The sequence below is a fragment of the Corynebacterium sp. LK33 genome, from assembly GCF_014334955.1.
Taxonomy (GTDB): domain Bacteria; phylum Actinomycetota; class Actinomycetes; order Mycobacteriales; family Mycobacteriaceae; genus Corynebacterium; species Corynebacterium jeikeium_D.
Genome location: NZ_PDGU01000026.1, coordinates 230,685 through 346,027, shown reverse-complemented (window position 1 = coordinate 346,027; position 115,343 = coordinate 230,685). Strand labels below are relative to the sequence as shown.

103 protein-coding genes (2 of these 103 cut by a window edge) are annotated in these 115,343 nt (G+C 57.8%); 33 read left to right on the top strand and 70 right to left on the bottom strand.

Features of this window, described 5'->3' with window-relative positions:
* The 5 genes from CRD20_RS10405 to galE form a co-directional block, all read left to right on the top strand.
* Nucleotides 1–443, top strand: the final stretch of a protein-coding gene (locus tag CRD20_RS10405) for a methyltransferase (protein WP_187405354.1). 1,123 nt of this gene lie to the left of the window's left edge; the window shows 443 of its 1,566 coding nt (coding positions 1,124–1,566); its start codon lies off the left edge, out of view; the stop codon is at nt 441–443.
* Nucleotides 444–878 (top strand): D-aminoacyl-tRNA deacylase, encoded by a 435-nt coding sequence (dtd, locus tag CRD20_RS10400; protein WP_187405353.1) that lies wholly within the window; start codon nt 444–446, stop codon nt 876–878.
* Between the two features lie 136 nt (nt 879–1,014).
* Nucleotides 1,015–2,004 carry a sigma-70 family RNA polymerase sigma factor gene (locus CRD20_RS10395; RefSeq protein ID WP_016422644.1) on the top strand — a complete coding sequence of 330 codons (990 nt, stop codon included), beginning with the start codon at nt 1,015–1,017 and terminating at the stop codon, nt 2,002–2,004.
* 303 nt (nt 2,005–2,307) lie between these two features.
* Nucleotides 2,308–2,988 (top strand): metal-dependent transcriptional regulator, encoded by a 681-nt coding sequence (locus CRD20_RS10390; RefSeq protein ID WP_069358724.1) that lies wholly within the window; start codon nt 2,308–2,310, stop codon nt 2,986–2,988.
* On the top strand, nt 2,985–3,968 hold the full coding sequence (gene galE, locus CRD20_RS10385; protein WP_069358725.1) for a UDP-glucose 4-epimerase GalE: 984 nt from the start codon (nt 2,985–2,987) through the stop codon (nt 3,966–3,968). Before CRD20_RS10390 ends, galE begins: the two co-directional genes overlap by 4 nt.
* Nucleotides 3,969–3,994: 26 nt before the next feature.
* On the opposite strand, the gene CRD20_RS10380 is transcribed toward galE, so the two are convergent.
* Nucleotides 3,995–5,107: a DUF4192 domain-containing protein gene (locus tag CRD20_RS10380; RefSeq protein ID WP_224433120.1), complete on the bottom strand. Its 1,113-nt coding sequence runs from the start codon at nt 5,105–5,107 to the stop codon at nt 3,995–3,997.
* A 229-nt stretch (nt 5,108–5,336) separates the two neighbouring features.
* Between CRD20_RS10380 and CRD20_RS10375 the strand changes: the two genes are divergently transcribed.
* Nucleotides 5,337–6,539, top strand: a complete 1,203-nt coding sequence (locus tag CRD20_RS10375) for a PAC2 family protein (RefSeq protein WP_069358727.1) — start codon at nt 5,337–5,339, stop codon at nt 6,537–6,539.
* 42 nt (nt 6,540–6,581) lie between these two features.
* Nucleotides 6,582–9,101, top strand: coding sequence for an RNA helicase (locus CRD20_RS10370; protein WP_101687551.1), 2,520 nt, complete (start codon nt 6,582–6,584; stop codon nt 9,099–9,101).
* 78 nt (nt 9,102–9,179) lie between these two features.
* On the opposite strand, the gene CRD20_RS10365 is transcribed toward CRD20_RS10370, so the two are convergent.
* Complete coding sequence (locus CRD20_RS10365; RefSeq protein ID WP_048733293.1) at nt 9,180–10,112, bottom strand: hydrogen peroxide-inducible genes activator; 933 nt, start codon at nt 10,110–10,112, stop codon at nt 9,180–9,182.
* Nucleotides 10,113–10,217: 105 nt separating this feature from the next.
* Here CRD20_RS10365 and CRD20_RS10360 point away from each other — a divergent pair, with 105 nt between their 5' ends.
* Both CRD20_RS10360 and CRD20_RS10355 read left to right on the top strand, forming a co-directional pair.
* Entirely contained in the window at nt 10,218–10,814 is a 597-nt protein-coding gene (locus CRD20_RS10360) for a peroxiredoxin (RefSeq protein WP_016422637.1), read from the top strand.
* A gap of 5 nt (nt 10,815–10,819) precedes the next feature.
* Nucleotides 10,820–11,344, top strand: a complete 525-nt coding sequence (locus tag CRD20_RS10355) for a carboxymuconolactone decarboxylase family protein (protein ID WP_016422636.1) — start codon at nt 10,820–10,822, stop codon at nt 11,342–11,344.
* A 127-nt stretch (nt 11,345–11,471) separates the two neighbouring features.
* Here the strand turns inward: CRD20_RS10355 and CRD20_RS10350 are convergent, their stop codons facing one another.
* Complete coding sequence (locus CRD20_RS10350) at nt 11,472–12,689, bottom strand: hypothetical protein (RefSeq protein WP_187405352.1); 1,218 nt, start codon at nt 12,687–12,689, stop codon at nt 11,472–11,474.
* Nucleotides 12,690–12,831: 142 nt separating this feature from the next.
* Complete coding sequence (locus CRD20_RS10345; RefSeq protein WP_048733295.1) at nt 12,832–14,934, bottom strand: neutral/alkaline non-lysosomal ceramidase N-terminal domain-containing protein; 2,103 nt, start codon at nt 14,932–14,934, stop codon at nt 12,832–12,834.
* Between the two features lie 217 nt (nt 14,935–15,151).
* Between CRD20_RS10345 and CRD20_RS10340 the strand changes: the two genes are divergently transcribed.
* The 3 genes from CRD20_RS10340 to hrpA all read left to right on the top strand — a co-directional run bounded on the left by CRD20_RS10340 (nt 15,152) and on the right by hrpA (nt 21,761).
* Nucleotides 15,152–16,654, top strand: coding sequence for a DUF1846 domain-containing protein (locus tag CRD20_RS10340; protein ID WP_070827444.1), 1,503 nt, complete (start codon nt 15,152–15,154; stop codon nt 16,652–16,654).
* Nucleotides 16,655–16,714: 60 nt separating this feature from the next.
* Nucleotides 16,715–17,647 (top strand): rhodanese-related sulfurtransferase, encoded by a 933-nt coding sequence (locus CRD20_RS10335; protein ID WP_187405351.1) that lies wholly within the window; start codon nt 16,715–16,717, stop codon nt 17,645–17,647.
* Nucleotides 17,648–17,741: 94 nt separating this feature from the next.
* The gene (hrpA, locus tag CRD20_RS10330) at nt 17,742–21,761 is read left to right on the top strand and encodes an ATP-dependent RNA helicase HrpA (protein ID WP_187405350.1); all 4,020 of its coding nucleotides are present in this window, start codon (nt 17,742–17,744) and stop codon (nt 21,759–21,761) included.
* On the opposite strand, the gene nrdR is transcribed toward hrpA, so the two are convergent.
* Complete coding sequence (gene nrdR / locus CRD20_RS10325) at nt 21,758–22,240, bottom strand: transcriptional regulator NrdR (protein WP_042388651.1); 483 nt, start codon at nt 22,238–22,240, stop codon at nt 21,758–21,760. The two genes, hrpA and nrdR, sit on opposite strands and share 4 nt — an antisense overlap.
* An 865-nt stretch (nt 22,241–23,105) precedes the next feature.
* Between nrdR and lexA the strand changes: the two genes are divergently transcribed.
* From lexA to CRD20_RS10300, 5 genes are all read left to right on the top strand, one after another.
* Nucleotides 23,106–23,807 (top strand): transcriptional repressor LexA, encoded by a 702-nt coding sequence (gene lexA, locus CRD20_RS10320; RefSeq protein ID WP_016422629.1) that lies wholly within the window; start codon nt 23,106–23,108, stop codon nt 23,805–23,807.
* A gap of 93 nt (nt 23,808–23,900) precedes the next feature.
* Nucleotides 23,901–24,680 (top strand): DeoR/GlpR family DNA-binding transcription regulator, encoded by a 780-nt coding sequence (locus CRD20_RS10315; protein ID WP_016422628.1) that lies wholly within the window; start codon nt 23,901–23,903, stop codon nt 24,678–24,680.
* Nucleotides 24,677–25,648 carry a 1-phosphofructokinase family hexose kinase gene (locus tag CRD20_RS10310; RefSeq protein ID WP_069358732.1) on the top strand — a complete coding sequence of 324 codons (972 nt, stop codon included), beginning with the start codon at nt 24,677–24,679 and terminating at the stop codon, nt 25,646–25,648. Before CRD20_RS10315 ends, CRD20_RS10310 begins: the two co-directional genes overlap by 4 nt.
* 35 nt (nt 25,649–25,683) lie before the next feature.
* A complete protein-coding gene (locus CRD20_RS10305; protein WP_187405349.1) occupies nt 25,684–27,843 on the top strand; it encodes a fructose-specific PTS transporter subunit EIIC in 2,160 nt (719 codons plus the stop codon).
* A 140-nt stretch (nt 27,844–27,983) separates the two neighbouring features.
* Nucleotides 27,984–28,256: an HPr family phosphocarrier protein gene (locus tag CRD20_RS10300; RefSeq protein WP_016422625.1), complete on the top strand. Its 273-nt coding sequence runs from the start codon at nt 27,984–27,986 to the stop codon at nt 28,254–28,256.
* A 91-nt stretch (nt 28,257–28,347) separates the two neighbouring features.
* Here CRD20_RS10300 and CRD20_RS10295 read toward each other — a convergent pair whose 3' ends face one another.
* The 5 genes from CRD20_RS10295 to CRD20_RS10275 all read right to left on the bottom strand — a co-directional run bounded on the left by CRD20_RS10295 (nt 28,348) and on the right by CRD20_RS10275 (nt 34,178).
* Entirely contained in the window at nt 28,348–29,691 is a 1,344-nt protein-coding gene (locus CRD20_RS10295; RefSeq protein ID WP_222866281.1) for a uracil-xanthine permease family protein, read from the bottom strand.
* A 96-nt stretch (nt 29,692–29,787) separates the two neighbouring features.
* Complete coding sequence (gene hflX / locus CRD20_RS10290; protein ID WP_141751975.1) at nt 29,788–31,395, bottom strand: GTPase HflX; 1,608 nt, start codon at nt 31,393–31,395, stop codon at nt 29,788–29,790.
* A gap of 75 nt (nt 31,396–31,470) precedes the next feature.
* A complete protein-coding gene (locus CRD20_RS11035; RefSeq protein WP_101687554.1) occupies nt 31,471–31,788 on the bottom strand; it encodes a FeoC-like transcriptional regulator in 318 nt (105 codons plus the stop codon).
* A 102-nt stretch (nt 31,789–31,890) separates the two neighbouring features.
* Nucleotides 31,891–33,864: a ferrous iron transport protein B gene (gene feoB, locus CRD20_RS10280; RefSeq protein WP_070602487.1), complete on the bottom strand. Its 1,974-nt coding sequence runs from the start codon at nt 33,862–33,864 to the stop codon at nt 31,891–31,893.
* Between the two features lie 56 nt (nt 33,865–33,920).
* On the bottom strand, nt 33,921–34,178 hold the full coding sequence (locus CRD20_RS10275; RefSeq protein ID WP_083308396.1) for a FeoA family protein: 258 nt from the start codon (nt 34,176–34,178) through the stop codon (nt 33,921–33,923).
* A gap of 280 nt (nt 34,179–34,458) precedes the next feature.
* On the opposite strand from CRD20_RS10275, the gene CRD20_RS10270 reads away from it, so the two are divergent.
* A complete protein-coding gene (locus CRD20_RS10270; protein ID WP_049189638.1) occupies nt 34,459–35,238 on the top strand; it encodes a hypothetical protein in 780 nt (259 codons plus the stop codon).
* Nucleotides 35,239–35,298: 60 nt separating this feature from the next.
* On the opposite strand, the gene dapF is transcribed toward CRD20_RS10270, so the two are convergent.
* Genes dapF through CRD20_RS10255 form a run of 3 tightly spaced genes read right to left on the bottom strand, consistent with a single transcriptional unit; the run spans nt 35,299 to nt 37,928 of the window.
* Nucleotides 35,299–36,222, bottom strand: coding sequence for a diaminopimelate epimerase (gene dapF, locus CRD20_RS10265; RefSeq protein ID WP_016422618.1), 924 nt, complete (start codon nt 36,220–36,222; stop codon nt 35,299–35,301).
* A gap of 31 nt (nt 36,223–36,253) precedes the next feature.
* Entirely contained in the window at nt 36,254–37,180 is a 927-nt protein-coding gene (miaA, locus tag CRD20_RS10260) for a tRNA (adenosine(37)-N6)-dimethylallyltransferase MiaA (RefSeq protein ID WP_370546255.1), read from the bottom strand.
* Between the two features lie 43 nt (nt 37,181–37,223).
* Nucleotides 37,224–37,928, bottom strand: a complete 705-nt coding sequence (locus CRD20_RS10255) for a hypothetical protein (protein WP_187405348.1) — start codon at nt 37,926–37,928, stop codon at nt 37,224–37,226.
* Nucleotides 37,929–38,089: 161 nt separating this feature from the next.
* On the opposite strand from CRD20_RS10255, the gene CRD20_RS10250 reads away from it, so the two are divergent.
* Complete coding sequence (locus CRD20_RS10250; RefSeq protein WP_016422615.1) at nt 38,090–39,454, top strand: DUF349 domain-containing protein; 1,365 nt, start codon at nt 38,090–38,092, stop codon at nt 39,452–39,454.
* 164 nt (nt 39,455–39,618) lie between these two features.
* Here CRD20_RS10250 and CRD20_RS10245 read toward each other — a convergent pair whose 3' ends face one another.
* The 5 genes from CRD20_RS10245 to CRD20_RS10225 form a co-directional block, all read right to left on the bottom strand.
* Nucleotides 39,619–40,368, bottom strand: a complete 750-nt coding sequence (locus CRD20_RS10245) for a hypothetical protein (RefSeq protein ID WP_224433130.1) — start codon at nt 40,366–40,368, stop codon at nt 39,619–39,621.
* Complete coding sequence (gene miaB / locus CRD20_RS10240) at nt 40,361–41,908, bottom strand: tRNA (N6-isopentenyl adenosine(37)-C2)-methylthiotransferase MiaB (protein WP_042388645.1); 1,548 nt, start codon at nt 41,906–41,908, stop codon at nt 40,361–40,363. The genes CRD20_RS10245 and miaB overlap by 8 nt, the downstream gene beginning before the upstream one ends.
* Nucleotides 41,909–42,014: 106 nt before the next feature.
* The gene (locus CRD20_RS10235; protein ID WP_049193012.1) at nt 42,015–42,623 is read right to left on the bottom strand and encodes a regulatory protein RecX; all 609 of its coding nucleotides are present in this window, start codon (nt 42,621–42,623) and stop codon (nt 42,015–42,017) included.
* A 43-nt stretch (nt 42,624–42,666) separates the two neighbouring features.
* Complete coding sequence (recA, locus tag CRD20_RS10230) at nt 42,667–43,770, bottom strand: recombinase RecA (protein WP_049170952.1); 1,104 nt, start codon at nt 43,768–43,770, stop codon at nt 42,667–42,669.
* Between the two features lie 316 nt (nt 43,771–44,086).
* Nucleotides 44,087–44,320: a DUF3046 domain-containing protein gene (locus CRD20_RS10225; protein ID WP_005509697.1), complete on the bottom strand. Its 234-nt coding sequence runs from the start codon at nt 44,318–44,320 to the stop codon at nt 44,087–44,089.
* 80 nt (nt 44,321–44,400) lie between these two features.
* Between CRD20_RS10225 and CRD20_RS10220 the strand changes: the two genes are divergently transcribed.
* From CRD20_RS10220 to CRD20_RS10210, 3 genes are read left to right on the top strand one after another with little or no spacing between them, the layout of a single operon-like run.
* Nucleotides 44,401–45,018 carry a biotin transporter BioY gene (locus CRD20_RS10220; RefSeq protein ID WP_049170862.1) on the top strand — a complete coding sequence of 206 codons (618 nt, stop codon included), beginning with the start codon at nt 44,401–44,403 and terminating at the stop codon, nt 45,016–45,018.
* A 34-nt stretch (nt 45,019–45,052) separates the two neighbouring features.
* The gene (locus CRD20_RS10215; RefSeq protein ID WP_049170859.1) at nt 45,053–45,754 is read left to right on the top strand and encodes an energy-coupling factor ABC transporter ATP-binding protein; all 702 of its coding nucleotides are present in this window, start codon (nt 45,053–45,055) and stop codon (nt 45,752–45,754) included.
* Nucleotides 45,751–46,371 (top strand): energy-coupling factor transporter transmembrane protein EcfT, encoded by a 621-nt coding sequence (locus CRD20_RS10210; RefSeq protein WP_069358739.1) that lies wholly within the window; start codon nt 45,751–45,753, stop codon nt 46,369–46,371. Before CRD20_RS10215 ends, CRD20_RS10210 begins: the two co-directional genes overlap by 4 nt.
* A 5-nt stretch (nt 46,372–46,376) precedes the next feature.
* Here the strand turns inward: CRD20_RS10210 and CRD20_RS10205 are convergent, their stop codons facing one another.
* The 11 genes from CRD20_RS10205 to dapB all read right to left on the bottom strand — a co-directional run bounded on the left by CRD20_RS10205 (nt 46,377) and on the right by dapB (nt 59,043).
* Nucleotides 46,377–47,204 (bottom strand): PspA/IM30 family protein, encoded by an 828-nt coding sequence (locus tag CRD20_RS10205; protein ID WP_187405347.1) that lies wholly within the window; start codon nt 47,202–47,204, stop codon nt 46,377–46,379.
* A gap of 141 nt (nt 47,205–47,345) precedes the next feature.
* Nucleotides 47,346–47,780 (bottom strand): helix-turn-helix domain-containing protein, encoded by a 435-nt coding sequence (locus CRD20_RS10200; protein WP_048733491.1) that lies wholly within the window; start codon nt 47,778–47,780, stop codon nt 47,346–47,348.
* 51 nt (nt 47,781–47,831) lie between these two features.
* A complete protein-coding gene (locus CRD20_RS10195; protein ID WP_149420953.1) occupies nt 47,832–48,374 on the bottom strand; it encodes a CinA family protein in 543 nt (180 codons plus the stop codon).
* Between the two features lie 24 nt (nt 48,375–48,398).
* Nucleotides 48,399–48,965 (bottom strand): CDP-diacylglycerol--glycerol-3-phosphate 3-phosphatidyltransferase, encoded by a 567-nt coding sequence (pgsA, locus tag CRD20_RS10190; protein ID WP_048733493.1) that lies wholly within the window; start codon nt 48,963–48,965, stop codon nt 48,399–48,401.
* Nucleotides 48,966–48,996: 31 nt separating this feature from the next.
* On the bottom strand, nt 48,997–50,130 hold the full coding sequence (locus tag CRD20_RS10185; RefSeq protein WP_070602732.1) for a TerC family protein: 1,134 nt from the start codon (nt 50,128–50,130) through the stop codon (nt 48,997–48,999).
* A gap of 236 nt (nt 50,131–50,366) precedes the next feature.
* Nucleotides 50,367–53,660 (bottom strand): DNA translocase FtsK, encoded by a 3,294-nt coding sequence (locus CRD20_RS10180; protein WP_187405346.1) that lies wholly within the window; start codon nt 53,658–53,660, stop codon nt 50,367–50,369.
* A gap of 105 nt (nt 53,661–53,765) precedes the next feature.
* Nucleotides 53,766–54,383, bottom strand: a complete 618-nt coding sequence (locus tag CRD20_RS10175; RefSeq protein ID WP_187405345.1) for a TIGR03085 family metal-binding protein — start codon at nt 54,381–54,383, stop codon at nt 53,766–53,768.
* Nucleotides 54,384–54,472: 89 nt separating this feature from the next.
* The gene (locus CRD20_RS10170) at nt 54,473–56,554 is read right to left on the bottom strand and encodes a ribonuclease J (RefSeq protein WP_049170842.1); all 2,082 of its coding nucleotides are present in this window, start codon (nt 56,552–56,554) and stop codon (nt 54,473–54,475) included.
* On the bottom strand, nt 56,554–57,459 hold the full coding sequence (dapA, locus tag CRD20_RS10165; protein ID WP_070643065.1) for a 4-hydroxy-tetrahydrodipicolinate synthase: 906 nt from the start codon (nt 57,457–57,459) through the stop codon (nt 56,554–56,556). The genes CRD20_RS10170 and dapA overlap by 1 nt, the downstream gene beginning before the upstream one ends.
* 58 nt (nt 57,460–57,517) lie before the next feature.
* The gene (gene thyX / locus CRD20_RS10160; protein ID WP_016422599.1) at nt 57,518–58,270 is read right to left on the bottom strand and encodes an FAD-dependent thymidylate synthase; all 753 of its coding nucleotides are present in this window, start codon (nt 58,268–58,270) and stop codon (nt 57,518–57,520) included.
* A 20-nt stretch (nt 58,271–58,290) separates the two neighbouring features.
* Complete coding sequence (gene dapB / locus CRD20_RS10155) at nt 58,291–59,043, bottom strand: 4-hydroxy-tetrahydrodipicolinate reductase (protein ID WP_187405344.1); 753 nt, start codon at nt 59,041–59,043, stop codon at nt 58,291–58,293.
* Nucleotides 59,044–59,306: 263 nt separating this feature from the next.
* Here dapB and CRD20_RS10150 point away from each other — a divergent pair, with 263 nt between their 5' ends.
* Nucleotides 59,307–60,695: an MDR family MFS transporter gene (locus CRD20_RS10150; RefSeq protein ID WP_246819623.1), complete on the top strand. Its 1,389-nt coding sequence runs from the start codon at nt 59,307–59,309 to the stop codon at nt 60,693–60,695.
* A 96-nt stretch (nt 60,696–60,791) separates the two neighbouring features.
* Here the strand turns inward: CRD20_RS10150 and CRD20_RS10145 are convergent, their stop codons facing one another.
* The 4 genes from CRD20_RS10145 to CRD20_RS10130 all read right to left on the bottom strand — a co-directional run bounded on the left by CRD20_RS10145 (nt 60,792) and on the right by CRD20_RS10130 (nt 66,086).
* Nucleotides 60,792–61,748: an aldose 1-epimerase family protein gene (locus CRD20_RS10145; RefSeq protein ID WP_070643069.1), complete on the bottom strand. Its 957-nt coding sequence runs from the start codon at nt 61,746–61,748 to the stop codon at nt 60,792–60,794.
* Between the two features lie 157 nt (nt 61,749–61,905).
* The gene (locus CRD20_RS10140) at nt 61,906–64,173 is read right to left on the bottom strand and encodes a polyribonucleotide nucleotidyltransferase (RefSeq protein ID WP_069358747.1); all 2,268 of its coding nucleotides are present in this window, start codon (nt 64,171–64,173) and stop codon (nt 61,906–61,908) included.
* 506 nt (nt 64,174–64,679) lie between these two features.
* Entirely contained in the window at nt 64,680–64,949 is a 270-nt protein-coding gene (gene rpsO, locus CRD20_RS10135) for a 30S ribosomal protein S15 (RefSeq protein WP_016422594.1), read from the bottom strand.
* A gap of 141 nt (nt 64,950–65,090) precedes the next feature.
* Nucleotides 65,091–66,086: a bifunctional riboflavin kinase/FAD synthetase gene (locus tag CRD20_RS10130; protein WP_187405343.1), complete on the bottom strand. Its 996-nt coding sequence runs from the start codon at nt 66,084–66,086 to the stop codon at nt 65,091–65,093.
* Between the two features lie 64 nt (nt 66,087–66,150).
* On the opposite strand from CRD20_RS10130, the gene truB reads away from it, so the two are divergent.
* On the top strand, nt 66,151–67,137 hold the full coding sequence (gene truB / locus CRD20_RS10125; protein ID WP_070602459.1) for a tRNA pseudouridine(55) synthase TruB: 987 nt from the start codon (nt 66,151–66,153) through the stop codon (nt 67,135–67,137).
* A gap of 16 nt (nt 67,138–67,153) precedes the next feature.
* Here the strand turns inward: truB and CRD20_RS10120 are convergent, their stop codons facing one another.
* The 9 genes from CRD20_RS10120 to rimP all read right to left on the bottom strand — a co-directional run bounded on the left by CRD20_RS10120 (nt 67,154) and on the right by rimP (nt 76,961).
* Nucleotides 67,154–67,867: a 4'-phosphopantetheinyl transferase gene (locus tag CRD20_RS10120; RefSeq protein ID WP_070602457.1), complete on the bottom strand. Its 714-nt coding sequence runs from the start codon at nt 67,865–67,867 to the stop codon at nt 67,154–67,156.
* Nucleotides 67,846–69,222, bottom strand: a complete 1,377-nt coding sequence (locus CRD20_RS10115; RefSeq protein WP_083310536.1) for an MATE family efflux transporter — start codon at nt 69,220–69,222, stop codon at nt 67,846–67,848. Before CRD20_RS10115 ends, CRD20_RS10120 begins: the two co-directional genes overlap by 22 nt.
* 4 nt (nt 69,223–69,226) lie before the next feature.
* Nucleotides 69,227–70,288: a bifunctional oligoribonuclease/PAP phosphatase NrnA gene (locus CRD20_RS10110; protein WP_070643398.1), complete on the bottom strand. Its 1,062-nt coding sequence runs from the start codon at nt 70,286–70,288 to the stop codon at nt 69,227–69,229.
* 42 nt (nt 70,289–70,330) lie between these two features.
* A complete protein-coding gene (gene rbfA / locus CRD20_RS10105; protein ID WP_016422588.1) occupies nt 70,331–70,762 on the bottom strand; it encodes a 30S ribosome-binding factor RbfA in 432 nt (143 codons plus the stop codon).
* Between the two features lie 360 nt (nt 70,763–71,122).
* On the bottom strand, nt 71,123–71,851 hold the full coding sequence (locus CRD20_RS10100; protein ID WP_048733528.1) for a hypothetical protein: 729 nt from the start codon (nt 71,849–71,851) through the stop codon (nt 71,123–71,125).
* 20 nt (nt 71,852–71,871) lie between these two features.
* Nucleotides 71,872–74,712 carry a translation initiation factor IF-2 gene (infB, locus tag CRD20_RS10095; protein WP_187405342.1) on the bottom strand — a complete coding sequence of 947 codons (2,841 nt, stop codon included), beginning with the start codon at nt 74,710–74,712 and terminating at the stop codon, nt 71,872–71,874.
* 129 nt (nt 74,713–74,841) lie between these two features.
* Nucleotides 74,842–75,234, bottom strand: a complete 393-nt coding sequence (locus CRD20_RS10090; RefSeq protein WP_016422585.1) for a YlxR family protein — start codon at nt 75,232–75,234, stop codon at nt 74,842–74,844.
* A 171-nt stretch (nt 75,235–75,405) separates the two neighbouring features.
* Nucleotides 75,406–76,392, bottom strand: coding sequence for a transcription termination factor NusA (gene nusA, locus CRD20_RS10085; protein WP_070862709.1), 987 nt, complete (start codon nt 76,390–76,392; stop codon nt 75,406–75,408).
* A complete protein-coding gene (gene rimP, locus CRD20_RS10080) occupies nt 76,389–76,961 on the bottom strand; it encodes a ribosome maturation factor RimP (RefSeq protein WP_016422583.1) in 573 nt (190 codons plus the stop codon). The genes nusA and rimP overlap by 4 nt, the downstream gene beginning before the upstream one ends.
* Nucleotides 76,962–77,062: 101 nt before the next feature.
* Here rimP and CRD20_RS10075 point away from each other — a divergent pair, with 101 nt between their 5' ends.
* On the top strand, nt 77,063–78,028 hold the full coding sequence (locus CRD20_RS10075; RefSeq protein ID WP_224783777.1) for a DUF4439 domain-containing protein: 966 nt from the start codon (nt 77,063–77,065) through the stop codon (nt 78,026–78,028).
* Here CRD20_RS10075 and CRD20_RS10070 read toward each other — a convergent pair.
* Complete coding sequence (locus CRD20_RS10070) at nt 78,025–79,797, bottom strand: proline--tRNA ligase (RefSeq protein WP_070644030.1); 1,773 nt, start codon at nt 79,795–79,797, stop codon at nt 78,025–78,027. The two genes, CRD20_RS10075 and CRD20_RS10070, sit on opposite strands and share 4 nt — an antisense overlap.
* A 60-nt stretch (nt 79,798–79,857) precedes the next feature.
* Between CRD20_RS10070 and CRD20_RS10065 the strand changes: the two genes are divergently transcribed.
* Nucleotides 79,858–80,595: a YaaA family protein gene (locus tag CRD20_RS10065; RefSeq protein WP_042389272.1), complete on the top strand. Its 738-nt coding sequence runs from the start codon at nt 79,858–79,860 to the stop codon at nt 80,593–80,595.
* Here CRD20_RS10065 and CRD20_RS10060 read toward each other — a convergent pair.
* From CRD20_RS10060 to mqo, 7 genes are all read right to left on the bottom strand, one after another.
* Entirely contained in the window at nt 80,592–80,873 is a 282-nt protein-coding gene (locus tag CRD20_RS10060) for a hypothetical protein (RefSeq protein WP_239271971.1), read from the bottom strand. The two genes, CRD20_RS10065 and CRD20_RS10060, sit on opposite strands and share 4 nt — an antisense overlap.
* Nucleotides 80,866–81,957 (bottom strand): uroporphyrinogen-III C-methyltransferase, encoded by a 1,092-nt coding sequence (gene cobA, locus CRD20_RS10055; protein ID WP_070602448.1) that lies wholly within the window; start codon nt 81,955–81,957, stop codon nt 80,866–80,868. Before cobA ends, CRD20_RS10060 begins: the two co-directional genes overlap by 8 nt.
* Before the next feature lie 10 nt (nt 81,958–81,967).
* Nucleotides 81,968–83,344 carry a cobyrinate a,c-diamide synthase gene (locus tag CRD20_RS10050; RefSeq protein ID WP_187405341.1) on the bottom strand — a complete coding sequence of 459 codons (1,377 nt, stop codon included), beginning with the start codon at nt 83,342–83,344 and terminating at the stop codon, nt 81,968–81,970.
* Complete coding sequence (gene cobO / locus CRD20_RS10045; protein ID WP_042389270.1) at nt 83,338–83,958, bottom strand: cob(I)yrinic acid a,c-diamide adenosyltransferase; 621 nt, start codon at nt 83,956–83,958, stop codon at nt 83,338–83,340. The genes CRD20_RS10050 and cobO overlap by 7 nt, the downstream gene beginning before the upstream one ends.
* The gene (locus tag CRD20_RS10040) at nt 83,939–84,616 is read right to left on the bottom strand and encodes a VWA domain-containing protein (protein WP_241482132.1); all 678 of its coding nucleotides are present in this window, start codon (nt 84,614–84,616) and stop codon (nt 83,939–83,941) included. The genes cobO and CRD20_RS10040 overlap by 20 nt, the downstream gene beginning before the upstream one ends.
* 106 nt (nt 84,617–84,722) lie before the next feature.
* A complete protein-coding gene (locus tag CRD20_RS10035) occupies nt 84,723–85,874 on the bottom strand; it encodes an ATP-binding protein (RefSeq protein WP_070644023.1) in 1,152 nt (383 codons plus the stop codon).
* Nucleotides 85,875–85,967: 93 nt separating this feature from the next.
* Nucleotides 85,968–87,464, bottom strand: coding sequence for a malate dehydrogenase (quinone) (mqo, locus tag CRD20_RS10030; protein WP_049170803.1), 1,497 nt, complete (start codon nt 87,462–87,464; stop codon nt 85,968–85,970).
* Nucleotides 87,465–87,625: 161 nt separating this feature from the next.
* Between mqo and CRD20_RS10025 the strand changes: the two genes are divergently transcribed.
* Both CRD20_RS10025 and mtr read left to right on the top strand, forming a co-directional pair.
* Entirely contained in the window at nt 87,626–88,666 is a 1,041-nt protein-coding gene (locus CRD20_RS10025) for an alpha/beta hydrolase (RefSeq protein WP_069358761.1), read from the top strand.
* An 82-nt stretch (nt 88,667–88,748) separates the two neighbouring features.
* Complete coding sequence (gene mtr / locus CRD20_RS10020) at nt 88,749–90,173, top strand: mycothione reductase (protein WP_370546242.1); 1,425 nt, start codon at nt 88,749–88,751, stop codon at nt 90,171–90,173.
* Here mtr and CRD20_RS10015 read toward each other — a convergent pair.
* The 4 genes from CRD20_RS10015 to CRD20_RS10000 form a co-directional block, all read right to left on the bottom strand.
* Complete coding sequence (locus CRD20_RS10015) at nt 90,170–91,633, bottom strand: cobyric acid synthase (protein WP_070644018.1); 1,464 nt, start codon at nt 91,631–91,633, stop codon at nt 90,170–90,172. The two genes, mtr and CRD20_RS10015, sit on opposite strands and share 4 nt — an antisense overlap.
* Nucleotides 91,634–91,636: 3 nt before the next feature.
* Nucleotides 91,637–92,548: a type I methionyl aminopeptidase gene (map, locus tag CRD20_RS10010; protein ID WP_070566964.1), complete on the bottom strand. Its 912-nt coding sequence runs from the start codon at nt 92,546–92,548 to the stop codon at nt 91,637–91,639.
* A gap of 68 nt (nt 92,549–92,616) precedes the next feature.
* The gene (locus tag CRD20_RS10005; protein ID WP_187405339.1) at nt 92,617–94,464 is read right to left on the bottom strand and encodes a penicillin-binding transpeptidase domain-containing protein; all 1,848 of its coding nucleotides are present in this window, start codon (nt 94,462–94,464) and stop codon (nt 92,617–92,619) included.
* A gap of 59 nt (nt 94,465–94,523) precedes the next feature.
* Nucleotides 94,524–95,756 carry a M50 family metallopeptidase gene (locus CRD20_RS10000; RefSeq protein WP_187405338.1) on the bottom strand — a complete coding sequence of 411 codons (1,233 nt, stop codon included), beginning with the start codon at nt 95,754–95,756 and terminating at the stop codon, nt 94,524–94,526.
* 215 nt (nt 95,757–95,971) lie between these two features.
* Here CRD20_RS10000 and CRD20_RS09995 point away from each other — a divergent pair, with 215 nt between their 5' ends.
* Nucleotides 95,972–96,373, top strand: coding sequence for a DUF2631 domain-containing protein (locus CRD20_RS09995; protein ID WP_016422566.1), 402 nt, complete (start codon nt 95,972–95,974; stop codon nt 96,371–96,373).
* Between the two features lie 117 nt (nt 96,374–96,490).
* Here CRD20_RS09995 and rlmN read toward each other — a convergent pair whose 3' ends face one another.
* Nucleotides 96,491–97,588 (bottom strand): 23S rRNA (adenine(2503)-C(2))-methyltransferase RlmN, encoded by a 1,098-nt coding sequence (rlmN, locus tag CRD20_RS09990; RefSeq protein WP_049189669.1) that lies wholly within the window; start codon nt 97,586–97,588, stop codon nt 96,491–96,493.
* A gap of 117 nt (nt 97,589–97,705) precedes the next feature.
* Here rlmN and CRD20_RS09985 point away from each other — a divergent pair, with 117 nt between their 5' ends.
* Nucleotides 97,706–98,134 carry a lipopolysaccharide assembly protein LapA domain-containing protein gene (locus CRD20_RS09985; RefSeq protein ID WP_255468820.1) on the top strand — a complete coding sequence of 143 codons (429 nt, stop codon included), beginning with the start codon at nt 97,706–97,708 and terminating at the stop codon, nt 98,132–98,134.
* A gap of 21 nt (nt 98,135–98,155) precedes the next feature.
* Here CRD20_RS09985 and CRD20_RS09980 read toward each other — a convergent pair whose 3' ends face one another.
* The 5 genes from CRD20_RS09980 to rpsB all read right to left on the bottom strand — a co-directional run bounded on the left by CRD20_RS09980 (nt 98,156) and on the right by rpsB (nt 102,353).
* Nucleotides 98,156–99,061 carry a phosphatidate cytidylyltransferase gene (locus CRD20_RS09980; RefSeq protein WP_187405337.1) on the bottom strand — a complete coding sequence of 302 codons (906 nt, stop codon included), beginning with the start codon at nt 99,059–99,061 and terminating at the stop codon, nt 98,156–98,158.
* A 39-nt stretch (nt 99,062–99,100) separates the two neighbouring features.
* Complete coding sequence (gene frr, locus CRD20_RS09975) at nt 99,101–99,658, bottom strand: ribosome recycling factor (RefSeq protein ID WP_038628675.1); 558 nt, start codon at nt 99,656–99,658, stop codon at nt 99,101–99,103.
* Between the two features lie 83 nt (nt 99,659–99,741).
* Nucleotides 99,742–100,467, bottom strand: coding sequence for a UMP kinase (gene pyrH, locus CRD20_RS09970; RefSeq protein WP_070603858.1), 726 nt, complete (start codon nt 100,465–100,467; stop codon nt 99,742–99,744).
* A gap of 181 nt (nt 100,468–100,648) precedes the next feature.
* Nucleotides 100,649–101,476: a translation elongation factor Ts gene (gene tsf / locus CRD20_RS09965; protein ID WP_070644010.1), complete on the bottom strand. Its 828-nt coding sequence runs from the start codon at nt 101,474–101,476 to the stop codon at nt 100,649–100,651.
* Nucleotides 101,477–101,531: 55 nt separating this feature from the next.
* The gene (rpsB, locus tag CRD20_RS09960; protein ID WP_040360682.1) at nt 101,532–102,353 is read right to left on the bottom strand and encodes a 30S ribosomal protein S2; all 822 of its coding nucleotides are present in this window, start codon (nt 102,351–102,353) and stop codon (nt 101,532–101,534) included.
* 377 nt (nt 102,354–102,730) lie between these two features.
* Here rpsB and CRD20_RS09955 point away from each other — a divergent pair, with 377 nt between their 5' ends.
* Nucleotides 102,731–103,252: a murein hydrolase activator EnvC gene (locus CRD20_RS09955; protein WP_255468819.1), complete on the top strand. Its 522-nt coding sequence runs from the start codon at nt 102,731–102,733 to the stop codon at nt 103,250–103,252.
* A 14-nt stretch (nt 103,253–103,266) separates the two neighbouring features.
* On the opposite strand, the gene CRD20_RS09950 is transcribed toward CRD20_RS09955, so the two are convergent.
* From CRD20_RS09950 to CRD20_RS09910, 9 genes are all read right to left on the bottom strand, one after another.
* Nucleotides 103,267–104,121 carry a tyrosine recombinase XerC gene (locus CRD20_RS09950; protein ID WP_070644063.1) on the bottom strand — a complete coding sequence of 285 codons (855 nt, stop codon included), beginning with the start codon at nt 104,119–104,121 and terminating at the stop codon, nt 103,267–103,269.
* 292 nt (nt 104,122–104,413) lie between these two features.
* Complete coding sequence (gene dprA, locus CRD20_RS09945; RefSeq protein WP_070644008.1) at nt 104,414–105,550, bottom strand: DNA-processing protein DprA; 1,137 nt, start codon at nt 105,548–105,550, stop codon at nt 104,414–104,416.
* Nucleotides 105,551–105,579: 29 nt separating this feature from the next.
* Entirely contained in the window at nt 105,580–107,112 is a 1,533-nt protein-coding gene (locus CRD20_RS09940; protein WP_070644005.1) for a YifB family Mg chelatase-like AAA ATPase, read from the bottom strand.
* Nucleotides 107,113–107,535: a YraN family protein gene (locus CRD20_RS09935; protein ID WP_187405336.1), complete on the bottom strand. Its 423-nt coding sequence runs from the start codon at nt 107,533–107,535 to the stop codon at nt 107,113–107,115. It lies immediately after the preceding gene.
* Between the two features lie 211 nt (nt 107,536–107,746).
* Nucleotides 107,747–108,049, bottom strand: a complete 303-nt coding sequence (locus CRD20_RS09930; RefSeq protein ID WP_005509529.1) for a DUF2469 domain-containing protein — start codon at nt 108,047–108,049, stop codon at nt 107,747–107,749.
* Between the two features lie 54 nt (nt 108,050–108,103).
* Complete coding sequence (locus CRD20_RS09925; protein WP_187405335.1) at nt 108,104–108,808, bottom strand: ribonuclease HII; 705 nt, start codon at nt 108,806–108,808, stop codon at nt 108,104–108,106.
* Nucleotides 108,783–109,580, bottom strand: coding sequence for a signal peptidase I (lepB, locus tag CRD20_RS09920; RefSeq protein WP_187405334.1), 798 nt, complete (start codon nt 109,578–109,580; stop codon nt 108,783–108,785). Before lepB ends, CRD20_RS09925 begins: the two co-directional genes overlap by 26 nt.
* Before the next feature lie 74 nt (nt 109,581–109,654).
* The gene (gene rplS, locus CRD20_RS09915; protein WP_070643998.1) at nt 109,655–109,996 is read right to left on the bottom strand and encodes a 50S ribosomal protein L19; all 342 of its coding nucleotides are present in this window, start codon (nt 109,994–109,996) and stop codon (nt 109,655–109,657) included.
* A 139-nt stretch (nt 109,997–110,135) separates the two neighbouring features.
* Nucleotides 110,136–111,545 (bottom strand): HNH endonuclease signature motif containing protein, encoded by a 1,410-nt coding sequence (locus tag CRD20_RS09910; RefSeq protein WP_187405333.1) that lies wholly within the window; start codon nt 111,543–111,545, stop codon nt 110,136–110,138.
* Between the two features lie 341 nt (nt 111,546–111,886).
* Here CRD20_RS09910 and CRD20_RS09905 point away from each other — a divergent pair, with 341 nt between their 5' ends.
* Nucleotides 111,887–112,867 (top strand): DUF1648 domain-containing protein, encoded by a 981-nt coding sequence (locus CRD20_RS09905; protein WP_187405332.1) that lies wholly within the window; start codon nt 111,887–111,889, stop codon nt 112,865–112,867.
* Nucleotides 112,868–112,893: 26 nt separating this feature from the next.
* On the opposite strand, the gene CRD20_RS09900 is transcribed toward CRD20_RS09905, so the two are convergent.
* Nucleotides 112,894–115,197 (bottom strand): Tex family protein, encoded by a 2,304-nt coding sequence (locus tag CRD20_RS09900; protein WP_187405331.1) that lies wholly within the window; start codon nt 115,195–115,197, stop codon nt 112,894–112,896.
* Between the two features lie 82 nt (nt 115,198–115,279).
* Here CRD20_RS09900 and CRD20_RS09895 point away from each other — a divergent pair, with 82 nt between their 5' ends.
* On the top strand, nt 115,280–115,343 hold the 5' portion of the coding sequence (locus tag CRD20_RS09895; RefSeq protein WP_049171521.1) for a DUF1877 family protein. It continues 431 nt past the right edge of the window; 64 of the gene's 495 nt are visible here — the first part of the coding sequence; its start codon is at nt 115,280–115,282; its stop codon lies beyond the right edge, outside the window.

Here is a 115,343-nt window from a genome sequence, read left to right as displayed (position 1 = left end):
CCGTGTGCGAAGAAATGCCGCAGCCTTTGGCCGCTCCTTTCGGCGCCGAAGCCCAGGAGTATCTCGGCCGCGCAGAATGGCTTCGCGCACAAACTGCTAACACCATCCTCGAAGCTGCCTTTACTGTGCGACCCGGCGTCGCCTTAGAACGCGTTTCGCTTGCCGACGTCGACAGCGGCCAGGGCTTCACTGAGTTCGATACGCGCATCTCACGCACCGACGGCCCCGCCTGGACACACTCAATCGATGAGTCCGTCGCAACCATCCTGGGTGCACTGCATCCCGAAGCTGCCCTGGGCTCCGTCATCGACATCATGGCAATGTTTGGAGCCTTTGATGAGTCCGAAGTCCCTGCAATCAAGGACGCCCTAGTTCCCATCGTCGTTGACTTGGTTCGCCATGGTCTGATTCTCCCCGCCGAGCTCTTGGAGGATAAACAGTAAATGAAAGCCGTTCTCACCCGAGTTAAATCCGCGTCAGTCACTGTCGACGGCTCCGTTGTTGGCCACGTTGACGGAGGCGATACCGGCGCCATTTTGGCGCTCGTAGGTGTTGGCCGCGAGGACACTGTCGATGCTTGGGAAACGATGGCCCGCAAGATTGCGGAGCTGCGCATTCTGGATGGCGAGCTCAGCGCTGTCGACGCTGGCGCCCCGGTGCTCGTTGTTAGCCAATTCACGTTGATGGGGGCGACAAAGAAGGGACGGCGGCCGTCGTGGGTAGACGCGGCTCCGGGCCCAGAGGCCGGACCCGTCATAGAAAAAATTGTCGAGAACTTGCGCAATCGTGGCTTGACGGTCGAAACGGGACAATTTGGAGCGATGATGGAGGTCGCATCCGTCAATGATGGACCCTTTACAGTTCTCGTAGAATGCTAGTCGCGGCAGTTTTTCTTAACATTATATTTGCATGGCAAAATTACCCTATTGACATTCATCAACTTTCACGGGAACATTTCCGTAACTCCGTGCGTTGTAGTTATTGAGTCCACTTAAAAATCCAGGAGGCAGATTCATGAAGAGTGCCGATATTCAAAATGACGAACTGGAAGGTCAGCCACGGGACAAGGGGCGCCGCACTGGCAATAACTCCAATCCGTCCGCCGATTTGGTTCGTGTGTATTTGAACGGCATCGGAAAGACTGCTCTTCTCAGCGCTGAAGAAGAGGTGGAACTTTCTAAGCGCATTGAAGCCGGTGTATACGCCGAGCATTTGCTGCAGACCGGCGCGAAAATGACCCGCGCAAAGAAGCGTGATGTCAAGATTTTGGCAAAGGAAGGTAAGGCTGCACGCGCCCACCTACTCGAAGCCAATCTCCGTCTTGTGGTCTCGCTGGCGAAGCGCTACACCAACCGCGGTATGCCTCTGCTGGATCTAATCCAGGAGGGCAACTTGGGCCTCATCCGCGCCATGGAAAAGTTCGACTACACCAAGGGCTTCAAGTTCTCCACTTACGCAACGTGGTGGATTCGCCAAGCTATTACCCGCGGTATGGCTGATCAGTCGCGCACCATTCGCCTCCCTGTTCATTTGGTTGAGCAGGTCAACAAGATTTCTCGTATCAAGCGTGAGCTCTACCAGCAACTCGGCCGTGAGGCTACGAATGAGGAATTGGCAGAGGAATCCGGCATTCCAGAGGCCAAGATCGAGATGCTGCTGCGCCAGTCCCGCGACCCGGTGAGCTTGGACATGCCGGTGGGCACTGATGAGGAAGCTCCTCTGGGAGACTTCATCGAGGACTCAGAGGCAACTGATGCCGAGGAGGCAGTTGTCGCTTCCCTGCGTCACCACGATGTCCGCAAGGTTCTGTCCACTCTCGAGATTCGAGAGCAGGAAGTTATTAAGCTCCGCTACGGTCTCGACGATGGCCTGCCCCGCACGCTGGATCAGATTGGCCGCCACTTTGGCCTGTCTCGCGAGCGCGTCCGCCAGATTGAGCGGGAAGTTATGTCCAAGCTCCGCGAGGGTGACCGTGCTGACAAGCTGCGTGAGTACGCAAACTAACGCCACATGGCGGTGACATCGATAGGGTTCCTAATTTCAGCCCTGAGATAGAGCTGGACTTCAATGCCGACCCCGTGCCGGAGTTTCATCCACACTGGCGGTCGGCGTTTTCGTCTGCACGTCGAACTTTCGACATCGCGTACGCTCCCTTCCGCCTCAGCAGCGCCCACCGAACCAAGCTTTTCGCTGCCTAATCAGCACCAAAGCCACTAGATTTGCGAGCCCTAACATCTTTCTTGCGCAAGTGTGGTTATCCTAATACTTGAGTGAAAACTTTTAAGACTGTGTTATCGGAGGAAAACCGTGAGGGATTTGGTTGACACCACGGAAATGTACTTACGTACGATTTTCGAACTCGAAGAAGAGGGCATCATTCCTTTGCGTGCTCGCATTGCCGAACGCCTTGAGCAGTCGGGGCCGACCGTTAGCCAAACCGTTGCGCGCATGGAGCGCGATGGCCTTCTCGTAGTTGCCCCAGATCGCAGCTTGCAGCTTTCCGACGAGGGCCGCAGGCTGGCCACGGCTGTCATGCGTAAGCACCGCCTAGCTGAGCGCCTACTTACGGATGTCATTGGCCTCGAATGGGACAAGGTTCACGACGAAGCCTGCCGCTGGGAGCACGTAATGAGTGACGAGGTCGAGCGCAAACTTCTCGACGTGCTTGACTCTTACACACGCTCCCCATTCGGCAATCCGATTCCCGGTTTGGGAGACCTCGGTGGGACTCGGTCACCAGAGTCGTTAGAGAACGTTCGCCGACTGTCCGATCTAAACCCCGGCGAGTACACCGTTGAGATCGTCCAGATTAACGAAATCCTGCAGGTCGAGCAGAGCTACATGAAGCGTCTCCACAAGGCTGGAATTATGCCGGGTACTGAGGCACTTGCCGAGGTTGCCGCCGGCCGCGTGACTCTCGCCCGTGGTGATCATTCTCTTGACATTCCGGATACTCTGTCTCACGCAATCATGGTGATTATCAAATGAAACTCCTCGTCACTGGTGGTGCCGGCTACGTCGGTAGCGTGTGCTCGGCAGTATTGATTTCTCTTGGCCACGACGTCACCATTCTGGACAACTTCTCTGTTGGCAACCGTGATGCGGTGCCAGAGGGCGCGACCCTAGTCGAAGGCGATGTGGCGGACAAGGCCTACGAGGTTCTGTCCTCCGACAGCTTCGACGGCGTCGTTCATTTCGCTGCGAAATCGCTTGTTGGCGAGTCTGTCGAAGTTCCTTCCGACTACTGGCACAACAATGTGGGCCAAACCCTGAAGCTACTCGACGCGATGCGTGATACCGGTACGAATAACCTGGTGTTCTCTTCGACAGCTGCAACCTACGGCGAGCCAGAGAAGACACCAATTACCGAAGACATGCCAACCGCGCCGACCAACCCTTACGGTGCCACCAAGCTGGCCATGGACTACGCCATCGCCTCTTACGCCAAGGCATACAACATCGGCGCTACCAGCTTGCGTTATTTCAATGTGGCGGGTGCCTGGGGCGGTTTTGGAGAAAACCGTGAGGTGGAAACTCACCTCATCCCACTGGTACTGCAGGTTGCGCTCGGTCACCGCGACAAGATTATGGTCTTTGGCAATGACTGGCCGACTCCGGACGGCACCGCGGTGCGTGACTACATCCACATCAAAGACCTCGCCGATGCGCATGTCTTGGCACTAGAGTCCAACACGCCGGGAACCCACCGTATCTTTAACCTCGGTTCCGGCGACGGCTTTTCAGTTCGCCAGGTCATTGAAACCTGCCGTAAGGTCACCGGTCACCCGATTCCCGCTGAGGATGCACCGCGTAGAGCCGGTGATCCGGCAACCCTTATTGCCTCTTCTCAGCGTGCCATGGACGAGCTCGGATGGAAGCCCAACCAGACGGAGCTTGAAACCATCGTCGCCGATGCATGGGAGTACACCAAGAACCTCGGCGACCGAGCCCACTCGGCGCACCGCTAGGTACTGCAGTACAGCTTGCAGGGTCGCTAATCAATACGCGGCATTTTCACCTTGTATACCCTGCGCAGTACCTCTTGTGCTGCTCCAAGAATTGTGCCGACGCACCTCGGCACAATTTGATTGGCGACCGCAATTTCCAGCAACTGAGTCAGTGAATGATTCGGTTGCTCCCCCGCTGCCTCATCGAGAGCTGTTTGCGCAAAGTTCTCCAGCCCAGCCGCGAACTTTGCGATGGCAAAACACGCTAAAGCGTTAGCACGCAGGCTGCCGCGGTGGACGATTGCGGCCTCGCGCCAGATTTCTCCCATTGATTGCGCCAACTGCGTAGTAATGAAAATCATGGACATATCGCGCAAGGTGACGTTGGTCAGTGCTGCTGCAATGGCATATCCTGCGTTTTCATCGCGCACCGCCTCATGTGCATCCATCACACCATCGGCCACGTTTTCCACGGCGGTTTTGAGCATGTCGAAGTGCTCAATGAGCGCGGGATTGTCCGAACCAATTTTGAGCTTCCTCGGCTGCTCAACGGCTGTCGCTCGTTCCCGGAGGCGTTCAATCAGAGCCCTGTCTTTACTGTCGTGGAATTGGCCACCTCGAAAATAGCTGCGGTACTCCTCATAGTTTTTGAAAATCTGCTCTCCCTGCCGGGAGATTAGATTTGCATTGTCGGTCATCAGACTGTCACCGACAATGCCGACGATCTCTCCCTGCTCGTCCGTGACAACTTCCCCCGCAGCAATAGTGGCAACGCCCGCCAAACGCACCTCATGCAGGCCGCCTTCTCGCAGCCAGCCTGTAATAGGTGTGGAGTCCTTTTCAATCCCCCAGGATTCGTCGATGATAAACACATCTGCGTGAGTGCATCCTTCATCGAGCAGGAAGTCCGCGGCTGCCCGCACCAAGTCAGGATTGTTCTCCATCGAGGCCACATCCTTAATCAGCATCGGGCCAGCATGCGCTGTCGGATCAAACTCGACCTTGCCATCGATGAGATCTTCGACCTGCTGACGATACAACGCCGCAATCACTACCTGCCCCCGCGGATAGAATCCAACGATTCCCGGCAGGTTCGTCAGAAAGACACTCGGCTCAATTTCAGGCTTTTGTCCTGCACCGAAGTTCTGTTTGTTTCCCATTAATTCCTTACCCCTTTTCCCCCATTGGAATAGCTCGACAGCGGACAATCCTCTCGCCATCTGGTGGCTCTCATTGTTATCGAATCCGCAACAGCCTTGCTTGTGCGCGACCGGAAGAATCGGCCCATCTGTGGACTACTTTCAACTTGTGGATAACTGGAATAGTTTCTGCGGTATCGTGGTTGTTTACTTCAAATGACGAAAAATGTGATGCAGGAGGTAGTCGTACGTGAGTGATCCGACCGACAAGCCTCAGGGCAATATGTACGAGGTAGTTTTCCCGGTTCCTGACGTAACGGGAAGCGAGGGCCATCTGACCCTGGTCATTGCACTTAGCGGTTATGCGGATGCCGGTAATGCCGTCTCGGAATCAGCTAGTTTCCTCTTGGATGCTCTCGAGCACCGTCCATTGGTGAACTTTTCTATCGACGAGCTGATTGATTATCGTTCTCGCCGTCCCTCTGTGACGATGAACCACGACCAGATTGTGGATGTATCCGATTTGAATCTGTCACTCAATGTGGTTCGCGACAACGTCGGTAAGCCGTTCTTGCTGCTTTCTGGCCCTGAGCCAGACATGCGGTGGGAGGCTTTCTCGACTGCCGTTGCAGAGTTGGCGGAGCGCTACGATGTCGGTCGGACTGTGTCGCTGTACTCGGCTCCGATGACGGTTCCGCACACCCGACCACTGGGCATCATCGCCCATGGCACAGATAAGCAGAAACTCGGTGATATGCATACCTGGGGAAACCGCGTCACAGTTCCGGGTGCTGCGAGCCTGAACATTGAGTACGAGCTCGCAAGCCGCGGTTGTGATGCCTTTGGTTTCACCGCACAGGTGCCACACTATGTCGCGGCCTCTGAGTATCCGCTGGCGTCACTGCGGCTGTTGCAGGAGGTAGCAAAACTAGCCAAGCTCGAGCTCCCGCTTGAGGCGTTGGAGAAGGAATCCGCGCGGGTGGCGGAGCTGCTCAATACGCAGACGAATGATTCCGGCGAGGTCTCTCAGCTGGTCAATCTTCTCGAGGAACAGTACGACCAGGAAGTTCAACGTCGTCAAGAGCTGGAGACTTCTCCCCTACTTGGACCTAACGGCGAGATGCCTTCGGCCGACGAGATTGGCGCTGAGTTCGAAAGGTTCCTCGCTTCTCAACCGCTGCGCCCAGTAGAGGATTCTTCCTCGCTTGACGACGAGGCGGAGACCCCGGCCAACTCGGATTCCTCGGCAACTACATCAGAGGACACTGACGCACACTCGGAAGAACCCGAGTCGGCCTCGGCGGATGATAGGTCTGCGGAGTTTTCTGCAGACGGCACTGCCGAACAGCCTGAGTCAGAACAGCCTCGGGAAGAGCAGGCGGAAAGCGAAGAATCCGGTGAACCGGAACAACCTCGCCGTCGGCGCGGCTGGAAGCCCTGGTTCCGCTTCTAATCCGGGGTTACCGCTAGGGTGGGAAGCGTGTCACTATCTGAAATGCTTCCCGACCTAGCTGAGGTTCCAGAGTCCCTTTTCGACGATGCGATTATGGACTCGTTCATTGCCTGGACCAGGGATCAGGGCATCACGCTCTACCCGGCCCAGGAGGAGGCCGCTATTGGTCTCGCTGGTGGCGACCACGTCATTCTTGCCACTCCGACAGGTTCGGGCAAGTCCATGGTGGCTATTGCTGCCCACTTCTGCGCCCTCGCTCGTGGCCAGCGCAGCTTTTACACAGCGCCTATTAAGGCCTTGGTCAGCGAGAAATTCTTTGCCCTCTGCGAGGTCTTTGGCGCTGAGAACGTCGGTATGATGACCGGCGATGCCACCGTCAACGGTGGTGCACCCATCATCTGCGCAACTGCGGAAATTGTCGCCAATATCGCCCTGCGCGACGGGGCCGACGCCGATATTGACCAGGTGGTAATGGATGAATTCCACTTCTATGCGGATCCCGATCGCGGGTGGGCATGGCAAGTGCCCTTGCTCGAGCTTTCCCGTTGCCAATTCCTGTTGATGTCCGCCACTCTCGGCGATACTCAAAAGTTTGAGACGGATTTGAAGGAACGCACGGGACTCGACGTCAACCTCGTTACAGGTACGACGCGCCCGGTACCGCTGGATTTCCACTATGTCTACACACCAGTTCATGACACGCTGGCGGAGTTGCTGGAATCCGGCAAAGCCCCAATCTACATCGTCTTTTTCTCCCAGCGCCAAGCAGCTGAACAGGCTCAGGCACTGACCGGTCTGAAGCTGCTGACGAAGGAGGAGAAGGAGCGGATTCGCGAAGAGATTGGCGATTTCCGGTTTACCACGGCCTTTGGTCGAGTTCTTTCCAAGTTGGTGCGCCAGGGCATTGGCGTCCACCATGCGGGAATGCTGCCGAAGTACCGTCGTTTGGTTGAGCGTCTCTCTCAGACTGGTCTGCTGAAGGTCATCTGTGGCACGGATACCCTCGGCGTCGGCATTAACGTGCCTATTCGCACGGTGCTGATTACCGGTTTGGCCAAGTTCGATGGCCGTCGTAGCCGTATTCTCAAGTCACGCGAGTTCCACCAGATCGCTGGACGCGCCGGCCGTGCTGGCTACGACACCGAGGGCACCGTAGTTGTCGAAGCACCTGAACACGAAATCGAAAACGCCAAGCTGCGGCGCCGTGCCGGCCAGGATGAGGCCAAACTGAAGAAGTTGCGGCTGAAGTCCGTTCCCAAGGGCGAAGTGACATGGTCGGAGAAGACCTTCGACAAAATCGTTTCTCAGCCACCGGAACCGCTGACCAGCCGCTTTGCAGTTACCAACGGTATGTTGCTCAACGTCATTGCACGTGGTGGCGATACCTACGAACACATGCGTCATCTGCTGCGCACCAATCACGACACCCGCCACCAGCAAAATGAGGCTATTCTGACCGCAATTGAGCTCTACCGCGGTTTGGTCAACGCGGGAATCGTCGTCACGCATGGCGAGGGCGATGACTGCCGCCCCGAGCTGACAATGGAGCTGCAGCGTGACTTCGCGCTCAATCAGCCGCTGTCGCCTTTCGCCATCGCCGCGCTCGAACTGTTGGATAAGGACAGCCCGAACTACGCACTCGATGTCATCAGTGTGTTTGAGTCAATTCTGGAAGACCCTCGCCCACTGCTCATCGCGCAGCAGAAAAAGGCACGCGGTGAAGAAATCGCCGCGCTCAAGGCCGAGGGTGTTGATTACACCGAACGTATGAACATCGTCGAAGACATCACATGGCCGATGCCGCTTGCCGACGAGCTGGAGGGTGCATTCGACACCTATGCTCAAGGTCACCCGTGGGTGCGTGAATTTTCGCTGTCGCCCAAGTCAGTAGTGCGCGAGATGGTGGAAAAGGCCATGACTTTCTCGGACGTGGTATCTGAGTACGGAATTGCCCGCTCTGAAGGTATTTTCTTGCGCTACCTCACCGATGCCTGGCGCACTTTGCGACATACTCTCCCACCGGAAGCCGCTAACGAGGAACTTCGGGACATTGTGGAATGGCTCGGCGAGCTCGTTGTGCAGGTGGATAACTCCCTGGTGGATGAATGGGCGCAAATGGCCGATCCGGACAAGCCATTGGACGAGGAAACTCTCAAGGAAGCGGCTTTTGGCACCGACGAGTCGCGGCCCCTTACAGGCAACGAACGTGCATTTACCCGTATGGTGCGCAATCTCATGTTTCGCCACGTGCAGCTCTTTGCCTTTGAAAAGGAGGAGGAGCTGGCCGACCTGGACAACTACCTCGACGATGCGCCAGATTGGCCTGCCGCAATGGATGACTACTTCGATGAATACGATGACCTAGGGATCGATGCAAAGGCTCGCGGCGGCGATATGATTTCGATTGACCGCAAGGCTGGTGAGGGCCTATGGCATGTGATCCAGATACTCGATGACCCTGAGGGCGACCACGGCTGGCGCTTTGAAGCGGACGTTGACTTGGCTGCATCTGATGAATACGGCGAGGTCAGGTTGGGATCGCTGCGAATTATTCAGGGATAAACGCGAAAAACCGGGCTGGAACTGCCAGCCCGGTTTTTGCTTATTTCGTACGCTATTGCAACATGCGCCAAGAGAGCTTTAGGCAACAGCGTCCATGTATGCCTGCCGTACCAGTTCAGCAATTCGATTGAACTCGCCGCCGCGTACCGATGATGCGCGGTGAACCAGCCCAATGGTGCGTCCCGGCCGTGCCGGCCCTTCGAATCGTGCAACAGCCAGGCCGGGGCGGTCGGCCTCAATCTTGACAGCCGATTCCGGTACAAGCGACTGCCCCAACCCACCGGCAACACACTGCACGACGGTGGATAGAGAAGCCGCCCGTGTTTCCAAGCTGGAGGTCTCGCCGTGAACAGCATCGACCTTGCGACAAATATCCAACACCTGGTCGCGCAGGCAATGACCGTCGTCAAGCAGAAGCAAGTCCAAGTCCCTGATTGCCTCAAGCTTTACGTCTTCCTTACCTGCCAGCGGATGATCCTCTGGCACGACGATGTAGAACTCCTCGTCGTAGAGGTAAATCTCTTCAAAGGAAGGCACATCGGATGGCAGTGCCATGATGGCTGCATCAATGGTGCCGGAGCGAAGTGATTCGATGAGGCGCTCGGTCGGCTCTTCGACAATCCTAGGCTTTAGATCTGGCAGCTCGTCACGAACCAACTGGAGGAAGTTGGGCAGCACGTATGGAGCAACCGTAGGGATAACACCAATGGATAGTGGTCCGGACAAATCATCTGTACGGCCAGAGGCGCGAGCAACAATCTCGTCAACAATTTCAGATGCTTGGCGGGCATATGGAATCAGACCGCGACCGAGTGGCGTCACCAGCACTCGGCGAGTCGAACGCTCTACAAGCTGCACCCCCAGTCCCTGCTCAAGGGTGGAAAGCGCTTGTGACAGGCTGGGCTGTGAAATGCCGAGGCGGGCAGCGGCTTGACCGAAGTGACCGGTATCGGCAATCGCGACAAAGGCACGTAACTGAGGCAAAGTGGGCCGATAATCTCTATTACGCATACCTATAAGCCTACACGAGCTTATTAACTTTTTCCTCTTGACGGTTCGGGAATCCATAGGCATAATGGTGTGTGACCCCAAAAGGAATACATTCAGGAGGATTCCATGGCAATTTTGACTGTTGGCGACAAGTTCCCCGAGTTTTCTCTGACCGCTCTGAAGGGCGGCAACCTGCGTGATGCAAACGCTTCTTCTCCGGATGACTACTTCGAGCAGGTAACCAATGAGTCCTACGAGGGTAAGTGGAAGGTCGTCTTCTTCTACCCGAAGGACTTCACCTTTGTCTGCCCGACTGAGATTGCTGCATTCGGCAAGCTGAATGAGGAATTCGAGGACCGCGACACCGTTATTCTCGGTGGCTCTGGCGACAACGAGTTCTCCCACTTCAACTGGCGTGCAACTCACGAGGAACTGCTGGACATCCCGTTCCCGATGTTCTCCGACATCCGCCATGACCTGATGCGTGCACTCGGCGTCGAGAACGCTGACGGTGTTGCAGACCGCGCAACCTTCATCATTGACCCGGACGGCATCATTCAGTTCGTCTCCGTTACCCCGGACGCTGTCGGTCGTAACGTTGACGAGGTTCTGCGTGTTCTCGACGCTCTTCAGTCTGAAGAGGTCTGCGCATGTAACTGGCAGAAGAATGACCCGACCAAGAACATCGACAAGATGGACGTTCTGAAGCAGGAGCTGAAGTAACTCATATGAGCATCGATAACCTTCGTTCCGGTCTACCGGAGTACGCCAAGGACATGAAGCTGAACCTTGGCACTCTCACCCGTTCTACGGAACTTTCCGAGCAGCAGCTGTGGGGTACCCTGCTTGCATCCGCTGCTGCCACCCGCAACGAGACCGTTTTCTCCGAGATCGCTGAGGAAGCCAAGGAGCACCTGTCTGACGAGGCTTTCGAGTCTGCGCTTGGTGCGGCCACCGTCATGGGCATGAACAACGTTGCTTACCGCACTCGCCACATGCTCGGTGATGACTACGCACAGGTCAAGTTCGGCCTGCGCATGAACATCATCTCCAATCCGGGTGTCGAGAAGGAAGACTTCGAGCTGTGGTCTCTGGCAGTTTCTGCCATCAACGGCTGTGAAGCTTGCGTGACTTCTCACGCAAAGGTCGTCCGCGATGCTGGTCTGACCAAGGAGCAGGTCTGGGAAGCTGTGAAGATTGCAGGCACCGTCTCTGGTGTTGCACAGGCTGTCTTCGCTGAGGCTACCCGCTAAATATTCGGAGCTTAGGTTCGGCTTTTGATAGCCGAACGCTCCCCCGCAGGATTACCTGCTGACGAAATAGCGCCCGAGGAACCAATTTTTATCGGTTCCTTGGGCGCTTTTTCTTGTACGTTTTTGGCTACTGCTGTGGCGGGTAATAACCCGGATTCTCCTGGGCTTCATTAACTACTCGACGGCCACCGATGAGCTGACGGTAGATATGTACTTGCACGAGGAGAGCAAGCGGGACTGTGTACAACATACCGATATAGAAGAGCATTGCACCTGCGGAAGAAACAATTGACGTCAGAATGAATGCAACGAGCATCGTCCAATACTGAGGCTTCACCAAGCGCCATGCGACGACCGGAGCCTCAAGTGCTGTTGCTCGACCATCAAAAACAAGAAGCGGCATAGTCGCTGTGATTGGCATGATGAAGATGGACAGCACAAGTACCAACAGGTAGCCGATGGGAATCATCGCAGCTGCAGCTTCACTGCCGTTGGCAGACAGGGATACTCCAGCGATGAAGAGCACCATCCCCGGAAGCATGGCGAGCAGCCCCACCAGGAACGTGACAATGTAGGCACCGATAAGAGATCCCCACCGGTTTACACGGAAGAAAGTACCGTAGCTCGGCACTCGGCCGTCGACAGCTTCGAATGCACCGCGCAGCATAAATGCCTGCATCGCGAACATGCCCACGGCAAATAGGAGTGCCATCGCGCCGAGAGTCGCGAACATTGACCCTAGATCCTCAAACGGAACATCGCCTGGATAGTTCGGCTCAAAGTCCGGATCGAAGTCACCAGTCGCAAAGAGAATTGCCGCTGCGCCAACAATCAGTGCGACTAGTACGGCGAAGAACGTCAGCATGATGCCAAGCCAGGAAGCAAAATTGCTGTTTAGACTACGAAACGCCGCGGAAAAGGCACTTCCAATGTCGACCTTCGTCGGCCCCTGTGCCACAGGCTTCACCGGCGGCTCATCGCCACCTGGCATGTTGACTCCGGGAGCAAGTGCACCGGCTGCAGAAGCCCCGCTGGACTGGTGCTGCCAGTAGCTCGAGTCCGCACCATAGGGTTGCCCGCCGTAACTATCGCGCGACTCGCCAGTTCCATAAGAAGGAATTTCGCCATAAGCCTGTTCACGGCCGTAAGTCTGATTCCACTGTGGCGAATCCTCTGGTCCACGCGGGCCATGTTGTGCGTCCGAATCGAACCCGTAAGGGTTGTAGTCCTGCGAACCATTGTTGGGAAAACCGTGACTCTGGGAGTCATAGTTATTGGACTCATTGTCCCGGCTGCCGTCACCGTAAGAATCGTTGTTGCTATATGGATTGTTTGAGGTATTCATGAAGCAAATTGCTCCTGCCAAATTGACGGATACATACAAATAACGCGCACAACGGACTATACGTGAGACAAGCCCTTGATGAGTTTTTAAAGGCCGAAGTATAAGTCACATTGTGCGCATGGACGTATTTAATTGGACGTTCTTACACGAGCTCCACCGCGGCGACTCCCTCGAACTCGTTCAGCGAATCACCGGCACCCAACGCGCTACCACGCACGATGATGTCATACTTGCCCGGCGCGACTCCTCCGGTCTCCCAAGTGACCTTGGCGGTGGTGTAATTACCGTCCTTGGCAAATTCAATGACAGTTGCCTGGTCCCAGTCGTCAGAAACGATCTCACCGCGGTCATTCTTGATGAGTAGGTAGCCGTCTTCCAGTCGCAAGTCGTTATTCGGATTTGCCGCGACGAATTGGGCAACGGCCTGCTGCCCTACCGTGACGCTTGCAGTCGATTCGAGCACGTCACCAAAATTCTTGCCCATTGGTACGGAATCGATAGTCTTTCCTCCTGCTGGCGACGGCGGGATGATGCCAGTGAGATCACCTGCAGCACTGCCCGGGTCGACAGCCATGCCGTCGGCAAGCGCGTGGGCGAGATCGTGATAGATGGAGATCATCGCACTGAGCGTGTACTTGCCGAAAGCCGTTGCGCCGCCCTCGTAGTCCTGCTGATCGTATTCCTCTGGGGTAACGACGTAGTGTCCATAGCTGTTGGTGTAGCCCTGGCAGATGACAGTGTCGATTGGAACGCCGAGGATTTCAGCGACGTGCTGACGCATGCGGTAACCCGACATCGTGGTTGGTTCAAGGCCGTTGGTAATCAAGGTGAAGCCACCGATGCGGGTGATGGAGAACATGTGGGTCTGCTGGAGAAGACCATCGATGTAGCCCACTGGCAGCAGGCATTCTTTCTCGCCCTGAATCTCCCCGATATTCTTCGGGAGTACGACGTTATTGAGCTGACGTACCCACGGTGTGCCTCCACGCTGGCCCTCGTTGAAACCTAGGGCTGGTTCGCCGCCGCCGTCCTCCTGGCTACTGGCTGCGAAGGCCGCACCGAGGATTGCAGGTCCAGTGCGGTGTGGCTGGCCGTCGGGCGTGAATTGGCCGTTGATGTCGACATCGCCGAGGTTGACCCACTTGTGGACGGTGGAGATTCCGCCTCCTGGCAGTGCAATGGTCTGGCCTTGGGTAGCGTCAATCTGACGCTGACCGAGAATGCGGGCGGACTCTGCTTCGTCTCCGTTGCCTGGGCCCGAATTTGGCACGAGCCCCATGTTCGGGCTGATGTCACCCGGGCACGACATGGTGAATGCGGCAACAAAGGGGGCATCGGCCGGCTCACGGTGGGTAACTCCGCGGTCGACCTCAACCTTCCATGCCGCATAGCCTTTGTTGTCGCCGTCGATGATGGTGTGCTCGGGGCCGAAGGTGGTCGGATGAATTCCGTACCAGTTAATGAATCCGACTTCGCGACCACCGCGACTCACGTGCAGTGTATGGCTTTCCGGGTTGACTCCGTCGGGGAAAAGCCGCTGTTCTTCCTCGGGGTTACGCCTGAATGCCTCCAGGGAGCGGTTAACACCCGCATCCTTGGCAATCCCCTTGGTCAGGTGGATAGTCGACGGCTGGTAATCAGCGTGTGCACGTTCAATAGCCTTGACCACACCGACGACTACAGCTTCGAAAGTGACGGGACGGAATCCGAGAGTAGTCAGGTCGACCATAAGATGGCCCGATGTACCACCCGGCGCGACATGCGTATGAGATGCGCAGATAAGCACGTTGCCCTCGTGGTAGAGGTCTCCGAAGAGAGCTCGCAGTCGCCGCAGAACTTCCATCTGGATGGACTGGAACATGAGCCCCATATCTGCGGTGACGTGGACGACACGGTTGTCGTTGTCATCACCGAAGATGAATGCACGCGCCATCTGGCGAAGACGCAGACCCGAGGTGGTCTGGTCCATGACCGCATACCCGTTCATGCCAGCGCCGAGTGGCTCGCCTGTCATGTCAGCCATTCCTCGACCGACATTCAAATTGGTGGTCGAATTCCCCGCGGCGGCAGAAGCCCCGTTTGCAGGAGCGGCGTTTGCCTTTGATGCACCATTTACGGCAGGCATCATACTCGCAGCTGACACGGCAGTTGCTCCGACGAGGAAGCCTCGCCTGCCCACTTGGTACGGGGCGCGTGCGGTTGGTTCTGCCGAATTCGACGATGATGCCATCTGGGGATCGAGCATGTCACATCCTCTTCATATTTCTTTTTGAATATCAATACATGGGAGATTAATCATCCAATCCCCTACGCGGGGCATAATAAGCCAAAGTTCCCAAAATTCCCCCCGCGACAGCAGTAACCGATACGACATTCGCAAGGCGGTATCACTACCATGGACACAGTAGAATTTCGCAAGCTTTAGCGCGCTCCCCCGCAGACACGACTTCAGAAAGGGCACCATGGCTCAGGCTGTCGGTTTTAACCGCGAAAAGTACATCGAAATGCAATCCGCTCATATTAAGAAGCGGCGCGCAGACATCGCAGGTGAAGGCGGCAAGCTCTACCTCGAGATGGGCGGCAAGCTATTTGATGACATGCATGCCTCGCGTGTTCTCCCCGGCTTCACACCTGACAATAAAATCGCTATGCTCGATCGTCTCAAGGACGATCTGGAAATCATGGTGTGCATCAATGCCAAGGATCTGGAGCGCCACAAGGTCCGCGCTGACCTCGACATCACTTACGAAGACGATGTGCTGCGCCTCGTCGATGTCTTTCGGGAACGCGGATTTCTAGTCGGCAGCGTCGTCGTCACGCAGCTTTCCGACGACAACACCCTGGCAAAGAACTTCATTGAGCGCCTGCAGCGACTCGGATTGAGCGTCATCCGCCATCGCAATATCGAGGGCTACCCAACAAACACCGAGAAAATCGTCAGTGAAGCCGGCTTCGGACTGAATGAATGGGCGCAAACGACGCGGGACTTGGTCGTTGTCACAGCGCCGGGCCCGGGCTCCGGAAAGCTGGCGACCTGTCTATCGCAGATTTACCACGATCACAAACACGGAATTCGTTCCGGTTACGCAAAGTTTGAGACCTTCCCTATCTGGAACCTGGCACTCGAACACCCGGTAAATCTGGCCTACGAGGCGGCAACGGCTGATCTCGATGACATCAATCTCATCGACCCTTTTCATTTGGCCGCCTATGACACCAAGGTCACCAGCTATAACCGCGATGTCGAGGTCTTCCCACTGCTGCGCACTCTGTTGGAGAAGCTCGCGGGCGAGTCGCCGTACAAGTCACCGACCGACATGGGCGTCAATATGGCCGGTTACTGTATCGACGATGACGAAGTGTGCCGAGAGGCATCCAACCAGGAAATCGTTCGCCGTTACTACAAGGCTCTTGTCGACGAACACAAGAACAGCGCAGACGACGAAGTCTCACAGCGCATTGCCATGATTATGAGCAAGGCCAACGTGTCGACAGCCGCCCGCCGAGTCGTCGCACCAGCTCTTGAAGTTGAGAAATCTACCGGGGCACCGGGCAGCGCAATCGAATTGCACGATGGCACAATCATCACGGGCAAGACTTCTGAACTACTCGGATGCTCAGCAGCAATGCTCCTCAACGCTCTCAAGAAGCTCGCCAATATCGACCCGGACTTGCACTTGCTCTCCCCAGCTGCCATTGAGCCAATTCAAACGCTTAAGACGCATCACCTGGGCAGCCGCAACCCCCGCTTGCATACCGACGAGGTTCTTATCGCCCTTTCCGTGTCGGCGGCCACCAGCGACGATGCCCGCGCAGCCCTCGCCGAGCTGAAGAACCTTCGAAACTGCGATGTCCACACCACCACCATTCTGGGCAGCGTGGACGAAACAATTTTCCGCAACCTCGGTGTGCTAGTGACTTCGGAGCCTAAGTACCAGAAGAAGGCTCTCTATCAGAAGCACTAGCCATACCAGCAGCTCACGCCGAAAATAGGATAACTGAGAGAGCAGACTAGAATAGTCCCCGTGAGCATCAGCAAGATTCTTCTGTACTACCAGTTCGCCCCACTGTCCGATCCGCGTGCCATCATGCTATGGCAGCGCGATCTTTGCGAGTCGTTAGGGCTCAAGGGCCGCATTCTGGTGTCCGAGCACGGCATCAATGGCACCGTCGGCGGTGATCTCGATGCCTGCAAGAAGTACATCAAGAAAACCAAGCAGTACCCCGCTTTTCACTCCATGCAGTTCAAGTGGAGCGAAGGCGGCGCTGATGACTTTCCAAAACTCTCCGTCAGGGTTCGCGACGAAATCGTCGCTTTCGGTGCTCCGGGTGAGCTGAAAGTCGATGTCGATGGTGTCATTGGCGGCGGCACACATTTGAAGCCGGAAGAGGTCAATAAACTGGTCGAGGAACGCGGCGACGATGTCATCTTCTTCGATGGCCGCAACGCAATGGAAGCCGAGATTGGCAAGTTTAAAAATGCCGTCGTCCCGGACGTAAAGACCACGCACGACTTCATCGACGAACTGGAATCCGGCAAGTACGACTGGATGAAGGACAAGCCAGTTATCTCCTACTGCACCGGCGGCATCCGCTGCGAGATTCTCTCCGCGCTGATGAAGAACCGCGGTTTCGAAGAGGTCTACCAAATCGACGGCGGTATTGTCCGCTACGGCGAAAAGTTTGGCAATAAGGGGCTGTGGGAAGGCTCTCTCTATGTCTTCGACAAGCGCATGCATATGGAGTTTGGCGATGGCATCGAAGACGAGGACTACGTACAGCTCGGACACTGCGTCCACTGCGGCAAGCCGACAAACACCTTCCAAAACTGCATCAACGAAGACACCTGCCGTCGTCAGGTGCTTATCTGCGATGACTGCTGGGAGCACACCGAGACACAGCACTGTGGGCGCGAGGACTGCAAGGAAGTTGCCGACGAGCTAGCGGCGGCAAAGTAGGACGCTCCCTGCTGCCATCGGACTATCTCGAGCACCTCTTAATCAGCACAGATGTGGGTTGTCTCCCCAGACGCGGCTAATCTAGTAGGCAACCATGAGTACTCCTAGCCGTTCTGATAAACCAGCTCCACGTGCCCAGTCGGGAAACCACCACTCCGGCCGCCGCAATTCCGCCAGGCCACAGCGCTCTGGCAAACCTGCTAAGGACACGCGTAAAAAGGAGCTCTACCAGCTCGCTGATCAATTGCCGATTCGGGAGGCCCAGTCCTTCCGACGCCGGCTAAAGCGAGCATCCGCGCCGAAGGCGCTGTCTGCAATTTCTGCAGACCTCGACTTTGCGCTGGAGCGGTTAGAAAATCGTCGTAAAGCGATTCCTCGCATCACCTACCCTGCCCAGTTGCCGGTGTCCGCGCGCCGCGACGACATTGCAGAGGCAATTGAAAACAACCAGGTCGTCATTATTGCTGGTGAGACCGGCTCTGGTAAAACTACGCAGATCCCGAAGATATGCCTCGAACTGGGACGCGGCGTGCGAGGCAAGATTGGTCACACTCAGCCACGTCGTATTGCGGCGCGTTCCGTCGCGGAGCGCATCGCCCATGAGCTGGGCGAAAAGATTGGACAGCACGTCGGCTATGCAGTGCGTTTTGATGATCGCGTGGGCAAAGATACCTGCATCAAACTGATGACCGACGGTATCCTGCTGGCCGAAATTGGCCGCGACCGACTGCTGCGCGAGTACGACACCATCATCATTGATGAGGCGCACGAGCGCAGCCTCAACATCGACTTCCTGCTGGGATATTTAAAGCATATTCTGCCGCAGCGTCCAGATCTGAAAATCATTATCACTTCGGCGACGATTGATCCGGAACGGTTCGCTCGTCATTTCGCGCCTGACGACGAGCACCCTGCGCCCATCATCGAGGTGTCAGGGCGCACCTACCCGGTGGAAATCCGCTATCGCCCGCTGGTGCGGACCGTTGTTGCGAAGAATGGGCAGGAAAAGGAAGTCGCCATCGAGCAGATCGATGGTGTTATCGCTGCGTGTGAAGAGCTGATGCGGCTTGGCGACGGCGATATCCTGGTGTTCTTTTCGGGTGAGCGAGAGATCCGAGAAGCTACCGAAGCCATCGAGGGCAAACACTGGAAAGGTGTAGAAGCCGTTCCACTATTCGGTCGGCTATCTAATGCAGAGCAGCATCGGATCTTCACTCCGCATTCCGGGCGTCGCATTGTGCTGGCGACCAACATTGCGGAAACGTCGCTGACGGTCCCTGGTATCGAGTATGTCGTCGATACTGGTACCGCACGCATTTCCCGCTACTCCACCCGCACGAAGGTGCAGCGCCTGCCAGTCGAAGACATCAGCCAGGCATCCGCGAATCAGCGCTCTGGACGCTGTGGTCGTGTAGCCGATGGTGTGGCGATTCGTCTCTACAGCGAAGAGGATTTTCTCTCGCGTCCCGAGTTTACGGATCCGGAGATTCTGCGCACCAATCTCGCGTCGGTTGTACTGCAAATGATTTCACTGCGGCTAGGCGCGATTGAGGACTTCCCCTTTGTCCAGCCACCAGAGCACAAAGCAATCCGCGATGGCATTAACCTGCTCACAGAACTTCAGGCTATTACCACTACGCCGGGGTCTGACGCCCCCGAGCTGACGGACATCGGCCGACAGATTGCCCGTATCCCAGTCGACCCGCGTCTTGCCCGCATGCTGGTCGAAGGGTACGAGAACACCACTCTTGGGGCGGTAACCGTCATTGTCGCCGCTTTGTCTCTGCAGGATGTTCGCGAACGTCCGCTGGAGTTCCAGGCTCAGGCAGATCAGCTACATGCCCGTTTTAAGGACACCACAAGCGATTTCAACTCCCTGCTGAAGCTCTGGGAATACCTGGAGGAAAAGCGCCGGGAGCTTAGCGGTAACCAGTTCCGCAAGATGTGCAAACGCGAGTACCTCCACTATCTGCGCGTTCGCGAGTGGCAGGACTTGGTGCGTCAGCTCCACCAGGCAACGGCCGAGCTGGGCTGGCATCTTTCGGCCCGCAGCTCAACCAACGGTGTCGACAATCCCGACGAGGTGGCAAAGTCGCTGTTACCGGGTCTGTTATCGATGATTGGTACGCGCGAGGGCGAGGGCAAGGAATTTACTGGCACCCGCAACACTAAGTTCCTCATTCACCCCTCGTCCGCGTTGGCAAAGAAGCCGCCTCGCTGGGTGATGGCTGCGGAAATCGTCGAGACCTCGCGCACTTTTGCGCGCAACGTCGGCACGATTCAGCCGCAGTGGGTAGAGAAGGTAGCCCCTCATCTGCTCAAGCACCAGTACTCAGAGCCTCACTGGTCTACTAAGCGCGGTGCAGCGATGGCTTACCAGAAGTCGACACTCTACGGCGTGCCCGTGGTGGTTGACCGTTTGGTGCCTTATCACCGAGTCGATGCCGACGCCGCCCGCTCGATCTTCATTCGCTCTGCGCTTGTCGACGGCGAATGGAACACACATCACGAGTTCTTCAAGAACAATCAAGACAAACTTGCCGAAGCCGAGAAGATCGAGGAGAAGCAACGTTCCCGCGGCATTGTCGTCGATGACGACGTGCTCTACGCGTTCTACGACTCCAAGCTGCCCGCCTCTATCACCACGGCCACCAATTTTGACCGCTGGTGGAAGAAAACTAAGCCCAAGCAGCCAAATCTACTGGACTTTGATCCCAATAAGCTGCTCAACCCCGAAGCCGGCGACATCGACGACAACGCCTTCCCCGAAATGTGGCAGCAGGGCTCGGTCGATTTCTCACTGTCCTATAAATTCGAACCGGGCGCCCCTGATGACGGTGTGACTCTCCGTGTCCCCGTGCCTCTCCTGGCAGGTCTGCGTGAAGATGGCTTCGACTGGCAGGTGCCAGGTCTTCGCTCTGAGCTCGCAGAAGCATACATTCGCACTCTGCCGAAGGCGCTGCGGAAGTCCGTTGTCCCCGCCCCGGATTTCGCACGCCGCGCGCTGGAGACGATGACTCCGTACTCAGGTCGCTTTGTCGATGTTTTTGCCGATGCTTTACGACGACTCGGAGGCTCGGGCATCAATGGTGCAGACTTTGCCCCTTCGAAGCTGCCAGCACACTTGCGCTTTAACTACGCAGTGGTCGACCGCCATGGAAAGATCGTCGATCAGAGCCGGGATCTTGCTGCGCTTCGAGACAAGCATGCCTCGACGGTCTCAACTGCTGTGTCGAAACGTTCGAAGTCTGCAGCACGCGAAGCTGTGAAAAAGTGGACTTCAGAGAACTTGGGCGCCGTCTCAGAAACGGTCAAAAGTACTGTCGATGGTCAGTCCGTCACGATGTATCCGACGCTGGTGACCACCAAGGATGGCGTGGCCATTGAGGTCAAACCAACTAAGGCTCAGGCTGAGGCGACGTTGGCGACCACAAATTTGACAATGCTATTGCGGGATTGCCCAGTAAATGGTGCACAAATGACTAAGGGGCTTCCACTCCAGCAACGTGTTGGCGTGGACGCATGGCCACATGGGGGCGCCGATGGGCTTGTCGAGGACTGCCGTGTCGCAGTGATTCGCGACCGTATGATGGCTGCCGGTGGCCCGGTCCGCGATCCGAAGGAATTCGACAAACTACTCGAACACGTTCGTTCTGGAGTCGCCTCAGAGGTGCGCCAATTGGTCGTCGGCCTTGCCCAGGCAATGCCTCGTTATGTCTCGGTGGTGAATCAGCTAAACAAATGGGAAGGCGATGCCATTGACGATATGCGTCGCCAGCTGGAGTTCATGTTCCCTAAGGGCGCTGTGGCAAGGCACGGTTGGCAGCACCTACGACATTTGCCACGTTATCTCCAAGCGATGGAGATTCGGCTTGAGGAAATGAACCGTGACCCGGACCGTGATGCCGAACGTGAAGATGAGGTGACTGAGGCCCGCGAATACTTGGCGGCAAAGCTTCAGCAGCTGACTAAGGCACGTTCGAATTCCGCGGAGGTACGGGATATTCAGTGGCTCATTCAAGAGCTGCGCGTCAGCCTTTTCGCACAACGCTTGGGTACCACCCAGAGCGTATCCCTGACCCGAGTAAAGAAACGTGTGGATAAGCTGCGTTAGTTCTTTTTAACCTCGTTGCCATTAGCCTGCGGCCCTTTCCCCTTCCGCATGCTGGCAATCTCCTGCGCGAAATCATCCGCGGAGGAAAAGGACTTGTACACCGAAGCGAAGCGGAGATAGCCAACTTCGTCCAGTTCTTTGAGCGGCTCAAGGATGGCAAGGCCAATATCGTTTGAGTCCACCCGGGGCGTGCCTTTCTCGCGGAGGCTCTCCTCCACTTTTTGTGCAAGTTTCTTCAGTTGAGACTCTGATACTTCGCGCCCCTGGCACGCACGTCGAACACCCTGGATAACCTTTTCGCGGTTGAACTCCTCAGGGATTCCATCCCGTTTAACGACCATCAGCTGCGAGCGTTCAATCGTAGAAAAACGTTTACCGCAATTGAGGCATTCTCTCCGGCGACGAATCCCCATACCGTTATCTATTAACCGTGAGTCCAAGACTCGTGTCTGATCATGATGACAAAACTGGCAATACACAGTCTCCAGTCTACGTCCCACCCCAACGCCGGAAACCGGAATGATTATTGTGCAGAGTAGGAAGCGTACGTAGACGTAAAGGTGCTTTCGACTGCCTCATTTTGCCCTTGTTCAAAGACCATGCTGCCGAAAACTCCGAAGAAAGCACCAAGCCCTAGAGCCCATACCGCCATCAAACGAGTCAGGTTAGTGCCTGCGGATACATCACTACGATTGGACTGCTGCGCCCTGCTAACTGATAGAGACGGACGCCCGTAGTTGACCGAGACATGACTGGGCCGCGACCTGTCCCTTCGCATTCGCGCCGATGACACCCCGTTGCGATTGCGCTGTGCACTACGTGCACGCTGACCGGGCCGAACGATGTGCTGTGTGCAAGACGCACTACGTTCACCCCACACCAACGGGGCTTTCCGTGTCGTCCGAGCAGAGCGCTCAGAAACTTGAGAAAAGTCAATATCAGATGTGCTGCTAACACCTAGTGCGGTTGAAACCGTAGACATCATGTTTTCTCCCTTTCCAACGTTGACTCTCCCACCGTTGCCGGCCTGGAGAGAATAAGAGTTGTACGACCGTTTCCCGACGCTGTGGAGACTATGTCCAAGGGCGGATGCGGAGAATCCGTCTAGACCTTTTCATCAAACGACTGTTCGAGTAACTTGTCATGTTCGATTTATAACACCATGTTCGAACATTGTCTACTGTTATCCGGATTTATTTTCGATTTTCGACATCGGCACCGCCTCCGAACACGCATAATGGACATCTTTTCCAAAGAATTCAAGGACGCACAGTGTTCGATGCTCGACGATTCGAACAGTTTTGAGTTATGATTCATTCGAAAGAGTTTGAGAAGGGATGTTCCATGGCTCAAAAGAAGAAAGCGAACCCTAAAACACTCACCGATCGGCAGCGTCGGATTCTTGACGTCATTTCGGATGCCGTCGTACTTCGCGGATACCCACCGAGCATTCGAGAAATTGGGGATGCTGTGGGCTTGAACTCCACCTCGTCGGTGGCATACCAACTCAAGGAGTTGGAGAAGAAGGGCTTTCTCCGCCGCGACCCACACAAACCCCGCGCGGTAAACGTAAGGGATTCGAAGTCCTCCGCTGGCACTTTCACTCCGGTAAAGCCTGGGCCAAAGGCTACTGGCACCACCCAAACTCCCGAGATGCCAGAGGACATGCCAGAGCCAATCTTCGTTCCTATCGTTGGACAGATTGCGGCTGGCAACCCTATTTTGGCGGAGCAGCATGTGGAAAGTCACATGGCACTTCCGATGGAGATTACGGGCTCTGGTCAGCTATACCTACTCAAGGTCGTGGGTGATTCCATGGTTGACGCGGGCATTCTCGACGGAGACTGGGTGGTAGTCCGTTCCCAAGACGTGGTCGAACAGGGGGACTTTGTTGCAGCCCTGTTTGAAGATGAAGCAACAGTCAAGGAATGGCACGAAGACGCTGCTGGCAAGTGGCTCATGCCCCATAATCGCGCATTTGACCCACTCCCTGCGGAGCACGCCAAGATCCTCGGCAAGATCGTCAGCGTCCTACGCAGCCTCTAATTTCCCACATTTTCGTTGCCCGAAACAGACATAAACGGGCATACTGGGAACAGATAGTAAAGCTGAGATTTCTTAACAGCTAAGGAGCGGGGAATGTACGCAGAGGAACGCCGCCGGAAGATTGCGTCTTTGACAGCAGTCGAAGGGCGCGTGACGGTCGCTGATCTTGCGGAAGCTTTCGATGTCACAGCAGAGACGATTCGCCGTGACCTAGCTCAGTTGGATGCAGAGGGCGCAGTTCACCGCGTACACGGTGGCGCTGTAGCTACTCGTTCTTTTCAGACTGTTGAGTTTTCAGTTGCCGCTCGAAAGAACGCGCAAAAGGACGCGAAGCTCTCTATTGCCCGCTGTGCTGCGGATTTTCTGCCTGACTCTGGTGGTGGAATTTTTCTCGATGCTGGAACTACCACCGAGGCTCTTGCAGAGCTGATGGTCCACTCCCCTGATAACCGCCGTTGGTCGGTTGTCACAAACTCTCTTCCCAACGCCATCACACTCGCGGGATCGAACCGCATTGAGCTTCAACTCCTTGGCGGCCAAGTTCGCGTCATTACTCAGGCGGTTGCTGGCGATACGGCACTCCGCACTCTCGCGGTTATGCGTGCCGATGTCGCTTTCATTGGTTCTAATGCCTTGACAATTGACCATGGTCTTTCTACTGCTGATCCGCAGGAAGCGGCGGTAAAGCGCGCGATGATCACGAATGCGCGCAAGGTCATCGTTATGGCGGACTCGACGAAACTTGGCCGCGACTTCCTTGTCAGCTTTGCAGCATTGGAAGACATCGACGTCGTGATCACAGACTCCTCTGCCCCGGAACAGTTCGTCAACGATCTCAGGGAGCAAGGTGTCGAGGTTGTGGTTGCTTCATGATCCTGACCTTGACTGTAAATCCGTCAATCGATCGACTTGCTCGACTCGATACGGAGCTCAAGCGAGGTGGCGTGTTCCGCCTACCAATGGCTGAGGACATGGCTGGTGGCAAGGGAATTAATGTGTCCAAGGCGTTGCACTACGCCGGAGAAAAGACGCTCGCGCTCTACCCGGCATCGGACTCTGGAAAATTCACGCGTCTGTTGGAAGTCTCTGGCATACCCCATGAAGCCATCAACACGACTAACGAAGCCCGCGTTAATCTCACACTCGCAGAGCCAGATGGGACGACCACCAAGCTCAATTCTCCTGGCATGACATTGACGAAAGCGCACCGTAGGCGTGTCCTGGAGAAACTTATCCACCATGCTAAACGCGCCACGTGGGTAGTTTTCGCAGGTTCGCTGCCCCCTGGTGTCCCCAGGGATTTTTACGTTCAATGCACCGAGGCGGTGTATTCGGTCAACCCGAATATTCGTGTTGCTATGGATACGAGCGACGGCCCACTGACTGAGGTCGTTCGCGCATTTCCAAAGGTGCGACCTTTTTTGATGAAGCCGAACGCCTACGAACTTGGTCAAATCATTAATCAGGACGGCGAAGAACTTGAGGCCGCTGCAGCCGAAGGGAACTATCTTCCCGTAGCGCAGGCTGCTCGTGCGCTGAACGAGCTTGGCGTATCCGAAGTCCTGGCCACTCTCGGCGAAGCAGGAGCGGTGCTTTCAGTGAAGTCAGGCGGTTGTTTCGCTGCTACCTCCCCCTCGATAGTCGCTCAGTCGACGGTCGGTGCTGGAGACTGTGCTTTGGCCGGCTACGTTATGTCCCGCGAACGCGGTGATAGCTACCAAGATGCACTAACCACCGCCGTAGCTTATGGGGCGGCGGCAACCAGTCTTCCCGGTACGACCATCCCCTATCCAGAACAGGTTCACCCCGAGGCCGGCCGGTTATGGCAGCTCGACGCTTAGCTTTTCGATGCCTAGATAAGGAGCATTAGAAAACCATGTCTTCTTCGGCAGATTTTTCCGCTATTGCATTAGACCTAGCCGATGAGTCGACAGTGTTCCTTGACCTAGATATCGGTCCGCAAAAGGAGAAGATCCTTACCTACCTGATCGCTAAAGCTGTAGAGACCGGCCGCGCCACTGACAGCAACGGCATCGTCGCAGCAGCCCTCGAACGCGAAGAGAAGTCCCCGACAGGTCTGCCGGGCGGGATAGCGATCCCCCACTGCCGCCATGAGGACTGGTCGAAGCCGACCCTGATGTTTGCCCGCTTAACCAGCGCTACGGAATTTACCACACCAGACGGGCCAGCGGACCTGCTCTTTTTCATCGGTGTCCCATCTACTAACAGCGATGTCCACGTCGACATTCTGGCCGCACTCGCAAAAGCACTTCGCGATAAGGGGTTTCGCGCAGCTCTTCGCGGTGCTGAAAGCGATGAAGAGACTGCCCGGATCATTAGCGAGCACGTCACCAAAGCGCCTCGTCGGAAAGCGAAAAAACCTCCGGCGAAGACCAATATCGTCGCCATCACGGCCTGCCCCACGGGCATCGCGCACACTTATTTGGCAGCCGAAGCGCTTACTGGCGCGGCAGAAAGCATGTCTGATGTCACACTAACTGTAGAGACGCAGGGCTCGGCAGGAACCCAGGAAGCCCCCGCAGAGGCAATTGTCCGGGCCGACGTGCTAGTAATCGCAGCCGATATTGGGGTTACGGGGCTTAAGCGCTTCAGCGATAAACCACAGGTCAAAGTGCCAATTCGTAAGGCAGTCAATGAACCTACTGCGGTTATTGAACAAGCGAAGGCAAAAGCAGAACAATCACGGGTTCGCGCCTACGACCGAAAGGCGCCGCAACCTAAAGATGACCACGACAAGGAGGCCGGTTCGCAAACCGGTACTACAGGCGCGGACCCTTCATCTGAGAGGGTACAAGCAACTACGAAGGTGGGGGCACATAAATCATCGTTAGGCGGTGACAAAGCCTTCGGACACTGGGTTCGTGATGCCATTATGACCGGTGTCAGCTATATGGTGCCGTTCGTGGCCGCATCGGGGTTGTTGATTGCGCTGGGATTCCTCGTCGGCGGTCATCAGGTTGGTGTAGTAGCTGACGCCGTGACTAGGGATTTGCGGCTGCCGGAGATTATCGGACTCGATGCCCCGATTGCTGTGCCGACAAAAGATCTCGGCACCGTGCTAATCGATCGTAGTGGGCTGTGGCTGTATCTCGGCTCCGCGCTTTTTGCCATTGGCAACCACGGCATGCAGGTCATTGTGGCTGTAATGAGTGCTTATATCGCCTTTGGCATGGCTGGCAGAGCCGGCATTGCACCAGGCTTTATTGGCGGTGCCATCGCGGTCACGGTTGGCGCCGGCTTCCTTGGGGGCCTGGTGACAGGCATCCTGGCGGGACTAGTTGTAGCCCTACTGTTGAGGATGAAAGTCCCGGACTGGCTGCGACCGCTGATGCCGGTTGTCGTGATTCCTATGCTCGGAGCTATGGCCGTTGGGCTCACCATGTACCTGCTGCTCGGGATGCCGCTGGCGTGGCTGATGACGGCTCTGCAGCAGTGGCTGCAATCACTGGATACGACGGCGGCGTTCCTGTTCGGTGGTCTTCTCGGCGCAATGATGTGCGTGGATATGGGCGGAATGATTAACAAGGCTGCTTATCTTTTTGCCGTCGCAAACATCGCCTCAGCAGATCCCGCATCATGGAAGGTCATGGCCGCTGTGATGGCGGCGGGCATGGTACCTCCATTGGCTACATCTCTGGCAGTTGTGCTCCGACCAAAGCTGTTCAGTTCGGCGGAGCGTCAAAACGGCAAAGCGGGCTGGGTGCTCGGTGCGGCCTTCATTTCAGAGGGAGTGATTCCCTTCGCCGCCGCAGATCCGCTACGTGTGATTCCGTCGATTGTGATTGGCGGTGCCGTCACCGGTGGCACCTCAATGGCTTTGGGTGCGGCCACACGTGTTCCGCACGGAGGTATTTTTGTGCTGTTTGCAATCGACAACCCTGTCGCATGGCTTGCTGCAATCGTCTTGGGCAGCATAGTGGCAGCAATTCTCGTTGTGGCAGCTAAAAGCCTGTGGCCGCGGCAAGTCAGCACCGATAATCAAAACCTAGAAGCAGACATTTCAGCGGAAGCGTAGTTTTTACCGCACCGGCTGGTTCATCCCAACGAGCATTTCTACGATTTTCAGCAAACATTCCCCAACCCATCCGGGCAACCTATTAAGCTCAGAAATGGCATCGAGGAAATCGAGAAGCAGAAAGGCAGGATGCCGCTCGCATGGTTACTCAACATGTCCACGTCGGCTCCAAGGTGGGTATTCATGCCCGCCCTGCAACGGTCATCGCTGAGCGTGCCTCCCGTTTTCAGGAAGAAATTCTGGTCGAGCTCCTTGACTCAGACGAGCCCGACAACGAACCGGCCGATGCTTCATCCTCGTTGATGCTCATGGCACTCGGTGCCGAATTCGGCGATGAAGTCACTGTGACCAGTAGCAACGCGGTTGCGGTAGAGAAAATCGCCGAACTCATCGCCCAAGATCTGAGCGATTAAAAGCAATCAGCTTAACGACGAAACATCGTGGCAACGGTCACGTGGTTCCGTCGTTAAGCATTCGTGCGAGATTCTGCCCTGCACGGGTGGCCTACGAGCGGTTCTCGCCGATGCGGTTGTAGAGCCAGTTCAAAATTGGATAGCCGATAATAATGCCGACCGACCCCCAAGCAATGCCCTCCAGCGTCAGCGAACCAATGTCGAGGGTGAGGTTGCCGATACCCGCGATCAGCGCGGTGGCGGCAGCGGTGAGATTAACCGGGTTGTTGAAGTCGACCTTTTCGTCCATCCAGATGCGCACACCGAGCAAACCGATCAGGCCGTAGAGCACCATCGTTGCCCCACCGAGCACGCCGGTAGGAATGGTCAAGATGAGTGCGCCGAACTTTGGAATGAAAGCCAGTGCAATGGCGGTGAAAGCTGCCACCCAGTAAGCTGCGGTCGAATAGACACGGGTAGCGGCCATAACACCGATATTTTCAGCGTAGGTAGTGGTACCAGAACCACCAGCTGAACCGGCGATGGTGGTGGCTAGACCGTCTGCAATAAGAGCATCGCCAGCGATGTCATCGAGGTTTCGGCCGGTCATGGCAGCAACAGCCTTGACGTGACCGACATTCTCTGCGATGAGTACTACGATGACGGGCAGACCAATCAGCATCGCATTGAAGTGGAACTCCGGCGCGTGGAATGCGGGCAGACCAATCCAGGCGGCATTGCCGACAGTTTGTGTAGCCTCGGGCGAGAGATTTCCAGTGGCAGCGGCGAAGACCCAGCCGATTAGTACGCCGATAAGGACACCCAGACGGCTGACCATACCGCGGCCAGCGACGGTTGCGAAGACAATGGATGCCATCGTAACAAATGCGACCAACGGCTGAGTGGCGAAGTTCTCCGTGGCAGCAGGCGCCAGGTTAAGTCCAATAAGAGCGACGATGCTGCCTGTTACTACAGGTGGCATGATCATATCGAGGACACGCTTGCCGGCGAACTTTACAACGCAGCCAACGAGCATGAGCGCGATGCCGGCGCAGAGCACGACACCGAGCTGAACACCAATACCCTGCGCCTGTGTCGCGGTCAGTGGCGCGATGAAGGCAAACGACGAGCCCAGGTAAGAGGGCAAGCGATTTCGGGTGATCAGCAGGAAGACAATCGTGCCGATACCCGAGAACAGCAGTGTGGTGTTGACTGGAAAACCAGTCAACAGCGGCACGAGAAGAGTTGCACCGAACATGGCAATGACGTGCTGTGCGCCGATACCAATCGTGCGAGGCCAATCGAGGCGTTCGTTGGGAGCCACCACGGCTCCCGGTGCAATCTTTCGACCGTCACCGTGAATATCCCAACCGAAAAGACGGCCACGTTCGGCGTTTTCAGCAGGCGGAGTTGCGGAGGTTGCCTGTCGGGTCTCCGCGTCAGAAGTTGAATTCATGGTTGTAATGCTAGTGGATGCCTACCGCAGATCACGCCACGGATACCGCCTTAACCCCAGGACTGCCGGAGCTCTTTTCCGCTCGCTCTATTCCGACTAGGCGTCGTTGCTACTATCCTCATCCGCATCGGCCGAGAAGTCAGTATTCTCTGCAGGTTCAATGTGGTATGCCGACAGTTCATCCGCGAGACTAGTGGGCAATCGCACATCCATCTGGGTGCCTTGCTCTGTCCATGTCTCCGACAGCACGGTCGCATCTTCGTGGAGCATGGAGACGATATTGCCCTTGTCATAGGGGATCAACATATGGACGTGAGACTCCAACTCATTGAGAGCAAGCTCGAGTCGGGTCTCCAGTTCGCCAATCCCCTCACCCGTTCGTGCAGAGACAAAGACCGCATCATCGAGCTGGTGGCGCAGTTGTGCCAGGGTAATGCCATCGGCCTTGTCCACCTTGTTGACTACCAACAGCTCGGGCGGAATCTCAGCCTTTTCTTCCTCTGCGATTTCGTTGATGACTTTGTTGACAGCCTTAATCTGCTCCAGCGGGAATGGGTCAGAGGAGTCTACGACGTGCATGATGACGTCGGCTTCGAGCACCTCTTCCAAGGTCGAGCGAAAAGCTTCAATGAGCTGGGTCGGCAAGTGGCGAACAAATCCGACCGTATCGGTCATAATCACCGTGCGTCCGTCGCAAAGCTTGGTGCGACGAGTCGTCGGATCCAGCGTGGCGAACAGCGCATCTTCCACCAGCACACCGGCGCCTGTCAGTGCGTTGAGCAACGAAGACTTGCCCGCGTTGGTGTAGCCGACAATTGCCACGCGCGGCAGGTGTCCAGCCTTACGACGTGCGCGCTTGATCTCGCGCGCAGTCTTCATGCCAGCCAATTCCTTGCGGATTCGCGCCATATCTTGGCGTAGCCGCTGACGATCGGTTTCGATCTTAGTTTCACCCGGACCACGCAGTCCCACGCCGCCGTTGGAGCCCGCGCGACCACCAGCCTGACGCGATAGGTTGCCGCCCCAGCCGCGCAGACGCGTGTACAGGTACTGCATTTGTGCCAGCGAGACCTGCGCCTTGCCCTCCTTGGACTTCGCGTGCTGAGCAAAGATATCCAGAATCAGCATGGTGCGGTCAATAACCTTGGCGTCAAGGCGATCCTCCAGCGCCACCAATTGGCCGGGAGACAGCTCACCGTCGCAAATAACTGTATCTGCGCCGGTAGAGGCGACAATATCGCGAAGCTCGTTGAGCTTGCCGGATCCCACGTAAGTACCAGGGTCCGGCTTATCGCGGCGCTGCAGCACCATCTCTAAAACTTCCGAACCTGCAGTCTCTGCCAGTGCGGCGAGCTCCTCCATCGCCACTTCGGCTTCCTGAAGGGTCCCGGATGTCCAGACACCGAGCAGCACCACGCGTTCCAGTCGGAGCTGACGGTACTCGACCATCACCTCTTCGGATTCGGTATGCGCTACTGACCTGGTCAGCCGGCGCAGAGAGGAACGCGCCTCCAGATCCAAATCACCGACGGTAGGTTCCCTTTGCGTGCCGACGTTCGTTGCGAACGCATCCCCGGAGGCACTATCGGCGTTTTCGCCAGCATCGTTAGCGTCGATGAAAAAATCGTCCATCTCGTGCGAGGTGCGAGCTTGCTGCGACGTTTCGTCGCTGACCTCATCAAAGTTGTTGGAAAAATTCGTCATACTAGCTGCTATTGTCGCATGACAAGCCAAATTCTCCGCATTGTGTGCGGAGAATACCGAGCCGAAGCTCAAGACTTAGGCTGCAGAAGGTGGCCTGCGTGTCAGAACCAGTGCGACCGGACCACTCTTAGAACTACCACCAGCACACGTACCACTGTCGGACATTCCACAGTTGGAACAACCTCCGCCTGGGCACATGCCACCGAGGGATTCCCGGCGCAGTTGGCCGGTGTGTTCCATGCGGTCAAGGATGAGGTCTACCGTTGCTCGCTGCAGGCCAGTGATTTCGCAAATCTTGCGTCGGGAGCTAATGCCCTGCGCAATTGCATCCTGAACGGCTTCTGAAGGCCGACGAGTAACCGTCGTATTCTTCCTGGCTCTAAAGAGTCCCACGGCGATAGCTCCTTTCCGTATCGCGATTCTTGTTGGATCTGATTTCTAGTTCGCAAGTGTGCCCTAGTAGCTTTGCCGAAGCTACTAGGAATCAACGAGGCTTTACAGGAACAGCTTTAACCCTTGGAAAACAATCACGGCCAGTGCCCATGCAACGACCAGCTGCGCTAGCAAACCGAAGCCCGTCCACTTCAAGCCGATCTCTCGACGTTGTGCCGCGAGCGTAGCCACGCACGGTGTGTAAGCCAGCAGGAAGATCATATAGGCCCAGACTGCTGCCAATCCGTGTCCATCGGATGCATTGTCAAAGTCACGTCGAATATTCTCCGCGAGCGGGCTGGAGGCCTGTTCGCTCGAATCGGAGTCGGTGACGTCCTCCACTGCATAGGTCTGTGCCCAGGTAGAAATGACGGCTTCCTTGGCCACAAAGCCCGTCACCAACGGACCTGTCAGAGACCATGTACCGAAACCTGCCGGGTTAAACACAGGAGCAATAGTTTCGCTGACTGCACCGTATGCGGAGTCCTGCGGTGCTAGATTTTCATCGGCAAAGGAGTGCCCGGAGACAACCGGAATAGACATCAGTAGCCATACGACGATGACGGTGCTGACGATGATTCCACTAGCGGTCTGCAGGAAGCCCTTCAGACGCATCCACATCACAGATAGTGCCAGCCGTGCGGTCGGAAGCTGGTAGGTTGGCAGATCAATGACCAGCGGTTCCGACGGCATGGTGCGCCACAGGGTCTTACGCAGTGCAAGGCCGGTCAGAACGATCAGCAGAATCGAGATCACGTACATAGCGAAGACGACTGTGCCCGCGCGTTCCGGGAAGAACACCGCACCCAACATGACATACACGGTTAGGCGCGCCGAGCAGGAGGTAAACGGAACCAGTAGAGCCGTCAAAATGCGGTGGCGCGGATTACTCAGCACACGTGTTGCCGAAATCGCTGGCACGTTACAACCAAAGCCAACAATGAGCGGAATAAATGCCTTACCCGGAAGACCAATTGCACGCATGACACGGTCAGCCACCACGGCTGCACGCGCCATATACCCTGAATCCTCGAGCACTGCGAGGCACAGGAACATGAGTGCCATCAGCGGAACGAAGGTCAGCACCATGCCGACACCACCGATGATGCCGTTCACAAGCAGCCCCGTGACAATCGGATGGTCCCATCCCATCGCTTCTAATCCACGGGTAACCAGATCTGCGAAATTACCGGTAATAAGGGTTTCCAAACCGTCCTGCAACGGCGCTGCCACCGTTGTCGTGATCTGGAAGACTGCCCACATGACCGCCAGGAACACAATCGGTCCGAGCACCGGATGAAGAACCACGTTATCAATGCGGTCAGAGAACGTCTGTCGGTCCTCTACCCCGCCCGTAGATGCCGCAACCGCCGCATCAATCGCGGCAAAGCGTGCGTCGTCCAGACGTTCAATCGAGTCACCATCGACCTGGCGAATCGGTGACGACACCGAACTACATCCGTCCAGAGCCGCTGCTACCGCGTCGGCCAACCGCGCCATTCCCGCTTTACGACGGGGATCCAGCGCCACCACCGGCATCCCCATAGCTGACTGCAATGCGTCCGGATTCACATCGATGCCCTTGGCCTTGGCAACATCTAGTTTGGTCAGAGCCAGAACGATGCGCTGGGGCTGTTCCGCCAATTCCGCGGCCATGTAGAGGCCACGGCCCAGTGCCGTGGCGTCGACAACGACAACGACGAGATCCGGGCGTTCTTCTTCCGGTTTCTCGATGAGCATCTCGCGAGTGAGCTCTTCGTCCGGACTCATGGCATCCAGCGAGTAGGCACCCGGGAAATCGATGACATCGTACTCAGCGGCATCGGTCTTCCACGCGCCGCGGCTGACCTCTACGGTCGTACCAGGCCAATTGCCCATCTGCGCTTTCGCACCAGTCAAACTATTGAACAGTGTTGACTTACCGGAGTTCGGTGCGCCGACCACTGCGACAACAGGTGCACCATCCTTTGCTGGCGCTCCGCCACTGCAAGCATGACAGCTGGGCGTGGATGCGAATTTTCGCGTTGAGGAATCCATAGGTGTTGTCATTGTTAACTTTCAGGAGGGAGGTGAGAAAAAGAGATGTAGGGAACCTAACCCGCGACGGACATCTTGTGCAGCGTGCTGCCATCGATGGCGTAGCGTGTTGCGCCAGCATGGACGATTCGCCCACCGCCGCTGGTGCTCCGCCCCACAGTGACACTCATTCCAGGGCGAAGCCCCAGTTGCGAAAGCCTGCGACACAGGCGCTCATCCACATGCGACGCTCCCAGAGTGACGGTTGCCCCCACCGGGACGTCGGCAAGCGATTGAATGTCATCCGACTGCTTTCGAGACCGCAACCCGAGCATGAGAAACCTCGCTTATATAGATAAGAATTAACCTAAGCAAATGGTGTTTACAGAGACGAGCTTACTCTTAGGCATGCCTAAATGGAATAAACCGGGCGCGCCTAAGGAAAGTTATTTATGCCACACTTAATATTTGCCTATTTAGCGTGGCAGAATTGTTAGTCCCAGTCGAATAGTTGCCGCGGTGCGATGGAATGGTTTTTGGTTCCCCAGAGCACAATGTGCTCACGTGCGATTCGTTAGTTCGCAGATGAAGATATGGGAAGTATCATCGAAAAGTATGACTACTGACTTGCGAAGCATTGGCATGGACTACCCCAGCTGGCGAGACGCGATGGAAGCCGCGATTGCCAGTGACAATTTGTCGGTCATCGGCGAGGTCCGCGGTGGCCAGCTGGTCCGTTTCGAAGATTCCTCTGGTGCGCGTCTGCACATCCTGGGTGTTGAACCATTTTCTACCTACGCCGGCTTCGCGGGCAGCCCGACCGTCACTGCCCATGTATCCAGCGTGGACGATGTCTTGGCGCTCGTGGAAATCGTCGAGGATGATCCCTCCTCGGATAACTTTGACAAGGTCATCGAGGTCGCTACCTGCCTGCTGTCACAGGGGCCAATGATTGTTGATGCCGGAACTCAGACTTTTGAGCATGTCGCGCTATCAGCTCTAGCAACTGATTTCACCCTCGACGCATCCATCGAAGAGTATGAGAAGCGCACCGGGGCAACCCCGACAACATTGGACTTCGAAGGTGCTAAGGCAATTGTCGGAGATCAGGTCGGGAAGGCATCGCCTAGCGCAACCGTGAAACTGGCTGGTGTTATCAATAACTCCCGCAAGCATGTCAATGAGCTAACCGGCAAGAAGTTCTGGGTGCTCAACCTTGCTCTTCCGACTCCCATGGACGTACTTGTCCCCGGCGGCGACGAAGCTCCCCAGCCAGGTATGGTCGTCTCCGGCACTTTCTCACTGACCGGTGAGATCATTCCGCCTCAAGGTTGCGGAGGCGGCTGTGGCGATGGCGGCTGTGGTTGTGGCGACGGTGGCTGCGGCGGACACTAGTCCGCTAACTCCCCACCGCTTCCACTACCCCGCTAGGGCTCCTGCTGCACTAGCTACCAGTCACAGGGCTTCCAGCTCAATATCGCCGAGCGTGTGAATCACGCTCGGCCCGGTCAAGGTCGCCGAGAAGTCCCCATCCGCATTGCTGGCCTTGTGGACATCCACAGTCACCACACCGCCAGGCACCTTGACTGTCACAACCCCCTCAGTCCGGCCGGCATCGGCCAGCGCGGCAATAGCTGCCGCAACCGTACCGGTGCCACACGAGCGGGTCTCACCAACTCCACGTTCAATTACTCGCATGGACACCGAATCAGAGGCATCCAGCGGGGTGACAATTTCCACATTGAGGCCGTTCGGGAACATGGCTTCGTCGGCACGCACTGGCTTCGCGACACTACCCGCCGCTTCCAATTCCAGCTCCGCCAGAGCGGCGGCATTTAGGCCAGGCATGACGCAGGCCAAATGCGGATTTCCCACGTCGACACCAATCCCGGCGAATTTCTGGGCATTGTTGCCCGAACCGATGAACGCAGTAGCGAGGCCGAGGACTTCTGGCTGGCCCATATCCACCCCAACGACCGCGTGCCTGCGGCTGAGCTCATCAATCGAAACAGCGCGCAGCCCTGCTCGAGTGCCCACCCGCAAGGTTCCGTCGACGACACTGTCCGGGCTGTGAATCGCGGCAATATAGTGTGCAAAGACGCGGACACCATTCCCGCACATCTCGGCAATAGAACCGTCACTATTGCGGTAGTCCATAAACCAATCGTCGGCTTTAACGCCCTCCGGCAATGCCGCCAAAACACCGGCATCGACGAGTTTCCCCGCACGGGCAACCCGCAGGACGCCGTCAGCGCCAAGACCTCGCTGTCGATCGCACACTGCTGCGACCAGTGATTCGGTCAAATCAATCGACACCAAATCATCTGGAAAAATCAAGAAATCGTTTTGCGTACCGTGGCCTTTGGCAAATGAAACCATGCCCTTGATGCTAGCGGGAGGTCCGAATCTCTTACAGACCAAGTGCGGAAAACGCCTGTCCCGGCACGTCACCGGCAGCGTCTAGCCACATGATCCGATGATCACGGTTGAACCAGGAGCGCTGACGTCGCACATACCTGCGCGTACCAGTAATCGTGCGTTCACAAGCCGTATCCAGGTCGTAAACCCCATCGAAGTAGTCCAGCACCTGCGCATAGCCAATCGCGCGACTAGCGGTCACACCTTCGCGCAACCCTTGCGCAATCAGACTCTCAGTTTCTTCCACCAGGCCAGCGGCAAACATGCCCCGCGTACGCTGTTCAATCCGCGGATTTAGCCATTCCGCCTGCGTGCGCAACCCCAATATGCGAGTGTTCCACCGCGGTGGCTTATCAATCGACGGCTTCGACGCTGCAAAAGGTTTGCCCGTGAGCTCGATGACCTCCAGGGCGCGGACGGTGCGCCGCGGGTCATTGGTCTCAATAATTGCCGCCGCATCCGGATCAATCTCTGCCAGCCGATCATGCAACGCCGCCGGACCGATCTCGTCCTGCACTGTCTCCCACTTCGCACGTACTTCAGGGTCCGTAGGTGGGAACTGCCAGTCGTCCACCAACGCCTGCACATACATCATCGACCCGCCGACAAGGATGGGGACTTTCCCCCGCGCGCGAATGGCCTCAACATCCGCGACCGCCTCACGCTGATACGTCGCCACACTCGCCGGCTGCGTCACGTTCAGCACATCGAGTTGGTGGTGCGGAATCCCCCGCCGCTGGTCCACCGACAGCTTCGCTGTTCCGATATCCATTCCTCGATAGAGCTGCATCGAATCAACATTGACGACCTCACCGCCAAGCTGCTCCGCAAGTACCAGCCCCAAATCCGACTTTCCCGACGCCGTCGGCCCTACCACCGCAATCGGCACCGGCAAGCTCTCACTCTCGAAAGCCGTCACTACCCAGTTCACACTCCTGCACAAAAACTAAAAACGCGCGCTCTTACTTCGCAACACACCGCCAGCTGGCCACGTGGTAGCCGATTCCATAAGGCGCCCCGTCATAGTAAGAACGCTTTACGACGGTCATTCCAGACCCCGTCCAGCTTTCAGCAGCTTTACTCAGCTGCTGCCATAACTCGGCTGCGTACGCGCCGGGAGCTGGAAACACAATATTTTCCACGTTAATACTTGAGCAGTCCTGACCAGCAATCAGACTGCACAGCGCATCAACCTCCGCTGCACCTTCAATTACGCCGACCGGGGAATCGTCCGCAAGGCCGAATGCGCCGTCGACAAGCACAAGCAGACGCGTGTGACCGGCAGCGAGTGCCTCAGCGATAGAGTCGAAGCACGTTACCTGAATGACGCGGCCAGTGGGTCCTTCAGAATTCCGTCGCGCGTAGTCTTCGATAAGCCAGCGCCCCAGCAGCTCAGGTAATTCGGTTCCGCCTGACACCGTGACATCAACCCCATACGGAGAAAGACTGCCGGGTGCGCTGGTCTGGTGCGGGGACTTCGCCTGCATCCTGCCAGTGATAATAGCGACCGCGCCGGGCTCTCCGGGTTCGTCATGTCTCCACAGCGTCGCGACGGTTTCACGGGCATGACGGCGCAATTCCGTGGCGATAGGTGCAAAACCACCCAGCTCCTCGACGATGAGGAGCGCACGCGGAACGATAACAAGCCGAGGCAAACGCGAATTCACGTCCTCAACGCTACCGTGAGGGGCTAGTCGATGCCTTAATCCGGCGGTGTTACGCGCGCTGTGCCAAAATTTTTGGGATACTCGAGCACATACCGTAAGTGTTTGATGGCAGCCGTGTCGCGCGGCAGTTCTGCATGAAGATTGGAAGAGGTTTACCCACTATGACCGGTACCAGCAATTCCCCTAAGCCAGGTCCACGCCCGGGTCCACGTCCGGGACCTCGACCAGGCTCAATGCCGGCTCATCGTAAGGCCCCTGGAGCTACTCCAGCGCCTGCGGGGTCGGCCGCTGTGGCACATGCCGTCCACAATGATCCAAAGAAGTTTGGCCGCATTGACGAAGACGGCACTGTTTGGCTGGTCACCAGCGCCGGCGAACGCAATATTGGCTCCTGGCAGGCTGGCACCGTAGAAGAGGGTTATGCCCACTACGGCAAGCGCTACGAGGATCTGGCCACCGAGGTCGAGCTACTGGAATCTCGTGTAGTCTCCCACCCGCAGGAGGCAAAGACCATTTCTCACAACGCAGTTGAACTGCGTGAGAGCCTTGCCACCGCCACGGTCCTCGGCGATATCGATGCGCTGGATAAGCGCCTTGCAGAGGTCATTGCCACCTCCCATGTCGCAGAGGAAAAAGTCGCTCACGACAAGGCAGAGCGCCGTAAGAACGCCATCGCACGTAAGGAAGAGCTCGCCGCAGAGGCCGAAGAGCTCGCAGAGAACTCCACCGAGTGGAAGGTCGCCGGCGACCGTATCCGCGAGATTCTCACGGAGTGGAAGCAGATTCGCGGCATCGACCGCAAAACTGATGATCAGCTCTGGCGCCGTTACTCCCGCGCGCGTGATTCTTTCAACCGCCGCCGCGGTGCCCATTTTGCGGAACTGGACCGCAACCGTGCGGCTGCTCGCCGCGTTAAGGAGGACATCATTGAGCGAGCTGAGGCCCTGAAGACCTCCACTGATTGGGGTGGCACCGCTGCTGCCTTCCGTGACCTGATGGCTGAGTGGAAGGCCGCTGGTCGAGCCCCGCGCGAGGTCGATGACAAGCTGTGGGCGCAGTTCAAGGCCGCCCAGGATGAGTTCTTTGGTGCTCGCAACGCGGTCAACGAAGCTCGAGACAGGGAGTTCGAGGAAAACGCTGCGGCCAAGGACGCACTGCTGGCTGAATACGAAGACCGCATTGATCCGTCCAAGGGCCTCGATCACGCTCGCAACGAACTGCGTCAGTTGCAGGAGAAATGGGAGGCCATCGGCTTTGTGCCGCGTGGTCGTGTGCGTGAGTATGAAAACCGCATTGGCGCACTGGAAAAGCGCGTCTCCGATGCTGCCGATTCGCAGTGGCGCCGTACCGACCCCGAAGCACAGGCTCGCGTCCAGCAGTTCGCCGACCGCGCAGCGGAGTTTGAGCAGAAGGCCGCCGAACTCGAGGCGAAGGGCAAGGCTTCTCAGGCAGCCAAGGCTCGGGAGCAGGCCGAACAGTGGCGACAGTGGGCAGAGCAGGCCGCGGAGACTCTCAAGGAGCTCTAACAGAAGCTAGTTGTGTGTCGGGGAAGCATGTTCTCGCTCTCCGGCGTCCGCAACAGAATCCTGGCTCAGCTACGCGCTGGCAACGCGTCGATGGTTAAAAGTAAGGGGCTCTCTTCCGGAGTGGAAGAGAGCCCCTTACTTACTGCGCTAGTTAAAAAGTCTCACTACTCGTCGCTGACCTGTTCGTCCTGTTCGCCGGTCTGCTGAGAGACATTGTCCGCACTACTGCCCTGCTGGCCGCGATTGCGTCGGCGAGCGCGTTCACGGCGGTCGTCGACGACCTCAACATCCGTAGTCGTATTCGGTGTCAGGCCCGCCCGCAGGTAAACCTGCTGCGCGCGCAGTACCGGATCGGTGTCAGCGTGCTTGCGACGTTTCGTCGCGATTGCGAGCTGCTCCTTACTGCGTCGGAAAGCGATGAAAGTCACGGAGATGGCCAGTAGAAAACTGCAGAAAATACCGAGCATCAGGCCGAAGGAAATACCCTCGCCGGCCAGTTCCTGTGGACGAGACTGACGCATCCAGCCAGCGAAGACTGAGTAGACCATCTGAATACAGGCAAAAAACCAGGTGACAAATGCGAGAATCGTCGTCCGCGTAATCAGCGTGGCAATAGCTAGCAAGACACCTACCACCACGAGAATGGAGTAAATTCGCTCCGGTCGAGTCGTGAAGTACTGATGCGCAACATCCGTATCCAGCAACACATCAAAGCCCAAAACGACGCCAGAGTGCGGAAGGAAGAAACTCGTAATGAGGCCGATGACGGCAACCATCATCGGAATCACCGCACGGCCGAGATCCAGCTCGCCAGCGGCCTTGCGCTCCTGAACCCGCAACGCCTGCGCGGATTCCACCGACTGCTCGCTAGTGGATTCCATATCACTTTCCGGCGAAGCCTTGTCACTACTCACAGCCGCATCCCTCACTTACACTCGTTTTCTCCGGGCGTCCAATTTTTGGCAAGCCCAGACCAACTCCAATCGGAGCGGTCGTCGGAGTCTGACCGACCTCTACATTATCCCCCGCCTTAGTGCGGCGGTGTGTGAGCACACCGGAGTCAGCAATGAGGAAGTGCGGTGCGGAGTCGGTCACACGCACTGTCACGTAATCACCTGGGCGAATCTTGCGGTCGACGACGCCTGGTTCGCTTTCCGACGGGCTGAAGTGCACCAGGCGGCCATCCCGACTCCGACCTGACATGCGATGAGTCTCCGCATTTTTACGGCCATCGGACTGGCTGACCAGCAGCTCTACTTCCCTACCGACTAGCTTGGCGTTTTCTTCCTCGGAAATGCGCTCTTGAAGCGCTAACAGACGGCCATAGCGTTCCTTCACAACCTCTGGTGGAACCTGATCAGTCATGGTCGCCGCCGGAGTTCCCGGGCGAGGCGAGTATTGGAAGGTGAAAGCCGAGCTAAAGCGAGCCTTTTCCACCACGTCGAGAGTTTGCTGGAAGTCCTCTTCAGTCTCGCCTGGGAAGCCGACAATGATGTCAGTGGTAATGGCCGCATCCGGCATTTTTTCCCTAACCTTCTCCAGAATTCCCAGGAATTTCTTGGTGCGGTAGGAACGGCGCATGTCTTTCAGCACTCGGTCAGAACCGGACTGTAGTGGCATGTGCAACTGATGAACCACGTTCGGTGTCTCCGCCATGGCGTCGATGACATCATCGGTGAACTCAGCTGGGTGCGGAGACGTAAAGCGCACACGTTCCAACCCTTCAATCTGGCCGCAGGCGCGCAGCAACTTGGAAAAAGCCGAGCGGTCGCGTTCCATGTCAGGGTCGGCGAAGTTAACGCCATAGGCGTTGACATTCTGACCGAGGAGGGTGACGTCAGTAACGCCCTGCTCCACGAGTGCCTGCACCTCAGCGAGAATCTCGCCTGGACGACGATCGCGTTCCTTACCACGCAAACTGGGGACGATGCAGAAGGTGCACGTGTTATTGCAGCCTACGGAGATACTCACCCAACCTGCGTAAGTGGATTCGCGCTTGGCCGGCAGCACCGAGGGAAATTCTTCCAGAGCATCCTTAATCTCGACTTCAGCCCGGTCATTATGAGCGGCGCGTTCCAACAGTGCTGGCAACGAACCCAAGTTATGCGTACCGAAGACAACGTCCACCCATGGGGCCTTCTTTACGACGACGTCCTTATCCTTCTGGGCCAAGCAGCCACCGACGGCAATCTGCATGCCTGGGTGAGCATCCTTGACTGGTTTGAGCTGTCCCAACGTGCCATAAAGGCGATTGTCCGCGTTCTCTCGAACGGCACAGGTGTTGAAAACGACCAGATCAGGATTATCGCCTTCTGCAGCCGCTACATAACCGTTTTCTTCCAGCAAGCCAGACAGTCGTTCCGAGTCATGGACGTTCATCTGACAACCGAACGTACGTACCTCATATGTGCGAGGCGAAGACTGCTGCTGAGAGTTCAAAGAAGGGGTAGTCACGGCAGTTTAGGTTAGCTGTTTATGGCCCATTTCCCCAATCAGCGACCCCTTTAAACCTGACGGGTCCGCAGCCGGCGTGCTAATCCGGCGTGCGGTGGCACCGGCGCTAATCTGTGTCCTCTTCGAGTTCCCGGTATCGCTCTTCTAACTGATCCCGAGCAATGCTCATGGACAATTCAGAGGGGAAACCACGCCGCGCCAGCACACCGACGACTTTGCGTAAATCCTTTTGCTTGGAGTTGAAGTCAGGTGCCACTGTTTTAATAGTGGCCGCTTTCTTCGCCGCTAGCTTCCGGGCGACTTCTTCTTCCGCGTTGTGCGTAATCTGCTCCAACGCATCTGCACGAAGTGAAACATCAATGCCCTTTTCCTGCAGCTCCCGGTTCAAAACCATCTTCGACTTGCCGCGACTGGCAAAGCGCTGCCGCACCCATTCGGATGCGAAAAGCTCGTCGTTGACCAATCCACTTCGGGTCAGGTCATCAACGACTTCTTCAATCATCGAGGTTGGAAACTCCTCGACTGCCTCGAGCCTTTCTACGAGTTCCTTGCGGGAACGCATTCGCTGATCGAGCAAGCGCAGTGCCTTAGCACGAATCGGGGCCTTGGATTCCTCACGACCCGCATCGTAGAGCGAACTACCGTCAGCTTCCGCAATTTGCTGAGCAAGCTTTTCGATAGTCTCCCGCACATCGCGGCCGTTACGATCCTCCACGGTCCTCACTTTTCGTGTGTCGCGGCACTACGCCTCGAGCTAGCTAGTCTTCCAAATCATCGAAGTCGATGTCCGGCACGACATCGACAGGGGCATCGATATCGGTCTCGTCCTCGACCTCCGCGAATTCCCCGACGCCGAGCTTCTTCTTGATCTTGACTTCGATTTCCTGGGCAATTTCTGGATTCTCGCGCAGGTGCATACGAGCCTTTTCCTTGCCCTGCCCCAACTGATCGCCCTCGTAGGTAAACCACGAACCGGACTTCTTGACAATGCCGTTATCAACGCCCATGTCAATCAACGAGCCCTCACGCGAAATGCCCTCGCCGTAGATGATGTCAAACTCTGCCTGCTTGAACGGCGGCGACACCTTGTTCTTGACTACCTTCAAGCGCGTGCGGTTACCCACCGCATCCTGGCCATCCTTCAACGTCTGAATTCGGCGTACGTCACAGCGAACGGAAGCGTAGAACTTCAGTGCTTTACCACCCGTGGTGGTCTCAGGAGAGCCGAACATGACGCCAATCTTTTCACGCAGCTGGTTAATGAAGATGGCAGTGGTACCGGTGTGGGACAGCGCACCCGTCATCTTGCGCAGCGCCTGACTCATCAACCGCGCCTGCAGACCAACGTGGGAATCGCCCATTTCACCGTCGATTTCAGCCTTCGGAGTCAACGCGGCCACCGAGTCAACCACAATGATGTCAATAGCACCGGAACGCACCAACATATCTGTGATCTCAAGTGCCTGCTCACCGGTATCTGGTTGGGATACCAGAAGGTTGTCCGTATCTACTCCAAGCTTGCGCGCATAAACCGGATCCAGCGCATGCTCCGCATCAATAAATGCGGCAATACCGCCCTGCCGCTGCGCCTCTGCAATAGCATGCAGTGCGACTGTGGTCTTACCCGAGGATTCTGGACCATAGATTTCTACGATACGACCACGCGGGAACCCGCCCAGGCCCAAGGCCACGTCGATAGCGATATTGCCGGAGGGAATAACCTGAATTGGAGGACGATTGTCGTCCCCCAGGCGCATAACTGCACCCTTACCAAAGTCCTTCTCAATATTCGCCAGAGCTACATCGAGCGCCTTCAGGCGATCATTGCCCTGGTTCGAAGCCGTAGCCTTCTTACGAGCCATAGTTCGTTGTTCTTCCTCATTGTCATTGTCGCGGTCATTGTCGCGTACGGTATCGGGTTCTGGAGCCGTACTCAGAGAATGTGTCTCCCGATTTTCATCCAAAACAGAAACTTCGCTCACACTTAATTAGGCGCGAAACTAGCCGTTCCGGTTCCAAATTGGTCCGCGACACCTCTACTGCCGGTTACACCCGGAAGTTATACCGAATCAGACGGATTGACTTCATCAGCACTTTCGATAATATGCGAAACCCTGTTCGAATGGCAACGACACGCAAGAGCCGTCGGCAAGCATTCACCGTCGTCTACGCCGGAACCTATTCGTCAGGACCGTACCAGCGGTCTTCGGGAATATCGTGTTCCCTACACAGCGCCCACCAGATATCCCGAGGTTCGACCCCGTCCTCGAGCAATTCCGCGGGAGTTTTTCCATATTCCATCAGTACGTGGGAATGCAACAGCCACGGGCCGTGCTGAGGCCCAAATTCGTGGTTGACGAAGTTGTGAAAATCGGCCAATCGCATGAGACCAACGTACAAGATACCTGTCACTGATACCTACCTGGCCACCCTCTTTTCATAACCTAATCCCCGCTCCCCTGCCTGAACAGTGCTCAACCCATGGGTTTAAGATGAGAGCTGTGAATAATTCCAAGGTGTATGACCTCACTCTTATCGCTGCTTTCGCAGCACTGATCATCGTGCTCGGCGGCATTGCCATTCCCGTTGGCGGCCTCGGCGTGCCAATCGTGCTACAGAACATGGGCATCGCACTGGCCGGGATGATTCTCGGATTCAAACGCGGTGGCCTCGCCACTACCCTGTTCCTGGCTGTTGGTCTCGTGGGCGTCCCAAACATGGCGGGCTGGAAACCACTTCTCGCCGCACTTCCCGGCCCTACCGTGGGCTACATTGTCGGCTACTTAATTGCAGGTTTCGCAATCGGCGCGATTGCCCAGCAAGCACCACGGGCGAAAGTTTCACGAATCAGCGTCTTCATCGGCGCGGGCCTCGTTGGAGTTCTACTACAGTACTTCTTCGGATCTGTCGGATTGGCTTGGCGTATGGGACTTAGCTTCACCGACGCACTGATTACCAACGTCCCGTTTATCCCAGGCGACGTGGCAAAGGTTGTCGTAGCCGCGCTTATTGCTACTGCAGTACTGCAGGCTTTCCCTGATTTGCTTCCCGACGCTGCCAACCGTAAGCAAAGTCGTTTGGTTAAGGAAGCAGCCACCTCGGGCAATTAACCCCACAGAATTAGAAAGGGTCTCGAGTCGCACTATGCCCACCATCGCTTTTGACCGCGCTTCCGCAACCTATTCGGGACGCCAGATACTGAAGCCGACCACGCTAACTCTCACAGAGAAGCGCATTGGCATTATCGGCGAAAACGGTGGCGGTAAGTCCACGCTGGTGCGACTCATTAACGGCCTGGGCCCGGTCACTGGTGGCACGGTCACGTATGAGGGCATGAATGTCGCAAAGCAGGCAAAGGCAATTCGCAAGAATGTCGGCTTCATCTTTTCTGATGCGGATAATCAAATTGTGATGCCTACAGTCGCAGAGGACATTGCCTTTTCACTACGCAAGCGAAAACTACCAAAGGATGAGCGCAACCAGCTGGTGCAGGAAGCCCTCGAGCGGTTTGGGCTTGCCGATCATGCTGACGCCTCGCCACACTTGCTCTCGGGTGGACAAAAACAGCTACTGGCGCTGGCGGCAGTGTTAATTCTTAATCCCACGACCATTATTGCCGATGAGCCCACTACGCTCCTCGACTTGCGCAATCGTCTCCACATTCGGAGTATTTTCGCCCAGCTTGAGCAGCAAATTATCGTGGTCACTCATGATCTGGATTTTCTTATGGACTTCGACCGAGTTATCCGTGTAAGCGCAGGAGAAATCGTCGACGACGGTGCGCCGAAGGAAGTTATTGACCGATACGTCAGCGATATGACTCGTGCGGAAGAAGGCCGCTCATGATTCATCCAGCCGATGTCCCGTTAGGGCTTTACCTAAACCATAAGTCGCCTGTGCACAGGCTCCCGACGGCCCCCAAACTCATCATTGTCATCGCATTTTTATTGCTCACCGGGATTCTCGTGGATACCTGGCTAGGCGGGGCGATTGCCCTGGCAATTGTCACCCTCGCTTATGCGGTGGCCAAGGTGCCACCAATGGTTGCTTTCCGACAGCTCCGTGGAGCCGTAATCATTTTGGCGCTGCTTTCGCTTCTCCTGTGGTGGCGCGCCGGGGGTGAGCAAGCGCTGACGACCTTCCTCGCGCTTCTCGCCGCAATCGCAGCGGCAATATTGCTAACGCTGACGACCCGCGTCAGCGACATCATGGATACTTTGACCACTGCGATGCAGCCGTTCGCCCGTTTCGGCCTACCAGTCGACACCATCGCGCTCGCACTATCGCTGACGCTGCGTATGATTCCGCTTCAGGTTATGGCCGCTGCCGAGGTACTGGAGGCTCGAAAAGCACGAGGGGCTGCCGGCTCAATCATTGCCTTCGGCGTACCTGTGGTCATCCGAACCATTAATCGCTCGAAGGCAATGGGTGATTCGCTAATCGCACGTGGTGAAGGTGAGTAGGAGAATTAATTGCCCTCACGCAGCTGGCGCATGCGCTCAGCAACAGCAGGGTCAACGTTGGAGGCAGCGCTTCCCTCGATGGACTTCCGAGCCTCGCCACCAGAGAGCTCGTTGCCACCGTTCATTTCTGCGCGGATTTGCTCCAGGCGAGAGTGCCCAGCAAGCTGAACGCCTGCGGCCTCTACCTCAGCCATACGCCCCTGAACCGAGTTCTGAGCTAGCTCGGCCTGACCAAGAGCGTTAGCGTAACGACGCTCAATCTTGTCACGAACCTGATCCAGATTAGGTGTAGCCCCCGAAGAAATCTGATTCATCGACTGCAGGGACTCAGAGACTTTCTCCTGCATCTTTGCTTGCTCCAGCTGGCTGAGGAGCTTTGCGCGCTCCGCGACCTTCTGCTGCAGCTGCATGGAATTACGCTCGACGGCCTTCTTAGCCTGAGCCGCCTGCTGCAGCGACTGATCGTGCAGAGCCTTCAAATCTTCTACCGACTGCTCAGCAGTAACCAACTGAGCTGCGAAAGCCTCAGCTGCGTTCTCATACTCCGTAGCCTTGGCAGTATCCCCCTCAGCACGAGCCTTGTCAGCGAGCTGCAATGCCTGACGAGTGTTCCCCTGCAGCTTCTCAATCTCAGCGAGCTGACGGTTAAGGCGCATTTCCAGCTGGCGCTGATTACCAATCACCGCCGCTGCCTGCTGCGATAGTTCCTGGTGCTGCCGCTGGGCATCCTCGATAGCCTGCTGAATCTGCACCTTCGGATCAGCGTTTTCCTCAATCTTGGAATCAAAAGCGGCCATCAAGTAATTCCACAGCTTTACAAATGGATTAGCCATAGCGTCCCATACACCTTTCTTATTGCAACTACCTCAAAGCAGGTCTGTGCTTATCGCGCACCCAATCTTAACTAAAGCCGAGCGTCTTCGGGTGCTAAGTACCGGAGCAATGGAATGAAATTCCACCGCCGCAACCATTTTCTACATCGCTGCCAATTCTGGGCTCGCCGAATGCAGGGCCATCGCTGTGGCTGCTTCCATCATCAAATCCGACACCGTCACACCAAGCGCCGCGCATACCGACGCCAGCAGCTCAGATGAGACTTCTTTCCGTCCACGCTCAAGCTCAGACAAATAACCAGGGCTAATAGCCGCATTTTCAGAAAGCTCACGAAGCGTCTGTCCACTGCGCGAACGGATATCACGCAGCGTCTCCCCCAGTGCCTCTCGCAGGAGCGGCTCACGGGATTCTCCCCGTTCCGCCAAATCCTGTGCCGTTAACTTTGCAACCGATCCAGGCTGCTCCGCTACAGCCACTCGCGCCGACGGTGCTGTGGCGTCCATGGAAGCCTCCAAAGCGGCAGCGCTATCTACCTCTGGGTAGCGAATGGTCATAAGTGCAGTATTGTTGGTCATCACTTTCTCTAACGCTTTAGAGGGCCGACCTGTTCCCAATTTTCAAAAATTCTACTCACCGTCGAGATTCTGCAACAACAGTTCTAACGCCAATACCACTGCTTGACGACGAATCTCCGCGCGCGAACCCTCTTTATTCACCGGCAACCTAACAGCGGTTACCCCATCAAGGTACGAAACTCCTGGCGGTTTCAGACCACACCAGACTTCACCTACTGGGTGCCCATCCTGCATCGTTGGACCAGCAACGCCAGTTAGCGAAATCCCCCAGTCCGCCACTGTCTTATTCGCCACTCCAAGTGCCATATACCGGGCCGTCAACTCGGACACGGGGCCATATGCGGCCAAAACATCCTTTGGCACGTCGGCAAGCAACGCCTTCGTGTCAGTGGCGTAGGTGACCACGCCACCGCGCAGAACGGCGGAGGCTCCCGGTACGGAGGCGACGGTGGCGCAGAGAAGACCTGCGGTAAGTGATTCTGCGGCTGCAAAAGTCTCTCCGCGGGAGGCAAGCGCTTGGACGAGTTGAAGCGAAACGCCGTCGACAGCGTCAGCGTTTTCGTCACTCTGGGCGAGGTGGTCGACTGTGTTCACAGCTTTAACCTCCACTTAATTCCTCTACGAGACCTTACGCGCATCCACAATGTACTGGATTCCGGTACCGACGGTGACGACAATCGCGGCAATCATCACAATCCAGGACGGCCAGAACAACCAGTCCACTGGCATCAGGAATAGCCCCACTGCTACAGACTGCAGGACCGTCTTTATCTTGCCGCCCCGAGAAGCCGGAACAACACGCCCCTGACGCAGTGCGAACATACGCCAGATGGTGATGCCACCTTCGCGAATCACGATGATGACAGTCACCCACCACGGCAGAATCTCGATGATATTCATACCGATCAGCGCGGCCAGCATCAGCGCCTTATCGGCAATCGGATCGGCAATCTTGCCAAAGTCGGTAATGAGATTACGGCTGCGTGCGAGGTGCCCGTCCAACTTGTCAGTCGCCATCAGAAGCGCGAAGACGACAAACGACCACCAGCGCCAATTGGTGGCTTCGCCGCCCTCCTGAAGAAGTACCCACAAGAACACCGGCACTCCGAGGATGCGAAGCACGGTCAGGAAATTGGGCAAGTTCCAGTTGGAAACACGGCTTGTATCAGCACTTGGAGCAGTCACAGTTGTTACCTTATCTCACAATCGTGTTCGATTAATGCCCAGGCTCGTTCTTACCGGTGTGCGAACCGTTAGTTTCGTTTCCGGCCGACGCTGACCTCTCACCGACAGAGGCAGAAGAAGCGTGAGAGCCAAGGCCATCGTCGTTTCCATGATCATCGTGGTGAACACGCGGAAGGGCAATCGCACCCATGTTTTCATCACGCTTAATCTTGAGCCACGATGCCAGGACAGTCACCACCAGCACGATGACGATGACCGCCAGCGACACCCAGGTCGATACTTCAGGTACCGACACGTTCTCACCGCCGTTAATAAACGGCAGGTTGTTTTCATGCAGTGCGTGCAATAGCAACTTCACGCCAATGAAGGCCAGGATGACTCCCAGACCATAAGCCAGGTACACCAACCGATCCAGCAGACCGTCAAGCAAGAAGTACATCTGACGCAAACCCATGAGAGCCAGGGCATTTGCAGTAAAGACGATGTATGCCTCATCCGTCAGGCCGTAGATAGCCGGGATAGAGTCAAACGCAAACATCACGTCGATAAAACCGATGGACACCAGCGCGATGGCAAGTGGCGTCAAGTAACGCTTGCCGTTTTCCTTAACGGTCAGCTTGTCCCTGTTGTAATGGTCCGAAATCGGGACAATTCGACGCAGCCATTGAATCAGCTTCATATCCGACGGATCGGGTTCCGGCTTATCGACGGCTTCGTCGTACACCGTCTTGATAGCCGTGTAAATCAGGAAAATTGCAAACAGGTAGAAAACGTCGGACCACTTGGCAATAACGGCAGCACCAGCCCAAATGAACAGGCCTCGGAATACCAGCGCCATCGCAATACCGAACAGCAAAACCTTTTGCTGGTACTGGCGTGGAATCTTAAACGCACCGATGATGAGCGCAAAGACAAACAGGTTGTCTACGCTGAGCGCCTTTTCAGTGATATAGCCCGATAGAAACTCAATGCCTCGGTGGTGATCCCACAACAACCACACCATTCCGCCAAAAATTAATGCCAAGACTACGTAGAAAGCGGTCCAGCCGCCGGCTTCCTTCATAGTTGGGTTATGCGGCGTGCGAACGTGTGCATAGAAGTCAAAGGCGATAAAACCCATGACGACCACAATGGTGATGATCCATACCAATGCGGGGACATGCATATTAAAAAAAAGACCTCCGGTCGTGCGAACATGAACCGGAGGTCTCTCCTGCTTCTGCCAAAGTGGCAAAAGTGACGGCACCGGGATTGAATCTGCACAAAGCGAGTCTGTGCGTCCAATCCGTGCTGACGATAACCGTCACGGGCTAGCGGAAAACATCCGCTTTACCGGGGATACTCCCCTCCACGTGTGCCGACTATACACGCAATCAGAAACCGCGGTGAGGCTAGGTCGTCCTACGCCATAGACTGATTCGGATCAGCGTCGACTACGTTTACTTCTTCCTTAGGAGCGTCCTCCGGATTTGCGCCCTTGATCATCCACTTAATGGTTTCGAGCTCCTCTGGCTTGACCAGCACCTCACGTGCCTTAGAGCCCTCTGATGGCCCGACCACTCCGCGAGTTTCCATCAGGTCCATCAGTCGACCAGCCTTGGCAAAGCCGACTCGCATCTTGCGCTGCAACATCGAGGTCGACCCGTGCTGTGCGGTGACCACCAGCTCGACTGCCTGAAGCAAATCTTCCAGATCATCTCCAATATCGGGGTCAATGTTGCGCTCAGCCTCAGCGCTCTTATCCTCTGTGACACCCTCGGTGTAATCCGGCTCGGCCTGTGCCTTAGCTGCATCGACTACGGCCTGAATCTCCTCGTCTGTGACGAAGGCACCCTGTAGACGTCGCGGCTTGCCTGCACCCTGTGGGATGAACAGGCCATCGCCCATACCAATGAGCTTTTCAGCACCGCCCTGGTCAAGAATGACGCGGGAGTCCGTGAGTGACGAGGTAGCGAATGCCAATCGCGATGGCACGTTCGTCTTAATCAAACCGGTGACCACATCCACAGACGGACGCTGCGTAGCCAACACCAAGTGGATACCGGCGGCACGGGCCTTCTGCGTGATGCGCACAATCGCATCTTCGATATCGCGGGGTGCGGTCATCATCAGGTCTGCCAGCTCGTCGACGACACAGACAATGTACGGGTACGGACGGTACTCGCGTTCCGAGCCAAGTGGCGTCGTAATCTCACCGGACTTGACCTTACGGTTGAAGTCCTTGATGTGACGGACGCGGGCGGCCTTCATGTCCATGTACCGCTGTTCCATCTCTTCAACCAGCCACTGCAGAGCCGCCGCGGCCTTCTTCGGCTGAGTGATGATTGGCGTAATCAGGTGAGGAATCCCCTCGTAGGGAGTCAGCTCGACCATCTTCGGGTCCACCAGAATCAGTCGGACATCCTCCGGGGTTGCACGCGTCAGCAGCGACACCAACATCGAGTTTACGAACGCGGACTTACCCGAACCGGTCGAACCGGCAACGAGAAGGTGCGGCATCTTCTGGATAGAGTGCGAGATGAACTCGCCCTCAATATCCTTACCGAGGCCAATCAGCATCGGGTCATCGTTCGCAACGGTTTTGGGCGCGTTGAGTACGTCGGCAAGCCGAACCATCTCACGGTCGTTGTTCGGTACCTCGATACCAACGGCTGACTTGCCCGGAATCGGAGTCAGCAGGCGGACATTGTCGGTCGCTACCGCATAGGCAATGTTGGACTGGAGGTTCGTGATCTTCGAGACCTTCACGCCCGGGCCAAGCTCGACCTCGTAGCGAGTCACCGTCGGACCGCGAGAGAAACCAGTCACTGCAGCGTCGACCTTGAATTCTGCGAATACCTCAGTAATCGCTTCAATCATGCGGTCGTTCGTCGCCGTACGTGTCTTGGGGCGCTCACCTGGGATCAACAAGTTAGTCGATGGCAGGTGGTAGTCAGACTCCGGCGTGCATGCCGACGAAGCGGACGTACCCTCGGCGTCCTTTTCCAATTCAGACTTCGGAGTTGTGGCCGGAATCTTAGAGGCATCGATGCCAGAACGAGCGGCAATGGCATCCATAGTGCGACGGGTAGCCTCAGAAACCGCATCCCGCGAATCGTCGACAGACGACTCGCCCTGCGGGGCACTCTCGGGCGCTACGGTCTCAGGCTGAACGGGCTGTTTCGGAGCTCGGGAAGCGGAAACACGATTGCGTTCGCTGCTGCTCGCTGCAGCAGCCTCCTGCGTCGGGTACTCGGAGTACTCGTCATACTCCTCGTCGGCAGCGTGGTAGTTCGTGCCCCCGACAGCCGGAATAGTCGATTCCGTTTCGGCGGTGTCCCGATGCACAGCATCCGACTGAGTTTCCTCCACGTACTCAGCCGCCGGAAACGCCGGCTCCACCGGGGAGACTCGGTTGCAGTGCTGTGCCCCATGCCGGACATCAAACACTGTGGTCTTTGCCGAATCGTAGTCGACATCCTCAACCTGACGGGCAGGTCGCGGAGCCTGTCGAGTCCTCTGCGGCTCTTCGTCCAAAAGATCGTAGAGGTTACCGTCAGCATCCGGTTCATCGTAAGGCGCGGGTTCGGGTGCAGACATACGGCTATCCGCGCCACGGCGAGGAGCTCGGTAAGCAGAGCGATCGGTCGAACGCGACGAGGAATGATGCGTGCGGCCGCTGTGGCTTGGGCGACGCTCGATTAGCTGCGTCGGCTGGTCAAAGTCCTCATCGGCATATGCGGTATCCGAATCCCAGCTCGCACGACGTTCCAGCATGTCATCGACATTGCCGTAGGGATCGTCCAATTCCGGCTCGTCGCCGGCACGACGCGAAGACCACTCGGAAAAGTTGAAGTACTCCTTAGTGGCATCGATGAGTTGACGCACCGTCGCGCCAGAGAGCACCAGAGCGCCGTAAAAAACGATGCCCAGCAACAAAACCACGGCGACCCACGAGGTAAACCCGGCTGCTAGCGGCGAACCGATATAACCACCGATTGCGCCACCAGCTGCACGTCGCCCCTGCCAGTCCGCAGGACGACCAGAGCCGATATGCACAATTGCGAGCAGACCCACCACAATCAGCGAAGCTCCAGTAATGGTAGGTGTCAGACGTTCACGACGCGGCATCGCATCCAGCATCATCAATACGGAAACAACACCGAGCAGCACCGGAAGTACAAAAGCGCCGATACCAATGAGCGTGCGCACTGCCGTTTCAATGAACTCCCCCACTGGCCCTGCCAGGTGGAACCATGTCGAACCAGCGAGCACAATTGCCAACGCCAGCACGAGTAGTGCCAGGCCATCCTTCGAGCCCGGTTCACCACCCTCCTCGAAATCTGCGTCGAACTCGTCAGCTGGCACGGAGGCCGGTGCCGGCGGTTCAATTACATCGTCATAGCCGCTAGCTGCTTTACGACGCTTCCTACGGGGCTTCGTCGAAAAATCGGCGTCACTTTCGCGCCGCGACATATTCTCCTCTTCGTTTCGCTTATTTTTGCGACCGCCTACCCGACGGGCGAGACCGGCCACGCCGCGGGCAGTTTCAGTCCAGGCGCTGGCCAAGCTATTGCCCACGAACGACATGGCGCTAGGAGTGCGCTCGAATTCCTCCGTGGCGCTGTGCACGGGGTATCGCCGCGTGGCATCTGTCTCCGCAGAGCGGGAAGATCCACGACGATTGTCAGTTCTGGTTCGGCTGGTCGCAGACATGACCATTACCTTACAGCTAACACCGGATCGTTTTCACATTAGTCACACGCGTGTCATTGTTTAACAGGCGTGGCGTCGCGACCACCCAGAACTGAGAACGTGATCTTAAAGACTGTTGCGCTTGATGCCCGATTTGTCGCCGTCGATGGTGACGCGTACCTCGTCACGGCCATAGAGCCACAGCACCAGTTCCCCGACGCTTCCGCGGACAGTCACAACTGGAGCACCTTTAGCACTGTTGTCGATTAGGGTCACCGCAACCCCGTCGTCACGCATTAGCACCACGGTCGAGGTCGAACCGCGCAACATCATACGGCCGGCAGTAGTGACCAGACGCCACAGGTCCGAAACTCCGGAGGGTGGCAGCTGACGAACGGTCCAGCCTTCCTGAGCACGACGGACATCCTCGTGATGGACGAAGTTCTCCGCAGCGTTGACGTAGCGGTCTGCCCAGTTCATTGGATTCCATCGCGGAGCACCACTACCCCACTTCCCCACCACTTCGACGTAGGGCATTCGATTGACCTCAGCGGTAACAGCATCGAGGCGGTCCGAAAGCGCCTTGACGAACATCCCGCCAGCGGCATCCAGACGGTTTTCGCGAATGTACAGGTGGTTGGCAAGATCCCGGGTCGTCCACCCCTCGCACAAGGTCGGTGCGTCGGGGCCGACGCTGAGCAGTAGATTAGCTAGGTCTTCACGTTCCCGTTCAGCAAAAGTCATAGCTCCAGCCTAGACCAGGCACGGAGAAGCCCGCATCCACACGGTTGTAGGTGGATGCGGGCTCTTACGCTAAAAGACGCTCTAGAGATTTAGATACTTTCGCGCGACTCCTGGATTTCCTCATCGGTAACCTCTTCGGCTGCCTCAGAGGACATCGGCACGATTGTCGGAACAACCATCGGGCTGCGACGCCACTTCTGGTTAATGACACGCTCGGTGCGGCGACGAACTTCCTGAGCCATACGGTACGGGTTGTTCTCGCCACTGCCAGCCAGGTCAAAGAGAGTATCGTCAACGACCTGCTCGACGGTTTCGAGCACTTCCTTGGCGTCGTCCGAGTAACCGCGAGCCTGAGCCCGTGGCTTCTCCAACGGGCGGCCAGTGCGGTTATCAATGACGGCTGTGACGGTGATAAGACCACCTTCACGCATTTCAGCACGGTCTGCCAGCACGTCAGCGTCGACGTCACCCATGGTGACGCCATCGACGTAGAGGTTACCGACCGGAACCTGGCCAACTACACGAGCGCGGCCATCAACGAGGTCGACTACCACACCGTTCTGAGCCAGGACAACGTTCTCTGGCTTCACGCCAGTGGACACAGCCAGCTCCTTGTTGGCACGGAGGTGGCGCCACTCACCGTGAATCGGCATGACGTTCGACGGACGAGCTGCGTTGTAGAGGAACAGCAGCTCGCCGGCAAAGCCGTGACCGGAGGTGTGAACCTTCGCATCCTTACCGGTGATAACCGTGGCACCAATTTGGGCCAGCATGTTGATAACGCCGAAGACTGCCTCTTCGTTACCGGGTACCAGCGACGAACTGAGGATAATCAGATCGCCATCACGGACGGTGATCTGACGGTGCTCACGGCGGGCCATGCGAGACAGCGCAGCCATTGGCTCACCCTGCGTACCGGTAGTCACCAGCACGACCTTGTGGGGTGCCATGCGAGCGGCCTCGTTCATCTCCACAATGGTATTTTCCGGAGCGGTCAGCAGCCCCAATTCCTGCGCGATGCGCATGTTGCGAATCATAGAGCGACCGTTGAAGGCAACCTTGCGGCCAGCCTTAACAGCTGCGTCGATGACCGCCTGCACGCGGTAGACATTCGATGCGAAGGCCGCGACGATAACGCGCTGCTTGGCATCCATAATCAGACGGCGCAGAGTTGGAGCCAATTCCGCCTCGGATCCCGAGAAGCCCGGAATCGTAGCGTTGGTGGACTCACACAAGAAGAGGTCGATTCCCTCATCACCGTAGCGGCTCAGCGCCGGCAGGTCAGTCGGCTTCCCGTCCGGCGGGGTCTGGTCCATCTTCACGTCACCGGTGTGGACGACCATGCCAGCTCCGGTCTTAATGACGATGCCAAGGCACTCCGGAATCGAGTGGTTGACATTGAAGAAACGCAGATCGAACGGACCACGCTGAATGTGGCTGGTGTCGTTGACCTCGATGACCTTCGGGCGCTGACGGTGCTCCTGTGTCTTGGCCTGAATCAGTGCCAGGGTAAAGCGAGAAGCAATAATCGGGATGTCCGCGCGCTGCTTGAGCAACCAAGGGATAGCACCGATGTGGTCCTCGTGACCGTGGGTGACCACGAGAGCTTCCACGCGATCCCACTTGTCTTCCATGTAGGAGAAGTCAGGCAGGATCAGGTCAACACCCGGCTCATCCGAGCTCGGGAACAGCACGCCGCAGTCGACGATGATCAGGCGGTTCTTGTACTCCAACACGGTCATATTGCGACCGATTTCGGAAATACCGCCCAGTGCGACCACGCGCAGGCCGTCCTTGGGGGCCTTCGGCGGTGCAGGAAGACGCTGCGTCAAGTCTGCACCCTGCATCGACTGGACTACGTTACGACGGTTGCCACCGCGTCCGCCACGGCCACCCCTCGAACTATTTCCGCGGTTACCTCCACGGCCGCCGCGACCACCGCGGGAACCGCGGTTGGAAGAATTCGAAGAACCTTGGGACTTCTTAGCGTTACCGGAGTTCTTACGCTCACCGGAACGCTGCGAGGACTTCGAGCCGTTGGATTTAGCTCCACCCTTGTCGGAGCCCTTGGATGCAGAGTTATTGGACTGCTCTGCTGCAGCCACGTCGGACTCGGAAGGCGGACCAGCCTTACGAGTTACCTTGCGGGCGCGATTGCGTCCTTCAGCCACTACAGAACACCCGCCTTCCGCATAGCTTCTTCAAGCATCTCAAGCTGCTGGTCATTTGCTGCAATTTGCGGCAAGCGTGGATCTCCTATCTCAATGCCCTGCAGACGCAGAGCGGATTTAGCAAAACTTACACCGCCAAGTGCAGCCTGAGCGGCAAACAGCGGAGTCATCTTCGCGTGGGCAGCCTGCGCACCAGCAAGGTCTCCCTTGTCAAAGCAAGAGCGCACCTCAGCCAGCAGCTGCGGGGCTGCATGTCCAATAACGGAAATAAACCCGGTGGCGCCAATAGACAGCCACGGAAGGTTCAGCACATCGTCACCGGAGTACCACGCCAAATCAGTATTAGCGATAATGCCGGCGGCAGCTCCCAAATCCCCCTTGGCGTCCTTAACAGCCTGGATTCTCGGGTGCTCCGCCAACCGGTAAATGGTATCAACTTCAATCGGAATAACCGAACGCGGCGGAATGTCATACAAACACACCGGCGCCTCGGTTGCGTCAGCCACTGCCGTAAAGTGACGGTACAGCCCCTCCTGGGACGGTTTGGAGTAATACGGCGTGACGACGAGCAGCGCATCCGCGCCCGCCTCCACAGAAGCCTTTGCCAGCTCGATGGACCCGGCCGTGTCATTGGTGCCGGCACCGGCCACGAGCTTAACCTCGTCACCCATCTCTGCACGGACAGCTCGGAGAAGCTCAAGCTTTTCCTCAACCGTCGTAGTAGGCGACTCGCCGGTAGTACCGGCCAGAATGAGTGCATCGCAGCCACCGTCTACAAGATGACCAGCGAGCTGCACACCCGCCTTGACATCGAGGTTTCCGTCCTTATCAAAAGGGGTCACCATAGCTACGGCGACGGTGCCGAAAATGTCAGCACCGCGAGTTGACGCAATTCCTGTGCTCATTGTTGACTACCTTTTCTTAAAAATCTCAATCGACTATATCTTCACACTGTACGTGCGATTACCCCTCGAAGGCGTAAGGACTCGACGCGACGACCGACCCATCCTTCAGAGTGTTAATCTCAAAATCCCCAAAAGCAACAGGAGCACAGCGCTGCAGCTCCCGCAGGCAAGCCACTGCCAACTCCCGAATTTCAGCATCGGCATGCTCAGTCGCACGCATCGAAATGAAGTGGCGCCAAGACCGGAAATTACCAGTAACCACGATTCGAGTTTCGGTGGCATTGGGCAAAACCGCCCGGGCTGCCTGGCGTGCCTGCTTTCGCCGCAAGATAGCGTTGGGCTCGTCGGCCCACTTCTCTTCCAGTGCGTCTAATAACTCACCATAGGCGAAACGGGACTGATCAACCGCGCTTTCGAAAACTCGCAACAGATCCGGGTCCTCCGCAATTGCGGGAGGAACCACAACATTGTTGGAACTGGCCGGCACAAACCGCTGCGACAACTGCGAAAAGGAAAAGTGGCGGTGCCGTGTGAGTTCATGTGCACACGAGCGCGACAGCCCACGAACATAGATGCTTGCACTTGCGTGTTCAAAAAGTGAGGTGTGGCCTACCTCAAGCACATGTCGCAGATATCCCCTATTCGTCGCCGTTCGTGGATTGGGCTTGTCCCACGTTTCATAACAAGCCCTGCCGGAGAACTCAATCAATGCTTCCCCACCATCGGCATCGCTATCAAAGTCGATGTCCTCCGGCGGGAAGAAGTTGGTCGCGGCGATTAGCTGCGCCTTGAGAGTGACATTTTCAGACATTTTCAGTTAACTCCCGGCCATTAAAGTCCCAGGAATGGCTTCAGTCCCACAGTCAGGCCCGGAAAATCCTCAATCTTGCGCACACCCAGCAGAACGCCTGGTACGAAGCTGGTGCGCGAGTAGGAGTCCTGCTTGATGGTGAGCGACTGCCCTTCTGCACCGAAGATAACGGTCTCGTGAGCCACCGAACCGGTCATACGGACTGCGTGCACCGGAATGCCCTCGACCTCAGCACCGCGAGCACCATCGAGAGTTTGCTCAGTGGCGTCCGGCTGCTCCCCCATGCCGGCTTCCTTGCGAGCACGAGCAATAGCCTCAGCAGTGTGGATAGCGGTGCCCGAGGGTGCATCCTTCTTAAAAGGGTGGTGCATTTCGATAACTTCAGCGGAATCGAAGTACGGAGCGGCTAGCTCCGCCATCTTCATCGTCAGTACCGCGGAGATTGCGAAGTTCGGTGCAATAAGAACATTGGCCTCACCGGCGGCGTGGTCAAGCCAGCGCTGCACCTGATCGAGGCGCTCCTTGGTAAAGCCCGTAGTACCCACGACGGCGTTGATGCCATTCTTAATGCAGAACTCAAGATTGCCCATCACAGCGTCGGGCTGAGTAAAGTCAACAATGGTCTGCACACCAGCGGTGACAAGTTCATTCAGGTCATCGCCAGAGTCGAGACCCGCTGCCAGCTCCAAATCGTCGGCGGCTTCAACTGCCTCGCAGATGGTGGACCCTACCTTGCCCTTGGCGCCAAGTACGCCGACCTTGATATTGCTCACAGCTATTGTCCTTTCCCAACGAGTTTATCTTTCTCCCTTACCTTAGAATGTGTTGGCCAACTTGTGTGCCAATGCCCCCGTCCGCTTTGCCTTTTGTCGACTTACGACGGGGTTTTTGTTGCGCTAAGATTCCATGTCTTCGACAATTACCTATTTCTGTACCGATATATAGAAAGAGACTTCAATTGGTTTCTGAATCTGAAGATTCCGAACTCAGCCCAAGTTCGGAGGCACCACAGGCCGATGCGCCCAAAAGTGCTTATATGGCCATTTACGTGCTACTAGCTGCGGCATTCATGGCTATCTTGAACGAGACGGTCATGAGCGTCGCAATTCCCGTCGTCAAGGCGGACCTCGGAATCAGCGCAGCTACCGCAGGCTGGCTGACAACATCGTTCCTACTGACCATGGCAGTTGTCATTCCGGTCACTGGATTTCTCATTTCGGCAGTGCCGTTCCGCATTCTTTTCGCGGTCAGTCAAGGACTATTCGTCGTGGGCACTCTCATCGGTGCTTTCGCGCCAAACTTCGCGATCGTTCTGCTCGCACGCATTGTCCAAGCGTCCGGTACCGCAGTGCTGCTGCCGCTGCTGATGACCACGGTGCTCAACGTAGTACCGGAGCATGAGCGCGGGCGCATGATGGGACGAATGAGCGTGGTCATCGCTGTCGCGCCTGCTATCGGACCGACCATCTCCGGTCTCATTCTGGAGATCGCAAATAACAATTGGCATGCGCTTTTCGACACGATGTTGCCGCTCGGCCTAATTGTGCTGGTAGTGGGTGTCATTCTCGTTCCCAATATTGAGGAAAACTCCGCGAAGCCCATCGATATCCTCTCGGTGTTCCTCAGTGCCGGTGCATTCGGCCCGCTGGTGTACGCGCTGAGCCGCGTAGGCGCAGAGTTTTCGCTTATCGACGGAATCCTGTGCGTAGTCGGCATCGTGCTGTTGGTATTCTTCATCATGCGCCAGCGCCGTTTGGCACCGCACAACCGAGCTCTGCTGGATCTTCGAACCTTCCGCACAAAGAGCTTTAGGCTGTCCACAATCATTCTGACCATTGGTTTCATGCTGATGTTCGGTGTGATCATCATTTTGCCGCTCTACCTCAATCTGCGAGGTGTCGACGTCAAGACTATTGGTTTGATTGTGATGCCTGGTCCACTGGTTATGGGCCTTATGGGACCGGCTGTCGGTCGGCTCTTTGACAGCTATGGTCCGCGCCCACTGGCAATTCCCGGCTCCGTTGTCCTTGCCCTCGGTCTTTTCGGGCTCGGCTTCATCTCAGCATCGACTCCGCTGTGGTGGATTGTCGCCTGCCACATCGTCCTTGAGATTGGCCTGGGGCTGCTGTTTACTCCGCTGTTTACATTCGGTCTTGGTGATCTTCCGAAGCGCCTCTACCCGGATGGCTCAGCAATTATGAACACGCTGCAGCAGGTTGCCGGCGCTGTCGGTACTGCACTGTTTGTGGCACTGTCAGCTGTTATTGCCGCTGGCCTGTCCAGCACTGGTGCAGCAGCTCCTGCCGCCGACGACGTGATTCGTGGCTATAGCATTGCGATGTTTACCGCCGCGGGATTTGCCGTGGTACTAATCTTCCTCACCACGCTGCTCAAGCCGCAGCGGAAGAAGATTGCATTACAGTAGCCCCCCAAGACCGGGGGGAATACCGCCTAAACTAGGCGGCTTGCTCCCGGCCCGGGATTTCCATTGAGGGGGCTGTACTCTTCTGCGCTGGGAAAACTATTTTCCACCCGTTTCCGCGCGCAGCCCCATGGCAAGAGTTGTTGTCTCTCCAGCCTGAACTCGCAGCAAACCGGTACCGGAGCGTAGCGCATCCGGCGGACATGTCATTGGCTCCACCGCAATCGCATTCCCGTGCCCAGGAAATCCTTCTCGTCGTCCGGCGTCCGCAACATAGACCTGGAAGAACCTGAATTCATCATCGGCCCAGAGCACAGCACCCTTGCCATTTGGCCCAACCAAATGCGCTTCACGACGGCGCGGCGAGTCACTCCCCGCTGCCTCCGCGGCAGCAAAGAAGCAGTGATCCAGCCACAGTCCATCCAGGGATACCCCCTCTCGAAGGCTGGGAACCACTGTCTCCGCTGGCACCGCTGGGCCGGCGGGCAAGTTTCGAATTGGCTCCAGTGGCAGGTTTTTATCAACGGGCAACCGCAGTGTGCAACTGTCGAAATCAGCGCCCAAAGCGCTTAAGTAAGGATGCCAGCCCAGACCAAACGGGCACTCCCTATCGCTGCGATTATGCACTGTGAACTCCGCCGATAGGCCATCTGAGGCTGTGACTTGCCAACGCACGGTCAGACCGAGTTCCCAAGGCCAGCCCGGCTGCGGCTCAACTTCCACGCCCAAGGTGACGCTGCTGTCATCAGAATCGACCACAGACCAAACGCGATCTGCAACAAACCCGTGAATAGCATTCGCCCGGGACGGCTCCGAAATATCTAGCCGATGTACTTCCCCATCAAAGATGAATACTCCGTCAGCGACCCTGTTCGGCCACGGAGCCAGGAGCGTACCTGCGGACAACGGTGGATTGAACCCTTTGGGATAGTCAGTCAGCAGTGGCAGGCCACAGTACTCCAGTGATCTCGGACCACCACCGAACTGGGAAATACTTGCGACATAGTCACCGGCCGCAATGTCAATGAATTCATGATCGTGCGCGACAAGTTGCATGCGCAAATCACCTTCCACGTGGGTTCGAAAATTAATCCCTTCGAAACCCGAGATTAACCCAAAACAAAAGCGCGGTTAGGTCAATTTGTGACCTAACCGCGCCATCGCTACACGCGTTGTCGGAGGCTACCTACAGCACATCCTCCGTCGCCAAGCATTAGTTGTCTTCGACCGGAACCAGCGAGATCTTGCCGCGGTTGTCGATATCAGCGATTTCGACCTGAATCTTGTCGCCGACGTTGATGACATCCTCGACCTTCTCGATGCGCTTGTCGCCACCGAGCTTGGAGATGTGGATCAGACCGTCACGGCCCGGAGTCAGGGAGACGAAAGCACCGAAAGCGACAGTCTTCACGACAGTGCCCAGGTAGCGTTCGCCGACCTTCGGCAGCTGCGGGTTAGCAATCGCATTAATCTGCTCGATTGCAGCGTCTGCGGCCTTACCGGAAGTTGCCGAGACAAATACGGTGCCGTCGTCCTCGATAGAGATGTCAGCACCGGTTTCCTCGGTGATGCCGTTGATGGTCTTGCCCTTCGGACCGATGAGCTCACCGATCTTCGAAGCCGGAACCTTAACGGTGGTGATCTTCGGAGCGAGACCACTCATCTCGTCCGGAGACTCGATGACCTCAGCCATGGTGGACAGGATGGCCAGACGTGCATCACGAGCCTGGGACAGAGCATCGGCCAGAACCTTCGACGGAATACCGTCGAGCTTGGTGTCCAGCTGCAGTGCGGTAATGAAGTCCGCAGTACCAGCGACCTTGAAGTCCATGTCACCGAATGCGTCTTCGGCACCGAGAATATCGGTCAGTGCGACGAAGCGGTTCTCACCGTCAACCTCGCCGGAAACTAGACCCATGGCGATACCGGCAACCGGAGCCTTCAGCGGCACACCGGCGTTGTACAGCGACAGAGTCGAAGCACAGACCGAGCCCATGGAGGTCGAACCATTGGATCCAAGAGCCTCGGAGACCTGGCGAATGGTGTACGGGAATTCCTCGCGGGACGGCACGACCGGCAGCAGAGCGCGCTCAGCCAGTGCCCCGTGACCAATCTCGCGGCGCTTCGGAGAGCCAACACGACCGGTCTCGCCGGTGGAGTACGGCGGGAAGTTGTAGTGGTGGATGTAGCGCTTGGAGGTAACAGGAGTCAGCGAGTCAATCTGCTGCTCCATCTTCAGCATGTCCAAAGTGGTGACACCCAGAATCTGGGTCTCGCCGCGCTCAAACAGCGAAGAGCCGTGGGCACGCGGAATCAGACCGACCTCAACGCCCAGGTCACGAATGTCGGTGACACCGCGACCATCGATGCGGAAGCCCTCAGCCAGAATCTTCTCACGGACAATCTGCTTCATCACTGCGTTGTATGCAGCGCGAATCTGCTTAGATGCAGTTTGCTCGTCGACATCATCGGATACGAAGCGCTCCAGCAGCTGCCCCTCGACGTCCTCCATGTACTCATTGGTGGCGTCATCTCGTTCCTGCTTACCCGGAATGGTGAGCAGCTTGGCCAGCTTCTTAGCGGACTTCTTCTCGACTGCGTCAAAAATCTCATCGCTGTATGCCGGGAACAGCGGGAACTCCTGCGTTTCCTTCGCTGCGCGCTCAGCCAGACCCTTCTGTGCCTCACACAGAACCTTGATGTGCGGCTTTGCTGCCTCGAGGCCAGCGGCGACGATGTCCTCGGTCGGCGCCGGTGCACCGTCAGCAATACGCTTGACGACGGTCTCCCCTGCTCCGGCCTCCACCATCATGATGGCGACATCTTCGACGTTCTTGCCGCGACGCTTGCGGGTGACGATACGGCCAGCGACGACCATCTCGAACAGAGCCTGCTCGTGCTGCTCCTCGGTCGGGAAAGCGACCCATGCACCCTCTGGGTGCTTGTCATCAGCAACGAGCGCGATGCGGACGCCACCGACAGCGCCGGAAACCGGCAGCCCGGAAAGCTGAGTTGCAGCTGACGCGCCGTTGATTGCGACAACGTCATAACGGTCCTTCGGATCCCAGGACATGACGGTGACGACAACCTGTACCTCGTTGCGAAGGCCCTTGACGAAGGTCGGACGCAGCGGACGGTCAATCAGACGACATGCCAGGATGGCATCGGTGGACGGGCGGCCCTCACGGCGGAAGAACGAACCCGGAATCTTGCCCGCAGCGTACATACGCTCTTCAACGTCGACGGTCAGCGGGAAGAAATCAAAGCCCTCGCGGGGCTGGTTGGAAGCGGTGACGGTGGACAGGAGCATGGTCTCCTCGTCCAAGTAGGTGGTCACCGAACCATCGGCCTGACGAGCCAGCTGGCCCGTTTCAAAGCGAATGGTGCGGGTGCCGAAATCACCATTGTCGATGGTGGCAACGGCCTCGGTAATACCGAAATCCTCATCAAAGAAAAATTCAACAGCCTTGCTGTTGGCCATAGGTTTCTTACTCCTAGAAATAGCGGCGATCATCGATGTCGCCTGTAAAAGATCGAATGAACTTCGTTTGCGTCACGCATTCTACCAGCTAACGCGGAAAGTTCTTGTATTGGACGGATCGGAGATATCTCACTGCCATCTGGGTTCTTGCACCTACGCGGGGTTCCAGGAGTTTGCGGGGCGGGGGCACTTATCGATGACTTTTCTTGACTCATCGATGGTTTACCGTGTCTTATCGACGAATTACCGTGTCTTATCGATGGGGCCCCGGCACTTATGCGCACGCTTTCGATCACCCCCTCCACATGTCGATGAGGGATTCACTTGTGGCCACGCTACAGCGCATCGATGAGTGAATACCACAACGACAAGTGAACAAAAAAGACCCGCCGTGAGCTTCCATCCAATGGAAACCCAAACGGCGAGTCTAAAAAGCTTAAAAGCCTTGAATTAACAGAGCAACTTACACCAATGAAGCTCTGACAAACAAGACATTAGGGAGAACCTTAGCGACGCAGACCCAGGCGCTCGATCAGCTTACGGTAGCGCTCAACGTCGTTGTCCTGCAGGTACTGCAGCAGGCCCTTGCGGCGACCGACCAGCAGCAGCAGACCACGACGGGAGTGGTGATCGTGCTTGTGGAACTTCAGGTGCTCGGTCAGCTGACGAATACGTGCGGTCAGCAGTGCAACCTGAGCCTCCGGGGAACCGGTGTCGGTCTCGTGCAGGCCGAACTCCTTGAGAATCTCAGCCTTTTCTGCAGTGTTCAAAGCCATGTAAATCTAACTCCTTGAATCAAATTATGGTCGTTTTTTCAGTCCACATTCTCGGCTTTCCCGGAACCAAACAGCGTCTGGCAGCTGGTTCCTCGCAACTGCTTGTGGACCGCAGTCACAGCCGACGTTTTACTTTAACAGCTAATCGGTCTTAGCCAAAATGGCCTCGGTGTCTGCCACGTCCTGGTTCATCCGGTCAATGAGCTTCTCGACCGAGTCGAACTTCTCCATTCCGCGAATCCGGTCGACAAACTCAACCTGCCCAGCGGTGCCGTAGAGGTCCGCATGACGGTCAATCACGTAGGCCTCGACCGTTCGATCAGTGTCTCCAAAGGTCACATTAGTGCCCACCGACACGGCCGCTGGGTAGCGCACCCCAAACTCGATATCGCCCTTCGGGTCCGGCTCCGGGCGGGCTGCCGTCGGCTGAACCGTGAACCATGCCGCGTAGACACCATCAGCCGGGATTGCTAGGCCCTCAGCGAAGTCAATATTGGCGGTCGGAAAGCCCAGCTGCGCTCCCCCACGCCCCTGACCTGGAATAACATCACCATCGACGCGGTAGAAGTACCCGAGACACGAGGCGGCTGCGGACACCGCACCGTCGGCAAGCAAACCGCGAATACGTGTCGACGAAACACGTTCGGTCGAGTCCGCGGCAGTGACGTCGAGGAGGTCGACGATGGTGACGTCGACCCCACACTTACGGCCGTGCTCCGGCATAGTCTCGGCGGTACCTGCGGCCTTCTGCCCATAGGTGAAGTTCTGGCCAACGAAGACGGCCTGTGCATTCAGCTTGTCGCGGACAACGGTGCGCACAAAGTCTTCTGCGGGGATGCTGGAGAAGTTCTTGTCGAAAGGCACGACAAGCATGGCATCGATTCCCTCCGCTTCTGCCAGCTCGGCGCGACGGGACACAGTGGACAGTGCCGGCGGCACCTTATCCGGGGCAAACAGCGCTACGGGATTGGGGTCGAAAGTCATCAACAGCGATTTCACGCCACGAGCACGAGCGTCACTGACCGCAGCAGCTATCAGGCGCTTATGCCCAAGATGAATACCATCGAACACTCCGATGGTTACGACCGTGTCCCCCAGGTCTTCGGGTGCATTGTCCAAGCCATACCAAATCTCCACAGAGAGCCAGTGTAACTGGTCACCGTTTAACACACCGCATATAGCGCAACATAGGATTGCGTCTATGACCGACTTCGATCCGATTGCAGACTCCGGCATTGTCATCGTGGACAAGCCCCAAGGCTGGACAAGCCACGATGTAGTGGGCAAACTCCGTCGCATCTTCCGCACCAAGAAGGTCGGCCACTCAGGCACCCTCGACCCAATGGCCACCGGTGTGCTCGTCCTCGGCATCGGCCGCGGCACCCGTTTCCTGCCACATGTCCACGCGGACACGAAGTCCTACCAAGCCACCATTCGGCTCGGCGCTGCCACGCTTACCGACGACGCCGAGGGCGAGTTGCTCTCCGAATCCTCGGCGGCATCGGTGACCGATGAAATGGTTCGAAAGGAAATTGCGAAGTTCACCGGCACGATCATGCAAAAACCCGCGGCGGTATCCGCGGTGAAGATTGACGGTGTCCGCGCCTACGAGCGCATCCGCCGTGGTGAGAAGGTCGATATCCCTGCGCGCCCAGTGACAATCACCCGCTACGAGGTTCAGGACATCCGCCACGACTCCGATCCTTCCCGTCCCGGGGAGTGCATCGATATCGACGTGGAGGTCGACTGCTCTGCCGGCACTTTCATCCGCGCCCTAGCTCGTGACTTGGGGGATGCATTGGGGGTCGGTGGTCATCTCACCGCGCTTCGACGTACTGCCGCCGGCGTTTTCACTATTGATGAGGCGTTGACTATCGACGAGCTCACGGCGAAGGCCGAGCAGTTCGACACCGCCAATCCAGAAATTGCGGAGATGCGACGCCCAGTCCCGGAGCGCGCCGCTTCCTTGCTGCCGATGAGTCTGGACGAGGCCTGCCTGCGTTGCTTTGATACCCGCGAAATTACTGAACAGCAGGCGACTGATTTGGCTCAGGGCAAGTGGCTGGAGCCGATCGGAAAACCTGGAGTCTATGCGGCGGTGTCACCAACGGGAAAGGTTCCGGCGCTGCTCACAGAATCTGGCAAACGGGCTAAGACGGTCTTCGTGGTGCGCCCGGCCACGCTGTGACTACCTCTCAAGGATTTTAAGACTGCTCGAGCCACACCGCGGTTGCAACGATGCCTGCACCGCGAGCCCAGAAGCCTTTTACTCCGCAGAAGGCGTCGGGAATCTCACGGTGAAACGTTAGCTGTAAAGGTCCGCCTGTGAGTCCTCGGGAAAAACCTCGCCCTGCTATCCGTTTCTTCCTCGGTTGCACGGAGACTTCGTCGAAGTCCAGCCACTGCCCGACTATCGGCTCCCAGAGTTTGTACATTGATTCCTTGGCGCTAAATTGCACCAGCGGGTCAAGGCGTGCTTCGTCAGTGCGCAAGACTGCATCGATGATTCCTAACTCTAGAGTCTGCTCGACCTCGACATCGATGCCAATCCCCTGCAGCTGTTCAGCGCTCGCGGACACGGCTGCCACGGCCCTGCCGCAGTGGCTAATTGACCCCACGATCCCTTGTGGCCACAGCGGCGCTCCGGTGGCCGACATGCCAATCCCATGTGGGGCAGACTCTCCTAGCCGTTGCACCGCCTCATGCGCAGCGAGGCGCCCTCGGGTGAAATCACGGATTCGAGCAGGTGCTGCACTATCAGACAGCCTCAACTCAGCAGTACGGAGCTGCTGCAATTCCGCATCACTAAACGGACGCTCGGCATTGGAGTCAATAACCAGCCGGCTACCGGCGGGCAAATGCCTGGCCAAGTACTCCTGGACGTCGGCAAGCACACTCATGCGCTGATGCCGTACCATTTCTCTCCACGGAAACGGGTAGCGACAAAGATGAGTCGCAGAATCATGAAGGCCAAGAGACCGCACCACACGCCGGTCAGCCCCCAGCCAAATGCCTGCGCCAGCCAGACCGGTGGGAGGAATCCGCACAGGACCGCGCTAACGGTGGCGTTACGGAGGAAGGCTGCGTCGCCGGCGCCGAGCAACACGCCATCGAGCGCGAAGACGACACCGCCAATAGGAATCATTGCGACGAGAATCCACCATGGTCCAGCGGTGACTGCGTCAATCACGCCTGTGGCGTCGGTAAAAATGCGGACGATACTGGCATTACCTACTGCGAAAACAGCCGCTAGGCCGAGGGCAATGACGCTTGACCAGACAGTCACGCGCTTGCCAGTCCAGCGGGCAACGGCCGTGGAGCTACCGCCCAACGCTGCACCGACGAGCGTCTGTGCAGCAATCGCTAGCGAGTCGAGCACCAACGAAATCAGGTTCCACAGTTGCAGCATGACCTGGTGCCCACCGAGCGTGGTCGGCCCAACGCGGCCAGCAACCGCTGCGGCGGAGAGGAACGCTACCTGGAAGGACAAGGAGCGAACGATGAGATCGCGGCCGAGGACCAGCTGGCTTTTGATAATGGCGCCATTCGGGCGCATGGAGAGCTTGCGGCTAGAGCACTCTTTGAAAAGACGGCGGAGGAACAGCCCGCCGGTAATCAATTCGCCGAAAAGAACGGCCATCGCAGAGCCCTCGAGACCGAAGGCGCGGACCAGCGGCACAATCACAATGGCTGCCGGAACAAGGCCTGAGAGCACATATAGCAGCGGCGCGCGGGTGTTTTGGATACCGCGCAGCCAACCATTTCCGGCCTGTGCAATCAACGTCAGCGGAATGGCAAAGGCAGCAACTCGCAACCATTGCCCGGCATCATGAGCGACCTCCGGATGAGGAGCTAACCAACCGGTAAATACTGGTGCTAGCCCCACGATGATGGCAAAGAGACTAAGGCCCACAAAGATGGCGACCCACGTCGCTTGCAGTCCCTCTTCAACCGCCTCGTCCACGTTGCCCCTGCCAAAGGCTCGCGCTGATCGGGCGGTCGTGCCGTAAGCCAAGAAAGTGAGCTGCGTAGTTACCACGGAAAATACCGTCGAACCAGCGGCAAGCGCCGCAAGCTGGACAGCTCCAAGCCGACCAATGACAGCCGTATCCAGCAGCACATAGAGGGCGGGCGCGGCAAGAACGCCCAACGCTGGCAGCGCCAGCGAAACGATTGCGCGAAGGCTGACATCTGACTTCGCACTGTGCCCGGTTCGCTCTATGTCAGTGTGCTCAATCTCAGTGTGTTCCTGAGTTTCTCGCGAGTCCGACAATCCCCTAGGCCTCGCTTGTGCCTCGGCGTGCCTGGGCTGCGACATCGCTGGTGTCCAGGATGGCCTGCAGCAGCTCATCCTTGCTGCACTCCCGAGTCAGACCGGCGGCACGCTCGTGGCCACCGCCGCCAATTTCCAGGGCGACCTGGGAGACATCGACAAGCTCGCGAGAACGCAGCGAGACGGCCCACTGGTTTGGCTCATACTCCTTAAGCACGGCACAGACGTCGGCCGCATTAGTCGTACGCACAATGTCCACGACCGATTCAATCTCATCGTGGCCAACTTCGGCGGTCTGGTCGTACTCAATGACGACGTGGATTAGGCCAGCGCCGTCGCCCCACTCGGGCACCAATGTCGCGGTGGAAAGCACCTTGCCCAGGAATGGAAGGTAGGCAAACGGATGTTCTTCCAGCAGCTGTGCACCAATCGTGCGCGGATTGAGCCCCTTATCCAGCAGGCGCGCCGCTGCAGTGTGCATGCGGGAATGGCCGAACTGGAACGATGCGGTGTCCGTCAACAGCCCTGCATAGAGAGCATGAGCCATCGGCGTGGTCAGCTTGATACCCCAGACACCAAAGAAGTCCAGGAGCACCATGGTCGAGGACTCTGCGCGTTCGTCAACCATGTTGACGGACCCAAAGCGAGTGTTGGTCGCGTGATGGTCAACATTGATAACGCGGTCGGAGGCCATCACGCGATCTTCCAGCGCACCGAGGCGCCCCGGGCTTGCGCAGTCGACAGTCACCCACGTATCAATGTCTTCATCCAAGTCCGTGTACTCGACAAATCGCTCCCATCCGGGGATGGTCAGCAGCGACTTGGCTGGCAAATCGCTCTCACCGTAGCTGGCTACAGCCGAAATGCCACGTTGTACAAGTGCCATGACCATCGCAGATGCAGCACCAATCGCATCCGCATCGGGGTGAACATGGGCAATGACGCCGACCTTCTTGGCGTCGGCAAGCATATCCTGCATCTGCTGAATCGGCTTGGACATGCGGCGATTAATCGCCTGGGAAAGCTGGTGAGCTGCCTGCTCCTGAGCCTGCGGAGAAGTGGTCACGTGGGTGCCCCTTTCATCGATAGATGTGGCCGGTGGAGAGTTTTACTCCTCGTCGCGGTATGGGTTGGCATCGCCTGCGGGCTTTGCGTTTCTAGCCTGCTCAGCCAATTCCGCGTCGCGCGCGCGAGTCTTATCGAGCAGCTCCTCAAGGTGCGCGGAAATCTCCGGCACGGTGTCAACCTCAAAAGCCAGCGTCGGTGTGTAGCGCACACCGGTGCCACGACCGACCAGGGAACGCAGCTGCCCCTTCGCCTTTTCCAGCGCTGCTGCTGCCGACTCGTAGTCCGGTTCCTCGTCGAGCGTACGTCCGCGCACAGTGTAGAAAACTGTGGCGTCGTGCAAATCGCCGGTGACGCGGCAGTCGGTGATAGTCACAAACTCCAGCCGCCGGTCCTTAATCTCACGCTCAATTGCGCTGGCGACAATCTCCTGAATACGCTTGGACAGCCTGCGCGCGCGTGCTGGATCTGCCATTTTTGGCTACTCCCTATCTATCTCTACCTGTGCGTAACGATTCGTAGCTAGACCCCATTTAGCGTGGGGCCTGAAGCGCCCCTTCACTGACAAAGACCCATTTGGGATCCGGCAAAACGGTTCAATACAAAGGACTGCTAATACTAACACGCAAAACACTACTCAACTTCGAACCGCATGTTTCGCGACTTCGCCCGCACCCGTTTACCGAGTGCAGCCAATTGCTTCGCCGCACGCTCGCCCTTTGTTTTAACCCATTAATCATCACGACAACACTGTCACCACCATCGATGTCATCGACGGCATGGGGAGTCGCTACTACGGAATTGCGCAGCTGAAACGCAGCCTACCCGTACGCTCTTAACGGCGCTCCACGAAGTTGTACATCGGTAACCCATTAACATGGGAGCAGTCAGGCAGTGAATCCATCACACTGTCCTGCAATGGTGTTTCTCCCTCGATGCCGAAAATCCATTTAACTGCAGCATTACCTAGCTCCAGCGGATGGAAAAGGTAACTTACCTCACCATTTTTATCCTTGGGCGCCACACTGCCATGGGTTTGTTCCCATTCAGCCACATCCGTCGGATGTAGTACCTCGACGTGTTCACCGTTAGCGAACGGTACCTCGAAATCCAACAGTCGTCCAGAGCTGAAAAACCGCTGCATGTCAAAATCATAGTCTTCGCAGCTTGCTTCTAATTCCCTGGTAGGAGTCTTATAGTGGCAGAAATCGACAACACTATTGATGCACAGTGACCAACTTTCGCGAGGATCGTTCGCCAACGCTGGGTCCTCAATAAGGTCGTATACGTCGTCGGTCCCGAAAAGCAGCGTTGGCCCAAACGCTACCGCGTGGAAGTACCAATTATGACCATCCTCAATGGTTTCTTCGGAATCAAAGGCGAATTTCCCTGGCCAAATCTTGTCCAATTGCGCAAGAGTCTCCTCTGCGCTCGCAGGAGGATAATTCAAAATATTCGTTCGCGGCAGTTCATCTGAGAGTGCAAAGAGATTAGTTTTGAAGCCCATAACGAACACGATACGCAAAAAGGCGCTCCCCGAAGGGAGCGCCTTATCAAAGTTCACGCAGTGTTTAGCTTACGTCGCTACGTGCGCGGAACCTCGACCATCTCGTAGACCTCGATAACGTCGTCCACCTGGATGTCCGGGTAGGACAGCACCATACCGCACTCGTAACCGGCTGCGACCTCGGTGGCATCGTCCTTCTCTCGCTTCAGCGACTCGATAGTCGCCGAATCCGTAATGACGTTGCCGTCACGAACCAGGCGAGCCTTCGCGTTGCGGCGGACCTTGCCGGACTCGACCATACAGCCGGCGATGAGGCCAACTGCGGAGGACTTGAAGATGGCGCGAATCTCTGCACGACCAATCTCCTTCTCCTCGTAGACCGGCTTGAGCATGCCCTTCAGAGCAGCCTCGACATCCTCGATAGCACGGTAGATCACCGTGTAGTAGCGGATGTCAACGCCCTCAGCATTGGCAACCTCGGTGGCCTTGCCCTCGGAGCGAACGTTGAAGCCGATGATGACGGCGTCAGACGCAGCAGCCAGCGTGACGTTGGTCTGCGTGACAGCACCGACACCACGGTCGATGATGTTCAGAGCGACCTCGTCGTCGACCTCGATCTTGAGCAGGGCTTCTTCCAGTGCCTCGACGGTACCGGCGTTGTCGCCCTTCAGGATCAGGTTGAGGGTGTTGGTCTCCTTCAGAATCTCGTCCAGGTTCTCCAGGGAGACGCGCTTGCGACGACGTGCTTGCAGCGCATTACGACGACGTGCGTCGCGGCGGTCTGCAATCTGGCGGGCCGTACGATCCTCGTCAACAACCAGGAGGTTGTCACCAGCACCCGGTACGGAGGTCAGGCCGAGCACCTGAACCGGACGGGAAGGACCGGCCTCATCGACGTCGTTGCCGTACTCATCGACCATGCGGCGAACACGACCATATGCGTCACCGACAACGATGGAATCACCGACGCGCAACGTACCGCGCTGAACGATAACGGTTGCCACCGGACCACGGCCACGGTCAAGGTGAGCCTCAATGGCGACACCCTGAGCGTCCATATCCGGATTGGCGCGCAGATCCAGCGAAGCATCGGCAGTCAACAGCACTGCTTCGAGAAGCTGATCGATGTTGAGACCTTGCTTAGCGGAGATATCGACGAACATAGTGTCGCCGCCCCACTCTTCGTCAGTGAGACCGTATTCAGTCAGCTGACCACGAATCTTCTGCGGATCTGCAGTTTCCTTATCAATCTTGTTGACTGCAACGACAATCGGCACATCAGCGGCCTTGGCGTGGTTAATAGCCTCAACCGTCTGCGGCATGACGCCGTCATCAGCTGCAACAACCAGAATCGCGATATCGGTCGACTTGGCACCACGAGCACGCATGGCGGTAAACGCCTCGTGACCCGGGGTATCCAAGAAGGTAACCTTGCGCTTCTCACCGTCGAGCTCCACCGGCACCTGGTAGGCACCGATGTGCTGGGTAATACCACCGGACTCGTGGCCACCGACGTTGGCCTTACGAATCGTGTCCAACAGGCGCGTCTTACCGTGGTCGACGTGCCCCATCACAGTTACCACTGGCGGGCGCTGCTCCAGGTCCTCATCGTCGCCCTCGTCCTCACCGAACTGGAGGTCAAAGGACTCGAGGAGCTCGCGGTCCTCATCCTCAGGCGAGACGACCTGGACCTTGTAATCCATCTCGTCGCCGAGCAGCTGCAGGGTCTCGTCGGAGACCGATGCAGTTGCCGTCACCATTTCGCCGAGGTTGAACAACGCCTGGACCAGCGATGCTGCATCGGCGTTAATCTTCTCAGCGAAGTCAGACAGGGATGCACCACGTGCGAGGCGAATGGTCGTGCCCTTACCGTTAGGCAGCTTAACGCCGCCCACCACGGATGGTGCCTGCATTGCCTCGTACTCGTTGCGCTTCTGACGCTTCGACTTACGTCCGCGACGCGGGGCGCCTCCTGGTCGCCCGAATGCGCCTGCAGTTCCACCGCGACGTCCGCCGCGACCACCGCGCGGTCCGCCACCCGGGCCACCCGGGCCGCGACCACGGCCGCCGAAGCCACCGCCACCGCCACCGCGGCTTGCCTTTGCAGGCATCTGCCCCGGGTTCGGGTGCGAAGGCATCATTGCCGGAGTCGGACGATTGCCGCTCGGCTTATTACCGCGACCCTGTCCACCCTGCGGGCGAGGGCCACCCTGGCGTGCTCCCGGCTTCGGGCCCGGACGGCCGTTTCCACCCTGCGGGCGAGGGCCGCCCTGGCGTCCACCCGGCTTCGGACCCGGACGGCCAGGACCGCCCTGCGGACGCGGCATGTTCGACGGCCGCGGTGCCGGACGGGAGGATCCGCCGGTCGAGAATGGGTTGTTCGCCACACGCGGTGCGCGTGCGCCTGGCTTCGGCCCTGGCTTCGGGCCAGCAGGCTTCGGCGGGCGTGGCATTTCCTGTCCCGGCTTCGGCGAACGGGACGGTGCAGCTGGCTTGGCACCCGGCTTTGCCGCCGCTGGCGCAGCAGGCTTAGCGCCTGGCTTAGCTGCTGGCTTGGCACCCGGCTTTGCCGCCGCTGGTGCAGCAGGCTTAGCGCCTGGCTTAGCTGCTGGCTTGGCACCCGGCTTTGCCGCCGCTGGTGCAGCAGGCTTAGCGCCTGGCTTTGCAGCTGGCTTGGCACCCGACTTAGGAGCAGACTTAGCTGCAGCCTTGGTCGCTGGGGCCTGGGCAGACGCGTCAGCACCTGCGCCAGCATTCTTCTCTTCGTAGACCTTCTTCATCTTCCTGACGACGGGTGGTTCCACCGTCGAAGAAGCGGTCTTAACAAACTCGCCCTGAGCCTTCAGCTCGGCGAGTAGTTCTTTGCTGGTGACCCCGAGCTGCTTAGCGAGCTCATGGACACGTAGCTTTCCGGACACTGCTCTCCTCACTAGTGGGGGCCGAGCAGCGCCCGATGGCGGATTCGTCCGCGCACCGAGAGCGCCTGCAGGGCTCCCTCTTATCTATTGCCGTTCATCGCTGATGCTTCATCGTGTGCTCATCAGTGTTCAGGTCTTTCTGTTGTCATTTTTCCTGCCTCCCTGCTTAGCGACACGCACATCGTCAGCGGGGGCGAAACCCTCCGCCGCTTCGTAGTGCGTGGCGATAAACTGTTTAACCGGAAACGCATCTACCTGCGTAGATACCTTCAGTGCGCGGCCAAATGCACGGCGCTTGTCGGCGATCTCCCAAGCCTTTAGTGTTGGGGTGATCCAGGCACCTCGCCCCTGCATCCGACGATGCGGATCAGCAACGACGGCTACTGAGCCATCTGAACGGGTGGTGGCGACAATGCGTAGCAGCTCCGAGCAATTGTGGCGCTGCTTAGTTGCAATACAGGTACGTGTGGGTGCAGGCGTATGAGTTGTCGAATTCGGGTTTAGCACCCGCGAAGTCGTCATACTCCTGACGCACCCACCTTCCTGCTAAGAAATTCAGCGCGAAAATTCGCATAGGAAAATCACGCCTTGTCGTTTGGCCACCTCCCAGCATAACCCGAAAAGGCGGAAAAGTGCCAACCCCCTAGGCACTTTCCCGCCACTTTCGCAACCGCTGGGACGCTGACGTTGTGTCTACTCCGCGTCGGAGTGGATATCGATTCGCCAGCCGGTCAGACGAGCCGCCAGACGGGCATTCTGTCCCTCCTTGCCGATAGCAAGAGAGAGCTGGTAGTCGGGCACCACAACGTGTGCACGGCGCTCGTCCATGTCCAGAATCTTGACACTAACTACCTTGGCGGGCGCCAGCGAGTTACCAACGAACTTCGCCGGATCCTCGTCGTAGTCGATGATGTCAATCTTCTCGCCCTTGAGCTCATTCATAATCGAGTTCACACGCTGACCGCGGGGCCCAATGCAGGCGCCCTTAGCGTTGAGGCCCTTGACCGTGGGGCGTACAGCAACCTTGGTGCGGTGACCGGCCTCGCGCGCAATGGAAATCAATTCCACTGCCCCATCGGCAACTTCCGGAACTTCAAGTTCGAAGAGCTTACGAATGAGCTCCGGATGCGTGCGTGACAGGTGAATCGCAACACCGCGCGGTGTCTTGTTCACACCGACGACGTAGCACTTGATGCGGTCACCATGCTTGAGTTCCTCACCTGGCAGCTGCTCAGCCGGCATCAGAATACCGTCTCGGCCGTTGGCCTCCGAACCGATGTGGACGACGACAATGCCCTTTTCATTGGCATAGACATCGCGCTGGACCACGCCGGAAATGACCTGATTAGACAGGTCTGCGTATTCGTCGAGAACCTTATCGCTCTCCGCATCCCGCAGACGCGAAAGGATGGTCTGACGAACAGCGAATGCAGCGGTACGCTCGAAGTCCTCCGGAGTGTCGTCCCATTCGGAGATGAGATTGCCCTCGTCGTCTCGCTCCTGGGCAAAGACTATGACGTCACCGGTCTCACGGTCGATTTCGACGCGCGCATACTGTGCCGGTGCGGTGGTGCTACGGTAGCTTTCACGCAATGCTCGGGCGACCAGTCCCAGCATTTCGTCGACAGGAATACCCTTTTCCTTTTCCAAGGTTCGCAGGGCAGCTAGTTCAATCTTCACTTGTTATCCTCCAGCCTGGTCAAGGCATCGTCATAGTCTAGTCCCGCAAAATCCTTCTCGGCTGCGGGCGGATTAGAGAATTCAACTTGTACCACTGCACGGGCCACATTGGTTAATTGGACACGCTGGCCAACAGCCTTCAAACGTCCCTTTGGCCCCTTAGAGGTAACGAGAATGATGGATTCTTCATCCGGCGACAGCGCACCAATGCGGGCTGCAATCGCGGAACCGTCGGCAAGCGAAATCTCCGCAATACGACCACGGTTACGACGCCAGTGCCGAGGCTGGGTCAGCGGTGCGTCAATACCAGGAGTGGAAACTTCCAAGGTGTAGCCCTGAGCGCCGAAGTCCGCTTCACCACGTGCCTCCGCTGCATCCAGAGCCGAAGATACTTCATACGTGGCTTGTTCCAGAACATCGAGGTCAGGACGCTCATCTGCGTCAACTAACACAATGACCTGTGACTTTGCGCCGGCGCGAACGACCTTGACATCTTCCACATCCAGGCCGATTTGTGCGAGCGCCGGGCTCACAAACTGTTCAATTTTCTCGGGTGCGGGTATCGCCATAGTCGTAGAGTCTACAGGTCAAGTACTAGGAATTGCGCACCTGGGCGGTTTCCACACACCGCGTTGACACAAAGTGCCGCCCGCCGTGGCACCATAGTGAGGTGATTGTTGAACCTCCCTCCCCCAGTTTTGCTTCCGCATCGCATCGCACTCGTACTCTCTCGCGCCGTGGCTTCCTCGCTGCTGCCCTCGCCGTGGGATCATTTCCTGCGCTTTCCGCGTGCTCGCATCTGGTGGCACCGCGCCCCGATTACGCCATTGAGGTTCTCCATGCGCTGGCGGCGCGCGATGCACAGTCGCTTAGCGACGCCAATCCTGACCTCGCAGCGGTGCGCTCCGCGCAGGTAACCGAACTGGATAAGGAAATCACACGCGCCTGCGGTACCCACAAGGACGGTAAACCTGTCGATGAATGTGGCTCGGACGTAGCAGTCCCAGGATCCCTGGTTACCGGTTCCGATGCGAAATTACTGCTCACGGACTCGCGAAACAATCCCGTACTGACGAATGCCTTGGATTCACGCACTGCATTGCGGGAGGAGTACACTGCGCGCCTCGCCACGGCTGTCGATGGCGGTATCGTCCTCGCTCTGCGTGTTGCGGGCGCTGAGTGGGAGGAGCTTGTCCCATTGATTCCCAGTGACAGGGATGAAATCTCGGGTGCCGAAGAACAGATGACTAAGGCACTGCAAGCCGAATATATGATGATTTACGGTGTCGGCGTAGCCGCACCACGTGTCGGAGGCGATACCACTACTGCACTTTTGGCCCGTGGCGAGCGCCACCGAATTTTGCGCGATCGTGCCCGACTAATTCTGGAGGATTCCGACGTTGAGGTGCCGGAGAGCGCACCTGGCTATATGCCGGAAGGCGCTCCTTCGCCAGATACGGCACCCGTCGATTACATGATTGCATTGGAGCGCTATTGTGCCCAGGCGTGGGAAGACGTATTGCTCGCTGCTAATAACCCTCGGATGCGTATGTTCGCGCTGCAGGCAGCTGGCGTGGCTGCCGCCGGAGCGGCAGCGCTAGGTGGCAACAACTTGGAGCCGTTGCCCGGGCTCTAAGCCTTGCGAACCAGCTCCGCGACGTGAGCTGCAATGCCGTCAGCGGCGACCTCGTCGGTCTCGTTGGTCAGGCGGTTACGCAGCTCCACCTTGCCGTCCGCGTAGCCACGGCCAAAGATGACCACAAACGGCATACCCAGCAGCTCGGCGTCCTTGAACTTCACACCGGGGCTGACCTTCGGACGGTCGTCGAAAAGCACCTCAATGCCCTGCTGGCTGAGGTCTTCCGCCAGCTGTTCAGCGGCCTCAGCTGCTTCGGCGTTCTTGCCGGCCACAGCGATGTGAACCTTGTACGGTGCCGCGGCAACTGGCCACTTGAGGCCCTTTTCATCCAACTGCTGTTCCGCGAGGACAGCGACCAGGCGGGACACGCCAATGCCGTAGGACCCCATCGTCGGACGAGCACGCTTACCGTTGACATCGAGGATGTCGATTTCAAAGGCGTTGGTGTACTTGCGGCCCAACTGGAAAATGTGACCGATCTCGATTCCGCGCTCGATCTTTAGCGTGCCATGCCCCTCCGGAGCCGGGTCGCCGTCACGCACCTCTGCGACATCGCAAATACCATCAATCTGGAAGTCGCGACCAGCGACCACATCGACGATGTGCTTGCCTTCCTCGTTGGCTCCTGTAATCCAATTTGTGCCCTCCGCCACGCGGGGGTCAGCTAGGATCTTCACACCGTGATCGGCGAGCCCCTGCGGGCCGACGTAACCCTTGATTAGGAAGTCATTAGCTGCGAAGTCCTTGTCCTCCAGCAAGCGCGCCTCACCCGGTTCAAATGCGACTTCGAGACGCTTTTCATCGACCTCACGGTCACCGGGAACCAGGATTGCGGTGAGCTGTTCCGGCAGGGCGTTGCCCTCCTTATCGACCTTCTTCGGGTCGACGGCGACGAGAACGCACTTCAAAGTATCGGCAGCAGTGACCTCGCGTCCGAGGTCCGCGCCATTGGCCCAATCAACAAGTGCTGCGATTGTGGTGCAGTTCGGAGACTCGTAAACCTTCGCCTCCGGCTGTCCCTCAATCGGCTGCGGTTCGACTGCCGGAATCTTCACGGCTTCCACATTGGCGGCGTACTCACCGTCGGTGGAGACTACGAAGGAGTCTTCGCCACTTTCGCTAACAGCCAGGAACTCCTCGGAGGCCGAACCGCCCATAGCGCCGGAGGTCGCGTGGCAGATCTCGTACTTAATGCCCAGCCGGTCAAAAATTCGCTGGTAGGCACCGCGGTGCTGCTGATAAGAATTCTCCAGCCCCTCGTCGTCCATGTCGAAGGAATAAGAGTCCTTCATCACGAACTCGCGGCCACGCAGAATACCAGCGCGCGGGCGAGCCTCGTCGCGGTACTTGGTCTGAATCTGAAACAGCGTCGTCGGGAAATCCTTGTAGGAGCTGAAAAGATCCTTGACAGCCAGCGCGAACATCTCTTCGTGCGTCGGCCCCAGCAGGTAGTCCGCGCCCTTGCGATCCTTCAGACGGAACAGCTCGGGGCCGTATTCGGTCCACCGATTCGTCGCCTCGTACGGTTCACGCGGGAGCAGTGCAGGGAATGCCAGCTCCTGTGCGCCAATGCGTTCCATCTCCTCGCGCACAACCTTCTCTACGTTGCGCAGAGCCTTCAAGCCCAGTGGCAGCCAGGAGTACACACCAGGGGCAGTTCGCCGGATGTAGCCGGCACGGACGAGCAGCTTGTGGCTAGGGACCTCGGCGTCAGCTGGATCCTCGCGCAGTGTGCGCAGGAACAGCTGGGACATTCGCGTAATCATGAATGCTGATTTTACCCGTCGATCATTCTTCGCAACATGCGGGGCATTACTATGGTGCCCATGCTCGTAGTCCTACCCCCATCTGAAACCAAAGCCACTGGTGGCAGCCATCCCGCAGTAGACTTTTCCTCGCTGAGCTTCGGCTCCCTCAACCCCATCCGCGAGCGCATTGCAGCCGATCTCGTGGCGCTAAGTGCGAACAGGGAAGCCGCGATGGAAACACTGAAGCTGGGGCCACGGCTTGCTGACGAAGTCACAGCTAATGCCGCGCTCCTAGAGTCGCCGACTATGCCGGCTCTCGAGCGTTATACCGGGGTGCTCTACGACGCACTCTCCCCCAGCGATTTGCCGGAAACCGGCCGTGCTCGACTCGCCATCGGGTCAGCGCTCTTCGGTGTCATTGGCGGGGACGACCTCATCCCCCACTACCGTCTCTCTGGTACGGTCAAGCTCCCCTTCGCGGATCAGCCTGCCGACGCGGCTCCCACAATGAAGCGCCGTTGGGGCACCGCCATCACCGAGGCTCTCAATGATGTCGACTTCCTCATCGACCTTCGTTCCGGCACCTACGCCAATTTGGGCAAAGTCAAGAGCGCGACAACGATGACCGTGCTCACCGCCGAGGGCAAAATCGTCAGCCACTTCAACAAGCACTACAAGGGCCTATTTGCCCGCGCCATCGCCCTTTCCGACACGACACCGACCTCCCCCACAGAGGCCGTCGACATCGCACGCGCCGCAGGATACGACGTCTCGCTTGACGACGACACCCTCATCTTCCGCGTCCCGGAAAACTAAATGTCGTCGTTGTAGCGCTTTCGGCCTGCCACAATGGCGGCGATCAGAGCGATAACAGCGATGAAAATGCTGTCGTATCGCGATCCTTCTCCGCCGAGGAGAAGGAGGCGGAAGATGATCATGGCTCCGAGGTAGAAGACCAGGAAGGTCGCAGCACCCATCCAGATGGCGCTACGCAGCTGATCGTCGGCAAGCAGTCGGGTAACAAGCCCTGCCTTTTGCTGCTCTGGCTCTGGTTTCTTCGACTTGTTGTTGCTCGACTTGTTGTTCTTACTCATCGCCCTCATCCAGACCGGCGACTTCACCGATGACGATAACGGCGGGCGGCTTGATTGCCTCTTCGACCATTTTCTCGCCAAGCTCGCCGAGTGTGCAGCGTAGCGACCTCTGATTCGGCAACGTGCCGTCCTGGATGACCGCAGCCGGAGTCTTCGGGCTGCGGCCGGCCTTCATCAGAGCCTCGGCAATCTTCGGCCCGTTCTTAACTCCCATAATGATGGCAATAGTGCCGTGCATCCGGCCCAGCGCATCCCAATTGACCAGCGATTTCCTGTGCCCCGGTGGGACGTGACCGGACACAACAGTGAATTCGTGGTTGACGCCACGCATTGTTACTGGAATACCAATCGTCCCCGGTACCGCCAGTGCCGAGGTGATACCCGGCACAACTCGAACCGGTACCCCTGCCTGCTGCAGCTCCTGAAGCTCTTCAAAACCGCGGCCGAAGATGTACGGATCGCCACCCTTGAGCCGGACCACAAAGTAGCCCTCGCGGGCACGATGAACTAGCAGTTCATTGATGCGCTCCTGAGCCATGGCGCGGCCGTAAGGAAGCTTGCCGGCATCAATAATCTCGACATCCGGCTCCAAGTCACCGAGCAGCGACAGTGGACCGAGGTGGTCTGCAACGACAACGTCGGCAAGCCGGAGCAAGCGACGCCCCTCAACGGTAATCAGACCGGGGTCGCCCGGGCCACCACCCACAAGCGCGACCTGACCAGCGAGGTCCCCAGCGCGCGACGCGCGACGGCCGGTCAGCGCCACAGGAGTAAGCGGGCTGGAAGCCCCGGTTTCATCGTCGACGAGAATACCTCGGCGGTGTCCCTCTAGAGTCACCTCACGCAACAACGCCTCGTCACAGCAGACCATGAGAGCCTTGCCCCAGCTCATCGCCTCGGTAAAACCGGTGCGGGTCAAAGTAATACGGCCGTCTGCAGCCCAGGCCTCAATCGCAGTTGTTACTTCCCCACCTTCACACACAGTGACATCAGCGCCAGAGTCCAACAGCCGAGGAATCACGCGCTCTGCAGCCGTGGAACCGCCAATCACCAACACACCGTAGTCTTTGAGAAGCAAACTCATAGCTAACACTTTACCCGGCGCACGAAGCGACAAAGCGACTGACGTTCCCCGGCGCACCCGCCGGATGAACATGCAGGTAACCGGCATGAATCCGCCCAGACTCGGAAACGAAGCCGTCGCGAACTGTTTCGCCTTGATATCCACGCCAACCCCAGGCTGGTTGCCACCCGGCCGCAGCAGCGACACTTGCGGTGTCATCGGTGAGGGCTGTCTTGTGGAACTCGTGACCGCGCACGCGCGTTCCTACCGGGCACAGCACAGAATCAGTCAGCGCCACAGCCTCCCGGTACCCCAGCTTCAACCGTGCCATGTGCGCTCGCCCCGGGATGATGCCACACATACGGCGCCCACCGAGATCTTCAAGCAGCCAGAGCAGCCCCGCGCATTCGCCGTGGATCAGCGCACCATCGTCGGCAGCCTGACGTAGATCGCGGCGAATGTCATCACGAATAGATAGCGCGTCGGCATGCTCTTCTGGGAATCCACCGGGCACGATGTAGCCTTCGGCTTCCGGCAGTTCGTCAACCAATGGGTCGAAATCCACGAACTCGGCTCCAGCGGCCTGCAATAGCTCACGGTGCTCTGCATAGGTAAACGAGAACGCAGGACCCGCCGCGACCGCTACACGCACGCGGCGCTGAGTAGCCAGCGGTACAACGAACTGTGCGGGGTTCCATGGTTCAGCTGGATAGGGCTGCCGGGCAAGCTGGATAATCCGGTCTATGTCGATGTAGGTCTCCACCAAGTTGGCCATCGATTCAATGACCGCTTCTAGCTGCTCACCCTGCTCGACTGCAGTGACCAGCCCCAAATGCCTGCTGGGCACCTCAATATCAGTCACTCGCGGAATAGCGCCGAGCACCTCGACCCCCATGGTCTCCACAGAACGGGTAATGATGTCCGCATGCCGCGGGCTGCCCACCTGATTAATAATCACGCCACTGACACGGACGTCAGTGCGAAGCGTGGAGAAACCGTGGACAACAGCCGCCGCCGACTGCGACATATGCCGGGCATCAATCACCAACACCACCGGAAGTCCCAACAGTGAGGCAATCTCAGCCGTCGAGCCCTCCACCGATAGCGGGTCGTCACCAATGCGGCCGTCGAAAAGCCCCATAACCCCTTCGACCACCGCAATATCGCTGTCGGCAGCTCCATGTGCGTAGAGCGGCCCAATCATCTCAGTCGCGCACATAAAGGAATCCAGATTGCGGCCGGGACGACCAGCGGCTACCCCGTGATAGCCAGGATCAATATAGTCGGGTCCGACTTTGAAAGGTGCCACCGCGTGACGGCGCGACAGTGCACGCATCAGGCCCGTGGAGATTGTCGTCTTTCCCGTGCCTGATGCTGTCGCCGCGATGACAATTCCAGGCGCTACCACTCGATGCCCTTTTGTCCCTTACGTCCGACATCCATCGGGTGCTTAATCTTGGTCATCTCCGTCACCAGATCCGCGACCTCCACGAGCTTCGGATCCGCATCGCGGCCAGTCATCACCACATGCTGGCGGCCGGGACGGTTCCTCAATGTCTCCACCACATCGTCGACATCAATCCAACCCCACTTGATTGGGTAGGTGAACTCGTCGAGGACGTAGAAGTCGTGCACCTCATTTTCCAGGCGGCGTTTAATCTCCTGCCATCCCTCGGCAGCAGCTGCCGCATGGTCCTCCTCAGTGCCCTGCTTACGCGACCAAGACCAGCCTTCTCCCATCTTGTGCCATTCGACCGGGCCGCCTTCCCCCGTGTCGTCGTGAAGCTCGCCCAATCGGCGCATGACAGCTTCCTCGCCAACCTTCCACTTTGCCGACTTCACAAACTGGAAGACACCGATATTCATCCCCTGATTCCACGCGCGCATCGCCATACCGAATGCCGCGGTGGACTTGCCCTTACCTGGGCCCGTATGCACCGCAGTAATCGGAATCATGCGACGCTGCCTGGTGGTCAGTCCATCGTTGGGAATTGATTTGGGGTCAAGCTTTCCTTGTGCCATGGTCTCGATGATAGGCATGGACCACGCCCGCCACGGCTTCGGCATTGAGTTCGGAGAGATTTATGCAGGTCGCACCCAATTCCACGCTGAGTTCCTGTGCCAGCCCCAGCCGCACGCGAGAGCGCTCACAGTCGATAACCACCGTCGCCGCCAACGCTTGACGACGGATCTTTGCGGCCACAGCCCTCGCCTGCTGCAGGCCATTTTTACCCGTTGCTCGGCCGTCGGAGAGCAATACCATGATTGCGCGCCGTGTGGGCTCCCTATGGGCTTCCCGAACTACCACTTCGTGTGCCTTCAGCAATCCTTCGGCCAATGGAGTTCGGCCACCAGTGCGGACATCTGCGAGGCGACGTACTGCGGTGTCGATAGACTTCGTCGGCGGTAAAACTAATTCGGCGTTATTTCCGCGGAAAGTAATAACAGCGACTTTGTCGCGGCTTTGGTAGGCATCACGCAGCAGCGAAGTGACCGCGCCGGTGACGGCTGCCAGTCGGTCGCGTGCTGCCATGGAACCCGAGGTGTCCACGACAAAGACGACCAGATTGGACTCCGTTCCTTGTCGGATAGCGCCGTGAACGTCCGCCGGTTCCAGGGGAATCATGGAGTCGCCCATGCGGACGCCACGATTGGCCGCCGCCAGCACTGTCGCCGGCACGTGAAGACCATGGCCTCCCCGCTCGGCACCAATGGTGCTGCCCCGCGGGCCAATGGCCTTGGAACGCCGACCGGAATCCCCTTGACCGACACCGTCGACGCTGATTTTACGAACGGCGAAAGGGGGCGCCTTCAGCGGCGCGACCTCCCTTCGATCCCGAGGAATTCGACTGTTGTGGCTCCTGAGGTTCGGAGTTGGAGTCGAACTGGGAGACCTGCTCAGCATCGGGCTCTGGATTCGACTCCGGACTTGACTCTGGCCGATTCTGGTCATCTCGGAACTGCTCCTCTGCATCCTGCAGAGCATCGTCGAGCTGTTCCTGGTCCAGTCCTGGTTCATCAAAGGGGTCACGGCGACGACGGTGCGGCAGTGCCATTTCCGCAGCTACCTTAATGTCTTCCGCAGTGATCTCAATTGGATTGCCGGGCGCCGGCTGCGCCGACTCGTCCCCGGCTACTCGCCAGGCAGCGTGAGCGCGGGCGGTACGTGCAATGACGATGTCGGCACGCATCCCGTCCACATCAAAAGCAGCGCACACAGTGGCAATTTGACCGAGAATGCTGGGAGCCAATTCAACGTCGTCAAGCAGTGCGCGTGCGCGATCGATGCGGGCGTGCAGTGCCTCGTCGTCGGCGGCGAACCGCGTGACAAAGCTCTCCGGGTCGGCGTCAAAGTCGAGCCGGCGGGCGATGATTTCCGCGCGGACAACCGGATCCTTGGATGCGGTGACGTCGATGGCGAGACCAAAGCGGTCGAGAAGCTGGGGACGCAATTCGCCCTCTTCCGGGTTCATCGTGCCGACCAACACGAACCTGGAGGTTGCGGAGTGCGAGATGCCATCGCGTTCAACAACCACGCGACCGGTGGCTGCGGCATCGAGCACGGAGTCAACGAGATGATCCGGCAGCAGGTTAATCTCGTCGACATAGAGAATGCCACCGTCAGCCGCGCTGAGTAGTCCCGGATTGAACTGTGCGTGTCCGGTAGTCAGGACGGTCTCCACATCGATGGAGCCTACGACTCGATCTTCCGTAGCGCCGAGTGGCAGGTTTACCAACGATCCGCTGAGAAATGGCGCCAACGCGCGGACCGTAGTGGTCTTGGCTGTGCCCTTCTCACCGCGGATGACGACACCACCAATCTCCGGGGATAGCGCGGTCAGAATCAACGCAAGCTGTAGTCTCTGCTGCCCGACGATCGCAGTAAAAGGAAAAGTGGGCTCTGTTTGTGCAGTGGTCGCTGACGTGATTTTTTCCATAAGCACAGTTCTACCCCACTGCAAGCGGATGGCTCACAGCGGGGTAGAACAATGTTGGCTTAATTGAACTCTCTGAAGCTCTTCAGCGAGTTACTAGCGCTCCAGCTTCAGGGTCTTCTGGGAAGCCTCCCAGACCTCCTTGAACAGAGCCGGGTCATCAGCCAGGTGCGTACCGTAGGACGGGACGAGCTCCTTCAGCTTCGGGGCCCACTTGCCCATGTGACGGCCGAAGCAGCGCTCAATCAGGCTAATCATCACAGCCGGAGCGATGGAAGCGCCCGGGGATGCACCCATCAGGCCGGCAATGGTGCCGTCCCACGAGTTGATGACCGCGGTACCGAACTCGAGGGTACCGAAGACCGGAGCCTTCATCGGCTTAATGACCTGGACGCGCTGACCAGCGACGATCAGCTCCCAGTCCTCTGGGCGAGCGTTCGGGACGTACTCACGCAGGGACTCAATACGTGCGTCGAAGTCCTTCAAAACCTCAGTAATCAGGTACTTGGTCAGCCCCATCTCCTGGACACCAACACCCATCATGGACGGCAGGTTGGCCGGACGCAGAGACTTAATCAGGTCCAGGTTGTTACCGTTCTTGAGGAACTTCATGTTCCAACCGGCGTACGGGCCAAAGAGCAGGCCGCGCTTGCCGTCGATAACACGGGTGTCCAGGTGCGGAACGGACATCGGCGGCGTGCCGACGGAAGCCTTACCGTAGACCTTGGCGTCATGCTTAGCAATGACTTCCTCGTTGGTGCAGCGCAGCCACTGGCCGGAGACCGGGAAGCCACCGAAACCGCGAATCTCGTTAATACGAGCCTTCTGCAGCAGCGGCAGTGCGTCACCGCCGGCACCGACGAATACGAAGTTGGCAACCAGGGTGCGAACGTCCTTGGTGTGCAGGTTCTTCACGGTGACGATCCACTTGGAACCGTCGCGCTTCAGACCGGTGACCTCGTGTCCGTAGCGAATCTCAGTACCCATATCGGACAGTGCGGCCAGGTACTGCTTGGTCAGTGCACCGAAGTTAACGTCCGTACCATTCGGGTTACGAATAGCGGAGACCGGCTTGGAGAAGTCACGACCCTCGGACATCAGCGGAAGGTACTCAGCGAAACGGTCCGGATCCTCAATGAGCTCCTGACCGTGGAACAGTGGCTCCTTCTCAAGTGCCTCATAGCGACGACGCATGAACGCCATCTGCTCCGGACCCTGAGCGAAGGTGGTGTGATCAACTGGGTTGATGAATTCCTTCGGGTCAGTCAGGGTGCCGTTTTCAATCAGCGAGGTCCACAGCTGGCGGGAAACCTGGAACTGCTCATTAATGAGCTTAGCCTTGGTGACATCGACCTTGCCGTTCTTCTCCGGCGTGTAGTTCAGCTCGCACAGAGCAGAGTGGCCGGTACCAGCGTTGTTCCACGGGGAGGAAGACTCCTTGGCGGGCTGATCGAGACGCTCGAACAGAACCTGTGACCAGGATGGCTCGAGCTCCTTGAGCAGCACACCCAGCGTCGCACTCATTACACCTGCACCAATGAGGACGACGTCTACCTCGTCGCCACTGGAAGCAGGAAGCTTGTTATCAGCCATTTTGCTGTCAACATCCTTACTAACTTGATTAGTGATTCAAACTAGCGCTCGCTCACATGCGCACACAACTAAAGACGCAAAAGAGAGCTACCGTCTCAGTCCATAATCTATTGTGGCACACATTCCCACTACCCCCGGTAATCGGCGCTAGGCTTGACCCTGTGACTACCGATATTCCCGATTTCGTTACCCCCACCTTTAACCCCGATAACCTAGGCGAAGACTACAGTCAACATGTCATCGAACTCGGCCAGGATCCCGACGGTGAGGGATCCGTACACGCGGTATTGGTCCGCTACTGCCCCGACTCGTCGGCAAGCGACTTCCAAACGCGTCCGGCGGTTCTATGGATTCACGGGATGTCGGACTATTTCTTCCAGAAGCACGTAGCGGAACGGTACCACGCCGAAGGCTACGCCTTTTACGCTATTGACCTGCGTAAGTGCGGGCGCGCGCACCAACCTGGGCAGACTTGGCATGGCTGCAGCGATCTGACGAATTACTTCGAGGATCTCAACAGGGCACTCGCAGTGTTAGACCACGCCGGTCATACAACTGTCACTGTTAATGCGCACTCCACTGGTGGTCTCATTGCCGTGCTCTGGCTCGATTGGTTACGAAGCACAGGCGGCCATTGCCCGCAAGCACCCAATATTTCCGTCACAGCTGCCGTCTTGAACTCACCGTGGCTGACTCTGCACGTTTCCCGGGCAAAGGCTCCCGTGTACTCGCTGGTGACTCGTGTTATGTCGCGGATTCGCCCCAACAGTCTTATTCCAGTGCAGTCTGCGGGCGGCTATGGAAAATCCATTAGCGCCGACCACCAGGGACGCTGGGAGTACAACCGCACTTTCAAGCCGCTGGCTGGCCATGACAAGAACTGGCGTTGGCTCAATGCCATCATCGTCGGCCAGCAACGTGTCAGCCGCGGTATCGATACCGGCGTGCCGACGCTCGTTCTCCACTCGGACAACTACCTTCTCGGTTCCGACTACACACCGGAACTCAGCCGCGTTGACTCTGTCCTCAACACTGAGCAAATTGCCGATGCCACTGCCCACTTGGGACCGCAGGCTCGCAACGTCGCGATTCCGGGTGCTCTCCATGACGTCTACCTTTCCGCACCCGAAGCACTAGACCGCGCTTTTAATGAGACATTCCAGTTCCTTGCCACAGTCAATCCAGGAGACAGCTCAAAATAGGAGCACAGAATAGGAACTCGGAATAAATCAGCATTCAGTACGGTTGAACCAAACTAGTTTGACCAGAATGCTAGGAGTGCTTGTGACCACTGAGAATTCGCCTGAAACTACCCCACGCCACTACGACGTCGTCATTATCGGAACCGGGTCCGGCAATTCCATTCCAGCCCCGGCCTACGACAATGTCCGTATCGCTCTGGTGGAGGAAGGACGTTTCGGGGGTACTTGCCTCAACGTTGGGTGTCTTCCCACCAAGATGTTCGTTCTGGCCGCTGATGCCGCCCGCAACATCCGCGAGGCCAGCCGCCTGGGCGTGCACGGCACCTTCGACTCCGTTGATCTCAAGCAAATCCAGGATCGCGTTTTTGCCCAGCGCGTCGACCAGATTGCCGACGGCGGCGAGGCATACCGCCGCGGGGACGAGACTCCCAATATCGATGTCTACGACCGCCACGCAACGTTCGTCGGCCGCCGCACTATTCGCACTGGCATCGGCGAGGAAACCGTCGACATCACAGCCGACAACATCATCATCGCTGCAGGCTCCCGCCCTCACGTTCCGGGCCTCATCGCAAACTCCGGGGTGGATTACTACACCAACGAGAACATCATGCGCGTCGACAAGCTCCCGCGCGAAATGATCGTCGTCGGCGGCGGCTACATCGCTAGCGAGTTCGCGCACGTCTTCGCATCCTTCGGCACGAAGGTGCACATGCTGGTGCGCTCCGATGTCATGCTGCGTGGCTCAGACGCCGCTATCTCCGAGCGCTTCCATGAGGTTGCCGCCCGCGACATTGACATCCGCATGAACACCTCCATCACTGCGCTCTCCCAGGAGGGCGAGATCGTCACGGCCACGCTTGACGACGGCACGGAGCTCGCAGCCGATGCCCTGCTCGTGGCAACCGGACGCATCCCCAACGGTGACCGTATGGACCTTGCAGCCGGTGGTGTGGAGATGCACGACGATGGTCGCATCAAGGTTGACCAGTACGGCCGCACCTCTGCCGAAGGTGTGTGGGCGCTGGGCGATGTCTCTAGCCCGTACCAGCTGAAGCATATTGCCAACCATGAGGCCAAGGTTGTCTTCCACAACGTGCTGAACCCGTCCGACCTGCGGGCATTTGACCACCGCTACATTCCGTCCGCAGTCTTCTCACATCCGCAGATTGGTCAGGTCGGTATGACCGAGGACGAAGCTCGCGCCTGGGCTGCGGAAAATGGTACGGAGATTACCGTGAAGGTACAGAACTACGGCGATGTCGCCTACGGCTGGGCGCTGGAGGAACGCGACGGCTTTGCCAAGTTGATTGCCGACCGCTCCACCGGCCGCCTGCTGGGTGCGCACTTCATCGGCGAGCAGGCTGCCACTCTAGTGCAGCAGTGCATCCAGATGATGAGCTTCGAAATGGATGTGCGCGAAGTTGTCAAGGGCCAGCACTGGATCCACCCAGCACTGCCAGAGCTGATTGAAAACGCAATCCTGGGCCTGGAGTTCGATAACTAGCCCAGCTGTTCAATACCTGTGGCCTGGGCCAATGCGGGCCCAGCCAGGTACTTCTCGACTGCATTGGCCAACAGGTCGACCTGCAGCAGCCGTTCTCCGGCAAACGAAGTATTAGGACTGACCTCAAAGCCGTCCCGACCGACGGCAACTGCAACTTCCATCAGCAACTCACGGCGCGCCTGATCATTTTCCAGGTAGCCGTGGCGGTGCGTGCCCATCACCATGCCACGCCGCGCCCCTTCTTCAGGCTCAGTGATAAAAGGCGCCTCGCTGCTTCGCACAACCTGTCCATTGTGGACTTCGTAAGAGCCATCCGGGTGGCTCACCAGCGTCTTCGTCCCCGCGAATTCAATGTCGGTATCGAACACGCCAAGCCCGTTCACTGTCCCGGCTACCGACTCCACCGAGTCAGTGATGGTGGTGCAGAGCATTTGGAACCCACCGCAGATGCCAATCAGCGGCAACCCCCGGGCAGCTCGGTTCTCCAGTACGTCGTCAAGCCCACGCTCGCGCAACCACTTGAGATCGGCGACCGTCGACTTCGTCCCGGGCAACACGACCAGGTCGGCGCGAGCAACGACCGACGGATCGACCGTCCACTGCACGTGTACCCCTGGTTCACAGGCAAGCGCTTCGATATCGGTGGCGTTGGACACGCGCGGCAAGCGAATGGCGGCCACGGACAACGTTTCCGTACCCAGCGGTGCGTTCGCCGGCCCTACCGACGCACCAGCGACTGTGCCGAGCGAATCCTCCGCATCGATCCACAGCCCCGGAATAAAAGACACTACGCCGAGTACGGGCACGCCGGTGTGCTCGCGCACCACGTCCAATCCCGGTGTCAACAGCGAAACATCGCCCCGGAACTTGTTGACGATAAAACCGGTAATCCGCGCGCGGTCTTCGCGGCTCAAAATTGCATGCGTGCCGACGAAATGTGCAAGCACCCCACCGCGGTCAATGTCACCGGCGACCACAACCGGCAGATCAGCGAGCTCTGCCAACCCCATGTTGGCAATGTCTGACTCTCGCAGATTGACCTCGGCAGGACTACCAGCGCCTTCGCACAAGACGACATCGAACTGCCCCCGCAGCTCTTCCAATGTCTCCGCAACTACTCCGCGCAGCGCTTTTCTCCGCGACCGGTACGTCAGAGCGCTCACATGCCCATCGGCCTTGCCCTTCACCACCACCTGACTAGTGTGGTCCGAGCCCGGCTTGAGAAGCACCGGGTTAAAGGAGACATCCGGCTCCAGACCACAGGCGAGCGCCTGCAGAGCCTGCGCGCGCCCAATCTCGCCGCCGTCGAGCGTGACAGCGCAATTGTTGGACATGTTCTGTGCTTTGAAGGGTGCGACCTTCACGCCGCGGCGCGCGAGCAGCCGACACATGCCGGCGACCAGAACCGACTTACCGGCATCTGAGGTGCAGCCGGCAATCAGAGCTGCAGGGGCCTGCACGGGTTAGGCCTCGGGCTTCCAACCAGTTTGGAACTGACCTGGCACGTTCTGCTCATCCGGCAGAGTGAGGATTTCATAGCCGTCGGAGGTCACCAACACCGTGTGCTCGAACTGGGCGGTGAACTTGAAGTCATCATTCTGCACAGTCCAGCCATTATCCCAGATGTGGTACGGCAGCTCACCGAGGTTAATCATCGGCTCAACAGTCAATGTCATGCCCGGCTCGAAAATAGTGTCCTGGCTCGGCTCATCGTAGTGCAGGACAATCAAACCATTGTGGAACGTGGTACCGACACCGTGACCGGTGAAGTCCCGAACGGTGTTGTATCCAAAACGCTTAGCGTAAGACTCGATTACGCGGCCGATGACATTAATCTCACGGCCCGGCTTGATGACCTTAATGCCGCGCATGGTGGCGTTGTAAGTGCGCTCCACTAGCTGGAGGTGCTCCTCCGAGACATTGCCCGCGAGGAAAGTCGCGTTGGTGTCGCCGTGGACACCGTTCTTGTATCCGGTGACGTCGACATTGACAATATCGCCGTCTTCAATAACCTGAGTGTCCGGAATACCGTGGCAGACAATCTCATTGAGAGACACGCAGCACGACTTCTCGAAACCGCGGTACCCCAGCGTAGACGGGTAGGTGTCGTGATCCAACAGGTACTCGTGCACCACCCGGTCAATCTCATCCGTGGTCACGCCCGGAGTTACGGCCTTGCCGGCCTCCACCAACGCGTTGGCAGCAATGCGCGAGACCTCTCGCATATTTTCAATATCTTCCGCCGTCTGTACCAGCGGCTCGCCGACGCCTTCCTGAACCTCGTCCTTCCAGGCGTACTCCGGCCGTTCAATATGTGCCGGAACAGTGCGAATTGGCGTGGACTTTTGCTGAGTAAGTGGAGAACGCTGAGTCATGGAACATACTCTACCCCTACCCCCGGATTAGCCTTTCGGCCTGTACTGGTTTCGAAGCCAGAAATGCTCTAGCCCTCGTCCCCCGACCCTTCATCCATATTGGCGAAGAAGGCATCGGTAATCGCCACCGCATGTTCGGATCCACCACCGCCGACGATGAGCGTGGCAAAGGCCAAATCATCGCGGTAGCCAGTAAACCAAGCATGCGAGCCGCCTGCGTACTCGGCCTCACCGGTCTTTGCGTAGACTTCACCTCGACCAGCAATGGCCGAACCAGTACCAGAGGTCACCACCGCCCGCATGAGTGAGCGAACCTCGTTCAAAACCTCAGGTGGAAGTGGCTTCGACGTCTGCGACTGCCACGTTCCCGCGCTTGGCACGAGTGACGGCGTCGGAGTGCGCCCGGCCGCCACCGTCGCGGAAACCAGCGCCATGCCAAACGGGCTGGCCAAGTCATTGCCCTGTCCATAGCCCGCATCGATACGCTCGACTTCATCACTACCGTCAGACACGCTGCCGGTAATAGTGTCGAGGCCCGCGATGTGATAGTTGATGCCGATGCCGAAGTTCTTGGACTCCTCCTTAAACTGCCCTGGTTCCAACTTGTGGGAGATGTTGCCGAACGTGGTGTTGCAAGACCGCGCGAAGGCATCGCTCAGCGAGGTATCCCCGACACCACTTCCGTTGTAGTTGGTGACAATTCGCGGCCCGATTTCCATCGAACCTGGGCACGGCACAGTCGATCCCGCATTTAGCCCCTCGTGCTGCACACCTGCAGCGGCAGTGACAATCTTGTACGTCGATCCCGGCGGGAACTGTCCCATCAGCGCAAGGTCACCGTCCTTGTCTGCTTCCGCCGTCTGGGCTACCGCCAGAATCTTGCCCGTAGACGGCTGCACAGCCACCAGCATTGCCTTCGCATCTTGCCGCGTATCGACTGCCTTCTGCGCTGCGTCCTGCACCTTTTTACTAATCGATGCTTGCACCGCCGGGGCTACATCCGGAGACACCTCATAGAGCGTGCCGACGACTGCTCCGCCCTCGTTGGCCGCCACGATATTCCAGCCATCGGCACCGTGATCACCAGTGTCCACTAGCCTTTCCACACGGCTCATCAAATCAGGCGCAAACCCCGGGTCGGGTCGCACCATCGCTGCTTCATCGTTAACAGAAATTCCGTCAATGTCCGCGAGCTCATCCTTGACTCGCTGCGGCGTGGATGCCGGCAGCACAATCAGTGAAAAGTTACCCTTCCCACCAGCTGCCTGCTCCCCTATAGCGCGCGCGTCAAGCTTCGGACCATCTTCCGGCATTTCATTATTGATGACCGTCGCCGCCCGGTTAATCGACGACTGCACATTCTCCGCCCCATCACGATTGAGAATTACCCGGTGCACAGTCCCCGGCTCAAGCAAGGCCGCACCGTCCGAACCAACCACAGACGGACGTGGAGCTGCGATAGTGCGCAATTCTGGGTGCTGATTACGCCCCAGCTGTGGATGCAGGGATGCTGGCGACCAGCGCAACGCCCAATCCCGTTGCCCAGCCTCAGTCTTGGTCAGCGTGAAAGTGGTGTCATATCCCCAGCGTCGCTGATGCGGCAGCTGCCAATTCATGGTGACTTCGGCCGAGGACTGATTCGAGCTGGTATCGATACCCTCGATTTCATAGTCAAGCCCCTCCGGCTGAAGGCCGTCGGTGGCCGCATTCAGATCCCCCTCAGCGGAATCCGGATGATCAGTCAGCGCCGCCGCCTTAGCGACATCCCCTCCCGCCAGCGCCCCAAGGAATTCCTCAAGCACCTCGCGCCCGGTGTCAGGCCGCGGCGTACACGCGGCGGATGACAACACCAGACCCGTGATTGCCACAGCCGAGATACTGCGAAGCAGGGGCTTGCGGCGCGAAGTTTGTTCCATGTGGGCTGACGTTAGCACCGCTTTGCTTTACGACGACGCTGGCGCGCCGCAACCTGCTATCAGCGGTTCAGCACAATTGGATTGACCACGTCAGCAGCCATAACCAGAACGCCGAAGACCAGCAAAACTGCGGTAAAGGCCATAGTAATTGGCATGAGTTTGGTGTAATCGGCAGGCCCAAGCGCAGGCTTACCGAACGCCTTGCGAATCAGGTCGCGGATGCGCTCATAAATAACAACGGCGATGTGGCCACCGTCGAGTGGCGGCAACGGCACGAGGTTGAACACGGCCAGGAAATAATTGAGGTTAGCCAGCAACAGAAAGAATGAAGGCCACTGGTTCATCTCCACCAATTCACCACCGGCACGCGACGCGCCGACGACACTCATTGGGCTGGCCGGGTCACGCTGAGCACCAAAGATAGAGGCGACCACGCCGGGAACCTTCTCCGGAATGGAGAGCAGCCCGTTCCAAACCGCCCCGAAAAGGCTGCCTGTGAAGCTGGCCGCACCACCGATGGCAGTCACTGCGTTGTACTCGTGGAGGATGGTCTCTGGGCGCTGGAAGGCGATACCAATTGCTGGCTGGTCGATGTCCTGCCCGTCGTTAGTCTTGCGCTTGACGACTTCCGGGGTGACCGTGACCGTCTGGGTGCTGCCATTGCGGTCGATGGTCATTTTGATGTCGCCACCTGCAGAGCTACCGATGAGAGACACAGCCTCGGGGTAGGACGTGATCTTGGTGCCATTGATCTTCTCAATCACATCTCCGGCACGTAGCCCTGCGCGCTCTGCAGGACCGGAACCAGTGCAGGGCTCCAGCGTGCCGTCGGCACGCTGTGCCGGCGAGACGCACTGCACCGCCTGAATGCGTGGCGACATTTCCTTACCCATGTTGGGCAAACCCCACGTCACGGCAATGAAGTAAAGAATGATGAATCCAACGATGAGGTTCATTGCCACCCCACCGAGCATCACGATAATGCGCTGCCACCACGGCTTCTTGTACATGGCGTAGGGTTCTTCGGCAGGAGCGATGGGATCCATTGCCGTCATGCCTGCGATGTCGCAGAATCCGCCAAAGGGAATTGCCTTTACTCCATACTCGGTGTCATGCCCACCTGCCGCAGCGTGATGCCGCTTGAAGGAAAACAGCGTTGGGCCGAAGCCAATGAAGTATCGACGCACTCGCATTCCACACAGGCGAGCTGCGGTGAGATGGCCCCATTCGTGAAGAGCGATTGTCACCGCGATGCCGATTGCGAAGAGTAAAACTCCAAGAAGAAATGTCACGAGTGCTCACCCTACCCCCACTTTGGGCAAACGAGCACACCGGCGAACAGTTTCCGGCCGGGCTGAGTCCCAATTTCAGCAAGTTCTAAGGTATCCTTACACCCGATACTCAAGATTGTCTGAAAATGCGCTCAGTCGCTTTCAGTAAAACCGCAGATAGACTGAAGTGCATATAGAGTGCAATTCGCCGAAAGTGTTAACAGGAGGACTTTCAAGTGAGCAACCACGAGCCAAAGGAAGAGATTTACCGCGGCGTCAGCACCCTCGACGAGCCGTCGGCGAAGTGGGGCTGGCACGGCATTAGCAAGAGCGCTATGCAGAAGGCCGGCTGGATTTCCGTGATCTTCCTGCTGGGTATGACCATTGGTAACCACAAGGGCAACGTCGAGAACTGGTGGCTGGTCGTCATCGCCGCCCTGATCGCTATTGGCCTGCTGTTGCAGTTGTTCGCCCCGCAGGGTTCTCAGGTCCGCACCGTTACCGGTCACAACAAGCCGGAAGGCCACATTGAGCCGGAGTGGGCACGCGACCAGGTTAACGGCACTGGCGTCTACGCTAACCTGACCGACTCTCAGCTGCGCTCCTGGAACCGTCTGCCGGAAGGCCAGAACCAGTAAAGTTAGCCACTTTTGCAGAAAGTCTGGCCTAACAGCTCTATAGCAACAGCTCTATAGCGCTACAGCGCACAAAAAGATCCGCACCGAATTCGGTGCGGATCTTTTGCTATTTGTCGGCTAAACCTCTTCGGCCGCCAGCTGACCACACGCTGCCGCAATCTCGTTGCCACGGGTATCGCGGACCGTGCACGGTACCCCCTGCGCCTGTACGCGGCGGACGAACTCCTCCTGCTGCTTCTTCGGAGAGGCATCCCACTTCGAACCCGGAGTTGGGTTGAGCGGAATGAGGTTGACGTGGACACGTGAGCCCAGAGCATTATGGAGCTTCTTACCCAACAGGTCTGCACGCCAATCCTGGTCGTTAATATCGCGAATCAAAGCGTACTCAATAGATACGCGACGGCCTGTCTTGTCTGCGTAGTAGCGAGCTGCATCAAGTACCTCGGCCACTGTAAAGCGATTGTTGATCGGTACCAGCTCGTCGCGAAGCTCGTCATCTGGAGTGTGCAGAGACACCGCGAGGGTGACTGACAGGTCCTCGTCGGCAAGCCGTCGGATGTTCGGCGCGAAACCGACCGTAGAGACGGTGACATTGCGCATCGAGATGCCGAATCCCTCCGGCGACGGCCGCGTGATGCGATGGACGGCGGCGAGAACGCGATTGTAGTTCGCGAGCGGCTCACCCATGCCCATGAATACGATGTTGGTCAGACGACCGCCCTCAGCTGCCATCGTGGCAGCGGCCTCACGAACCTGGTCGACAATCTCCGCGGTGGAGAGATTACGCTGCAGACCGCCTTGACCCGTCGCACAGAATGGGCATGCCATACCGCAGCCCGCCTGCGAGGAAATACAGAGGGTCGCACGCCCCGGGTACTTCATCAGCACGGATTCCAGCAGCGTACCGTCACCTGCACGCCACAGAGTCTTACGCGTTTCGCCGTCGTCACAGGTGATGTGCCGCACGGGGGTCAACAGAGGTGGGAAGAGACTGTCTTTGACCTTTTGACGGTCTGCTTCCGGCAGATCAGTCATCGTCATAGGGTCAGCCTCAAGCCGACCGTAATAGTGCCGGGCAATCTGATCGGCGCGGAAGGCCGGCAGGCCCAGTTCCTTGACCGCAGCCTTCCGTTCCTCAACATCGAGGTCCGCAAAATGGGTCGCGGGCATGCCGCGACGTGGAGCTTTAAGAACGATTGGAAGTGAAGATGCCATGATGGCACCCATTTTCGCATGTAATGACGGTTTTGGCCTAATGAGTGACTAGGCAACCGCAACTAAGTGGACCTTTACAAGTGGTACATACCTGCCAAAACGTGTTGAATGATAGGTATGACTAACGCTAATCAGCCGAATAACGACAGTCCGCTTTTCGACGATGCTCCGTCGTACTCTCCAAATGATTCCGTGGCTCCTGCACCAGAGCAGGACAACCTTCCAGAGCCAGTCGTTGACGCGCCCGCAGAGAAGGACTCCGCACCGGAGCCAGCGCCCGCTCCTGGCCGGCGCAAGGTGAAAAAGACTACCGCGGGCTCGATGTGGGTTGGCCTGGTCATCAGTGCAGTTTTGCTGATCGTATTGCTTGTATTCATTCTGCAGAATCAGCAGGAGACCACACTAAACCTGTTCGGCTGGGCCTGGAACTTCCCGGTCGGTGTCGGAATGCTGTTCGCTGCTATCCTCGGCGCCCTCATCACTGCGCTAATCGGTGGCTGGCGAATGTTTGATCTGCGCCGCCAGATTCGTAAGGGCGACAACTAAAGCCCGACTGAACCAGCCAAATTAAACCAGGCTGAAAAGCTGCAATATCAGCCACGTCATCGCGGCTGATGGCAGCATGCCATCCAGGCGGTCCATCAGACCGCCGTGGCCCGGCAATATCGAGGACATATCCTTAATCCCCAGATCGCGTTTGAACTGGGACTCCATCAGGTCACCAAGCGTGGCGGAGATAACCAAGGCAATGCCCAGCACGATGCCCTGCCACCACGGCGCGTGCAACATAAAGATTGCACAGAGCGCTCCAGTAATGGTGGCGAGTACGAGAGAGCCGCCGAATCCTTCCCAGGATTTTTTAGGGCTTACCTTCGGGGCCATCGCATGCTTTCCGAACATGACACCGGCGGCATAGCCTCCGACGTCATTGGAAATCACCCCGATCATGAAGGTCACAATGACCAGACGTGGGTCGACTCCCCAGGGATTGTCCATGTGCACCAGCTGCACAGCTAGCGCCGCAAAGAACGGAATCCACATCACCACGAAAACTCCGACTGCGACATCCCGCAGCCAGTTCCGTGGTGCTTCAGCCATCCCGTGCAAAAACAGACGGGTGACTAGTAAAAGCATCAGGGTAACAGTCAGGCCCATGACCAGACCGTCAATCCCCCAGTAGGCGGACAGCCACACCATCAGCTGTCCGCCGAAAATCAGAACCGGGCGAGGGACCTGCCAATCGGACTCGCGGAGCCGCTCGCAGACCTCCCAGGTTGCAAGGCCAACCGCCGCGGCGACCAGAACGGTCCAGGCGAGCGCCCCCAGCAGCAAGCCGATGATGACGACTGCACCAAGTGCTACGCCCACCGTAATTGCAACCGGCAGGTTCCGACCTGCCGAGTTACGCGGCTTAATAAGCCGTAGCTCGTCTAGAACACGTTCCTTATTGGACGCTGGCTTCGACGTTGGCATTGGCGCCTCAAATCCCCTCTCCCGGTTGAATATGAAGGCCTAAACCTCCATCAGTTCCGCTTCCTTGCGCTCAACCAAGGAGTCCACCTGCTCGACGTAGTTCTTGGTGACCTGGTCCAGCTCCTTTTCGCCTGCCTGCACCTCGTCCTCGCCAGCGTCGCCGTCCTTCTGAATCTTCTTCAGAGTTTCCATGCCCTTACGACGGACATTGCGAATCGCAATCTTGGCGTCTTCACCCTTCGAACGTGCGACCTTGACCATCTCACGACGGCGCTCCTCGGTCAGCTGCGGGATAGTTACGCGCAGAACCTGGCCATCATTAGTCGGGTTCACGCCCAGGTCGGAGTTGCGAATCGCGTTTTCGATGTCGCCCATGACGCTCAGCTCATACGGCTTAATCAGCAGCATGCGCGGCTCCGGAACCGAAATGGTAGCCATCTGGGTAATCGGAGTCGGAACACCGTAGTACTCCGCAATAACGCCATTGAACATCGCCGGGTTCGCACGGCCAGTGCGAATGTGCGTCAACTCTTCGCGGCAGTGCTCTACGGAGCTACCGTACTTTTCTTCACAGTCAAGCAGGACTTCATCAATCATTGTATTTTTAACCTCGGGTTTCTACTCGGGTTCTAGATAGTTCTATAGCGCTCTGTGGAAAGAACGTATTACGAACAAATTTATCAGCTGTGGACGAGAGTACCGATTTGCTCACCGGCTACCGCGCGCGCAATGTTTCCTTCGGTAAGCAGATTAAACACGAGAATCGGCATGTTGTTGTCCATGCACAGGGAGAAGGCGGTGGCATCAGCAACGCGCAGGTCCCGTTCCAGAACCTCACGGTGGGTGATGTCGTCGAACAGCTCTGCGTCCGGCACCTCACGTGGGTCAGCCGAGTAGACACCGTCAACGGCCTTGGCCATCAGCAGCACCTCGCAGCCGATCTCCAGGGCACGCTGGGCGGCGGTGGTGTCGGTGGAGAAGTACGGCATACCCATACCTGCACCGAAGATGACCACGCGGCCCTTTTCCAGGTGGCGCTTAGCACGCAGCGGCAGGTACGGCTCTGAGACCTGTGCCATGTTGATGGCGGTCTGAACACGGCAGTCCACGCCCTCCTGCTCGAGGAAGTCCTGCAGAGCCAGGCAGTTCATGACCGTGCCCAGCATGCCCATGTAGTCAGAGCGTGCGCGGTCCATGCCGCGCTGCTGAAGCTGTGCGCCACGGAAGAAGTTACCGCCACCGATGACGACACAGACCTCGACACCCTTTCGGGAAACTTCCGCAATCTGTCGGGCAACGTTTTGCACCACGTCCGGGTCAACGCCAACCTTGCCGCCACCGAACATCTCACCACCGAGCTTGAGCATCACACGCTTGAAGCCATTGCGCTCGACAGATTCTGCCATGACCATGCACCTTTCTCACACCGTTTAAAAAGTCGCAGACGAGTCTACCCGGTCACGACAGCAAGGCACACTTGACGCTCCGCTTTATCGGCTACAGGACAGCAAAATGCCCCGCCCGGGTTCCCGAGTGGGGCATTTAAACTAGCTCACAGCTAGAGGCTTATGCACAAATTACAGCGAATTAGTGCTGGCCAACCTCGAAGCGAACGAAACCGGTCAGGGTAACGCCAGCCTCGTCCATGAGCTGCTTAACGGTCTTCTTGCTGTCAGCGACAGACGGCTGCTCCAGCAGAACAACGTCCTTGTAGAAGCCGTTCAGACGACCCTCGACGATCTTGGCGATAGCCTGCTCCGGCTTGCCCTCTTCGCGGGTGATCTTCTCGTAGACAGCGCGCTCTGCCTCGACGCGGTCGGCCGGGACATCCTCGCGGGACAGGTACTGAGCCTTCAGAGCGGCAACCTGCATAGCTGCTGCGTGAGCAGTCTCTGCAGCACCCTCGCCCTCACCGGTGTAAGCAACCAGAACACCGACAGCTGCCGGCAGGTCTGCTGCACGGCGGTGCAGGTAGACAGCGATGTTGTCGCCCTCGAGAGTAGCGGCGCGACGCAGCTCCAGCTTCTCACCGATCTTTGCGGAGAGCTCCTGGGTAGCGTCAGCTGCGGTCTGACCGTCGAGGTCAGCTGCTGCGAGCTCTTCCGGGGAGTTTGCCTTGACTGCTGCGGCAGCGTCGGCGACCTTGTTGGCGAAGTCGATGAACTCCTGGTTCTTGGCAACGAAGTCGGTCTCGGAGTTGACCTCGACCATGGTGTTACCAGAAACAGCGATCAGGCCCTCGGCGGCGGTGCGCTCTGCACGCTTGCCGACGTCCTTTGCGCCCTTAATACGCAGGATCTCGACAGCCTTGTCGAAATCGCCGTCGGTCTCGACGAGTGCGTCCTTACAAGCCTTCATGCCGGAGCCGGTCAGCTCACGGAGCTTCTTGACGTCAGCAGCAGTGAAATTCGCCATGCTGGGCGTTCCTCCTTGTGGTGGTTAGAACTTGTGGTGGTTAGAAAGTTCAGCTTTACTCAGCGGATGCCGTCTCAGTTGCAGTGGAGCCCTCGGCGTCCATCTCTGCAGCCTGGTCGGTGTTCTCAGCGGCGGACTCGATCGGAGCGTCGCCTGCTGCCTCGCGAGCAGCGTTGGCCTCGCGCTCAGCGCGAGCCTTGCGGCCCTCTTCAACAGCGGTGGAGATGATGCGGGTCAGCACGGAAGCAGCGCGGATTGCGTCGTCGTTGCCCGGGATCGGGAAGTCAACGTCATCCGGGTCGCAGTTGGTGTCCAGGATGGCAACAACCGGAATGCCCAGCTTCTTAGCCTCGGCGACAGCGATGTGCTCCTTGTTGGTGTCAACAATCCACAGTGCGGACGGAACCTTGGACATGTCGCGAATGCCGCCCAGGGTGCGCTCCAGCTTGGTGCGCTCACGGGTCAGCATCAGGATTTCCTTCTTGCCGCGACCCTCGTAGCCGTTCTCAGCAGCGTCCATTGCCTGAAGCTCCTTCAGGCGAGCCAGGCGCTTGGAAACGGTGGCGAAGTTGGTCAGCATACCGCCGAGCCAGCGGTGGTTGACGTATGGCATGTCAACGCGCTCTGCCTCGTTCTGAACGGCTTCCTGAGCCTGCTTCTTGGTACCGACGAACAGGATGTTGCCACCGTGAGCGACAGTCTCCTTGACGAACTCGAAAGCCTCGTCGATGTAGGTCAGGGTCTGCTGCAGGTCGATGATGTAGATGCCATTGCGCTCGGTGAAGATGAAACGCTTCATCTTCGGGTTCCAACGACGGGTCTGGTGACCGAAGTGGACACCTGCATCGAGCAGTTCTCGCATGGATACAACAGCCATGTCATATTCAGGGAAGATCCTCACGTCCAGCCTGACTAGGGCTGCGGCTGCTTCCCTTCCTTTCTTATCCGATATAGGTGGTTACAGTTCACGCACAGGCTTTCCCTGTGCCCTAGCGCTCCCCCGCTGCCTCACACCCGACAGATATTCTTGCCGAGCACCCGTGAACCAGCCGGAATGGGTCGCGCGCGTAGTCTTTGTGCTAATGACCGCCCATTAAGGCAGACACCGCGAGCGTCATCTTATCTGATACATCGCGCAGGTCGCAATATCTGACACGCCCTGCTATCCACAGGACAAGAAGTCATCCACAGCTAGAACCGTTTGCAATGCACTGCCGCTTGTCGACGAGTGCAGCGTCCGCCACACTATCGCGCATGACGACCAAGCAGAGTTTCAGGCGCTCGCTAATGCGCACATTAGCGCTATTCGTGCTCGCTGTCGCGCTAACAACACCCCCAAGCCCACCTGCAGCTACCGGCGAGCCAATATCCGCTATTGCGCATACCTTCCCTGTGCACGGCAAAGTTCTACGCGACTACACCCCACCGGAAAAACGCTGGCAGCCTGGACATCGCGGAGTAGACCTGAACGCCTCCCCGGGTCAGCCAATCCGCGCCTCAGCTCCCGGTGTGGTGCATTTCGCCGGTTCGATCGCCGGAATGACTTCCGTGTCAATCATGCACGCCGATGGCATCCGCACAACCTATCAGCCCATAGATACCACGTTAGAAAAGGGAGACCACGTGGCCGCTGGCCAGGTGATTGGTCATCTTGTGGTCAACGCCAAACATCCCGAACCGGGCCTGCATTGGGGCGCACTGCGCGGCAAAGACTATCTCAACCCACTGGATTTGATACAGCGGAGACCAATCGTGCTCAAGCCTGTACGCAATTAAACAACCCTGCGCAATTAAGCGCGCGGATGAGCCCGCTTATGTACTTCACGGAGACGATCCGCTGAGACGTGGGTATAAATCTGCGTGGTCGCCAGACTCGAATGACCGAGCATCTCCTGCACCACACGCAAGTCAGCGCCACCTTCCACCATGGCCGTGGCCGCAGAATGTCGGAGAGCATGCGGTGAAACATCAGCCCATTTATGAATAACTCGGCGCGCCTGACGAGGATTCAATCTACCTCCACGCACACCGAGAAAAAGCGCATGTTCGGCCTGTGCGGAAGCATGAAAGCTTCCACGCACCTGGAGCCAGCCTTTGAGTGCCGCCTCCGCTGGTGCACCGAAGGGCACGATGCGCTGCTTGTTCCCCTTACCCACTACCGAGATGATGTGGCGGGAAAAGTCCACATCAGAGACATCGGCCTTGCACAGCTCTTCTACACGCATCCCGGTGGCATACAACAGTTCCACAATGGCCAAGTCGCGAGCCGCAACTGCGCTGTCCTCGGAGGAGACTTTCTCGATTGCCTCCTCAACCCTCTCCGGCGAGAGCACTTCCGGAAGATGCTGATGTTTCTTCGGCGTTGACAGCCGCAGCGACGGATCAGCATCGAGAATTTGCCGAGCTACGAGCCAACTACAGAACTGGCGAATGGACGTCGTTAAGCGAGCCAGCGATGACCGCGCAGCACCCTCCGCATGCTTCGCGCCGAGGTGCGCACGGATGACAGGGGTGGAGAGTTCACTGATGTGGTCCAGGCCGGCAAGGAGGGGGATGAGATCGGCTCGATAGGCACGGACGGTTGCGCCAGAGAGCCTGCGGGAATAAGTCAGCTCATCGAGAAAATCCATGAGCACGGCCTCAATATTGGCGGATAACCCGAGATCCGGCTCAGTCCTGTCGTCGTTATCGGTTGCGCGCTTCACGGTTCTGACCTTAGTAGATGCACACCGCGAGACCTCACCAGACAGCGGAAAAAAGGCAGTGACTCCGACTTTCGCCAGAGCCACTGCCCTATTGCCTCACCCATGTCACAAGCCCGTTTCCGTAACAGTTACTTAGGCTTGCCTTGCCTATATTACTGAGCGTACAGAGAATTGCAATACCTAATTCAAGATTTTTTCGAGATTCTCTGCAGAAGGCTTTATTAGCGCCTCACTAACGCTTCTGTTCCTGGCGCAACCACCCACCCTCCACCCGACTGGTCAGCCCCTGTCCCTGCAGCTCCAGCAACAAATGTGTCGTAAGCGCCACGGCCAATCCCGCCTGCGCTGCGACTTCTCCCACCGGCGTTGGCTCCGCAGAATTCAGAGAGTCGTAGACAGCGAGCTCGTTTCGAGAAAGCTTCTGCACCGCCGACTTTTCCCACAACAATTCAAGCTGAGCATCCTCATTCACTGTGCCAACTGACCGATACAGCGACCGCACATTATCGGCACTACACACCAGGACAGCCTCGCCACTGCGGATTAGATCATGACAGCCAGAGGTAGTTTGCAGCGTCACCGGTCCCGGCACTGCTCCCAAGGGCTTGTTTAGCCTCACTGCCCAGTGCGCTGTGTTGCGCGCCCCTGAACGCCAGCCCGCCTCGACGATTGTGGTTGCTCGCGATAGAGCCGCTACCAGCCGATTCCTAGTCAAAAACCGATGCCGTGCTGGTCGCACCCCCGGTGGATACTCCGTAATCAGCGCACCCCGCTCTGCAATCCGGTCGAAGAGCTCTGCATGCGCCCGCGGATAGTCAACCCCTACACCACCGGCTCCGACCACAACCGTAGTGCCGCCAGCGTCGAGCGCAGCTCGATGCGCCGCGGCATCAATACCCAACGCACCACCACTGATGACACTAACCCCCGCATTCGCGAACTGCCCCGCGAATTGGGCCGCCACCTGTGTCCCGTAGCTGCTGGCCATCCGCGTTCCGACAATCGCCACCGCTTCACTGACCACGTCCCGCAAGTCACGGCCACGCACCCACAGCGCAAGTGGTGGTGCATCGGCGCGGTCACGGACTTCGAGCGTCGTAAAGCAGGACAGCAGCTCCCCCGGCCACTCTGGGTGCCCCGGATAAATAAGACGCCACCCCATCGCTGCCGCCAGCTCCAAATCGTGGCCGCTCTGGTCAACGTCGGCCCGTGCCTGCGTCGTATTGAGCAGACTTTCCGGCAGCCCGGCGCGAGCCTTGATCCTTTCCGCTACCTCTACCGGGCCAAACTCCGTCACGAGCCGCACAATCTGCGGATGCGTCGCCTCTACCACCCGATTCAGGTAAGCCCACGCGTGAATTTCGTCCATTTCTCCCCCTTGATAATGGTTCGGTTGTATTAGCCGCCCCCGCGGTCATGCAGCTGGCAGGCACGTTGCACGTGCTCGAAGGTAAACGCGTCTACTCCCCCGAGATCTGCGAGCGTCCACGCCACTGCGATTACTTTGTCCACTCCCCGCTGGGTAATCTCTCCGTTCCTCAACTGGAAGTCCAATAACGCCATCGCTTCTTCGTCTAAGCCCGCGTGACGACGGAGAAGCGAGCGTGGCACACTCGCGTTGGTGACGGCTGCTTCGTCGGCAAGCCCCAGGGCCTGCCACCTATGGCGGGCACGGTCACGTGCGGCCTGTACCCGATCGCGAACGGCCGCGGAGGGCTCATTGTGTGCTTTGTTTTTAATTCCCAGCTTGGCCCCGGCAGGACTAAGCGTAACGTTGAGATCCATGCGATCGCGTAGCGGGCCCGATAATGCGCGACCATGCTTGGCTCGCTCGGTACTAGAACAGGTGCATTCGCTGGCATACGCCGCCCCACACCGACAGGGATTGGTCGCCATGACTAGTTGTGTTCTCGCCGGAAAGGTCACTCGATGGTGCGTACGCAGGTGGACGACCACCCCGTTTTCCATCGGCATCCGCAACGCATCCAATACCGCCGGGCGCATGAGGGTGATTTCGTCCAAGAACAGCACCCCATGGTGGGCAAGGCTAATCGCGCCGGGCTTGGGCACAGCACCGCCGCCGACTAACGCTGCCACAGTCGCGCTGTGATGTGGAGCCACAAACGGCGGATGTTGAATAAGAGTGTCCGCAGTATCGAGCGCTCCGGCCACCGAATGCAGCGCGGTGACCTCCAGCTGCTGCCACTTCTGCAATGGCGGCAGAATTGTGGGCAAGCGCTCAGCGAGCATGGACTTCCCAGTTCCCGGAGAACCCTGCATGAACAGATTGTGCCCACCTGCTGCGGCTACCTCGAGGGCGAAGCGGGCCTCAGGTTGGCCATCGACATCGGCCAGGTCTACCGAGAAGGCTTGTTCGCTGGGGTCGTCGTTAAGCGCGGTCGTCAAACCTGAGCCGGTGAGTACCCAGCCCCATAGCTGTGTGAGGTCGGCTGCGGTGCAGACTGCGATGCCGTCGACGAGCGCGGCCTCGGCGGCGTTGGCGGCGGGAACGACAACCCAACGGGCACCGGCCTCGCGGGCGGCAAGGACTTGCGGCAGCACTCCACGCACCGGGCGAATGGAACCGTCGAGCCCAAGTTCGCCAATGAGAACCGTGTGGCGGAGACGACCTCGGGCCTCCATGTCATCGCTGGTTGCGATAAGGATGGCGCAGACGATGGCGAGGTCAAAGCTAGTGCCGTGCTTGCGGATATGCGCCGGCGACAGACTCACGACGACCTTTGTCTTCGGCCAGGGCAACTGCGAGTTAGCAACCGCCGTGCGCACGCGATGTTTGGCTTCTCCGACGGCGGCATCGCCGAGCCCACCGATATACATTCCCGGCAAGCCACGCCCAACATCGGCTTCCACCTGCACAATAGTTCCTTCAATGCCGCTGAGGCTGACTGCAAGAGCTGTACCGACAGTCATCTAGCAGTCCCACATGATCGCGTCGCTGATTGCGGGAATGTACGTAACTTCAACGACTGGAGGACCGGACGAAGGGCTGGACACTGTGACTTCTGCGCAGTCGATAACTACGGACTCTAACCAGTAGGTAGAACTCTCTGGCAGCCACTGTGCCGCCGCCTTGCGCAAATGACGAAGCTTGGCTGCTGTGATGGACTCTCTGCCGTCCCCAAACTGACTACTTCGCGAGCTGCGCCGCGTTTTTACCTCCACAAAATGCAGCCTGCCGTCAACATCTTCAGCAATAAGATCGAGCTCATAGCGCCCCACCCGCTCATTCCGAGCAATAATTTCCCACCCCTGATCCTCCAACATCTCGGCGACGAAATCCTCCCCAAACGCGCCGAGCTGTCTCGTGGTTAGTTCTTCAAAGCTCTGTGTCATAGCCCCGGTCCCCCTGGTTCCCCGTTGAATTGTGCCTTGGCGGTTTACTGCCTAGACTCTTGCCGCCTTGGCGGTTCGGAAACACTCTTGCACAGCGGGCATGACAAAGACCCTCCGATAAATGCTCAGAGGGCCCTAACTGTGGATAATTTTTCGACTGTGGATAACTGTTAGCAGCTAGCCATAACATGCGATGACAGGCGACGATAACCTACGGCAGTCGCAAGTCCGGCTTATCCAGTTCCTCGATATTGACATCCTTGAAAGTGATAACGCGCACGTAGCGGACAAACCGAGCCGGGCGATGGACATCCCACACCCACGCATCCGACATCCGCAGCTCGAAATAGACCTCGTTTTCGCTGTTGTGCGGAATCAGCTCCACAGCATTAGCAAGGTAGAACCTGCGCTCCGTCTCAACAACGTACGAAAACTGACTAACGACATCGCGGAACTCCTTGTACAGGGATAGTTCAACGTCGGCCTCGTAGTTTTCTAGATCTTCTGCGCTCACGACCGCGACGGCTCCTTCGAGTGTTTACATGTTGCTCTTTTTGTACATGTTGGTCTATTCGGGGTGCTCAAGATACTCCGCGTGTGCCAAGCGCACATTGCGGTATGACCACCGATGCACCGGGGTTGCGCCATGGCGTGAAATCGCTTCCATATGCGATGACGTGCCGTAGCCCTTATGCCCCGCCAGACCATAGTCCGGATACTTCTCCGATAGGTCAACCATAATGCGGTCGCGGGTGACTTTGGCTAAGACACTCGCAGCAGCAATACATCGGCAAGCGGAATCACCACCAATCACGGGCAAATAGGGTGCCGTGAAGCCAGACACTTTGAGTGCGTCGGTAAGCACATAGCCAGGACGCTGTCCCAACCCGGCTACCGCGCGGCGCATTCCAGTGACATTCGCGTCCTGAATGCCGAATTGGTCGATGTAGGACGCGGGAATCGTCGTCACGCAAAAAGAGGTGGCGAAGCGTTGGATGAGCGGAAAGAGCCGTTCACGTGCGGCCGGCGTGAGCTTTTTAGAATCGGTGAGCTTATCCAGCTCTGCGATAGGGCGTTCTGGAAGGCAGCAGGCGGCGATAACTATCGGGCCTGCACAGGCGCCGCGACCAGCCTCGTCGACCCCGGCTACAGGTCCAAAGCCGCGCTTTGCCAGCGCGACCTCTATCGTGCGCGACTGCTTCAGCCTCCGCAGTTTCGGCGCCGGCGGCGTGAGCAGACTGTGCTGCCTAGTTGTGCTGGATGTCCGGATCATCGACGCCACCGATGCGGTTAAACGGCAGGATGATTGCCTGCACCTTGCCGACGACGTTATCCAGCGGCACAGTACCCTGCAGCTCGTCGCCCATGTGATAGCGAGAGTCCGCAGAGTTGGTGCGGTTATCACCCATGACCCACAGATTCCCCTCCGGCACTGTTACCGGCCCGAAGTACGGGCCACCACACTGCTCTGAGCCAAGATTATCCACCACCGGCTTGTCTGCCGGAGTTTTAATGAAATCCTGGTCTGTCATCTTGCCGTCAACCATGATGCCGGGATCTCCTGGGCGACACTGCACAGTCTGCCCACCCGTGGCAATCACACGCTTGACCAACGCATTCTCATCCGGGGCGACAAGGCCAATCCAGGAACCGACCGTCTGCAGCGAGTTCGCCACCGGGTTGCTTGAACGCTGTGACACGTAGTTACTGTTCCAGGACTCCGGGCCATTAAAGACGACAACATCGCCGGGCTTGGGATCTGAGAACTGGTAGGAAACCTTATCCACCCAAATGCGGTCACCGGTGCACCCGACACATCCGTTGAGCGTCGGCTGCATCGACTCGGATGGAATCACGTAGACACGGCCGATAAAGGACTGCACACCAGCACTGATGAGCAGGGCAATCACGATAATGATTGGAATCTCGATGTACCACGGAGTGTGCTTTTCAGGCTCCTCGTCGAGTTTCCGGAAGCCTTTCAAGCCTTCAGTACGGTCTTCTTTTTGGCCGTCAGTCTGTTCGCGAGAATCGTCGTCGATCATGGGAAAAGACTATACGCGATAGAAAAATCCCCACCGAGCTCAACACTCGATGGGGATTATTTTGCGCCAAAAGACTAGCGGCGCTCCTTGATGCGTGCAGCCTTACCGCGCAGGTTGCGCAGGTAGTACAGCTTCGCACGGCGAACGTCGCCCTTGAAGACAACGCGAATCTCGTCGATGTTCGGGGAGTGCACCGGGAAGGTACGCTCAACGCCGATACCGAAGGACATCTTGCGGACGGTGAAAGTCTCGCGGACGCCACCGCCCTGACGGCGGATAACGACGCCCTTGAAGACCTGAATACGCTCGGTCTTACCTTCAACGATCTTTACGTCGACCTCGACGGTGTCACCAGCGCGGAACTCCGGAATGTCGTCGCGCAGGTATGCTGCATCAACCTTGTCAAGAATGTTCATGGAAACTTATTCCTTTACTTTTTGCATAGACAGAGGACCCTGGCGGCGCTTTCCCGCAGAGGGACGCTCGGCCGGTTCATGCCCGAAACAGGTAAAGCTGCCTATAAAGACAACCTGGAAATTATTACACACCCCCTGGTCAGAAACCAAACTCTTCCATGTTCGGCGGGTCCTGGGGGTCTTGGGGAGCTTCCGAGTCTTGCGGGACTTGCGGGCTGGGAGTATCGGCGTCTTCTCCCTTGCGCGCTTCCTCGACCAGCTTCCGTGATTGCTCTATCAGCTCCTGGCGATACTCGTTATATTCTGCCAGCGCCTGCGTCATCCGCAGTCCCCGTTTGTCAAAGGTGTAGCGTCCGTGCCCGGCGAGCGGCCCATCTTCCAGGCTCACCGCCTTTTTGCCCGTGCTTGACGACGTCCACAGTTCCACCCCACCCCGATCACGTGCAACATTCCAAAGACCAGCTGTTTTCATGTTGTGGTGCCGGCGGCAGAGGCAGTGGAGGTTCGGCGTTTCCGTTGCCCCGCCCTCCTCTGGGTGCTCTTTGTCGTACGGCTCAATATGGTCAATGTCGCAGAGCTCCGCGGGTACATCACACCCCGGAAAGCGACACGTTCCGTCCCGACCTTTAACGAAGGCCCTCTGACTTTCGGTTGGGGCGTAGCCCTCCGCGGTTTCGTCGGCAAGCATACGAATATGCGTGACCTTATCAATCCACGCCTGCGTAGCTAACTGCGAGATCCAGCCAACGCCGCCAAGCCAGGCGGTGCGGGGGCGCTCCTCTGTGGCAGGACAGTATAGGTTGAGTACGATTTTTGCCTCGGCGGTGCCGCGGATGAGGTGTGTCAAAGCTTCGACTCGAGTGCAGCCAGCTGAGCTGGAGATGGACTCGAGGGTGGTTTTGAATTCGAGAGCGCGGGTCTTTTCCAGCTCCATAAAAACTTCCGCGAAGTTGTCGCTCTCTTCAAAACCGATACTCTCTCCTACTATTTCGCGTTCTCCTGCAGGAAGCAGCGGATCGACATCACCCGGAAGGTTTTTGGGGCGAAGCTGAGGTTCAATTTCTTCGATAACCCGTTGCAGGAATTTATGTAGGCTGCGAACTCCCCGGAGTGCCTCGCCATGCTTTCGGGGAATGACAAAGCGGGCAATTTCTTCTTCAACAGCTGCACGCACCTCTGGATCGTGGAGCGGCGCTGTCGCGCGAGCAATGGTGATCAAATGCGCAAAGGGCAAATGAGCTCGAGCTTTAATAAAGGCACCCAGCCGAGGCATGCGTGCTAACTGAATGCCGACCTCTACATACTCGAGCGCTTTACCGCGGGAAATACCCAACTCGGGCGCGATTTCAGCAATATATGCATCCACATCAACCTCAAGCGACTTCGGCGTGCAACCGCAAGCTATACCCAGTTCCAAGCGATTGCGTTGGATACCCGCCACCGCCAACTGGTTCGTGGATGACTCGTGGAAAAACTGCGGCGCTTCAGGCAGCAGAGCCGCTTGGTAAACATCGGACGGTTGTTTGGCCGGACTATCTTTTTCAGACATTGTTCCCCCAAAGCCCCAACCCCACTTGGTGTCGATGACCAGTGAATACCACTAGCCCAACGCCAAGAAGAGAAGCTCAAGCACTTTGTTCTTGATACCTCCATTCTAGCACGCACGTTCGATTTTACAACCCTTTTAATAAAACTTTTTCGTTTGTATTTTCGAGTTCGATGTTGAGTGTGTTATCAAATGTCACGAGGTGCATCTTCTGGCGAAACTCCGCGCACACTAAGACGGCACGCTACAACCGCTCGCTACAACGTCACGCTGATACAGCACTCCAATAACGACCGCCACCGACCGTTGCTACAAAGCCCCCCCCCAACTGCTAGATTGTCTCCATGCAGCAGATTCCACGCTTTGACCCCTGGATTGTTCGAGGAACGATCATCACCCCGTGCGTTCTGGCCATTGCACAGCTTCTGTGGGTAATTGCCATTTCCGACCGACTACCAGACCAATTAGCAACGCATTGGAGCGGTAACGGCACTCCCAACGGTTTCATGCCGCCGATTCAAAGCACATTGATTATGGCGATCATCGTCATAGCATGTGCGCAGATCGGTTGGCTCGGCGCCAAGACCAGTACGCCGCTTGTCGTGCGCAAGCCAATTGCAATAACCAACCTCGCTCTCTGCGGCTTCTTAATCGGCATTGAATTCGCAATCATCATCCCGCAAATCGGCACAACCGACCCCACCACCGCCCGAATCGGCTGGATCTATGCAATAGCCGGCGTCATCATCGGCCTAGTAGCAGCCCTGCTCGTGACGCGCCGCCTCAAGGACTACTCCTCGCTTACCGACGCCACGGTCACCGAGCCGACATCGCCACAGTTGCCCCATCGAGAAGGAGACCCGACTCCCATCGACGTCAGTGTGACCATCTCTAAGGGCGTCAAGATCGCCCTCGCAGTCTGGTGCGTGGTGTCTGTAGCGCTCGCAGTGTTCCTGCCAAGCCTCGGCATTGTTTTTCTGCTGTGCACGCCGCTATTCCTCATCGCATATGAAACCGGCATGACACTAGACACGGACCCGAAGACAGATTCCATTACCGTTTTTAACGGCTGTGGACCGCTGAAGATGAAACACCCCATTGAGCTTCGAACCATCAAATATGCGAAGCCGGCCACTTATAACTGGGCCGACGGTGGCGGTATTGGGCTTCGACTTGGCAATGATGGCCGCATCACCGTGGCGGCACGGTCAGGCGAGGCAGTCAAGATTGAGACCTCGGGGTCCGATTACACCATCGTCGTACCGGATGGAATGGCTGCGGCTGTCGCAGGTGAGATCAACAGCCGCATCGACGCTATGCGCTAATAGGCAATGCGCTAATAAATCAAGCGCTAAAAGCCTGCCCTGCGCAGCGCGTCAGCCATGGAACCGCCCTGCTTCTTGTTCTGGGAACCGCGCTTGCGCCCCTTGCCGCGACCATCACCACGACCATCACGGCGACCGCCGTCACGCTTTGGCTTGGCATCCGAGGCGTCGTCGTCAAGCCTGAGCGATAGACCGATGCGGTTGCGTTCGACGTCAACGTCGAGAACCTTCACCTTGACCACCTCGCCCGAGCGGACGACCTCGTGCGGGTCGGAGACGAAACCGCGGGCCATGTTGGAGACGTGGACGAGGCCGTCCTGGTGGACTCCGACGTCGACGAAGGCGCCGAAGGCCGCGACGTTGGTGACGGTGCCCTCGAGAATCATGCCGGGCTGAAGATCGGAGACCTTCTCCACGCCTTCCTTGAAGGTGGCGGTGACGAACTCGGGACGCGGATCGCGGCCGGGCTTGTCCAGCTCGGTCAAGATGTCCTGGACGGTGGGCAGGCCGATGCCGGCGGACTCGTCGACGAAGTCTGCAGCACGTACCTTGGACAGGACACGGGAGTTGCCGATGAGCTCCTGGACACTAACGCCGGTCGAAGCGGCGATGGCATCGACGACGCGGTAGGACTCCGGGTGCACGGCGGAGGCATCCAGCGGGTTGTTAGCACCGTGGATGCGCAGGAAGCCGGCGCACTGCTCGAAGGCCTTCGGGCCAAGACGCGGAACCTTCAGCAGCTCCTTGCGGGAGGTGAAAGCGCCGTTTTCGTCTCGGTAAGCGACGATGTTGTCCGCAACAGTCGAGGACACGCCAGCAACGCGACCGAGCAGCGGCGCGGAGGCGGTGTTGACCTCCACGCCGACAGCGTTGACGGCATCCTCGACCACGGCATCGAGAGAGTGCTCGAGCTTGGTCTGGGAAACGTCGTGCTGGTACTGGCCGACACCGATGGACTTCGGATCGATTTTGACGAGCTCAGCAAGCGGGTCCTGCAGGCGGCGGGCGATCGATACGGCACCGCGGAGAGATACATCCATGTCCGGGAACTCAGCTGCTGCCAGGGACGATGCGGAGTAGACGGAAGCACCGGCCTCAGAAACCACCACAGGGGTCGGCTTCTTGCCACCGGCCTGAGCTATCAGGTCAGCGATTTCGCGGGCCAGGGTTTCGGTCTCGCGGGAAGCGGTGCCGTTGCCGATGGCCATGAGCTCCACGCGGTGCGTGGCGCAGAGAGTGGCCAGTTGCTCCTTGGCGCCGGACCAGTCATTGCGCGGCTGGTGCGGGTAGACGATGGCAGTGTCGAGCACCTTGCCAGTGGAGTCGACAACGGCGCACTTAACACCATTGCGGTATCCCGGGTCCAGGCCGAGAGTGGCGCGCTGGCCAGCCGGTGCGGCCAGCAGCAGGTCACGCAGGTTACGGGCGAAGACATCCACGGCTTCGGCCTCGGCACGCTCCTTCAGTCGAGTGCGGGCATCGAGGGCAGCGGACACCTCCAACTTGGTGCGCCAACCGAAACGAACGGCCTGGTCAATCCACTTGGAGGCACCGCCGTCGGGAAGCTCAAAGGCCTCACGGATCATGTGTTCGTAAGTCTCATCCTCACCCGCATCGATGTTGAGCGTCAGGACGCCCTCGGCCTCACCGCGCAGCACGGCCAACACGCGGTGGCTAGGCATGGTGTCCAGAGGTTCGTTGTGCTCGAAGTAGTCACGGTACTTCGCACCCGCAGTCTCCTTGCCCTCCACCACGGCAGCGGCGGCGGAACCGGAAGACCACACCTGCTCACGGACAGAGCCAACCAAATCAGCATCGGTAGCGAAGCGATCGACCAAGATGGCACGGGCACCGGTCAGAGCGTCCTTCGCATCCTTACCAGCTGCCTCGCCGTACTTAGTGGCTAGAGTCTCGGGGTCCGCGGCGGGGTCGGCCAGTAGCTCCTCCACCAGCGGTTCGTACCCGGCCTCACGTGCAATATCGGCCTTGGTCTTGCGCTTCTTCTTGTACGGCAGGTAAAGATCCTCCAACCGCGCCTTAGTGTCGCAGGCGAGGATGGCGGCCTTGAGATCGTCGTTAAGCTTTCCCTGCTCTTCAATGGCGGCGAGAATCGTTTGCTTGCGCTCTTCTAGTTCGCGCAGGTAAACGACGCGTTCCTCGATGAAACGCAGCTGTGTGTCATCGAGCCCGCCGGTTACTTCCTTGCGATAGCGGGCGATGAAAGGCACGGTGTTGCCTTCGTCGAGAAGCTTGATAGCGGCGGCGACGGCACTTTCGGCAACGTCCGCACCAGTGGCGGCGAGTTCTCGGGCAATTACTGATGAAATCACCCGGGCAACTTTACTATCGTGGAAGTACCAATTGGCGAACGCCCCACAGAAGGCTCGCAGTAATCACCGGAAAAGGAGCCCCATGAAGCAGAAACTCTGTGCCGAATACCTGCGCATCTCCGACGAGGAGGCAGCGCGGTTAGTTG

Bases quoted from the DNA above. Each gene is read 5' to 3' on its own strand.
- CRD20_RS09935 (WP_187405336.1), bottom strand. From the start codon at position 107,535: ATGACACAGAGCTTTGAAGAACTAACCACGAGACAGCTCGGCGCGTTT.
- CRD20_RS10185 (WP_070602732.1), bottom strand. From the start codon at position 50,130: ATGCATGTCCCCGCATTGGTATGGATCATCACCATTGTGGTCGTCATG.
- CRD20_RS10380 (WP_224433120.1), bottom strand. From the start codon at position 5,107: ATGGGAAACAAACAGAACTTCGGTGCAGGACAAAAGCCTGAAATTGAG.
- CRD20_RS10090 (WP_016422585.1), bottom strand. From the start codon at position 75,234: ATGACGACTTCGCGGGTGCTAAACCCGAATTCGACAACTCATACGCCT.
- CRD20_RS10220 (WP_049170862.1), top strand. From the start codon at position 44,401: ATGAGAGCTGTGAATAATTCCAAGGTGTATGACCTCACTCTTATCGCT.
- CRD20_RS10215 (WP_049170859.1), top strand. From the start codon at position 45,053: ATGCCCACCATCGCTTTTGACCGCGCTTCCGCAACCTATTCGGGACGC.
- CRD20_RS10360 (WP_016422637.1), top strand. From the start codon at position 10,218: ATGGCAATTTTGACTGTTGGCGACAAGTTCCCCGAGTTTTCTCTGACC.
- CRD20_RS10295 (WP_222866281.1), bottom strand. From the start codon at position 29,691: ATGAATTCAACTTCTGACGCGGAGACCCGACAGGCAACCTCCGCAACT.
- rpsB (WP_040360682.1), bottom strand. From the start codon at position 102,353: ATGGCTGTTGTATCCATGCGAGAACTGCTCGATGCAGGTGTCCACTTC.
- CRD20_RS10355 (WP_016422636.1), top strand. From the start codon at position 10,820: ATGAGCATCGATAACCTTCGTTCCGGTCTACCGGAGTACGCCAAGGAC.
- truB (WP_070602459.1), top strand. From the start codon at position 66,151: ATGACCGACTTCGATCCGATTGCAGACTCCGGCATTGTCATCGTGGAC.
- CRD20_RS10340 (WP_070827444.1), top strand. From the start codon at position 15,152: ATGGCTCAGGCTGTCGGTTTTAACCGCGAAAAGTACATCGAAATGCAA.
- CRD20_RS09955 (WP_255468819.1), top strand. From the start codon at position 102,731: ATGACGACCAAGCAGAGTTTCAGGCGCTCGCTAATGCGCACATTAGCG.
- galE (WP_069358725.1), top strand. From the start codon at position 2,985: ATGAAACTCCTCGTCACTGGTGGTGCCGGCTACGTCGGTAGCGTGTGC.
- cobO (WP_042389270.1), bottom strand. From the start codon at position 83,958: ATGGCACAAGGAAAGCTTGACCCCAAATCAATTCCCAACGATGGACTG.
- rlmN (WP_049189669.1), bottom strand. From the start codon at position 97,588: ATGGCATCTTCACTTCCAATCGTTCTTAAAGCTCCACGTCGCGGCATG.
- CRD20_RS10315 (WP_016422628.1), top strand. From the start codon at position 23,901: ATGTACGCAGAGGAACGCCGCCGGAAGATTGCGTCTTTGACAGCAGTC.
- frr (WP_038628675.1), bottom strand. From the start codon at position 99,658: ATGATTGATGAAGTCCTGCTTGACTGTGAAGAAAAGTACGGTAGCTCC.
- CRD20_RS10395 (WP_016422644.1), top strand. From the start codon at position 1,015: ATGAAGAGTGCCGATATTCAAAATGACGAACTGGAAGGTCAGCCACGG.
- CRD20_RS10275 (WP_083308396.1), bottom strand. From the start codon at position 34,178: ATGCTCGGGTTGCGGTCTCGAAAGCAGTCGGATGACATTCAATCGCTT.
- CRD20_RS10300 (WP_016422625.1), top strand. From the start codon at position 27,984: ATGGTTACTCAACATGTCCACGTCGGCTCCAAGGTGGGTATTCATGCC.
- dprA (WP_070644008.1), bottom strand. From the start codon at position 105,550: ATGGACGAAATTCACGCGTGGGCTTACCTGAATCGGGTGGTAGAGGCG.
- CRD20_RS10365 (WP_048733293.1), bottom strand. From the start codon at position 10,112: ATGCGTAATAGAGATTATCGGCCCACTTTGCCTCAGTTACGTGCCTTT.
- CRD20_RS10005 (WP_187405339.1), bottom strand. From the start codon at position 94,464: ATGGAACAAACTTCGCGCCGCAAGCCCCTGCTTCGCAGTATCTCGGCT.
- lexA (WP_016422629.1), top strand. From the start codon at position 23,106: ATGGCTCAAAAGAAGAAAGCGAACCCTAAAACACTCACCGATCGGCAG.
- map (WP_070566964.1), bottom strand. From the start codon at position 92,548: ATGACTCAGCGTTCTCCACTTACTCAGCAAAAGTCCACGCCAATTCGC.
- CRD20_RS10200 (WP_048733491.1), bottom strand. From the start codon at position 47,780: ATGACCAACAATACTGCACTTATGACCATTCGCTACCCAGAGGTAGAT.
- CRD20_RS10060 (WP_239271971.1), bottom strand. From the start codon at position 80,873: ATGAGTAAGAACAACAAGTCGAGCAACAACAAGTCGAAGAAACCAGAG.
- feoB (WP_070602487.1), bottom strand. From the start codon at position 33,864: ATGGATTCCTCAACGCGAAAATTCGCATCCACGCCCAGCTGTCATGCT.
- lepB (WP_187405334.1), bottom strand. From the start codon at position 109,580: ATGATCGACGACGATTCTCGCGAACAGACTGACGGCCAAAAAGAAGAC.
- pyrH (WP_070603858.1), bottom strand. From the start codon at position 100,467: ATGGCAGAATCTGTCGAGCGCAATGGCTTCAAGCGTGTGATGCTCAAG.
- rbfA (WP_016422588.1), bottom strand. From the start codon at position 70,762: ATGGCAGATCCAGCACGCGCGCGCAGGCTGTCCAAGCGTATTCAGGAG.
- CRD20_RS10035 (WP_070644023.1), bottom strand. From the start codon at position 85,874: ATGGAAAAAATCACGTCAGCGACCACTGCACAAACAGAGCCCACTTTT.
- CRD20_RS09905 (WP_187405332.1), top strand. From the start codon at position 111,887: ATGCAGCAGATTCCACGCTTTGACCCCTGGATTGTTCGAGGAACGATC.
- mqo (WP_049170803.1), bottom strand. From the start codon at position 87,464: ATGGCTGATAACAAGCTTCCTGCTTCCAGTGGCGACGAGGTAGACGTC.
- CRD20_RS10150 (WP_246819623.1), top strand. From the start codon at position 59,307: ATGGCCATTTACGTGCTACTAGCTGCGGCATTCATGGCTATCTTGAAC.
- CRD20_RS10140 (WP_069358747.1), bottom strand. From the start codon at position 64,173: ATGGCCAACAGCAAGGCTGTTGAATTTTTCTTTGATGAGGATTTCGGT.
- dtd (WP_187405353.1), top strand. From the start codon at position 444: ATGAAAGCCGTTCTCACCCGAGTTAAATCCGCGTCAGTCACTGTCGAC.
- CRD20_RS10145 (WP_070643069.1), bottom strand. From the start codon at position 61,748: ATGCAACTTGTCGCGCACGATCATGAATTCATTGACATTGCGGCCGGT.
- CRD20_RS10345 (WP_048733295.1), bottom strand. From the start codon at position 14,934: ATGCTCGATCCCCAGATGGCATCATCGTCGAATTCGGCAGAACCAACC.
- rpsO (WP_016422594.1), bottom strand. From the start codon at position 64,949: ATGGCTTTGAACACTGCAGAAAAGGCTGAGATTCTCAAGGAGTTCGGC.
- recA (WP_049170952.1), bottom strand. From the start codon at position 43,770: ATGGCTCGTAAGAAGGCTACGGCTTCGAACCAGGGCAATGATCGCCTG.
- CRD20_RS10210 (WP_069358739.1), top strand. From the start codon at position 45,751: ATGATTCATCCAGCCGATGTCCCGTTAGGGCTTTACCTAAACCATAAG.
- cobA (WP_070602448.1), bottom strand. From the start codon at position 81,957: ATGAGTTTGCTTCTCAAAGACTACGGTGTGTTGGTGATTGGCGGTTCC.
- CRD20_RS10310 (WP_069358732.1), top strand. From the start codon at position 24,677: ATGATCCTGACCTTGACTGTAAATCCGTCAATCGATCGACTTGCTCGA.
- CRD20_RS09980 (WP_187405337.1), bottom strand. From the start codon at position 99,061: ATGCCAACGTCGAAGCCAGCGTCCAATAAGGAACGTGTTCTAGACGAG.
- CRD20_RS10180 (WP_187405346.1), bottom strand. From the start codon at position 53,660: ATGTCTGCGACCAGCCGAACCAGAACTGACAATCGTCGTGGATCTTCC.
- CRD20_RS10270 (WP_049189638.1), top strand. From the start codon at position 34,459: ATGACTACTGACTTGCGAAGCATTGGCATGGACTACCCCAGCTGGCGA.
- CRD20_RS09910 (WP_187405333.1), bottom strand. From the start codon at position 111,545: ATGTCTGAAAAAGATAGTCCGGCCAAACAACCGTCCGATGTTTACCAA.
- hflX (WP_141751975.1), bottom strand. From the start codon at position 31,395: ATGACGAATTTTTCCAACAACTTTGATGAGGTCAGCGACGAAACGTCG.
- rplS (WP_070643998.1), bottom strand. From the start codon at position 109,996: ATGAACATTCTTGACAAGGTTGATGCAGCATACCTGCGCGACGACATT.
- CRD20_RS09985 (WP_255468820.1), top strand. From the start codon at position 97,706: ATGACTAACGCTAATCAGCCGAATAACGACAGTCCGCTTTTCGACGAT.
- CRD20_RS09940 (WP_070644005.1), bottom strand. From the start codon at position 107,112: ATGACTGTCGGTACAGCTCTTGCAGTCAGCCTCAGCGGCATTGAAGGA.
- dapA (WP_070643065.1), bottom strand. From the start codon at position 57,459: ATGAGCACAGGAATTGCGTCAACTCGCGGTGCTGACATTTTCGGCACC.
- CRD20_RS10065 (WP_042389272.1), top strand. From the start codon at position 79,858: ATGCTCGTAGTCCTACCCCCATCTGAAACCAAAGCCACTGGTGGCAGC.
- CRD20_RS10250 (WP_016422615.1), top strand. From the start codon at position 38,090: ATGACCGGTACCAGCAATTCCCCTAAGCCAGGTCCACGCCCGGGTCCA.
- CRD20_RS10070 (WP_070644030.1), bottom strand. From the start codon at position 79,797: ATGATTACGCGAATGTCCCAGCTGTTCCTGCGCACACTGCGCGAGGAT.
- CRD20_RS10305 (WP_187405349.1), top strand. From the start codon at position 25,684: ATGTCTTCTTCGGCAGATTTTTCCGCTATTGCATTAGACCTAGCCGAT.
- thyX (WP_016422599.1), bottom strand. From the start codon at position 58,270: ATGTCTGAAAATGTCACTCTCAAGGCGCAGCTAATCGCCGCGACCAAC.
- CRD20_RS10370 (WP_101687551.1), top strand. From the start codon at position 6,582: ATGCTTCCCGACCTAGCTGAGGTTCCAGAGTCCCTTTTCGACGATGCG.
- tsf (WP_070644010.1), bottom strand. From the start codon at position 101,476: ATGGCGAATTTCACTGCTGCTGACGTCAAGAAGCTCCGTGAGCTGACC.
- rimP (WP_016422583.1), bottom strand. From the start codon at position 76,961: ATGGCGATACCCGCACCCGAGAAAATTGAACAGTTTGTGAGCCCGGCG.
- hrpA (WP_187405350.1), top strand. From the start codon at position 17,742: ATGAGTACTCCTAGCCGTTCTGATAAACCAGCTCCACGTGCCCAGTCG.
- CRD20_RS10205 (WP_187405347.1), bottom strand. From the start codon at position 47,204: ATGGCTAATCCATTTGTAAAGCTGTGGAATTACTTGATGGCCGCTTTT.
- CRD20_RS10175 (WP_187405345.1), bottom strand. From the start codon at position 54,383: ATGACTTTTGCTGAACGGGAACGTGAAGACCTAGCTAATCTACTGCTC.
- CRD20_RS09925 (WP_187405335.1), bottom strand. From the start codon at position 108,808: ATGATCCGGACATCCAGCACAACTAGGCAGCACAGTCTGCTCACGCCG.
- CRD20_RS10350 (WP_187405352.1), bottom strand. From the start codon at position 12,689: ATGAATACCTCAAACAATCCATATAGCAACAACGATTCTTACGGTGAC.
- CRD20_RS10120 (WP_070602457.1), bottom strand. From the start codon at position 67,867: ATGGTACGGCATCAGCGCATGAGTGTGCTTGCCGACGTCCAGGAGTAC.
- dapF (WP_016422618.1), bottom strand. From the start codon at position 36,222: ATGGTTTCATTTGCCAAAGGCCACGGTACGCAAAACGATTTCTTGATT.